Here is a 105,486-nt window from a genome sequence, read left to right as displayed (position 1 = left end):
CCACCTAACGTCAGTTATAGCCATATAGATAAAACCATTGCTGGTTGGTGTACGATATACACCTATGGCATCAATTGCTTTTGCCAGAAGCGATGTCATTTCCCAACCATCAACTTCGGTCCCTATCCATCTCCCGGTTACTAACTGTTTCAAACCAAGATCTTCACCTAATTCCTTTATTAACCTAGAAGACACTTTCACTTTTTCATCTAAACTACTGTTTGCCCATGCCCACATCCATGATTCTGACGCAGTTGAATAGGAACCCGAAAAATGAATATCTGCTTCTAATTCAGGAGTACCATTGTTTGAAAACACAAGCCTTCCTGTTTCCTGATACCAATCCCATCGCTCGTAATTGCCAACATTATACTTTTCAAGGAACTCTTTATGGCGAGGTTCAATAAAGGCAAAACTTTCAGTGACTAAATTGTGGTAAACATCATCATCTTGAATCCAGTTTCTATCGCGGATTTCCTCATAACAATGCTCACACATAACCTTTATATCAGCGAAGGCTTCTGATTTATCATTCCATTCGCCTTCAGCATCTAATACTTCTTCACATTTATCGCACCAAGCATCAGGGCATAATTCGTCTGGGTTATCAGGGTCGTAACCCAAATTAAAACCTAAACCTTCTCCTCTGGCTAAGTGTTGGCAAATGAAAGTTGCATTAGAACTGCCGTGAGTATCGCAAGCGATTTTACTATCATGGTTAGACACTAAATTACATCCATCCTTTGGTTAATTCGGGTAGTTTGCTTTGTGAGATAGTTACTCGGCATACTTCTCTAATGCTTCTTTAAACTGTGAATCACACTCGTCCTTAAAAACTTTTCTTTCATCAAACAATTTAAGGAGCTTTTCATAAATATTAGAGTAAATTATCTTATGAGCATCATTGCCAATTTTACTCTCTCGTGGGTCATCCATAAAAAACTCGTTTTCTAATGCATGATCAACTATTGATAACAGATCTTCTTTTGTTATCTGTTCTATCGAGTTCCATTTCTCTCCATCGATAGAATACTCAGCTTTCAGTTCATTAATTCTTAAGTATTTCATATGATTTGCCTCTATCCTTGTATGGTTCTATGCCTGCCTCTAAGCAGTTAAGTTGAATTGTATGATTTGGATGAATCTCCCCATTGGGGTTTTTTAAGTGCTTATCATTTGGATAACCAGAATAAATGTCGTACTCGACCTCTCCATTCTTCACCTCTTTCTTCGTGTATAACAAATAATCAGGTTCGATAGACGCGCCAACAGTACTGTTATGTGTAACAACTACAACTGGCATTTGCTTAGATAAATCCTTTATCAATTTGTTTACTTTGTTCAACAAGAAAATATTATCAAAGGATGACTCCGGTTCATCTATCAAAAGTATGTCATATTTATAAGCATCTTTAATACTTTGAAGTAATCTAAATTCAGAGCGCTCACCGCCAGAAACCTTATAACCATTGCTGTTTAAAACTTCATACTTAATGCGTGAAAAAAACCTGTAATAATCACTTGAGTCTACTGAGTCGTTTTCTTTTAAAGTTTGTAAGAATTGGTAAGGGTTAAAGTATGATTTATATGCATCAGTAAACGATCCAACATTTCTATTCACGGCTCTCAATTCCCCAGCACCACGATATTGGCCTTTTCTAGCTACAACCTGAAACCCCTGAACATATTCAATAGTCTCATCTGCTGGTTGCCTTAAAGAATCTGAAATTTTTGAAAACTTTCTCACCTTTTGTCTGTCAATTGCACTCTGGTATAAATCAACTTCTGAGATTGGAGTTGTGGCAGACTGAACGTTTAATTGCGCCTGAATGTCTTTAACGATCCCATTAACAAATATCTTTTCCTTATTTACTTTATAAAGCAGCCTATATTCGTTAACTAATTCTGATAGTAAATTAACCAAATTATTCCGTTCTATATTTTTATCAACTATCTCTTTATAGGCCACATTATCTAGTAGTACTTGAGTTGCCTTAATTAAGCTTGTTAAAGAATCCGTGCTTGTAGGCTTAAACTTTTCTTCATTGAACATTGAAGTCGAAGAATAGGAGTCATGTCGGTTTTTATTAAAAGCAAATGTTTTTAATGATTCTAAGTAATTTCCTATTAACTTATCTGAATAATCAAGATCTATATGCTCAACTTCTTCAACAACAGATTTAAATTCTTTTAGATAATCCTCGATATAAGAGCGCCTACCATTTCTCAACTTTTCTTCAAATTTTGATTCATCTTCAGATTCACTTTTTTCTAGCAATTCAAACTGCTTTATATATTTTACTTCTTCGTCTAAAGCCCCTTCCAAAATCGAATCAAGTGTATGTGACTTTCCGCTTGATCTTTGCCCTAGAATCACATTAAGACCAGTCGAGATTTGTACACGCCCATCTAGTATTGAAAAAAAGCTATTACCTTCAAGCTCTGACAGAAACAACTTGTCTCTATTTCTAATTGTAAGTTTTAAAGATTGAAAACTAAGTTCACCTAGAACCACATATGTTTGTCTAGTAGGGAACTGTTTAAGCCCATCCTTGGCTCTCAAATCACTGAATAAAACAGGTGGCAACTTCGCCCCTTGTTTCATCGCATAAAGAAACTTCTTAACACTACGTACTTCTCCACAGTCTAAAAAGTCACCAAACTTATCAAGTGTTTGCTTATTAATTGCGGGGGATTTATCGATATGAGGTATCAAAATGTAATTAGATAAATCACCAAAAATTTCAACAAATCGATTAAAATCTATGTGCGTTTTAGCATCAGGTATATCTTGATTAACCAATTCGCATTTCTTTGTGAATTCATCTATCTCAGAAGGGTCACAAATCACTAATATATGCCCCCCCTCAAGATCTACTTCAATCCCCGGTAATACAAGTATTCCTAAGTGCTCACATATTTTTAAGTATTGGGTTTTATCAAACGTATTGTGATTTGTTATGGCAATACAATCTAACTTTGCTGAAGCAACATATTTTGAAAGCGCATCAATAGAAAACTCAAAATAACTATCGCTAGGTGTTGATATTGTATGCAGGTGTAGATCAATTTTTTTCATATTTTATCCCTACCTATGAAATACATGTAATTTTTAAAGAGTTATGAATAACAAACTAACAAAAACCGTAATTTTGTCCACAAAAAAAGGTGAGCACTAGACTCACCTTTTCTATTCTTTATGAGTCACAAACTATATTCGACTCACAAACTACCAAAATAAAGTCACAGACTTTATTAGAGTACGACATCCAACCTACCCCTCCACATAACTCTCAATACTAGGGCAAGAACAAATCAAATTACGGTCCCCGAATACATCATCAATTCGGTTAACTGTTGGCCAGAATTTGTTTCTGTGTACTTCTGGTGCAGGGTACGCCGCTAGATTGCGGTCGTAACTGCGGTTCCAGTCGTTGTCACAAATATCGGCTAGGGTATGTGGTGCATTGTGTAGTGGGTTGTCGGTAGCATCCCACTCGCCGCTTTCTACTTTCGCCACTTCTTGGCGAATGCTAATCATGGCGTTTACGAAGCGGTCTAGCTCGTACTTAGCTTCCGATTCAGTCGGCTCAATCATTAGCGTGCCGGCTACTGGGAAGCTCATAGTTGGCGCGTGGAAACCGTAGTCGTTCAAGCGTTTTGCTATGTCTACTTCTGTTACACCACTGGCCTCTTTTAATGGGCGCAGGTCAATAATACATTCATGCGCTACGCGGCCGTTTTGGCCTTTGTACAATACGTTGTAATGCCCTTCTAAGGCATTAGCTACGTAGTTGGCGTTAAGTATGGCTACTTCAGTTGCCTTACGTAGGCCAGCCGAGCCCATCATTTTAATGTACATGTAGCTTATTGGCAGAATAGACGCACTGCCCCATGGTGCTGCCGAAACCGCACCGCAGTCTTTACCGGCTGTTTCAATATTTACTACCGTGTGGTTTGGTAAGAAAGGCGCAAGATGCGACTTAACACCAATTGGCCCCATACCTGGGCCGCCACCACCGTGTGGAATACAGAAAGTTTTGTGTAGGTTTAAGTGCGATACGTCTGAACCTATATAACCCGGTGAGGTAATGCCCACCTGCGCGTTCATGTTCGCGCCATCCATATACACTTGGCCGCCGTACTGGTGCACAATTTCACACATTTCACGAATGGTTTCTTCGTATACGCCGTGGGTAGATGGGTAAGTGATCATAGCGCACGATAAGTTATCGCCCACTTCTTCAGCTTTCTTGCGAAGGTCGGCAATGTCTACGTTACCGTTGTTGTCGCACTTCACTACCACTACGTTTAGGCTAACCATTTGCGCAGATGCGGGGTTTGTTCCGTGTGCTGAACTTGGAATTAAGCATACGTTTCTGTGCCCTTCGCCGCGGCTTTCATGGTAACGCTGAATGGCCAACAAGCCTGCGTATTCACCTTGTGCGCCTGAGTTAGGTTGCATAGAAAGGTTGTCGTACCCCGTTACGTTAATTAACCACTCGGCTAGCTCGGCAATCATTTCTTGATAGCCTTCTGCTTGGTTTAGTGGTGCAAACGGGTGAATTTGTCCGAACTCTGCCCAAGTTACGGGAATCATTTCCGCTGTAGCGTTTAGCTTCATGGTGCACGAACCCAATGAAATCATTGAGTGGTTCAAGGCTAAATCTTTATTCTCTAGGCTTTTAATATAACGCAGCATTTCAGTTTCTGAATGGTACTGGTTAAACACTTCGTGCGTAAGAATATCGCTAGTGCGCACTAGGTTTTCTGGAATAGCGTTAGTAGGCTGCGTGGTTACTTCTGCATCTAGCGCTTCTACGCTTAGGCCGTGGTCGCTGCCAAGAATAACGTTAAACAAGGTAGCAACGTCTTCACTGGTAGTGGTTTCATCGATAGAAACCCCTACTGCGCCTTCTAGGTCGGCACGTAGGTTTAACCCGTGCTCGTACCCTTTGTTTAGTACGGCGTCTTTGTTATCTACCAATACGGTTAGGGTATCGAAGTAAGTGCTGTGCTTAAGGGCAGCACCTTTCTTCGTTAGGCCTGTCGCTAAAATACTGGTTAAGCGGTGTATGCGCTGAGCAATGGTTTTTAAGCCTTTAGGGCCGTGGTATACGGCATAAAAGCTGGCCATGTTGGCTAGCAATACTTGTGCGGTACAAATGTTTGAGTTGGCTTTTTCGCGGCGTATATGTTGCTCGCGGGTTTGCAGCGCCATACGAAGTGCTGGGCGGCCACGGGTATCTTTACTTACACCAATAATACGGCCAGGTAACGAACGCTTGTAGCTGTCGCGTGTTGCGAAGAAGGCAGCATGTGGGCCGCCGTATCCCATAGGTACACCAAAGCGTTGTGCGCTACCTAGGGCAACGTCTGCGCCTAGTTCACCGGGCGATTTTAACATTACCAAGCTCATTAGGTCGGCAGCTACTGCTACTATGCCTTTTTTCGCTTGTACTGCTGCAATAATATCGGAAATGTCGGTTACTTCACCGGTGGTGCTTGGGTATTGCAACAACGCACCAAATACGTCGTGGTTTGCCGCTTCGCTTGCTGGGCCGGTAATAATACCAAAACCAAACATTTCAGCGCGTGTGGCTACTACATCGTGTGTTTGTGGGTGTACGTCGTCAGCAATAAAGTAGCTGCTGGCTTTTTTGTTTTTAGATACGCGTTTAGCCAATGCCATGGCTTCAGCCGCTGCGGTGCCTTCATCAAGTAATGAAGCAGACGCTAATTCTAAGCCGGTTAAATCAATGGTTAACTGTTGAAAGTTAAGAATGGCTTCTAAACGGCCTTGGGCAATTTCTGGCTGGTAAGGCGTGTATGCTGTGTACCAACCTGGGTTTTCTAATACGTTGCGTAAAATAACATTGGGTACGTGGGTATCGTAGTAGCCCATACCAATAAACGAGCGATTAACCGTGTTTTTGCCAGCCACTTCTTTCAATGCTGCTAATGCATCTACTTCAGTTGCCCCTTCGCCTACTTTAAGCGGCTCAGGTAGCGCAATGCCAGCCGGTACGGTTTGCGCAATTAAATCGTCTAACGATGTTGCGTTAATAGCCGACAGCATTTGTTGAATTTCTTCTTCGCCTGGGCCTACGTGGCGGCGAATGAATGCGTCTTTTTGCTCTAGTTGAGCTAATGTAGGGGAAGTATTCGACATAACGTTGTTAAGCACTCGCAATGTATTGCCTCGAAAGGCAGGATAAAACACAAATAAAAACGTAAAGATAAAAAGGGGCTAATTAGAAGCCCCTTTTTATTAATTACTGATTACTACGCTCCGGTTTAGAAGCAACTAACGAATTACTCTTCGTCAATGCTGTTTTCATAACCTTCAGCGTCTAATAAGCCTTCAACTTCTTCGGCATCATCTGCTTTAATTTTGAATAACCAGCCATCGCCGTAAGGGTCTGAGTTTACAAGCTCTGGTGAATCTTCTAGGTCTTCATTAACGCCAACCACTTCGCCGCTAATAGGCGCGTAAACGTCTGAAGCCGCTTTTACCGATTCAGCAACAGCGATATCGTCGCCAGTACTTACGGTATCGCCAACGTCTGGTAGTTCTACAAATACCATATCGCCAAGCAAGCCTTGAGCGTGCTCAGAAATACCTACTGTGAAAACACCGTCGCCGTCTGGACGAACCCATTCGTGGGTAGATGCGTAACGTAAATCTGTTGGAATGTTGCTCATAATCGTTCCTGTTATTCTCTGTTAACTTATAAAACACTTTTTCCGTTGCGAACAAAAGAGGGCTTAACCACTTTTACTGTAACCCACTTTTTGCGCATTTCCACCTCTACGGTTTCGCCAACATCTGAAGGTACTCGTGCTAACGCAACAGAGTGGCCTAATGTAGGTGAAAATGTGCCCGAGGTAATAATGCCTTCGCCGCTTTCGGTTTTAATTTTTTGACCGTGGCGCAACACGCCTTTATCTGTCATCACTAAGCCAACCAACTTGTCGGTACCGGTTTCACGCTGTGCTTCTAGTGCACTGCGGCCAACAAAGTTACGATCGGCTGGTTCCCATGTAATAGTCCAACCCATGTTAGCGGCTAATGGCGAAACGGTTTCATCCATATCCTGGCCGTACAAGTTCATGCCTGCTTCTAAACGAAGGGTGTCACGTGCACCTAAACCACACGGCTTAACGCCTGCGTCTAACAAGTCTTGCCAGAAGCTGGCTGCTTGCGCGGTAGGCACCATAATTTCGTAGCCTGCTTCACCGGTGTAACCCGTAGTAGCAATAAATAAATCTTCAGCTTGTACGCCAAAGAATGGCTTCATGCCCGCAACCGCTTCTTTTTGTGCAGCGCTGAAAAGCGTAGCCGCTTTTTCTTTGGCGTTAGGGCCTTGCACAGCAATCATGGCGAACTCTGGGCGTTCGGTAATAGATACGTCGAAACCTTCGGCGTTGCTATTTAGCCAGTTCATGTCTTTTTCGCGTGTGGCTGAATTCACTACTAGGCGATAATTAGTTTCATCGAAGTAATACACGATTAAATCGTCTACCACGCCGCCTTCTTCATTAAGCATGCCGCTGTATAGCGCTTTGCCTTTTACTTGAAGTTTAGCAACGTCGTTTGCAAGAAGGTGTTGAAGGTATGCTTTAGCTTGTGTGCCTTTTACATCAACGATGGTCATGTGCGACACATCGAACATGCCCGCATCTTGGCGAACAGCGTGATGCTCTTCTATTTGAGAACCATAGTTAATTGGCATATCCCAGCCAAAGAAATCAACCATTTTGGCACCAGATTCTAGGTGCTTTGCATGTAGGGCGGTGGTGTTAGACATTCCACTTTCTCTTAGGTAAGGGTAGAAAACGCTATCGAGTATAGTGAGTGAAATAACACACAACAAATTGAAAATTCTTATCAATACATTTATAAAGGTAATGTATACGATTTACTACATCAGGAATTCAAATCTTAATGAAGCAGCTGTCGCTAGATAATTTGCGCACCTTTGTCAGTGTTATAGAGCTTGGCGGCTATGCTAAAGCGGGTGACTTTTTGGGTCGCTCTCAGCCAGCCATCAGCCTACAAATTAAAAAGCTAGAAACCCAACTAGAGCGAAAACTGTTTACCAAAGTAGGGCAACGGCACTTACCTAGCGCCGATGGCAATTGGCTTTATCCTAAAGCAAAAGAACTACTAGAGCTTAACGACAACATCTTTAAAAGCCTGATCCCAGCGCCATTAAGCGGCCGTTTACGCTTGGGTATTCCCAACGAATTTGCATCAACGCTACTACCTGGGCTTATTGGTGAATTTTCTAACCGCTACCCAGATGTATCCCTTGAGGTTACCTCTTCGCTAAGCCGCGACTTACTGCACCCTAGCCAGCGCGATCATTTCGATTTAATTTTAGCGCTGGTAAACCCTAATGAAGATACTGAAGGGGAAGTGGTTCTTGAAGATGAAATAGTGTGGGTTGGCGATGCCACCCGCCCTTTAGTAGGCGATAGCATTCCGCTGGTGCTTGCCCCTGATGGTTGTATGTACCGAAGCCGCGTTATAGAACAATTAAAGCAGCAAACCTTTGCTTGGAAAATTACCTACACCAACGCAGACTTAAGTGGCCTAGTGGCCGCTATTCAACAAGGCTTAGGCATTACCGCCCTTGCCCGTTCCAGTTTGCCGCAAAACGTATCGCCCCTTAATCACCCTAAATTGCCAAAGCTAGGCAGAGTGAATATTTGTTTATTTAACCAAGACACCCAACACCCCGTTATTAGTAAAACGTTGGCAGAGTTTATTACATCAAGATTAAAAAACAGCGCGTAAGCGCCTAAACTTCGATAAAAATGTAGGCGCTACGCATTTAAGGGCTATGCGCTTAATGGCACTACACGCCCTAACGGCTTTTCAATGCTTTCTGGCGGTTCGGTGAAATAAGCTGGCCCTTTGTCTGTCATGTATAGGCAATCTTCTAGGCGAACGCCGAATTTGCCGGGTATGTATAATCCAGGTTCGTTCGAAAAGCACATACCTTTGTTAAGTGGCGTGGTTTCTCCGCGCACGAAGTTCACACTTTCATGTCCTTCCATTCCAATACCGTGGCCGGTACGGTGGCTTAAACCAGGTAGAGCATAGTCTTTATCGTAGCCTTGGGAAACATAATAAGCGCGCACCGCATCGTCTACTTCACCTGCAGGCGTTCCAATTTTAGCCGCCGCAAATGCAACGTTTTGCCCTTCTCTTACGGTATTCCATACATCTACGACCTTTTGCGAGGCTTTGCCAAACACTAACGTGCGGCTGATGTCAGATTGATACCCATGAACGCTACAACCACTGTCGAGCAATATTACTGAGCCTTCACTAATGGTTTGTTTTGCATTAGTGCCATGCGGGTACGCACTGGCATCGTTAAATAGCGCCAAACACCATGCGCTGCTACCGCCTAATTGCTGCTGTGCACTGTTCATAAGGCTTTTAACTTGCGCTTGGCTCATGCCGATTTCAAGCTGACTAAATACATACTCATAAGCACGCAGCGTTACTTCATTCGCCTTATGCATCAAGGTAAGTTCGGCGGTGGTTTTATACATTCTACAGCCGCGAGTAACCGGCTCTGCCGCCACAATATTCATATTAGGCAGTGCGTTAGTTACCCCTGTAACCACAAAGTAGCGAACGCTGCTTTCAAAGCCAATATTACCTTTGGTAATACCGCGAGATTTCAATATGCTGGCAACCACATCAAAGGGGCTTTCGTGTTCCTGCCATACGCGAACATCGTCGCCTACTTTCAAGCTTTCCAAAACACTGGGTTGCTCAAAATAAGGCGTTACCACACCAACCTCACCTTTTTGCGGAATAACTAACGCGGTGAGTCGCTCGCTTCGCCACCACTGAATACCCGAGAAGTAATCCATGGCTGCACCTGGCTCTATTATCATTGCGGCCATATCATTTTCGGCCATTAACGCCTGCGCCTTTTTAATTCGCGCTTCGCGCTCGGCGTTGGTAATAGGAGAAACGCTTGAGGTAATAGGCTGTAACAATGATGAGCTATTTTTAGTACTAGCTGTTGCATTGGCAGCGGCTAGGCTGGTCAGTGGCGTTAACGCCAAAGGAGTTAATGCTGCCGCGCCTGAAAGTCGAAGAAAATCGCGTTTTTTCATTATTATTCCTTTAGTAATAAACGTGGTAAAGGCTTTGTCTACGCCCACATAACAAGCACTGCGGCAATCGCAATTAAGAATAAGCCAGCTATTTCCTGAACAGTCACTTTATGTTTAAGCCAATAATGCGCTAACAATAGGGTTAACAATACTTCTAGTTGCCCCAGTGTTTTCACCAAAGCTACATGCTGAAGTGCCATAGCAGTAAACCAGCATATAGATCCTAGGCAGCTTACCGTACTGATCACCAACGTATGGGTGAATCGGTCAAATAGCTGCTTAAAAACATTTGGATTAGTAAAGAGTATATACGTACTTAACCCAATGGCTTGTGTACATAGCACCCATAAAAGCACCCATGCGGCTCCATGCACAAATGGCATGGCAAGCATATGACTGGCCTCTCTTACGAATAACGAGGTAAGTGCAAAGCACGTTCCGCACGCTATCCCTATCATTAGGGTTTTTAAGCTTAAGCCTTTAGCCCTATTCCCGCTACTTAATACAAAGACGGCCACGGCTCCGATACCAATGCCTATCCAACCAAGCAAGGTTAAATAGCTACCAAAGAAAAGCATACCCAGCACAGCGGCTACCAGCGCTTCACTTTTAGCTAGTCCTGCACCTATGGCAAAGTTCTTTTGTTTGAACAGCATAACCATAAATGCCGTGGCAGCTATTTGCAGCACCGAAGCGAGTAAAACCATAATCATAAAAGCGTGGCTAAAACTAGGTATCTGCTGCGGCGATGTTGTATGCAGCGCCACCACGTAAATAAGGGCAATAGGTGGCGCGAATAGAAACCGAGAAAGCGTTACACCCACGGTATCTACGTGGGTGCTAAGTTTGCTTTGCAGGGCATTACGAACGGTTTGTAAGACTACCGCGCCTAGGGTGTAAAAGACCCAGTTCATCGATATAGATTCGCTTTTTTGTTGCTAACTTCGTGTTACAGGCATTACCAGATGTACGTGTATACACATACTGAATTTACGCTTACTGAACCGCATCTGATGCGTTGGCCTCGGCGGTATCCAACTCACGTTTTTTCTTGAAATCAGAGTCTCGTTTCCAAACCGGCCATTGCTGGCTGTTTGCTAAATCTGACATCATAGTGCCAATTAAGGCTAAGTCTTGCTGCACTCCGCCCAAAGACCAACTTGGTAGGTAATCATCATCGGCTTTGTGGTAGCGTTTAGCAATGAAGTTAGGGTCTGTATCGCCTAAGCTCATAAACAATAACGAAGGCACACCTTGGCGGGCAAGCGCGAAATGATCAGACCGAAAGAACAGACCATTTTGTGGGCGTGGATCCAGTTTAACAGAACGTCCTTGTGCAGCCGCTCCTGTCCGCAAATCATCTTCTAGTGAAGAATACCCTTCGCCGTACTGTAAAATGTAATCAACCGCATTGTTCACGTTCATGCCGTCTATATTTAAAAACGCCACCATTTTAGCAGTGGGAATAGGCGGATTTTTGGCGAAGTGTTCAGCCCCCAACAAGCCGGTTTCCTCAGCAGTAAAAGCACTGAACATTAATGTGCGTTCAAACGGTGTTTGCTTACTTTTTGCTACCAAACTATTGGCCAGGGTTAGCACACCTGCCACACCTGAGGCATTGTCTACCGCGCCATTATAAATCACCGTTTTGCCGTTTTTCTCACTTTTACCCAGATGATCCCAATGGGCGTGCAGCATGACCCACTCATCAGGTGCGGACGCGCCAGGCAAAATGGCTGCTACGTTTTGTGATTGAGCATGCGTGATGGTATTTGAAAAGGTCAACGAAGCCTTTACATTCATAGGAATAGCTTTGAACCCAGGCGCTGATGCTTGCTCTTTAAGCGTAGCGTAATCTAGCCCTGCTTGTTCAAATACAGTACGTGCTGTATTAAGATGTAACCATCCCATTACGCCAACTTGAGACAAGTTTTTATTGTTATCCACTAAGGTAAACTTGGTATTTGAATTCGAATTTTCAACTACGCCCCAGCCATAACCTGCTGGCATGGTTTCGTGAACAATAAATACCGCTTCAGCGCCTTGGCGAGCCGCTTCTTCGTATTTGTATGTCCAGCGTCCATAATAAGTCATGGCATTACCTTGAAATAAATCAGGGTCTTTTGAGGCAAAACCGGGGTCGTTTACTAGCATGACCACCGTTTTCCCTTTTACGTCTAATCCCGCGTAGTCATTCCAATTATATTCAGGGGCGTTAATGCCGTACCCCACAAAAATAACATCGCTATTTTTTAATGTAATATCTTTAACTATTCGCTGGGTTCTGGCGGTAAATGCACTACCACCAGCAAAGGTGTGCTGGCCCAACGTTAGCGCCATATCACTCGAGGGCGTTATTTTTGCCAATGGCACAGGCTGGGTGTAGCTATCGCCAAAAGCGGGTTTTAACCCAAGGGCTTTGTAGGCTTCAACCAGATAGTTAACGGTAAGAGTTTCGCCAGCTGACAAGGGCCCGCGGCCTTCAAACTTGTCGCTTGCTAAGGTACTTACATGAGTGCGGTATAGGTCTAAATCGGCATCAGTAATGCTAGCGGTGATACCGATAGTTTGTGCGGGATCGCCGCTCTTAGAAGCTGCTATTTCTGCGTTAGCTAAAACGGAAAAAGAAAGTGAAGTGCAGATCGCCATCAAAGATGAAAAGGCGACTTTCTGAATAAATTGTTGAATTATCATTAATTTAGGCGCTTTTATAAAACGGATAGCTTAAGAGTATCGTTATAAAGCGCCTAGCTCAATGATTGAGGTGCATTTGGCTGCTCTTATTTGCAGCCAATTTGAAATCAATAAAGGTGAACTTGTATTTACAAACCCATTGCGTGGCTAACAAATGCCTGTTTAACCGCGCCAAGTTTGTCGGTAGCGGCTAGGCCGACACCGCGAATCAACTTTTTAAGGGGGTCGTTGCCAGCGAATAGGAATTTAAACCCATCCATAGCGGCAATCATTTTCATTGCTTCGGTTTTACGCGCTCGTTCGTAAGGGCGCAAGTAGCGAAGCTGGCCTATGTCTTTTTGTGCTTCTAGCAAGGTGCTTAATAATGCGGCCAATGCTAATGCGTCTTGCATGCCTAAATTAGCGCCCTGCCCTGCAAGTGGGTGAATAGTATGGGCAGCATCGCCCACCAGCACAACGCCGTCTTTGGCCCATTCACGGGCATAGCGCATAGTAAGTGGAAATGCAGTTCTAGAGGTTTCTAACGTTACAGGACCTAATGCATTATTGCTTGCTGCTACTAGCGCATTACAAAATTCGCTATCGGAATACCCTTGCAACGTTTTAGCTGCATCTGGGGTTTGCGACCACACAATAGAGCACACGTTAGGGTCGCGCATAGGTAACAAGGCTAACGGCCCTGTTGGCGTAAACGCTTGGCGCGCCACATTTTCATGGGGTTGCTGAGTACGAATATTAGCAACAATGGCGGTGTGTTCGTAGTCACGAAACGTAATAGGAAAGTTAGCGTGTTTGCGCACAAAAGAATTAGCACCATCGGCGCCCACTAATAATCGGCAAGAAAGCGCATCGCCATTTTCTAGCATTAGCATGTTTTGCTGCGGGCTACTTAACACGCGCTCTATCGTGGTATCGATTACCACAACGTTATCTTGCTTTAATACCGAATGAGCTAAGCCATTTATTAACGCCTGATTCTCAATGATAACGCCCAAGGTATCGCTTTCAAGCTCCCCTCCACCCGTGCCGTTACCCACAAAGTGAGTATCGTTACCAGCAAAGTGAATATCACCGAAGCTGTCTTTATCCCATACGTGCATCGCGTTATACGGGTTGGCTCTGCTTTCATCAATATGCTGCCAAACATCGGCTTTTTTTAACGCGTTAATATTGGCCTGATTAATGGCACTTACACGTGCGCCAGGTTTGTCGCCAAGAGGCTGGTCTATAGAGCCTTTATTTATAATAGCGATGCGGCACGGGGCGTCTTTAAGCGCTACGGCCAGGGTTAACCCTACTATTCCACCGCCTACAATGGCGATATCGGCATGTTGCATATCGGCTCTCTTATTTTCTATTTATGCTGCTTACGACTATTAATGCAAACTCTACTATGGTGTTATCTATTTATGGTGCCATCTATTTATGGTGCTACCTATTTCGCGCATAGCTTAACTATATCACTTAAGCACTGCGTCCATATCCGGTGGTTTGCTGCACAAAAGCACGTTTGGCTGCTGGCATCATATTTAATGCAGTCAGTGCCATGTTTCTTGCAGCCACTAGCGGAAAATGGCGATTTGAAAACGTACGTACTAACGTGTCGGTCAAAGTAATGGTGGCGGCTCTGTCCTTGTTACGCTTAGTAGCGTATTCGTTGAGTACGTTAAATTCTCCGGGATCGGTCACGCCTTTCAGCGTATTTACCAGCGTAATAATATCTCGAAGGCCAAGGTTAAACCCTTGCCCCGCAATGGGGTGCAATGCTTGGGCAGCATTACCTACTACTACTGCACGGTGCGCGGTTAATGAATCGGTGTAACTCAAGGCTAGTGGATAGCTGGCCAATTCGCTGATTGCGGTAATTTGCCCCTGCCTGTAACCAAATTCTTGCTGTAACCGATGAATAAAAGCGCCTGGGCTAAGTTGCATAAGTGAATCAGCGTGCTCTTTTGCAACCGTCCACACTACCGAGAACCCGTTTCCTTTCGCCACATGCCCGTTTATTTCGCTGTCGAAAGGCAAAAACGCTACGGGGCCGTTTTCGGTGAAACGCTCGTAGGCTTTATTGAGATGAGGCTCGCTAGTATGGGCATTGAAAATAATAGCCACTTGTCCGTAGTTATCAGTGTGGCGAGTAAGCCCTACTTGCTGGGCAAGTGAAGAGCGGCCGCCATCGGCAATTACCAGCAGCTTTGTATTAATGGTGCTGCCGTTATCAAGCGTAACTACCGTTGCATCAGTTTCGCGTTTTAAGTCAGTAACCGTGGCTGGCGCAATGTGTTGATACTGCTTACTTTGCGTCATCACTTTATGGGTAAGTGCACTTAGCGACACCACTTGACCAAAGGTGTTAATACCAAATTCACTGCACGATAAATTCGTTAGGCCAATACCACCTTTATCACTTACTTCAATGTATTCAATTTTGCCTTGGTTCTGCTTTGCAAGCTCAGCTAAGCCTACCCCCATGGCGTTTAATTCATTTACTGTGCGTCTAGCAAGGGCGATTACCCGTGTGTCGGTTAACGGGTTAAAAGTGCTGCTTGTCTTGGACGAGCTAGCTGCATTCGAAGGGCTGGCAGCATCGACCAGAGTCACCGAAAGGCCGGCGTGTTCAGATAAGCCTTTCGCCAATACGCAACCTACAATACCGCCACCTACAATCACTACATCCTGCTGGTTCACGCTTTTGAACCTTCTTTCGTACTCTCTTTCTTACTTTCTTTTTTGGCTGTTTGCATCAGCGCTTCGATCTCTTGCACGGTTTTAGGAACGTCTGCGGTAAGTATGTCTACGCCTGTTGCGGTAACCACAACATCATCTTCAATACGCACGCCAATACCTTTGTACTGTTCTGGCACATCGCTGTCGCTGGCAATATAAATACCCGGCTCTACGGTTAGCACCATGCCAGGTTTTAATAAGCGGTCTTGACCGTTAATTTTGTAGTTTCCTACATCGTGCACGTCTAAACCCAAAAAGTGCCCAAGCCCGTGCATATAAAATTGCTGCCATGCTTTGTCGTCAAGGTTTTCAGCTACCGAACCTTTCAATACACCAAGGGCGACTAAACCTTCAGTAATCACTTCAGCGCTATGCATCATGGCATCCGTTAACGTGATACCCGGGCCAAGCATAGCTAACACGCTTTCTTGCGCTTTTAATACCAATTCGTAAATTGCTTTTTGGGGCGCAGAAAATTTACCATTAACGGGAAAAGTACGGGTAATGTCAGCGGCGTAACCTTGAAATTCAGCGCCAGCGTCAATAAGCACTAAATCGCCGTCTTTAGTTTGAGATGAATTTTCGGTGTAATGCAAAATACAAGCATTTTCACCGCTGCCCACTATCGTGCTATACGCCGGTGCGCGAGCGCCTGCCATTGCAAACTCATGATGAAGTTCAGCTTCAAGTTGATACTCAAAGCAACCGGGCTTGGCATATTGCATTGCGCGCTTGTGCGCACTGGCAGTAATTTCTGCGGCGGCTTTCATCATGGCGACTTCACAGGCCGATTTAAACACGCGCATTTCATGCAAAATGGGGCGAACGTCTGTAATAGAAGTAGGTGCTAAGGCTTCTTTAGGTGCATTACGCAAAGTAGCAAGGGCGCTTTTAACTTGTGCGTCGGCGCTATCGTTTTCACCTAAGGCGAAATAAAGATGGTCTTGGCCTTGAAGTGATTCAAGCAAAGCATCGCCTAATTCAGACAGTTCAAACGCTTCGTCTAGGCTAAAGCGCGCTAGTGCCGCTTCTGCACCCAAACGTCTGCCTTGCCAAATTTCAGCGTCTTTATCTTTGGGTAAGCACACCATAGCCCGATAGCTTTCGCCATAGCGTGGATGATTCGACAAAATTAACCACGCGTCGGCTTCTTCAAATCCGGTTAAATACCAAAAGTCGCTGTTTTGTCTGAACAGGTATTCCGTATCTCGGCTTCGGGTCACTAAACCTGCAGCCGGAATAACACAAACACTGTTAGGTAAACATTGCGCCAACAGCCTATCTTGACGAGCGATAAATTCTTGCGCACTAATCATCTCATTCGCCTTTCTTCATCAATATTATAAAACTCATGCATCCAATGACATTAATGCTATTTGCAACATTACTCTTGCTTGTCACTTCACTCATGCCTTACGGAACAACGTTTTATTACTTACGCGTTCCAACAAGCTTGAGATTATTAAATTAATGAACGGACGGTTTATCTTGCTGATCGTCAAGTAGCGATTGACCTAATTCGCTGAAGCACAAAATAGCGGAAATTTTCACATATTCCATCACTTCGAATAAGGCACGTTCAGACTCTTCATCAGCATCCATAGGCTCTTCCATACGGGCGATGTCGCCAAAGTCTTCCAATGCTTCTTTCACATCGGCAGAACATTGCATTAAGTCTTGCTGGTGTAAGCCAAACCCTAACATAAAGCCGTGCACCCAGTTAATCAGTGCTTCGCCTCTGTCGTTAATAGGGGCTTGGTCGTCAGGTAGCATTAACTGTAAGGCGAACTCAGGTTCAAGTAATTGCTGACACGTTTGGTTAAACAATGTGTTCAGTAGATGAGTGGTGGCATCGTTGAAGTTTTCACCTTGGTGAATAGTGTCACTTAATGCAGAAAGCCACTTCTGATCGGTTAGCGACATGCCGCCACACAACATGCCACATAAAATTCCGTGAACTTCTGCGCCATCTACTACTATGCCGTGTTGCGATAACTTGTTGCTAACACTGTCGTAATCGAGCTGTTTTTCCACAAATAGGTTTCCTTTTACGTTGAAACTTAATATTAGCAAAATAGCGCTATAAAACACACTATTGCTGATTTGGTCAGTTGTTATTCAAGTAGTACTGGTCTTATGGGTTTTAACTGGCAACCTAGTATTAATTGCTCTATGATCGACGTTATTGGATATGGAGCTTCCTTTGCAGCAGATTAAGGTAAATCAGTAAGAAGCTTACTTAAGCGAAGCAAATTTGAGCTTAAGTGAATAGCGTGTATAATTGCTGACCAACTGGTCAAGATTGGATTTATCGAATCTCATCAGTAATGGTTAAATTAGCTACGCAAATAATTCATTGGCGCTTTGGTGATCTACTTCACCCCACACCGCGTTTGATATACCCTGTTGCGTTATACAATAACAATGTTTCCTGGAATGTTCGCCAGTTCACTCTTGTCCCTGGCCGATGCTATTAAACTAGGAAGTTGAAACAATGGCTACTGTGCAAGCTCGGCTCGTATCGAGAAGCCTACGGCCATAGTGATGCTTCCGCCCTGAACTTTCGGTTCACGGGCGAACGATGAACAGCGGCATTTCGGGAGACGCCCTCTTTCGACGGAAGAAGAAATGGCAATAATAAATTTTGGCTCTATAAATATCGATCATGTTTATCAGGTAGATCACTTTGTTCAACCTGGTGAAACCCTTGCGTCTACTCACTACCAACAACTGCTTGGTGGTAAAGGTGCGAACCAGTCAATTGCCCTAGCGCAAGCCGGTGCAGACGTTCGACACGTAGGCAGCATTCATGAAAATGACGCAACGTTCAAACAAACGCTAATTAAAAAAGGCGTAGATTGCCGTGGCGTTAAATGTTCTGAAACCCCTTCAGGCCATGCCATTATTCAAGTAACGCCCAGTGGTGAAAATGCCATTGTGTTATTTGGTGGCGCAAACCAAACCATTACTGCCGATACGGTAAACAAAGCGTTGTTAGATACGTCGTCTTCTGATTGGGTACTAACCCAAAACGAAACCAGCAGCATTGCAGACGTACTTCGCTTAGCAAAAGAAAGTCAGCTTAAAGTTGCCTTTAACCCTGCGCCTATGAGCGAGTCGGTTAAAGCCCTTCCTTTAGATTGTATCGATTTACTGATTGTAAACGAGACGGAAGCAGCAGCGTTAACCGACAAAGAAGATCTTGACGATATTCTTAACGTTTTCAAAGAGCAGTGGTCTCATTGCGAAGTTATCATTACACTAGGTAAAGCGGGTGTAATGATGTTAAGAGGAAACGATACCATTGAAGTGGAAGCGTTTTCTGTTGATGCAGTAGATACCACAGCCGCTGGCGATACGTTTATAGGTTACTTCTTGTCTGCTTACAGTACTCACACTGATGCTAAACGTGCATTAATTAGAGGCTGTGCAGCATCTGCTATTGCGGTTACCCGCGAGGGCGCTGCACAAAGCATTCCTACGCAAAAAGAAGTTGACCGTTTTTTGGCAAAGCACACTAAATAAGAAAACGCACTAGAGTATTATTAATGGCACATAAGATAATTTTAGACACGGATCCTGGCATCGATGATGCGATGGCAATATTTTTTGCGTTTCAATCTCCAGATATCGAAGTACTTGGTTTAACAACAGTTTACGGTAATGTTCCGGTCACTATGGCGGCACAAAACGCCCTTACGCTTTGCGAAATTGCAGGTGAAGATATTCCGGTAACCAAAGGTGTGGGTATGCCTTGGGTAGGTCCTGAGTCAACTTACGCGCATTTCGTACATGGCGACTATGGTTTTGGTCACATTAAACCTGAAGCCCCAAAAACTGAGCTAGACCCTCGTAGTTCTGCACAATTTATTGTAGATATGGCCCGTAAATATCCTGGCGAAGTAACCCTAGTGGCTATTGGCCCATTAGGTAACCTAGCGCTAGCACTGCGTTTAGAGCCTGAACTACCTAAGTTAGTGAAAGGCGTTACCATTATGGGCGGTGCTGCATTTGTACGTGGCAACGTAACGCCACTTGCCGAAGCCAATATTTGGAACGATGCCTACGCTGCTGAGATTGTATTTGGTGCAGATTGGGACTTAACCATGTTTGGTTTAGATGTAACCAACGATACGCCGTTTTCTCCTTCTTTCGTTGAAACTCTTGAAGCGAAAAACGAGAAGCTTGGCGGTTTTGTAAAAGACACGGCTCAGTTCTACATGGATTTCTATTCTGCCAACCGTGAAGATCGTGTTTGCTTTTTCCACGATGCTTTCCCACTTGCACACTTACGCCACCCTGAGTTGTTCGAACTCACAGAAGGTCATGTACGTGTAGGTACTGGCGAGCTAGATCGTGGTCAAACAGCAGTGGCGCCTAAGGGAACAACCCCTAGCCCGCTGTGGAACAATGCGAACACCATTAAAGTGGCTACAAAAGTAGATCACGCTAAATTGGAACAATTGTTCATAGACACCTACGCTTTATAAGTGTGAAAAGAGGCTGTTCTACAGTAGTCAGCCTCTTACTTTCACATTTTAGTTGAGGAAATGTGAAAGAATGATCCCTGCCAAGGTTCCAGAGAACGAAGAACAACGCTTAAGAGAGCTATTAAGCTACGATGTCCTCGATACAGAAGCCGAGCAACTCAATGGAGAACGCTCATCAATTTGATGGTACAGGCTTAGGCTTAAATATTACCAAGAAGCTGGTAGAGCTGATGGATGGCTCTATAAAGCTAAGCAGTAAGCTAAACGAGGGAACGCGTGTAAGCGTAGCCATTCCTGCCGAAGAAGTCAGCGCCGACACTATCGAGCACGACCCCACACTACTGCAGCCCGAAAAGCTAAATGTTCCTGCTGACTCTCTCGTACTAGTAGTGGAAGATCATTATATAAATCAAATAGTGATAAAAACCATATTTGATAAACTTGGTTTACCAATATCGGTTGTAGGTAGCGGTGAAGAAGGCGTAGAGTATGTAAAATCGAACCCTGTAGATTTGGTGTTAATGGACATCAACTTACCGGGTATTGACGGAACAGAAGCCACTCGGCAAATTAAGCACATGCGCGCAGCACTGCCAGTTATCGCCTTAACCGCAGATGTAATCACGCAACGAGATCTGTTACTAAAAAATGGCTTAGACGACCTACTCACCAAGCCTGTCAAAAACGCAGAGCTTATTAGGGTACTTAATCACTATTTGAAGAAGTAAGACAACGTGAAGCCTCTGGAAGACCGCTGTATGGAACGGAATACGTCACAAATCATGTTAAAAAAAACGTCACGAGTAACGCTTCGAAAGACATTAAGAGCATTACGTAACGAATTGCCTAAATCACAGCAGCAGCACGCCTCATTTGCAGTACGCGATAATCTTTTATCATTGCCCGATATTACCAACGCATCATCTATTGCTTGTTACCTGCCAAACGACGGTGAAGTAGACTTACGCCCTTTTATGCACGCATGCTGGGAACTAAACAAAGATGCTGCCCTGCATACTTCTTTGCCTGTATTGCACCCTGTTTGCAAAGGCCACCTGCTTTTTCTTCGGTATACAGATAAAACGCCAATGCGCGTGAACAAATACAACATTGACGAGCCAATACTCGCTTGCCCAGATGTTATTCCTACCTTCCATCATCAGGTGATACTTATGCCATTGGTGGGATTCGATGCAAATGGAAACCGCTTAGGTATGGGCGGCGGCTATTACGATAGAACGTTAGCCAGTATTCAAACACAAACGATAAGACCAAAACTCATTGGTATTGCCCACGATTGCCAACAAGTAGACCAACTTCCCGTTCAGCATTGGGACATTCCTGTAAACCGTATTGTTACCCCCACGCAGCAACTGACCTTTAATCGAGCCTAACGCGTCGTTAATTCCCCCTTCACGGTGGGTTAGCACGTGGTTTTCCGGTAAACTGATGAAAATTTAGTTAGGAGAGTCACTATGGATCAGAATGCAAAGAAGCAAGCAGTAGCTAAAGCAGCCATCGAATACGTTGAAAACGGCAGTATTGTTGGCGTAGGTACTGGCTCCACGGTTAATTTTTTCATTGAAGAACTCGGCAAAATTAAAAACAACATTGAAGGGGCGGTATCAAGTTCTGATGCCTCGACCAAGTTACTAGAAGCCCTAGGCATTGAAGTGTTCGCACTAAACGATGTTAGCAATATTTCGGTGTATATCGACGGCGCTGATGAAGTAACTGAACACAAACACATGATTAAAGGCGGCGGCGCAGCCCTTACCCGCGAAAAAATTGTGGCCGGAGCATCAACCACGTTTGTGTGTATTGTAGATGACAGCAAGCGTGTACCTGTGCTTGGCAAGTTCCCACTGCCTGTTGAAGTTATTCCAATGGCGCGCTCTTTTGTGGCTCGTGAGTTGGTAAAACTAGGCGGCGATCCTGAATACCGCCAAGGCGTAGTGACAGATAACGGCAATGTCATTTTAGACGTGCATAATCTTGAAATACTGAACCCAAGAGAGCTTGAGCAGTCGATTAATAATATTCCTGGTGTGGTCACCAACGGCATATTCGCCCTGCGTGGCGCAGACATCGTACTGTCGGCCACCGATACCGGTGTTGATACCTTTAAATAACAGCTTTAAATAATAGCTTTCAAGTTAAACTGATTTCTGTTAGATTTCCGTTTAGACGTCTAGATGGCCTTTCGAGAGTTTGAGGCTAGTACTAGTCGGATGTACCTTTGTCGTTTTACGCGGATAAAACTCGCCGATTCGATGAAGCTGCCCCACGTCAAAGAATGTATATAGCGTGGCAGATGGGAGGGAGTAAGGCCGGAACAAACCCTCCACCGCATGGATGCGGTGGCGGAGCGCCCATGGATGGGTTTACCGCGTGTTTGTGTAGGCCTTGCTCACTCCCAGCTGCCGCCAAAACAGCGTACTTATTAAGTTCTACTACAGCGAGAGATAGCAAATCCATGAGCAAAGTTTCACTAGAGAAGGATAAGATCCGGATATTGTTGTTAGAGGGTGTACACCAAAGTGCATTAGAAACCTTTAAGAATAATGGATACACCAATATTGAGTATCTCAAAACGTCCCTTCCTGAAGAAGAGCTTGTTGAGAAAGTGAAAGATGCGCATTTTATTGGCCTTCGTTCACGTACTCAAATTACTGAAAAGGTAGTTGATGCTGCTCAGAAATTGGTGGCTATTGGTTGTTTCTGTATTGGTACTAACCAAGTTAATTTAGAAGCAACACAGCGCCGTGGTATTCCAGTATTTAATGCACCATTTTCTAATACTCGTTCAGTGGCAGAGCTTGTACTTGGACAACTTATCCTTTTGCTTCGCCAAGTGCCTAGTAAAAGTGCCAAAGCGCACCGCGGTGAGTGGGAAAAAACAGCAAATGGTTCATACGAAGCCCGTGGTAAAACACTGGGTATTATTGGTTATGGACACATTGGTACCCAGCTAAGTATTCTTGCTGAACACCTTGGTATGCGTGTACAGTTTTTCGATATTGAAGATAAGTTGGTATTAGGTAACTCTACGCAGGTTAAGTCGTTAGAGAAGTTATTAAACACCTCTGATGTGGTATCGCTTCATGTGCCTGAAACTCAGCAAACGCAAAACATGTTTGCAGCTGAGCAATTTGCGCAAATGAAGAAAGGCAGTATTTTTATTAATGCATCTCGTGGTACGGTAGTTGATATAGAAGCGCTTGCCGATGCACTTGAAAGCGGCCAGTTAAATGGCGCAGCTATTGATGTATTCCCTGTAGAGCCTAAATCGAACAATGAGGAATTCCAATCGCCTCTACGTAAGTTCGATAATGTTATTCTGACGCCGCATGTAGGTGGTAGCACCCAAGAAGCGCAAGAAAACATTGGTATTGAAGTGGCCGGTAAATTAGCTAAGTACAGCGATAATGGCTCTACTTTGTCTGCGGTTAACTTCCCTGAAGTATCATTGCCAGAGCACATTAGCCGCTCTCGCCTGCTTCACGTGCATAAAAACCAGCCGGGTATTCTTACTCAAATTAACCAAGCGTTTGCAGAGAAAGGCATTAACATTGAAGCCCAGTACCTTCAAACTAACGCAGAAATTGGTTATGTAGTTGTAGATGTTCAGCAAGACAGAGCCTATGACGCGCTTGCACAACTGCAGCAGATTGACGGTACGATTAAGACCCGTATTCTTCACTAATGCTCTGTATGACGGTAGTTAATTATCGTCATACACGCTTAAAGACAAAAAAAACGCTGCCAATTGGCAGCGTTTTTTGTTTCTACAATCGTTAATACGATTTTAGAAGAAGTTGTAAACTAGCGTTACAGCTGTTTCAGTATCTAGCTTTTCTACGTCGTCAGACACGTTAGAGTTGTGGTCTAACTTGAATGACAACTTCATAGAAAGGTTACCGCTAATAGTAGCCGTAAGCGCCGATTCAGCACGAGACTTCGTGTTGTCAGAACCCACTTCCGTACTCACAGTTTGCGTGAATTTAGCCGTATCTGAAATTTTCCAGGAGTATGCGCTTGAAGCACGAACAATCATGCTGTTCTGCTCTTCGCCTTCTTGCGTTTCAGCAAACGAGTAACCAGGACCGATTGAGTACTCTAAAGTATGACGGTTGTTTTCAAGTACTTTTTGGTTCCAACCCACAGCAAGTGTTGATTGATAATCGAAGTTACTTAAGCGGTCATCTTCATACGATGCGAAACCAAATAAACGGTAATCAGGGTTATCTAGCTTGTAGTTACCCTGTGCAGAACCGTAAAACTTTTGCGCAGATGTGTACTCTTCTTCAGTACCATCATCGTTATCAACAGTTTCTTTTTTGTAAAGACCTTCAAGCGTGTAGTCGTTGCTCCACTGCTCTAATTCTTGGTGAGCAGTGATACCGGCACTGATTGATGATGTTTCAGTGTTACCTGTTGTTGCGATAATACCTAACTCACCTTCCATCGTGAAAGGTTTAACATCGTCTTGAGCAAAAGTAACAGAAGAGAAAGACAAGGCCAAAAGTGATGCGAGAAGCTGTTTTTTCATTAGCAATCCTAGTAGTGTTTTATCCTTTACCATGCTGCAAACACCTAGCATAAGCGCTAGCCAGCATAGCTTGAAAAATTCTGCGCCAATAGTACCTACCTATTAGTGCGAGTCAATGAGGGTTGAACAAAAATTAGACGATAAGACGTAAAATTTACACTTATTGATAAGCTTTAAGCGTAATTATTAGAAGAATTGATAAACCAGGGCAACCGAGGTCTCGGTACTTAACCCATCTACATCTTCGGTAGTATCAGTTTCGTGGTTCAGAATAAACGATAGCTTCATGGCTAAAGAGCCGAAAACATTAGCCGACAAAGACGTCTCAGAACGAGATTTAGTATTTTCATCGCCCGCTTCCGTGCTTACAAATTGTCGAAGGTTAGCACCTGAAGCCCAATGGTATTTGTATTCAGCTGATGCCCGAACAATTACCCCGTTGTTAATATCTTCTTCAAGGGGTTCTTCTAGCTCAACAAAAGCATAGCCAGGCCCTACACTGTAACGGAACTCGCTGACTTCATCTCGCCAAACCCGTTGTGACCAACCGGCTGCCAGTGAAGCACGATGATCATAGCCGCTAAAGGCATCATCTTCATAATCGCCGTACATGAACAAGCGTCGACCAGGCTGGTTTAATTTGTAATCGAACTGAGCACTGCCATAGAAGCGTTTGGCCGACACATCGCGACCCGTGCCATCGGTGTTACTTTCTTGATAAAGCATTTCTGCAAAGTACAGACTGCTCCAATTTTCAGTTTCATGATCGGCGTTGATACCCGCTTTAATACTCGCTGCTGATGTATTACCCGTGTTTGAGAGTATGCCTAACTCACCATTTAACGAAAATCTAGGCACTTCGTCGTCGGTGTCTGGCGTAAAGTCGGCGTGATAAAGCGTTTGAATTAAGTCGCGGTCTGCTGCGAAGACGGCAGTACTTATGCCAAGAAGACAGCATACTGCACAGAATAATTTTGTTAGATTAAGCATAATTTTTAATAAATTTTTATTGGTTTGGTGTTGTTATGGCATAGCCATTTAACACCCTATCATGCCCTTCCATGGGTATTACGTTAGCTATGTGTTTTTTACCGCTTAGTTTTACGATTGAACACTTGTAAAGCGGCTTATGAACTTACATTCAACAACCATCAAGCTGCCTTGGCTTTATAAAGCTCAAGGCTGCTTATCTCTGTTTTACCTCATTGCCGGTAAATCAATGGATAAGCATGGAAATTTTTGCTGTTTCTCTATCGGCGAACTCTATGGCATTTGCCACGTCATCTATGTTCACGCCACTATTATTGGCTATGTCTTCTAAGAAAAGTTCAATGTTAGCGTCAGTTTTTTCATTTTGCTGCATGGCAGTGACCCTTGATGCTAATGCCAGTAGCGCAATATCGCTATCTGTAGCCTGTCTAGACATATCATTAGCGTGCATAACCGGATAGTAGAGCACAAGAGGAAGCTTCCAATTTTCTAATATGGTACCGCTACAGTTTGAAAAGGTAAAACCAAAATGTTGAATTTGTCTTGCCCCTAGCAACATATCGTTATCTTGCTCAATATAGCTTTTATAAAGCTCTGGCGAGCGTTTAGCAATGACTAACTCACTGAGGTTTTGCAATATACCCATCACGAAGAAACGCTCACTGCCGCGCATATTGCTGGCCTTAGCCAAATGCTTCGCCACCATTCCACAATAAACAGAGTCGAACCAATGTTTATCAAGGTTAATAAGCTGGGTATCAAAGTATTTAAAGGCGGTGTTGGCGGTTTCTGCTACCACCAAATTATACAAAGCTTCACCACCAATAATGTTGATGGCTTTTGAAACAGACTCTACTTGTGATGGAAACCGAAACAGTGAACTGTTTGCCAATCGCAGCACCTTGGCTGTTAATGACGAATCTAAACTGATTAAATCGCCAAGATCGCTTGCACTTGAACGAGGGTTATCTAATACCGAGCGGATACGTATACATATATCAGGCAAGGTAAACGACTTTGTAGCAAACGACACATATTTATCTAAGGACATGCAAAGGTTCCACTTTTATCATCTGCATTAACAGCTATGGTGAGGTAAGCCTCACTGTTTATGCTTTATCAATTGTCTCGGGAGGCACATCAAACATACTTATTTGACTAGGCTCTCGTACTTCTATTGGTTTTTCATTTTGGCGACGGGCTCTACTTAGCGCCGCTTGCTTTCTTCGCTGACATGCCCCAATTATCTTTCGGCGAGTTCCATCATCAATCTTAAGCCAATACAGCCGCTCTTCTCGGCTGCGGTAACATCCTTTGCAATACCCTCGCACTCCAGACTCACAAACACCAATACAGGGACTTGGAATTTCAAAGAACTCCAATTGCTGTGCTGGCGGTGTTTGGTCTGTCATGTTTACCTGTATGCGCTTGCTAACACGCGTTTCGTTAAATTAAAAACACCCTCTTAATGCCACTAACGCATTGTTATTGGCAACCTAAGCTGGCCACGTAATTTAAGATAGCTTTTACATTACTCCAGTATATTTTGGGCAAACTCACCAAAATAGCAACTCTGTAATAATACACCAGTATTAATCTACCAGTGTATAGTCAATAGTCGAAACTACCCGTACCTGCTTGATATGTGGGTGATGATGGTCTCTACTAGAGATAGAAAACCGCCCCTGATTAGCCCGTTTTATTTTCCCTAACGTACTTTTTGAGTCTTGCGCGAACTTTTCAGCAACCTCTCTGGCATTAACAGTGGCTTCCTCAATCATTGCCGGTTTTACTTCATTTAAACGCGTAAATACATAGTCGGGCTGTGCCTGATAGTGTTGATTGGTTAGCACAACACCAGACTTCAATAAGCTACCTATCTGGCTCATGACTACGCGTACTTTTTCGACCTCGTTTGAAAACACGGTAATGGTTTGCACTGCGGTGTAACGAAATGGCGCTTTTTCTGTGCCGCCATATTGCTGAGCTAGTTTATCGGTAATCTCTGGCTTACCAATGGTAATACCCTCTTTGGCAATACCCTTGCTCTGTAAGAAATTAGACACTTTCATGCTGTTCGTTTCTATCTGATTGTACAGCGCGGGTAAATCATTGCCTGCATCAACAAATTGAATAGGCCAAATTACGCGATCTGCCACGTATTCTCGTTCTGACAACCCTTTAACGGTAACTACCCTGTCCCACGTTTGCATGTCGTTTAGCGCCGAAGACACCTGTTGACCCAATATGCCAAGCGCACTCACCATGCCTAATGCCACTACCACTGCTGCACCTATCTTCATAACTCTCGTTCCAGTTTTTATTGTTGATAGTGCTAGCTTACGTTCTGTTGGAGTCGAATTTAGGGAGGAAAAAAGCCAAAATTATTGATACTTAACGATACATAATGACCAAATGTGGCCGCAAAGAGGCTGAAGAAATGTATTAGCGTTTATTCCCATCAATTATCATTTTGCGCGCTCTTGCATCCGAATTTCGAATCATATCGTCAATCAATGCTGTTTCAGGCATATTCTTCCAGTACTTTTTGGGCATTGAGCTTAACATCGCACTCTTTTTGATGCGGGCGGGATTAAAAATATTAGCGTAATAAGTGAGCCAATATTTTTCGATACGGTCGTCATCAGGGAACACGCTAGGATCGGGGTTGTCTTCTAAAACTAGCTTTTCAGTATCCCAATGGGCAGCCCGGTAAGGCGTCAAAATAGACCACCGCATATTTTTAAAGCGAGTTTGGAAGAAGTCGAGTTTAATCTCTAAGCTAAAATGTTCCGGTTCATACCAAGCGATAAAGTGCTCTTGTCCGTCATGATTAACTTCTCGAAATCTCAAAAAAGCACTTATTTTATACGCATCGCGTTTTACTGCTTTGGCTAACGTAATAAGTTGCATGACATCTTCATCAGTTTTTAACTGAATAAGATTTTTGTTTTCGAAAATAACACGCCATAACACCCGATAACACAATGCGAAGCGGCTAGCATCTTGGTGACACAGCGCATATTTGATAAGCGTTAAGACTGACTTGGGAATGGTGTGTTTCGCTTTTGACTTACTGGCTGTTATAAGTTGTTCCCCGCCGCCAAACAAGTCGTCTTGTATAGACTCTGAAGTTTGCCAAATAATGTTTTCAGGGGGGATAGATAGCGCCAAGCATTCTCTTGATGCTGTGCGCCACTCTTCGTATCCTGGCACTGAAGTGATGGTGATTGTTTTCATCTTATTCTTACTGCTAATCCTAATTCAATTAGGCACTAAATAGCTCGAACTGCTTTGGCTGTTTGAATTGCAACTCAAAGTTATTGCTATCGAGTAAATGAATATTTGGCGAGTAGTCGCTTACGCTAATAAAAGGTTTCAGCTTTTGTAGAGGCAGGCGCATTTTAGTAAGATCCATCCAGCTAAGCTTTGCATAACGACGAATAGTCAGAATTTTTTGTACGGTGCGAGCACCAAGGCCAGGTACCCGTAGCAACATCAGTTTGTCGGCTTTATTTAAATCGATTGGAAACACATGACGATTGCGTAGTGCCCAGGCAAGTTTAGGATCATGATCCATATCTAGCATGTCATCGTGCAATATTTCATCAAGCTTGAATCCATAAAAACGCAAAAGCCAATCAGCTTGATAAAGGCGATGCTCTCGAATTAAAGGCGCTGGCTTTAGCGGTAAAACCTCAGACGCATCTGGTATTGGCGAGAATGCTGAGTAGTAAACGCGGCGTAGCTTTTGTTTACTATAAAGTTTTACGCTCGTGCCTAAGATAACTTTATCATTAGAACCATCGGCTCCTATGATCATTTGAGTAGACTGCCCACCTGGGGCAAAGCGAGGAGGACGTTTACCTGTATGCGTTTTATCTACTTTATGCTCAGCAATTTTGTCTTTCAGCGTATCCATTGCGCTATGAATAGCGCCTAAATCTTTTTCTGGTGCGTACTTGTTTAAAGAAGGTTGGGTCGGCATTTCTACATTAATGCTTAGCCTGTCGGCGTATAAGCCCGCTTCGGCCTGCAGTTCGGGCGAGGCATTGGGAATTGTCTTAAGGTGGATATACCCCTTAAACCCGTGATCGAGGCGTAAAGATTTGGCAATACGCACCATGCTTTCCATTGTAAGGTCTGGGGAACCCACAATGCCTGAACTAAGAAATAAGCCTTCGATATAGTTACGCTTATAAAAATTCAGTGTTAGATCTACGGTTTCTTTCACAGTGAAACGGGCACGTTGAACACTACTCGATACTCTATTGATGCAATAGTGACAGTCGTAAATACAGTAGTTCGTCATGAGTATCTTTAACAAAGAGACGCAGCGCCCATCAGGGGTAAAACTGTGACATATACCTGTACCACCGGTAAGAGAGCCTATGCCCGTTTTATCGGTTTTGCCAGCCTTTCGTTTACCTGCAGAACCGCTTGCACATGAAGCGTCATACTTGGCTGCATCTGAGAGGATTTCGAGTTTTTGAATCAGTTTGTCATGCATCGCAGATTTGTACTTTCTCTTAGCAAATACACAGCGTCAGTGGGTTCAGTAATCACTGATGAAAAAAGACGTGTGTATCGACAATAGCGTTTTCAGAATATAAAAACGTTATATCATGTATAAATATACAGTACAAATGCATTTTGCTATCAATAGTCTGCTACCAAAAAGCAGAGCGCAATAGGTTTGCGCCACTGCGCCCTTCTCCCCCAGCGCCTACCATAAAAAAAGGCCACTTAAATAAGTGGCCTAAAGTGCCTCCAAAGTACGAGGAGGAGGCAACGCTTGGGTAAACGGGAGAGTTAACCGTTACGTTTCAACAAATAGTAAAATACAGGAGTAAGAATTAAGCCAAACACGGTTACGCCAATCATGCCTGAGAATACTGCAACCCCCATGGCTTGGCGCATTTCTGCACCCGCGCCTGTGGAAAGCACCATAGGCAACACACCCATAATGAAGGCTATAGACGTCATTAGGATTGGGCGAAGACGCAACTTACTGGCCTCTTTAATGGCGGATAGCGCATCCATGCCGTTGTCTTGTAGCTCTTTGGCAAATTCCACAATAAGAATGGCGTTTTTAGTGGCTAGCCCCACCAACACAATTAAGCCAATTTGGGTAAATATGTTGTTGTCACCGCCATATATCACCACACCAATTAATGCGCTCAGCAAGGTCATGGGTACGATCAATATAATGGCCAGTGGTAAGCGTAAACTTTCATACTGCGCTGCCAAGACTAAGAACACTAACAGAACCACCAGCGGGAAGATAAAGGCCGAGGCGTTGCCTGCCAATATTTGCTGATAAGTTAGCTCGGTCCATTCGTAGGTCATACCTAATGGCAGGGTTTCATCAAGAATTTGCTCTATTGCTGCTTTGGCTTGATCAGAACTGTAGCCCGGCGCCGGAGAGCCATTAACTTCAGCGGTGACATAGCCGTTGTAATGCATCACTCGGTCTGGCCCTGCGCTGTGCTCAATATTTAGGAATGAACCTAGCGGGATCATATCGCCTTTATCGTTTCGCACTTTAAACTGGGTGATGTTTTCAACATCTTGACGGTACTGAGCATCGGCCTGAACATTTACTTGATAGGTTCTACCGAACAAGTTGAAGTCGTTCACATACACCGAGCCCAAATACGCCTGCATGGTGTCAAACAGGGTGCCTATGTTTACCCCTTGGCTAACGGCTTTCTCGCGATCTACATCCACATTTAACTGAGGTACGTTAACCGTAAAGCTAGTGAAGTTACCGGTTAAAGCAGGGTGCGCCCACGCTTTGCCAATCACTTCTTGGGTTACTTTTTCAAGTTCAGCAAAACCTAAGTTTCCTCTGTCTTGCACTTGTAGCCTGAAACCACCGATGGTGCCAAGACCCATTACCGGTGGTGGCGGGAAGATAGCCACATAAGCACCTTTAATAGAGCCAAATTGCTGGTTCAATTGCATAGCAATAGCACCGGCTGATAACTCTGGGCTTTGACGCTCATTGAACGGTTTAAGCGGCGTAAACAACACACCCGAACTTGGGCTGTTGGTGAAGCCGTTTATGTTCAACCCTGGAAATGCCACTGCATCAGATACACCTGGGTGTTCCATTGCAATACGCGACATTTCACGTACAACTTCCTCGGTTCTATCTAACGACGACGCATTAGGAAGCTGTGCAAATGCAATAAGGTACTGCTTATCTTGAGGCGGTACATAACCGGTTGGTGTGTTCGCAAACTGGAAGTAGGTTAACCCTAATAAACCAGCATAAAGCACCACTACCACACCGCTTTTGCGAATAAGCCCGCCTACAGCACCAGTGTATTTTTTCGCACCGCGATCGAACATTTTATTAAATGGCGTAAATACAAAGCGGCCAAATACTTTATCCATACTTCGGCTTAGCCAATCTTTCGATTGCCCATGAGGCTTCAATAACAAGGCCGATAATGCCGGGCTTAACGTTAATGAGTTAATCGCCGAGATAAAGGTAGAAATAGTAATGGTTAACGCAAACTGCTTATAAAACTGACCGGTTAAACCGCTCATAAAGGCAGTAGGGATGAATACCGCAGCCAATACCAAGGTCGTGGCAATAATAGGGCCAGTGACTTCTTTCATGGCTTGAACGGTAGCATCGAATGGCGCTTTACCGTCGGCAATATTTCGCTCTACGTTTTCCACCACCACAATGGCGTCATCAACCACAATACCGATAGCCAGTACCAAGCCAAACAACGATAGTGCATTTAACGAGAAGCCCATCATTTGCATAAACGCAAAGGTACCTACCAATGAAATAGGCACAGCCACTAAAGGAATAATAGACGCGCGCCAGGTTTGTAAAAACAGAACTACTACTAATACAACCAATAGCACAGCTTCGAATAACGTATTAACCACCGCTTCAATTGAACCACGTACGAATACGGTAGGATCGTAAACAATGTCGTATTCCAACCCTTCTGGAAACATCTTTTCAAGCTCTGCCATGCGAGCACGCACGTCGTCAGAGATTTGAATAGCGTTAGAGCCGGGAGCCTGAAATATAGGTAATGCAGCTGCCGGATTGTTATTTAGCAATGAACGCAAGGTGTAATAATCGGCACCTAACTCAATTCGGGCTACGTCTTTTAAACGGGTAATTTGGCCATCATCGCCCGTTTTAACGATGATGTTTTCAAATTCACTTTCATCTTCAAGGCGACCACGCACGTTAATCAGCAATTGAAACTCACTGGTACCCGTAGGCTGTGCACCAAGGCTACCGGCCGCTGCTTGTTGGTTTTGCTCAGAAATAGCCGTAACCACATCGCCAGGGTTCATTTGCAGTGAAGCTAACTTGTTTGGATCTAGCCATACACGCATGCTGTATTCACCAGCACCGAACAAACGAACTTGCCCTACCCCTTCAACACGCGCGAGCTCATCTTTTACAAACTGGTCGGCATAGTTCGACAAATAAAGCATGTCGTAACGTTTATCAGGTGAAGTTAAATGCACTACCATGGTCAAGTTAGGCGATGACTTCTCGGTTACAATTCCTAAGCGCTGTACTTCCTGTGGCAATCGCGGTGTGGCGCGGTTAACACGGTTTTGAACCAGCGTAGTAGCATCATCAGGATCGGTACCAATAGCGAACGTAATAGTCAGGGTCATACGGCCATCTGACGTAGCTTGAGATGACATATAAATCATGTCTTCCACGCCATTAATCTCTTGCTCTAATGGCGTAGCCACGGTTTCGGCAATAACTTTGGGGTTAGCACCAGGATAGTTAGCCGTTACCACTACCGTAGGCGGCACCACTTCTGGGTATTCTGTTATAGGAAGCTGCCAAACAGCGATGGCGCCACCAATGAAAATGAGCAGGCTTAGAACACCTGCAAAAATAGGGCGGCGAATGAAAAATTGCGAGAAATTCATTAATTAATTCCAGTACCAGCTACGCTATTTGTAAGAGCGTCTAGGTTAGCCAAATTTGTTACGTTATCTACACGAGACTGCCAGTTTTGCAGGCTTGCTAGTGCTTCTTTATCACCCATATCAACTTGGTTCGGCGCAACAACAGCACCTGGACGTACGCGCTGAAGACCATCTACTACAATGGTGTCGCCAGCCACTAAGCCACTTTTAATAATGCGCATACTGCCTACTTTGTCACCCAAGGTAACGGCGCGGTATTCCACTTTGTTTTCGCTGTTTACCACCAACACAAATTTGTTGTTTAGGTCGGTGCCAATCGCTTTGTCTTTAATTAAGATACCTTGTTCGTTGGTATCTCCAGCTAGTTTCAAGTGAGTAAATAAACCCGGCATTAAACGACCATTTTCATTGTTGAAAACTGCGCGAACACGCAGGGTGCCAGTATTGCCGTTAACTTGGTTATCTACGAAGTCGATTTGTCCCCAATGGCCGTAATCTTGCTCATTGGCAAGACGCATAGCCACGGCTTGGTCGTTAACCGCTGAGTCGGCTTTATCATCACTGCTTACGTAATTTAGGTACGTTTGCTCATCAATATCGAAGTAAGCGTAAAGCTGATGAGTAGACACGATGCTAGTCAGCTCTGACTGCCCTGCCGTTACATAGTTACCTTCAGTGATGTTTGCGCGAGAAACACGGCCAGAAATAGGCGCTTCAACACGAGCAAAACCGCGGTTCAAGCGGGCAACGTCTAACGCCGCTTTTGTTTGGTTAATGCTAGCAAAAGCTTGATTCTTACCCGCTAATCGCTCATCTAGCACTTCTTGCGAAACCGCTTGGGTTTTACGAAGCTTTACGACTCTGTCGTAGCTTTGCACAGATAAGTCGTAACGGCTTTTTGCTTCTTCAAGTTGCGCGGTTAAACGCTCAACTTCTGCTTTAAAAGCACGGTTATCAATAAGGAACAGCGTGTCGCCCTGCTCTACATATTCGCCTTCCTCAAACGCTACAAATTCAATGTAGCCTGAAACACGTGGGCGAAGCGATACGGTTTGCGGCGCTTCTAAACGGCCAGTAAAGCTGTCCCATTCAGTTAAACGCTGCGAGACCACTGGCGCAACATCTACAGGAATGCCTGCATTCGCATGCATTTGCTGGCCAGGATCCGTATCGTCGCTACCACATGCGGCGACAAGCGCTGTTAGGCTTAGAATTGCCAAAAATCGAGTTAAAGTCGTCATTGCAAGAGTCTCTAAAAATGTGAAGGCGTGCATTATGCACATGGCAATACAATAAAAATAATTATATTTTCGTATGCAACACATCATAAAATGATATATATTGAGAAGTATGAAATTTAGGCTATTTTGCTCAAGGTGTTACATGAAATTTGGCAGCACGACATGAAGCAAATAAAGGTAGTGACAATACTTAAACGCGCCGTGTAGCGATAAAATCACGTGATAAAAAGCGATGGGTTCGCCGCGTGTTTAAGGCGTATTTCCTCACCTTGGCCTGGAACCTGGGGCTCAGGCGACGAACTAATTTACGAATAACCGGAGAGACTAATGCGTCCACATGATTTAAATTTATTGATGATATTTGATGCCATCATGACAGAGGGCGCGATTACCCGAGCTGCTGATAGATTGTCGATGACCCAACCAGCTGTATCGAACGCTCTTTCTCGCATGCGTACCGCATGGAAAGACGAGTTATTCGTAAAGGATGGCCGTGGTATCCAACCTACCTCGTTTGCCACCAACTTATGGAGCCAAATTCAAGGCCCATTAGGGCAACTTGAAGTTGCCGTCAGCCCGGCGGAATTTGACCCTGCTACGGCCAAGCGTACCTTTCGTATATCAGCCACCGATAGCATTGTTGCCATGGTGTGGGGGCCGCTTCGCAAGGTAATTGAAAATGAAGCGCCTGGCATTAATATTCATGCTATTCCCAGTTACGATTTAGGCACTGATAAGGTTTTAAAAGACGCAGAAGCTGAGCTGACCTTTTCTAAATATCATCAACCAGATGCTGTGATACGTACCGAGCACGTGTTAGATCCTAGTTGGGTAGTGGTGATGCGCCCCGACCATCCGCTAGCTAAAGCACAGCTTACTCTTGAAGACTTTATTGCCGCAGATCACCTATTGGTGTCGGTAACAGGCGATGTTACCGGCCCTACCGATCAGGTATTAGCTAACATGGGGTTAAAACGCCGTATTGCCATGTCGGTCAATCAGTTCTACAACGCCACGCCGCTGCTAAAAGAAAGTAACTTGATTTGTGTTGCGCCATCACTGGTCGTTGAGAAGGAAATTTTCTCTGGTGAGCTTGCGGTATTTGAAACACCCGTTGAAATTAAAAGCTTGCCAATGTCTGTAATGTGGCACAAACGCCAAGACTTAGACGCAGGATTACAGTGGTTACGCAAACTCGTCGTGAAGTTTATTCGAGAGCGTGTAGAACGCCATGAAATGCTGCTATCTCAGTGTTGTCGAAAAGCATACTGCGCTGAGACAGTTAAGCGTTTTTTGGCGCAGCGTAATAATATGGACAGCGGCGACTTTACACCATCACATATAAAGCATGATGAAGCATTAGAGGTTGCCGAAACAGCAGATATTCTGAACTTAGATAAAGCCGTGAATGATGCGAAAGGAAAAGTAACCGCATAGTGTTTTGATAAGCGTTATTGGTGTCTCTTTGCGATAAGCCGCTATTACCCCTGTGATAGGCGGCTTTACCCTCTTAGCGTTACTTGTACTTACACCCTTTACTGGCAAGCCACGCTAATCCATCTTTTTCATCAACACAAAAGAAATAGTCGATATCTGCTGCCAAATACACACGTTCAAACTGACTTTGCACCAGCGCTGGAATGTCAGCGTTGTTAACCACTAAAGCGCAGGCTGACATACCGTATATTTTGCGAAGTTTAATTGAGTCTATCAGGATAGTTTCTGCTGCTGGGGTTAAAATACCCGTGCCAAGAACAAAGCCAAGAAAGCCCCATTTTTGCCCTTTAAGGCTAATAACAATATCTTTTACGTCGTTGTGATATTGCTTTAAAATCTCTTCATTAACCACGCCTCGTCCGTCTACTCGTAGCACACTACCTATGAGCTCAATATCATATTCAGCGTGTTTGGTTTCTGCATGAGAGGTGTGTTTTCCAATAGTATGAATGTTGCTCGGGACCATTTTGTCTCGTTTAAAACTAACTGCTAATTACCTGCCCTAATAATAGGTGCTACATTTGCATTACGCCAAGTTAGCTTCGCTAAAAATAAAAAAACCCGCCATTTGGCGGGTTTTTGCGTTAACTACTAAGCTAACTTACTTCTTTTTCTTTGCCTTAGCGTTAGGCAAATCGGTAATACTACCTTCGAAGATTTCAGACGCTAAGCCGATTGACTCGTTTAGCGTTGGGTGAGCGTGAATAGTTAATGCAACATCTTCAGCGTCTGCGCCCATTTCAACAGCAAGACCAATTTCGCCAAGCATTTCGCCAGCGTTAGTACCTACCATTGCGCCACCAAGTACACGACCGGTGTCTTTTTCGAAAATCATTTTAGTCATACCGTTAGTTGCATCAGAGGCAATAGCGCGACCTGAAGCAGCCCATGGGAATACGGCTGTTTCGTAGCTTAAACCTTGCTCTTTCGCTTCTTTCTCGGTAACACCAACCCAGGCAACTTCCGGCTCAGTGTACGCTACTGAAGGAATACCACGTGGGTCGAAGTAATGTTTCTGTCCGGCAATAACTTCAGCAGCAACATGACCTTCGTGAACCGCTTTATGCGCAAGCATAGGTTGGCCGACTAAGTCACCGATAGCGAAGATATGTTCAACGTTAGTACGCATTTGCTTATCAACGTTAATAAAGCCACGGTCGTCAACGTTAACACCAGCAGTGTCTGCGCCAACCATTTTACCGTTTGGACGACGTCCAACAGCAACTAACACTTTGTCGTAGCGTACTTGCTCTGAAGGTGCATTTTTACCTTCAAACGTTACATACAAGCCGTCTTCTTTTGCTTCAACCGCAGTTACTTTGGTTTCAAGCATGATGTTGAATTTTTCTTTATAGTCTTTCATAAAGACTTTCATGATGTCTTTATCAGCAGCTGGAATGAGCTGATCTAAAAATTCAACAACGTCAATTTTTGAACCTAGTGCTTCGTACACTGTACCCATTTCTAGGCCAATGATACCGCCACCAAGTACTAGCATTTTCTCTGGAATATCTTTCATTTCCAAAGCGCCAGTAGAATCGATGATACGATCGTCTTCTGGAATAAACGGCAAGCTTACTGGCTCAGAACCTGCTGCAATAATCGCTTTTTCAAAAGTAATAGTAGTAACGTCGTCACCATTTTTTACTTCAAGGGTATTAGCACCGGTAAATTTACCGTAACCTTTAACGTGCTTGGTTTTACGCATTTTAGACATGCCGCCAAGACCGTTTGTTAGCTGTTTAACAACGCTGTCTTTGTATTCACGAATTTTGTCTAGGTCAATTTTTGGCTCACCAAAAGTCACACCATGGCTAGCCAAGTGCTTCGCTTCTTTCATTACTTTCGCTACGTGAAGCAATGCTTTTGAAGGAATACAACCAACGTTAAGGCATACGCCGCCTAGCACTTCACGTGAATCAACAATAACGGTCTCGATGCCTAAATCGGCAGCACGGAATGCTGCAGAGTAACCGCCAGGGCCGCCGCCCAGTACCACTAATTGCGTTTTAATTTCGCTCATTGTGAACCTCAATCCTATTTTTTGTTAGCTATCACCTTGTGCGTAATAGCATAACCTAAATACTGCCCCAAGGGCTTATAAAATCACCGAGAATGTTAATGATATAACAAACATTCTCGTATTTTGATTTAAAGTATAATTCTGCGCAAGTCAGTCAAGTTTGCCGCCACTTCTGTGGAGAACCTTGCACCTACCGCACCATCAATAACGCGATGGTCGTATGACAAGCTTAATGGAACCATAAGACGAGGTTCAAACTCGCTACCATTCCACTTCGGTTTCATATCAGATTTAGACACACCTAAGATAGCAACCTCAGGGGCGTTAACAATTGGCGTAAACGCTGTACCACCAATTCCGCCTAAGCTAGAAATAGTGAACGTACCACCTTGCATGTCTGAAGACTTCAGTTTTCCGTCACGCGCTTTCTTAGATGTTTCGATCAGCTCTTGAGACAACTGCTCAATCCCTTTCTTGTTTACATCTTTGATAACAGGAACCACTAAACCACCAGGCGTTTCAACCGCAATACCAATGTTGATGAATTTCTTGATGATCAAGCTTTCACCATCATCAGAAAGCGAAGAGTTGAATATTTCGTATTTCTCTAGCGCTTTAGCTACCGCTTTCATAACGAATACAAGTGGCGTAATTTTCAAGCCAGACTTAATTTTCGCATGGTACGCATTTTGTTCTTTACGGAACGCTTCTACGTCGGTGATATCAGCCTCATCAAACTGTGTTACATGAGGGATAGTCGCCCAGTTACGGTGTAAGAATGGACCAGAAATCTTCTGAATACGCGACAGCTTAACTTCTTCAACTTCACCAAACTTGCTGTGATCGACAGGTTTAACCGGCACAATTTGAAGTACGTTATCGCCTGCTGGGGCAGCTGCACTGCTTGCATTACCTTTAGGCTTAGCAAGCTCAGCTTTCACGTAAGCCTGAACGTCTTCTTTAAGAATACGATTCTTAGGACCTGAGCCATTAACAAGGGTAAGGTCTACACCAAACTCTCTCGCTACGCGGCGCACAGAAGGTGAAGCATGTGCTTTGCCATTGCCTTTAGGCGCTGGCGCTTCTTGTGCTGGTACAGGTGACTTATTCTGAGCGGCTGGTTTTTCAGCTGCTTTTGGCTTCTCAGGCGCCGATTCCGCTTTCTTCGGCGCAGGTGCTTCGCTACTTGCTGAACCGCCACTTCCGGCAGTTTCTAGCTTAATAACTAGCGTACCTTGCTTAACTTTGTCACCGGCTTTAATGAATACTTCTTTTACTGTACCTGCGTGGGTAGAGGGAACATCCATTGTCGCTTTATCAGTTTCAAGGGTAATAAGACCATCTTCTTTCTCGATGGTGTCGCCCACAGAAACTAATACGTCGATAACGTCTACTTCGCCATCTTCACCGATATCAGGTACTTCAACTTCTACTACGCCGCCAGCTGCTGCCTCTGAAGATTGCTCTGAAGCTGCTTCATCAGAAGAAGAGTCGGCCGCAGGTGCCGCATTTTCTGAACTTGATTGCGCAGGTGAATCGCTGCTAGCTGCTTCAGCACTTCCGGCGGTTTCTAGTTTAATAACTAGCGTACCTTCTTTCACTTTATCGCCAGTACTGATAAACACTTCTTTCACCGTACCTGCGTGAGTAGAAGGCACATCCATCGTCGCTTTATCGGTTTCTAGCGTAATAAGCCCATCTTCTTTCTCGATGGTATCGCCTACAGAAACTAATACATCAATAACGTCTACTTCGCCATCGTCACCAATATCAGGAACCGCAACTTCTATCACTTCACCGCCACCTGATGATGCTGGTGCCGCTTCTGATTTGCTTTCTTCTTTTGGTGCTTCTTTTGACTCTTCTTTAGCAGGCGCTTCTTGAGCTGGCTCTTCTTTCTCTTCTGAAGAGGCTTCTTCGCCACCTGCTTTTTTCATTTCGCCGATAACATCGCCTTCTTTAATCTTGTCGCCAACAGCAACAGACAAGCTAACAATCTCACCTTCAAATGGTGCAGGAATATCCATAGAGGCTTTGTCACTTTCTACGGTAACAACGCCTTCATCTGCATCAATGGTGTCGCCTACGGCAACACATAGCTCGATAACTTCAACTTCGTCACCGCCTACATCGGGTACGATAATCTTTTGAATATCTGACATATGTAAAATACCTTATCTGCCTGAGGCTACGCGTAAAGTGGGTTTAATTTTTCAACGTTAATATCAAAACGTTTAATCGCTTCGGCAACATCTTTCTTATCGAACTCACCGCGTTGCGCCAATTCGTACAATGAAGCCACTACAATGTATGCAGCATTAACTTCAAAGTGAGTACGCAAGTTTTCACGGCTATCACTTCTACCAAAGCCATCAGTACCTAGGCAGCGGTAATCAGTATCGATAAATGCACGAACCTGATCAGAGTAGTTCTTCACGTAGTCGGTCGCAGAAATAGCAGGACCTGCATCTTTCGTGATTACCTGACCAACATAAGCGGTTTTCTGATCGGCTTCTGGGTTCAACATGTTCCAGCGCGCCACTTCTTGACCTTCACGAGCCAATTCGTTGAACGAGGTTACCGAGTAAACGTCTGAAGAAACGTTGTAATCGTCACAAAGAATTTGTGCCGCTTTACGTACTTCATTCAAGATAGTTCCCGAGCCCATTAACTGTACATTGGTCTTGGTCTTCTTGTTTTCAACTCGTTCAAGCTTATAAATACCTTTAATGATTTGATCTGCTACGTCATCACCTTCAGGCATAGCTGGGTGTTGGTAGTTCTCGTTCATCAATGTTAGGTAATAGAATACGTTTTCGTTGTTGCCATACATGCGGCGTAAACCGTCTTGTACGATAACAGCCACTTCGTATCCGTAAGTTGGATCGTAAGTTACACAGTTCGGAATCAGGTTCGCTTGAACATGTGAATGACCATCTTGGTGCTGTAGACCTTCACCGTTCAATGTTGTTCTACCTGCAGTAGCACCTAACAAGAAGCCTCTTGCTTGGCTATCGCCTGCTGCCCATGCTAAATCGCCAACACGTTGGAAACCAAACATTGAGTAGTAGATGTAGAACGGAATAGTCGTGGCGTTGCAGGTTGAGTAAGATGTACCCGCCGCTACCCACGATGCCATTGCACCTAATTCGTTAATCCCTTCCTGCAGTACCTGGCCTTTCTTATCTTCACGATAGTAAGCCACTTGATCTGCATCTTGTGGAACGTACTTTTGGCCTTCGTTAGCATAAATGCCCACTTGGCGGAAAAGCCCTTCCATACCGAATGTACGTGCTTCATCAGGAATAATTGGCACAATACGCTTACCAATTTTCTTGTCTTTCAACAACGCATTAAGTACACGAACAAAGGTCATAGTAGACGATACTGAACGATCGCCAGAACCTTTTAAGATTGCATCGAATGCTTTTAGTTCAGGTACTTCAAGTTGCTCTTCGGCTTGTTCTCTACGAGAAGGCAAGTAGCCGCCTAAAGACTCACGACGCTCGCGCAAGTACTTCATTTCTTCACTGTCTTCAGGGAACTTGAAGTAAGGTAGCTCTTCAATCTTCTCATCAGCAATTGGAATGTTGAAACGATCGCGGAATACTTTAAGTGAATCAACGTCCATCTTCTTCACGTTATGCGCAATGTTCAAGGCTTCACCAGAAGCACCTAAACCAAAGCCTTTAACGGTTTTAGCAAGAATAACCGTTGGACGACCTTTGGTCTCTTTCGCTTTTTGGTAAGCAGCAAAGACTTTAACTGGATCGTGTCCACCACGGTTCAAGCGCCAGATGTCATCATCAGACATGTTCGCTACAAGTGCAGCCGTTTCTGGGTACTTGTTGAAGAAGTTTTCGCGCGTGTATTTACCACCCTTCGCTTTACAGTTCTGGTACTCACCGTCTACGGTTTCGCCCATTAACTGGATAAGTTTGCCTGATTTATCACGGGCAAGAAGCTCATCCCAGTAACTGCCCCAAATAACTTTAACCACTTCCCAGCCTGCGCCGCGGAATGTGCCTTCAAGTTCTTGGATAATTTTGCCGTTACCACGTACCGGGCCATCTAGGCGCTGTAGGTTACAGTTGATAACGAAAGTTAGGTTATCTAGGCCTTCGCGTGAAGCAAGACCGATAGCACCTAATGATTCTGGCTCATCACACTCACCGTCACCCATGTAGCAGTATACGCGCTGTTCAGAACAGTCTTTAATACCACGATTAGTAAGGTACTTAAGGAAACGTGCAGTATAGATGGCTTGAAGTGGACCTAAGCCCATCGATACTGTTGGGAACTGCCAGTAATCTTTCATCAAGTGAGGGTGTGGGTATGATGATAAGCCTTCACCAGCACATTCTTGACGGAAGTTGTTTAGCTGTTCTTCAGAAAGGTTACCCTCAATGAAAGAACGTGCATAAATACCGGGTGAAATATGGCCTTGAGCAAAAATAAAGTCGCCGCCAGCATTTTCTGTAGGCGCTTTAAAGAAGTGGTTAAAACCAACATCGTATAGCATGGCAGATGACGCAAAACTACCAATGTGACCACCTAGCTCTAAGTCTTTCTTAGAAGCACGTAATACAATCATCAATGCATTCCAACGAATAGCAGCACGAATACGCGCTTCAATCGTTAGGTCGCCAGGCATTTTTGGCTCTTGCGCTGAAGGAATTGTATTGATGTACGCTGTGGTGGCGTCGTACGGTAAGTGCGCTCCGCTACGACGAGCCTTATCAATAAGTTTCTCGAGTAGATAATGGGCGCGTTCTACACCTTCCTCTTCCAAAACAGATTCAAGAGCGTCAATCCACTCTTTAGTTTCTTGAGGATCCACATCTTGGTGCATCATATCAGTCATGGTGCCATCCTATTTTTGCTTTATATATAGAGAATTCTTCCTTCGACCTAATTATCGAAAGAAGAATGACCAAATTACGTTGTACTCGCTGTGACCCTTAATGGCTCACCTGTGCTTTTTGCCTATCGCAGTAGCTAAAATTCGCTTTAAGCCTCTGCTTATATAATCACGCCTCATAAAACTGGGTAAACAAGAAGGCATGTTAAATTTCTAATCGTCGTAACGCACGTTGTACACGGGTGTCACGTTGATTAATGGTTAATAGTGTCTTTTCAATGAACGCAAGGTGCGTATTACACGCCTGACGTGCCGCTTCTGGATCCCGTGCCGCGATAGCCTCAACGATTTCTCGTCTTTGACGAGCAATATCGGCCACTGCATCGGGGTGAGTCGCTAACATGTCAAAGTTACGTTCAATGTTTTCCACCAGCATACTCTGCATGGTGCTCATTACATGTAAAAGCACCATGTTATGGGATGCTCTTGCCATAATGATGTAGAACTTACCTAGCGCTTCAGCTTGTTCCCGCTTGCTCTCTTCGGGGGCTGGCGTGGGCAGTTCATTAAGCGCATTTTTCAGTGCTTCATAATCTTCAGGTTGCCCACGAAGCGCTGCATAATACGCCGCCATACCTTCTAGGGCATGGCGAAACTCAAGTAAATCAAACTGAGTTTCAGGCCGTTTACTTACCAGCGCCATCAACGGGTCTTTCATAGCTGAGTTGAGGTTGCGGTTTACAAACGTGCCGCCCCCTTGCTTGCGCTCAACTAATCCACGGGCCTGGAGATTACCAATGGCTTCTCGTAACGAAGGTCGCGATACCTCAAATTGAATCGCAAGTTCACGCTCTGGTGGCAATTTCTGACCTGCCAATAAGCTCCCATCCAAAATCATGGATTCAAGCTGCTCGGTGATAACATCGGCAAGTTTTTTTCGCTGCTGACGCATGCGTGACTATATTCCTTCGTTTACTTAAGTATGCGACTATTTTGTAAACAAGTAAGGTCTACAGTCACAATTGGTAATACCATTTTACCTATACAGTTTAAGATAGATTGAAACCGAGGTAAATACTCTCAAGCATAGCAAACTTGTAAGGAGTTGCTTGTTGTTAAGCTTTATTGTTGAATTTGTTGCAAAAATTTAGCAAAGACGCACTGGTCTGATGAGGTGAAGCAACCAGCCTGTGAGACGTGAAATGCCTGATCTATAAATGAAAAATTTATAGACCAGGATAGAATGGTAATACGTTTGTTAATGGGAATAGTTAAGCTAGGGTGCCTATAACGGTAAGCGCAGAGGTAATTACGAGCAGAAAAATAACATTACGTTTTGCTAACTTGACCAACACTTTAGGCTCTACCGCAGCATTTTCCGATTGAGCTTTAGACTCTTCGGGCGTTAACATCTCCGCTTTCGACGACACTCGAGTAAGTAAGTCATACGCCGAAATATTCAATGATAAGCCGTCCTTTAACCATTCAGGCAGCGCGCGGGAAAAGTGCCCCATCATCAGCATGCCAAAAGCGGTAATACGTACCGGAATAAAATCAAGCGCATACATTAACTTGCCTGCCGCCATAGACAACGGATGCTGAGATGCACAAAAACGCTCTGTGGCGCTTCTACTGAAACAGTAGAACACAGCGCCCGGTGCGCCAAATGCAATAAACCACAACATAACCGCTGCATAATGTTGGTAGTTCAGCCAAGTAAGGTGTTGCCCGAAGCTTTTCCCTTCAGCTATGGCCGTACCGTCGCTATCACGCTCGCTACCGCAATGCCCTAGTTGGTCGGTGTACATGCTGCAAGCCTGTAAATCGCCACGGTCTGCGGCATTCAAAAAGCATTTGTAAGTGGCGCGCAATACAGGGCAGCCTATACATAGAAACAAAATCACACTTTGTTCTATAAAGGTAAGAAAAGCACCGAACAGCCAATGCTCAATTAACCCTATTATTAGCGCTGGCAGTAACATATATAAATAGAAGGCTACAGATGACGTGTCTTCTTCTAGCCATTTTCGCTCGTAAAGCCAATTTTGATAGGCAACTGCATAACGCTCGATGTGCCATACCGGTGTTTTAGTAATAAGCCTTTCAAGACTTAATACCAGCAGTAAACTCATTAGTATCATGTTATTCCCTACCGTAGAAATGCTGAATTATGGGGTAATGGACTAGCGGTTAAGCGCCCTATTTATCTTTTTTTGTTTATGATGTTTCTTGGGGTGTCTCTTAAGATGCTATTTAAATCGAGTAACTGTCTGTAGCGTGCCCAATCGAACGCAACACCCGGATCGGTTTTTCGCCCTGGCGCAATATCATTATGGCCTACTATACGCCCTAACGAAATTTGCGGGTATTGTTGCAATATAAACTTACTCAATCTCGAAAGTTGTTCATATTGGGCATCTGTGTAAGGCAAAGTATCAGTGCCTTCTAACTCGATACCAATGGTAAAGTCGTTACAACGAGAGCGGCCTTGAAACGTTGATAACCCTGCATGCCACGCCCGCTTATTAAAGGGCACGAACTGCTCTATCTCACCGGTGCGGTAAATAACGCAATGCGCAGACACCCTAATACCTGCTATTTCTTTATAAAACGGGTGTTCATCAGGGTCTAACGTACCGGTAAACAATTCACGAATGCCTGATGTACCGAACTGTGAGGGAGGCAACGAAATATTGTGAATAACCAACACGCTCACATCGTTTTCGTCGGGCCGTTCATCATAATGGGGGCAATCAATTAGCGTCGCGGGCTCGTATAACACCATATAATTTGAAAATTCGTTACGTTGTTTTCATTAATAACAGTGTGACACCAGCCGCCCACAGGCACAAGCTTAACGCACTGCGTATCTGTGCATGGTGAGAGTGAAGGTAAAGCACGCCGTGAATCCATCCATGGAGGCTCGGCTGCAGCATCCATGCTGCAGACGGCTTTATCTTCACTCTCACCTTACACTTATTAGATCGCTAATAATTTTGAGAATAGAAAGAAATGCAGTTCCCTGCTGCACAAGGTTTTAAATGGATGCTGGCTGACTGCTTTGACAAATGATTATTTGATTGGAACTCATATCAACATTTTGAGTGAAAGGTGAGTTTAGGGGTAAAGCACGCCGTGAATCCGTCCATGGAGGCTCGGCTGCAGCATCCATGCTGCAGACGGCTTTACCCCCAGACTCACCTTACACTTACTATAGATTGCTAGTATTTTTAGAAAACAGAAAGAAGTGCAGTTCCCTGCTGCACAAGGTTTTAAATGGATGTTGTCTTACTACTTTGACGAACGGCTACTTGATTGGAACTCATATCAACATTTTTAGTGAAAGGTGAGTTTGAGACACAGCACGCCGTGAATCCATCCATGGAGGCTCGTCTGCAGACGGCTTTATCTTCACTCTCACCTTACACTTATTAGATCGCTAATAATTTTGAGAATAGAAAGAAATGCAGCTCCCTGCTGCACAAGGAATAAATGGTTACGAACTCTATTAGTTAGGCCGATACATTTATATGTACGTAGAAAGGCGGTATAAAGAGAACGATAAAAAGAAGTGAGATGTTTTATATGAGTGAAGATGATTCTGTGGGCGAGAGTTCTGCTGGTAAGTATATGGTGGTGCTGGCGTGGATTTGTGGGTTTGGCCTACTGGTCTATGTTTTTTCTGGCTTGCTCGATAAGCAAGTTAACCCGAATAGCGAGCCCCAGTCACAGCGTATTGGGTCTCAAACAGAAGTGCGTTTGAAGCAGAATCGGGCTGGTCACTATGTTACTTCTGGTTATATAAATGGCGAGGAAGTGGTATTTTTGGTTGATACCGGTGCTACCGATGTGTCTATTCCTGCTCATTTAGCCCAGAGGCTGCAACTACAAGCTGGTCGTAAAGGCTTAGCCAATACGGCGAATGGAACCGTTACCGTTGCTGAATCACGTATCGATACCCTTCGAATTGGCGACATTGTATTAAACAATGTTAGCGCAAACTTAAACCCCGGTATGCAAAGTGAACATATCTTGCTTGGAATGAGTGTTTTACGGCAATTAGAGTTTACTCAGCGCGGAGATTGGTTAATATTGCGTACCCTTTAATTCTAAACAGCAGCCATCATGATTTCACCCGACATTAACGCCATCCGCGAACAAGTTTCTCTCGCACTTATTGAAGATTTAGGTGGCGAGCTTAACGCGCATAACGACATTACTGCGAATTTAATAGATGAAAGCGAAAACGCGACGGCCACTATTATTACCCGTGAGCATTGTGTTATTTGCGGCGTAGCTTGGGTTGAGCAAGCGTTTGCGTTAATTGATGAGAGCCTAGAATTAGTATGGCAAGTGAAAGACGGCGACACCGTAGAGGCCGATACTACTCTGCTTACCTTAACAGGCTCGGCTCGCGCCATTCTGACTGCCGAGCGTGTAGCACTTAACTTTCTGCAAACCCTTTCTGCTACGGCGACAGTGACGGCAAGCTACGCTAAATTGCTTGCAGGAAGCAACACTAAAATTCTTGATACGCGCAAAACCCTCCCTGGTCTTCGCATGGCACAGAAGTACGCGGTGAATTGTGGCGGCGGGCAAAATCATCGTATCGGTTTGTTTGATGCGTTCTTAATTAAAGAAAACCACATTTTTTCCTGCGGCTCTATAGAGAAAGCAATAAGCCGCGCCAAAGAAATGAAACCTAGTAAGCCTGTTGAAGTAGAAGTAGAAAGCTTAGATGAATTACAACAAGCACTTCTTGCAGGGGCTGACATCGTTATGTTGGATAACTTTAGCAACGAACAGATCCAAAAGGCAGTAGCGCTAACCCAAGGGCAATGTAAACTGGAAGTGTCAGGTAACATTACCGATGAACGGTTATCGTCGCTAGCAACACTGGGTGTAGACTATATTTCATCTGGTGCATTAACCAAGAACGTGCAAGCAATTGATTTATCACTAAGAGTGAACTTAGCGTAAAAAGGTTGCGAATATCTTGCGTTAAGTTCACATGTAACAGTTCAAATAACGTGCTTAGGTATAAAGTCGCTTTACTACTTTGTAGGTACGTTTCATCGGTTTCGTTCTACGTAGTATAGTTATCTATACGTACGAAAGTTGTAAATTCATACCAAAGTTCAACAACATAGGGCTGCAAAGCACTAATTGAACGTGTCATACTGAAAAAGTCAGACATAGGTATTTTTCTGCATACTTGTCACTGACCAATTAATTTATATACTTAGATTCAAGTACCAGGGGCGTTTAAGGACGACTCGGGTATAAACGTCAATTTGAATTACATTTAAACTTAACGTGCTATACACGTCCCGGAGAAAACCATGATGAACATGAATAATAAAAACCAAAAGGGTTTCACCCTAATCGAACTAATGATCGTTGTTGCCATTATCGGTATTTTGGCGGCAATCGCTTTACCTGCTTATCAGGGTTATACCCAGAAAGCTAAATTTACTGAAGTAACGAATGCTACTGCCGCAGCAAAAACTGCTGTTGAGATTTGCGCTCAAACTACTGGAGCTTTAACAGCCTGTACTGGAGGCACTTCAGGCTCGAACGGTATTCCGGCAGATGTAACTGCTGGTAGTGGAGTTATCGGTCTTAAGACCACAGCAGGTGTTATTGTAGCAACAGCAGCTACTGATTCAGATATTAAGAATTCAACCTATACACTAACTCCTACTTTCGGTTCAGGAAAGGTAACTTGGGCAGCGACATGTAACCCTGGCACCCTTTGCTAAGCAAACTTTTTTAGTACTTAGCCCAGTTTCGACTGGGCTTTTTTGTTACTAGATGCACACGTTTTAGGCAAACTATACGCAGGGGCTCTCATGGCTAAAGTAGCAACTACTTTTATATGGCAAGGTAAAGATCGAAAAGGGAATAAGCTTAAGGGTGAAATTTCAGCCACATCCCTGTCTGAAGCGAAAAACCTATTGCGACGCCAAGGCATATCAGCCAATCGAGTTAAAAAGTTCGCTAAACCATTGTTTGGTGCTAGAGAGAAAAAAATCACTGCTGCAGATATATCTGTTTTTTCTCGCCAAATAGCCACTATGCTCTCTGCTGGTGTAACACTTATTCAATCATTAGATATGGTAGCGCAAGGTCATGCTAAAGCATCAATGCGAAAACTACTTAACGAAATTGCCAATGAAGTACGCTCTGGTAACCCTCTTTCAAATTCACTCCGTAAACATCCTGAATATTTCGATGACCTATATTGCGACTTAGTATTTACTGGAGAGCAATCTGGTGCACTTGAAACCATTTACGATAGAATAGCCACCTATAAAGAGAAATCTGAAGCACTTAAATCAAAAATTAAAAAAGCGATGTTTTATCCCATTGCTGTAGTGGTGGTCGCATTTATTGTAACCACTATCTTACTGGTTTTCGTTGTGCCTCAATTTGAAGAAATCTTCAGCGGCTTCGGTGCCGAGCTTCCTGCATTTACGCTATTCGTACTCGCAATTTCAAATTTTGTTCAAAACTACGGTATTTTCATAGGCGCAGGCACTTTCTTCGCTGGTTACTTATTTATGCGTGCTCATAAGAAAAGCCAAAGCTTTCGCGACAAAGTTGATAAAGGCATACTTAAAATTCCTGTTATCGGAAACATTCTCAAAAAAGCCAGTATTGCGCGATTTACTCGTACCCTCGCAACTACTTTTGCTGCCGGTGTACCTTTAATTGGCGCACTTGAATCGGCAGCGGGCGCGTCAGGTAATGCGGTATTTAGAGACGCTATCTTATATATTAGAAAAGAAGTGGCTGGCGGTATGCCAATGTATATCTCCATGCGCGCTACCAATGTATTTCCTGATATGGTGACGCAAATGGTCGCCATTGGTGAAGAATCTGGCTCGGTTGAGGAAATGCTCAGTAAAATAGCAACAATATATGAAGCTGAAGTGGATGATATGGTCGATGGCTTAACCAGCTTATTAGAGCCAATGATCATGGCAGTGCTCGGCGTGGTGATTGGCGGCCTTATTATTGCCATGTACCTTCCCATATTTGAAATGGGTAATGTGGTATAACTTTTTGCCAGCTGGCACTTGTTTTGTTTGTGCTCTACACATGATTAGGCTTGCCCAGCGCAGGCCTTTTTTGCATTATTAACTAAAATAAAAAAGAGAACGCTATTTTATGGAAGCGATATTGCTTACCAGCCAATTATACCCGTGGTTATTCTACCTATTTGTTTTTGTGGTGAGCTTAATGGTAGGAAGCTTTTTAAATGTGGTTATTCATCGCTTGCCCATTATGATGGAAAACAGTTGGAAGCAGGAATACGCCAGTTACTTTAGTGAAACTGATAGCGATGTAACAGATAGCCATACAACCGGTAGCAAGAAAAACGCGGCTCTAGAAGCTAGTGCACAATCTTCCCCTGAAACGTTTAATTTGGCTAAGCCAGATAGCACCTGCCCGAGTTGCGGTCACAAAATTCGGGCATGGGAAAATATTCCTATCATTAGCTATCTATTCCTTCGCGGAAAATGTTCAAACTGTAAAACCCCTATTTCAATTCGCTATCCGTTAGTAGAGTTATTCACGGCACTAACCTGTACGTTCGCCGCCTATTATTTTGGCCCAACGCCGCAAGCAATATGGGCGGTGATATTTACTTATATCCTTATCGCCCTAATTTTTATTGATTTAGATAAAATGCTGCTTCCAGACCAACTTACCCTCCCCTTGCTTTGGATTGGTTTACTACTTAGCACCCAATCCATTTTTGTTGGGCCAGTTGACGCCATTATTGGTGCCGCCGCCGGATATTTGAGTTTATGGTCTGTGTTCTGGTTGTTTAAAATAGTCACCGGAAAGGAAGGCATGGGATATGGCGACTTCAAAATACTAGCAGCACTTGGCGCCTTCACTGGCTGGCAGGGCTTGCCGATTATCATTTTACTGTCTTCAATTGTAGGGGCTATTGCCGGTATTGCTATTATGCTATTCCAAAACAAGGGGAAATCATTGGCTATCCCCTTCGGACCATACTTAGCCGTTGCAGGTTGGATAACCCTGTTTTATAAAGACACGATTATTACCCACTATATAAAATGGGCGCTACAGTAATGGCTGCAAGTAAGACAACAGAAGCAGAAAAGAAAGTGCCTTCGAACACAAATGATAAAATAGTCGTTGGCCTTACTGGCGGAATAGGTAGCGGGAAGTCTGCCGCTACAAGTCAATTCGCAGCGTTAGGTATTGATATTATCGATGCCGACGAAGTGGCTCGAGATGTTGTTATTCCCGGAAGCGAGGGGCTAGTTAAAATAACCGAGCACTTTGGGCACGCTATTTTGTTAGAAGATAGCACCCTTAACAGAGCTGCTTTACGAGAACGAGTTTTTAATAGCAGCGAAGAAAAGCAATGGCTCAATCAATTATTACATCCGCTTATTCGCAAAACTATGCTGCAACAAATAGCTGATGCGACCAGCCATTATTGTATATTATCGGTTCCCTTATTGGTTGAGGGCAACCTCACAGAATTATGCGACCGCGTAATTGTGGTAGATTGCCCCGAGTCTATGCAGCTTGAACGAGCCATGCAACGCGATGGCAGTACCAAGCAAATTATTGAAAGTATTATGGCATCTCAAGCGACGCGAAAAGAACGATTAGCTGCTGCAGATGATGTCATCGATAATAGTAAAACCCTCGGTTTTCTGAATGAGCAAGTACTCACCCTACACAGTAAGTACACCGGTCAGTAACTGGCAAATACAGTGCAAATAACGAAAATTTTCCGTAAATCCGGTTTAACTGCAACTTTTTTCCTTAAAACTCGTCAAAAGTTTAATTGATTATGAAAGTAGGCTTGGCTTAGGGCAGTTCATGCATTAGGCTTTAGGGTTAAGTCTATGTGTTTTAAGGATATCCATGAGCGAAGCTGTATTCGAATTTCCCCTAAAGGAAAAAGTGCGTAACTATCTGCGCGTAGAGCAGCTTCTTGGGCAGTTAAAAAGCACCGCGAAATCTGACAGTGTGCCACTGCAAATGGTTTTCTTTGAGCAGTTGTTTGAATTACTCGATTTGATTGAGCGATTAGATTTGCGCTCAGACATGAGCAAAGATTTAGATGCCCATGAAAAAAATCTCGTTTACTGGTCACAGCACCCCAAAATTGACAGTGCCGCATTAGATCAAGCACTTAAAACGATTGTTAATCTTAAGCAAAAGCTAAAAACTGACCGCCGCTTTGGCAGTGCGCTTAAAGAAGATAAACTGCTAAGTGCCATTAGGCAGCGTTTCGCTATTCCAGGTGGTTCATGTAGTTTCGACCTACCCAATCTTCATTTTTGGCTACAGCAACCCGCCGAGGTTCGCCAACAAGAAATCGGGCAATGGCTCGACACTTTAAGCTTACTAGACGACACCATAGCCGTTAGCTTGTCTTTTATTCGAGAACGCGGGCAATTCAAAACGGTTACCGCTGACAACGGCTTCTACCAAGGTGCTGCTGAAGATAAAAACGAGCTTATCCGTATTAAGTGCCGTGTAGATGAAGGCTACTACCCTACCCTTAGTGGTAATAAATACCGCTACGCCCTACGCTTTTTATGGTTTTCTCCTGCACAAGGCCAAAACGCCGCTGTCGAATCTAATATTCAGTTTAAACTGGCAGCCTGTTAAACTACTCCCATTGTAATTTTACTGTACCACTTTTATTGTACCACTGGAGTAATTCATGGTTGTAGATTGCCCGATTTGCGCGAAGTCGGTTCCTTGGAATAACGACAGCGAATTTCGGCCCTTTTGTAGCAAAAAGTGCCAACTTATTGACTTAGGAGAATGGGCGTCAGAGGAAAGGAAAATTGCTGCAAAGCCTTCTGAACAGCCTTCCGCCCAAGAAGTCGATATTGAAGAAATAGAAGCAATGCTCGCTAAACAGTCTGACGACTTTTTCAAACACTAATAGGAAGTATATGATTAATAAAATTGCGCTTGTTGGTGGAACCCATGGTAATGAAACCAGTGGTATTCAGCTTATTCATAACTGGCAATCTTCAGGGTTTTCTGACGAGCTAGCATCGCGATTTTCATCATTGGATATTTCGCTGACTATAGCTAACCCAGATGCCCTAAGCGCTAATGTACGGTTTGTTGAAGAAGATTTGAATCGTCAATTCACGCTAGAAGCGTTAGAAAAAAACAGTGAAGCTAAAGAGGCTAAGCTGGCCAAACAGCTTAACCAACAATTTGGCCCGAAAGGCGATTCTGCCACTGACTTGGTGATTGATATTCACAACACCACCAGTAACATGGGTGCAACACTTATTATTTTAGAAGCTGATGACTTCCACGTTCAGCTTGCTCGATTTGTAAAACATCATATGCCTGAAGCGAACATTCTATTGGAAGATGAAAAACCGTATTTAGAACACGGTTATTTGTGTACCACGGGCAAACGTGGCGTGATGATTGAAGTAGGCGCACAGCCTCAAGGTGTATTACGAGAAGACGTTTATTTGCTTACCCAAACCATGGCTGAAGTGATCCTCGATTTTTGCCAAGCCTACAACACAGATAGCCTTGAACAATATCCCGAGTGCGAGGTATTTAGACTAGGGGAAAATATTAAATTTCCACTAAATGCCGAGGGTAAACGTACTGCGATGATTCACCATTCATTGCAAGACAATGACTTCGCCCCACTCATTCCTGGCGCACCAGTGTTTCGATCTTTTGATGGTAAAGACATTGAATGGCAAGAAGCGCAAGAAACCTATCCTCACTTCATTAATGAAGCGGCGTATCACAAGCTTGATGTGGCCTTCGCCACTGCAACACGGCTTATGCTATAAGCCGTTAAAACCCGTATTTCAGACGGGACACCCAGATACAAAAAAGGGCGGTCTATTGAGACCGCCCTTTTTGTTTTTATTTTGAAGTATGTTTTTAAGTTAGAAGCCAGCCGCTACTTTGAATATTTCTTATGAAGCGCATCGATAATAGCCACATTCGCTGCTGGAAATTCACTGGCTTCCAATGCACTGACTTCAACCCAGCGCGTTTGTTGGCTTTCCTTACCTTCAGGCTCACCGTCAAACGCACTCACAGCATGCACATCAAGCTTAACCAGCTTATCGCCATAATCATGCTCTATTACCAGTAAAGGCTCGCTAGATTGCACTAGAATGCCAATTTCTTCCTGCAACTCTCGGCGTAGTGCATCAAGTACGGTTTCATTGGCTTCCACTTTACCGCCTGGGAATTCCCACTTGCCGCCTTGATGTGCGTTGTCAGCCCGAAGGCTGATAAACACTTGTGTGCCGCGAAGTACTACCCCAACGGCAACATGCACAAGTTTCATTAGCTTAATTTACCGTGGCACTGTTTATACTTTTTACCTGAACCACATGGGCAAGGATCGTTACGACCTACTTTAGGACCGTCACGCACTTCGGTACGTACCTTATCGCTTGCAGCTTCTGGTGGTGCTTCAGTGGCTGATGCGTTTTCGTGCTCAAATTGCTTTGGCACATTATCCGCTTGACGACGTTGTTCTTCTACTTTCTCAACGTCTTCTTCAGCTTGTACTTTCACACGTGAAAGAATAGTAATCACTTCAACTTTCAGTGCTTCTAGCATTTGTGAGAACAAAGCAAACGACTCGCGCTTGTATTCTTGCTTCGGATTTTTCTGCGCATAGCTGCGTAGCCCAATACCTTGACGAAGGTGATCCATTGCCGCTAAATGCTCTTTCCAATGGCTGTCTAGGTTTTGTAGCATCACTGCTTTTTCAAACTGTCGAAGAACTTGTTCACCCACTACACTTTCTTTTTCTTTATAGCTAGAAACCACTTCATCGTGAATTCGCTCACGAAGCTTTTCTTCATAAAGCTTATCGTCGTTTTCTAACCACGTTTGAATAGGTAAGTCTACGGCGAAGTCAGCGCGTAAACGCTCTTCTAATCCTTTCACATCCCACATTTCTTCTAAAGACTGTGGTGGAATATATTCATCAACTACACCGCTTACCACATCTTCACGGATTACTGCGATGGTTTCACTTATGTCGCCTTCATCAAGCAACTCATTACGTTGCTCGTAAATCACTTTACGTTGATCGTTTGCTACATCATCGTATTCAAGTAGTTGCTTACGAATATCGAAGTTACGACCTTCTACTTTACGCTGGGCGTTTTCGATAGCACGAGTTACCCATGGGTGCTCAATGGCTTCACCTTTTTCCATCCCTAAGCGCTTCATCATGTTGCCCATTTTTTCAGAGGCAAAAATACGCATTAGGGCATCATCTAGTGACAAGTAAAAACGGCTTGAACCTGGGTCGCCCTGACGACCTGAACGACCACGTAGCTGATTATCGATACGGCGAGACTCATGACGCTCTGTACCAATAATGTGTAAACCACCTGATGCTAAAACGGCATCGTGACGCACTTTCCACTCAGCCTTAATCTTGTCGATTTGTGCTTGAGTAGGGTTTTCAATTTTTTCAATCTCTGCTTGCCAGTTACCACCAAGCACGATATCCGTACCACGACCTGCCATGTTTGTTGCAATGGTGACTGCAGCAGGCTTACCTGCTTGAGCAACAATGTCGGCTTCGTGTTCGTGGAACTTCGCATTAAGCACTTTATGTGGAATTTTGCTTTTCTTAAGTACCCGAGACAACAACTCAGAGTTTTCAATCGATACCGTACCAACCAAGGTAGGCTGACCGCGTTCAACACACGCTTTAATATCTTCTACGATAGCATCGTATTTTTCTTCTGCCGTTAAGTAGATAAGGTCGGCCTTATCTTTACGCTGCATAGGTTTATTCGTTGGCAACACAACCGTTTCTAGGCTGTAGATATGCTGGAATTCGAAGGCTTCCGTATCGGCAGTACCCGTCATACCTGCAAGCTTGTTGTACAAGCGGAAGTAGTTTTGGAAAGTAATAGACGCTAAGGTTTGGTTCTCATTTTGAATCTTCACACCTTCCTTTGCTTCAACAGCTTGGTGTAAACCTTCAGACCAACGACGGCCTTCCATTGTACGACCGGTATGTTCATCAACAATAACAATTTGGTCTTCTTTAACGATGTAATCTACATCTTTTGAGAACAACTTGTGGGCACGAAGCGCAGCGTTAATGTGGTGAAGTAATGAAATATTACCCGCAGCAAATAACGATTCGCCTTCTGGTAATATACCTGCACGATGCAAAATTTCTTCGACATGACCTTGGCCACGTTCAGTTAAATGAATTTGTTTTGCTTTAAGGTCGATAGTGTAATCACCGTCGCCTTCTTTGCCTTCTTCGTCTTCTTCTTCTTGCTGAATCAATTCAGGAATAACTAAATTAATACGGCGGTAAAGTTCAGAACTATCTTCTGCTTGGCCTGAAATAATAAGCGGAGTACGTGCCTCATCAATTAAGATTGAATCCACTTCATCCACTACAGCAAAATTAAGTGGGCGCTGAACGCGGTCTTGCGGGCTAAACGCCATATTGTCACGCAAGTAATCAAAGCCGAATTCATTGTTCGTACCATAGGTAACGTCAGCTTGATAGGCATCGCGCTTTTGTTCGTGCGCCATACCAGGTACGTTACAACCTACGCGCATACCCAAGAAAGTGAACAGCTGGTTAGCCCATTCAGCATCACGCTTAGCAAGGTAATCGTTCACGGTAATAACGTGAACACCTTTGCCAGATAATGCATTTAAATAGGTAGGCAAAGTCGCGGTAAGGGTTTTACCTTCACCGGTACGCATTTCTGAAATTTTGCCTTCGTGTAATACTTGGCCACCCAGCATTTGTACGTCAAAGTGGCGCATACCGTACACACGTTTACTTGCCTCACGAACGGTAGCAAAAGCTTCGTACATGAGATCTTCAAGGCTTTCGCCTTTTTCAATTCGTTGTTTAAACTCAGCCGTTTTTGCTTTTAACGCCTCATCAGAAAGCTGTTCATACTCTGCTTCCAGTGCATTGATGGCATCTACATTTTTTTGTAATTTTTTTAATAGACGGTCGTTTCGGCTACCGAACACTTTTCTAAGGATGCTTGAAAACATTAGCTTGTTATTTCCACTACTTGTCGAGACGCCGCACGGTAAGAGCACAGCTGCGATTAAACGTAAAAGACACTATCTCATTAAGATAATGCCAAGCGATTACTAATTGTTGCGTAAGCTGAATGCTTACTTACCTGGCTGCTGCCGTGTTTATTTTTTATAAACGTATGGCAGAGGATCGATTTGCTTACCGTTTCTTATTACTTCGTAGTGAACATGAACGCCAGTAGAGCGCCCTGTATTGCCCATTTTAGCGATAGGTTGACCCTTGGTCACCACATCGCCTATTGAGACAGTCAAAGTTTCATTGTGCCCATAACGGGTTATAAAACCATCACCATGTTCTATTTCTACTAGATGCCCGTAACCGCTACGTTCGCCTGCCCAGGTAACAATACCTGCCGCAGTCGCTAAAACGTCATTACCCGCTTTGCCAGCGAAATCTAAGCCTTTATGCATGGCTGTTTCACCAGTGAAGGGGTCGGCGCGCATACCATAATAAGATGACAACCATCCCGATGCTATCGGTCGACCAGATAATTGACTCTGCTCATGGATATGGTGACCCCTCACCAAACTTTCAAGCATAGAAAGCTGCTGAGATTTTACGTCGAGAGATTGCTGGAGCTTATTAATCTCGCTGAGTAAGGGATCATCTTGGAGGTTGTCCGGTATCGATACAGGTACAAAAGCGTCCAGGTCAGCCGCTGTCATACCTAATTCTGTTGCTATCTGTTTTCCTTTATCATCGAGCATAGACGCTTGTGCTGAAAGCTCGGCAATATGGGAAATCAAAGTTTGTAATTTAATGGTAGTCTGTTGTTTAAGCGCTTCAACGTCTTGTTGCGTTTCATTCACTTCAGATTGTGCCAGGCGAACCCTAGCCACATCTTCAGACACAGATTCTGTGGAACGACTAGACACTAACATAAATATCGACGACAACACGGTCGCGCTCACCAGCGTACGTACACTGATGCTATGACGATAGCGTTTGTTCTTGCCTGATAGCGTTATTGTTAGCTTCATACCACAAATAGGAAATTTCTGTCGTGCTCAGTTAACTTCCAATACCTGTTTGCTGACAAACATAGACTCGGCTGAAGGCCGAACTGGAACGTAAAGAAGTTATGGCACATTAATTATAATTATATTGATTGCTTACTTTATCATTGTTTAGTCTAAAAGCTAAACGAAAAAAAGCCGCCATGTAGGCGGCTTTTTATATACCGGTTTACGCTAATACTGGTTGAGCGTAATGTATAGGTGCTTCATCTTGAGAATCGTAAGTTATAAATTCCCAGCAGTCTTTCTGCGCAAGCACGGCGTTCAATAGTTTGTTGTTTAAGCCGTGACCTGTTTTATAAGCACGCAATTCGCCAATAAGGCTATGCCCACCTAAGTACAAATCACCAATAGCATCTAAAATTTTATGCTTTAAAAATTCGTCGTCGTAACGTAAGCCTTCAGGGTTCAACACGCGAAATTCATCAAGCGCAACCGCATTTTCCATGCTGCCACCTAATGCTAAGTTATTAGCATTCATATATTCAAGGTCGCGCATAAAACCGAAGGTACGTGCACGACTTACTTCGTTCACATAAGAACATGAATCGAAATCCATGGTCATATGTTGACGAGTTTGGCTGATAACTGGGTGATCGAAGTCAATCTGGAAGTCGACACGGAAACCATCATAAGGCACTAATTCGGCCCACTTATCGCCATCTTCAACGCGAACGGTTTTCTTAATACGGATAAAGCGCTTAAGGGCGTTCAACTCTTCAATTCCTGCTGATTGAAGCAAGAATACGAAGGGGCTAGCACTACCATCCATAATAGGCAGCTCGTTGCTATCAACTTCAACAATGATGTTGTCGATACCAAGCCCTGCAAGCGCAGATGCCAAATGCTCAACGGTTTGAATAGTTACGCCGTCTTCATTATTCAAACAGGTACACAGCATGGTATTACCCACCGCGTTTGCACGCGACGGAATATCAACATGAGGTTCAAGGTCAACACGCCTAAACACAATTCCCGTGTTCGCAGGCGCAGGCCGGAGAGTCATTGTGACCTTTTCCCCTTTATGAAGCCCAATTCCGGTTTCTTGCACCGGGTGCTTGATTGTACGTTGTCTAATCATCTGCTTATGCTTTTACCTATAAAAAAAGCGGTCGCGAATTATAGTGACTTACCACTTGTTTGTCAAAAAATACGCAATTTGGACCATTCGCTAATCCAAAATTTTACGCGCAAGTAGCCACTCTGGTCACTAATCTGGAAAAATTCCAGTTTAAAACCTACCAGACAGATAGTGCCCTTAATACCGTTCTGACAACGGTATTTCAGAAAAATTCACTTCAATTTCAGCGAGGTGAATTAGTCTGCTTGCTTACGCAAAAACGCTGGAATGTCTAAATACTCTAAATCATTACCAGGTTGCGCTTCATCTTCAGCTTTAAGTGCTTGGTTGCCTTCAGTACTGCCAACCGATGCTGAACGAGGTTCAGACGCTGTTGTGCTACCGTACTCTTTAGCTGGCGTAGTTAAACGCGAACCTTCTGAGCTTACTAGCGAAATGTCAGGCTTACGCTCTGCGCCAATACCGGTTGCAACAACCGTTACGCGAAGCTCATCTGTCATTTCCATGTCGATAACCGTACCCACTACCACTGTTGCATTTTCAGAAGCAAACGCTTTAACCGCGTTACCAACAGTTTCAAACTCATCGATAGCGAAATCTGGGCCAGCTGTGATATTCACAAGAATACCGCGAGCACCTGATAAATCGATATCTTCAAGTAACGGGCTAGCAATAGCAGATTCTGACGCTTCTTCAGCACGGTCTGGACCACTTGCTGAACCGCTGCCCATCATGGCTTTACCCATTTCAGACATTACTGTACGTACGTCGGCGAAATCCACGTTGATCAATCCAGGGCGAGTAATTAGCTCTGCAATCCCCTGAACAGCACCACGTAATACGTCGTTAGCTGCACTGAATGCTTGAAGTAGAGGCGTACCTGGACCCATCACTTTTAACAATTTTTCGTTAGGAATAGTGATAAGTGAATCTACGTTGTTAGCCAGTTCAACAATGCCCTGCTCTGCAAACGTAGTACGCTTTTTACCTTCAAATGGGAATGGCTTGGTAACAACAGCCACAGTAAGAATTCCCATTTCACGGGCAATTTTTGCCACTTCAGGTGCCGCACCAGTACCTGTACCACCACCCATACCTGCGGTGATGAAAACCATATCCGCGCCGTCTAATGCTTGGCGAATGGTTTCTCTGTCTTCATGTGCTGCGTCGCGCCCAATGTTAGGATCGGCGCCTGCGCCTAAACCTTTAGTAACACTAGAGCCAATTTGTAAGGTAACGTCAGCATTTGAGCTACGTAGTACCTGTGCGTCGGTGTTTATCGCAATAAACTCTACGCCTTCAATGCTTTGAGACACCATGTGCTCAACTGCATTTCCGCCGCCACCACCAACACCGATGACTTTGATTACGGCTTCTTCGCCGTGACTATCCATTAATTCGAACATACTTACTCTCCGGTTGTACGTCTTCTATGCTTCGCTACGACACATAGTCGATTATCTGCATCCTGCGAATCGTGATGCCGTAGCTATAGCGACCCCAAAAAATTAAAATTCACCTTTAAACCAGCTTTGCACGCGGTGAAATAAACTCTCACCGGTTTTTTGCTTACTGGACTTCTTATTATCTGCTTGCACTTTGCCGTATTGCAGAAGCCCTACGACGGTTGCAAATCCTGCATCATCAACGTATTCAGATAAACCTTTAACGTTGATTGGGTTGCCTACTCTCACAGGCATCTGGAAAATTTCCTCGGCAAATTCAACCGCACCTTCCATTTTGGCGGTACCACCGGTTAGCACTAAGCCGGCAGCAATTTGCTCTTCCAGACCACTGGCACGAATTTCATCATGTACCAGTTCAAAAAGTTCTTGGTATCGAGGCTCAATTACTTCAGCTAGCGTGTGTCGCGACATTACTCGCGCGGCACGCCCGCCTACACTTGGCACTTCAATACTCTCTTCCATACTGACCATATCTTTCAGCGCGCAGGCATAATTAACTTTAATTTCTTCTGCGTTGCTAATTGGCGTACGGAAAATCTTAGCGATGTCGCTGGTAATCTGATTACCGGCAACAGGGATAACAGCGGTATGCCTAATGGCACCGTCTGTGTAGATAACGATATCCATGGTGCCACCACCAATATCGACTACACACACACCTAATTCACGCTCATCATCCGTTAGCACAGCATAACTTGATGCCAATGCTGAAAATATTAATTGGTCGGCGTTTAGTTCGCAGCGCTCAACACACTTCACTAAATTTTTCGCCATATCGTCTGCACACGTAATGATGTGTGCGTCGGCTTCCATTCTTACGCCTGACATGCCAATTGGGTTCTTAATTCCTTCTTGCACATCAATAGTAAATTCTTGTGGTAAAACATGAAGTAACCTGCGTTCAGCTGCAATAGGAACACTACGTGCTGCATGTATAACGTTGTCTACGTCTTCTTGGGTTACTTCTTGGTTATTAATCGGCACCATACCGTTTTCGTTTTGACATTTTACGTGACGGCCTGAAATAGACATGAAAACTGAAGAAACACGGCAATCTGCCATTAGCTCCATTTCATTTACCGCACGTTGCACCGACTTAACCACTAGGTTTAAGTCATTTACGCCGCCTTTATCCATGCCTTTTGCAGCATGCGTACCGACACCAACGATACTGATTTGATCGTCGTCTAACAGCTCGCCCACTACAGCCTTTACCTGGCTAGTGCCTATATCTAAGCCTACAATCAAATTACGTTCAGCAGGTTTTGACATGGTTTCCTTAACTCTCTTTGTTTGTTGTATCGCTGCTGCTGTTTTCCCAGCCAACCGCGACACCCGTATCGTAACGAAGATCGATATATTTCACCGTCTTCTCTTGCTGCGCAAGTAAAGGATATACATCGATAAAGCGTTGTAACCTATCGATAAATTCCTTGCGCCCTAAATTCAATTCAATACCATTTTCAAGTTGAACTTGCCATGCGAAGCGCTCGCTCAACGATAATTCTTCAATATTCATGGCGGTAGTGGCTAACAGCGCATGCATGGAGTTATATCCTTCAAGCGCGGTCTTCTCGCTACCACCTGGGCCGTATAACCTTGGTAAGGCTAAATCATGCCCATCGGCGTTAAACGTATCGCCGTAGGGGTTTAGCAACAAATCTTCGTTCCATTTGGCAACGGGTTGCTGCTCAACCAAATATATCTTTAACGTATTTGGCCATTTTTTGCGTACCGACGCCCGATACACCCATGGCTGTGCTTCTACCAGCTCAAACACTTCATTCACATCTAGGGCGAAAAAACTGCCCGGTTGTGATTTTCTTATCAGGCGCTCTAGCCTAGTAATATTCACATGTTGGTAATCGCCAGAAAAATCAATTACCTGAACAGGCATTTGCTGCTCATCTTGCATATAGTCGTTGGCCTTCACAGCCCCAAACACCAATGCCGCAATAACAAACAATAAGAACGCTACACCGCCCCACAAAGACGCTTTGTCTTTGGCTGGTTTACTTTTCGCAGCGCTTGCAGTGCTCGTCTTACTCGTCATTGCGTTTTATGCTCTGCTGTCAGGGTCAAAACTGGTGGCCAATATTGCCAATACCAGCTCATCAAAACTTAACCCTGCCACTTTGGCCGCTTTAGGCACCAAGCTTTTTTCCGTCATTCCCGGCACCGTATTCGCTTCAAGCAAATAAAAGTGCCCATCACTATCCTGCATTACGTCAACGCGACCCCAGCCAGAGCCAGAAATAGAATCGAATGCTTGCGTCGATAGCTGAGCAAGATGTGCTTCTTGCTCGACAGACAAACCACTTGGACAAAAGTATTCGGTGGTATCGTCTTGGTACTTTGCAGCATAATCATAAAACGTATGTGGAGTGGACATGCGGATAGACGGCAATGCCTGCCCCTGAATTACTGAAACCGTAAACTCAGGGCCATTAATGTATTGCTCTAACAGAACCTGATTGTCATAGTTAAAGGCGTCCTGTATGGCATTTTCGAGTTGTTCAGCACTTGTCACTCTTGCCATGCCAATACTCGACCCTTCTCGGGCCGGTTTTACCATGACTTCATTCCCCAACTTTTCCATTATAGCGCTGCACTTACCAGCTTCAAAGCGCCTTTTATCAGCAATTTCATATTTAGCAGTAGGTAAGCCAAGGCTTTGCCATACTTGCTTGGTGTGAATCTTGTCCATCGCCAATGCGGAACCTAAAACCGGCGTACCGGTATAAGGAATTTTGAGCAGTTGAAGAGCCCCTTGCATTGAGCCATCTTCACCACCTCGGCCGTGTAACATGATAAGCACGCGGTCGACTTTTTCGCTGATCAAATCAGTAAGCGGACGCTCTGCTGGGTCAAAAGCGATGGCGTTTACATTTTTACGTAAAAGCGCTGCAAGCACCGCGTTACCTGAGTTTAGCGACACTTCACGTTCGGCGGAATCGCCGCCAAACATGACCGCTACTTTTCCAAAAGCGGCAGCATCATATTTTGTTACGTTGCTAAAAAGACTCATGCGTCGCTCTCCTGATGCAGCGCTTTTGGCTCCATCTCACGGCTAGCTAACAACTTAGCAATTTGACCAATATTCCCAGCACCTTGCGTCATCACGATATCGCCCTCTACCAAAATATTGGCAAGAATTGCGGGAAGCGCTTCTTTACCGCCTACGTAAACGGGCTCAATTTGGCCGCGTTGACGGATAGAACGACACAAAGATTTACTGTCAGCACCTTCTATAGGTTGTTCACTGGCTGGATAAACGTCTAACAATAGCAATACGTCTACCGTAGAAAGCACGTTAACAAAGTCTTCGTATAAATCACGAGTACGGGTGAACCTGTGTGGTTGATACACCATGACTAAGCGATTATCGGGCCAATTAGCCCTTGCAGCCGCTATCGTGGCTTTCACTTCTGTAGGGTGATGACCATAGTCGTCAACCAAGGTAACGTTACCCACACTGGTATCAAAATCGCCAAGTACTTCAAACCGACGACCAATACCACCAAAGCTTGCCAATGCGGCCACAATGGCGTCATCATCAATGCCTTCATCAGTCGCTACCGCAATAGCTGCCAATGCATTTAGCACATTGTGATTACCGGTAAGGTTTAGTGTTACCTTCAACGGCTCGCGCTCTGGGCGTATAACAGTGAAATTAGCTTGTCCAAACGATAAGGTAATACCTTCAGCACGAACATCATTATGCGCTTCAAAACCATAAGTAATAATACTTCGGCCAATGCGAGGGCTAATCTCTTGAATATTGGCGTCGTCGCCACATACGATTGCTTGCCCGTAAAATGGCAAATTACTTAAAAACTCAACAAAGGTGTCTTTCACTTTCGAGAAGTCACCACCATAGGTATCCATATGGTCAGCTTCAATATTCGTGACTACCGACACCATTGGCTGCAAGTGTAAAAACGATGCATCACTTTCGTCAGCTTCAGCAATTAAATAACGACTTCTGCCTAAGCGTGCGTTAGTACCTGCGCTATTTAACAAGCCGCCAATCACAAACGTTGGATCATACTGCGCTTGTGCAAAAATGGTCGAGATCAAACTGGTTGTTGTGGTTTTACCATGAGTTCCGGCCACAGCAATTCCATGGCGAAAACGCATTAATTCCGCTAACATTTCCGCACGACGTATAATTGGAATACGTTGTTCTCTGGCAGTAATAATCTCTGGATTGGCTTCATTAATAGCGCTAGAAACCACAATCACGTCCATACCATCAACGTTTTGTGCTTTATGACCAATTTTTACATCCACACCTAAATCACTTAGGCGCTGAGTCATAGGCCCTGAATTTATATCAGAGCCAGCAATGTCGTAACCTTCATTCAGCAGTACTTCTGCAATACCGCCCATACCCGCACCGCCAATGCCGATAAAAAATATTTTCTTCACCCTGCGCATTTGCGGGCTCTCAAATGGGGTCTTAAAAACCATTATTCCCCTACTCCTACTACTGCCATGCAATGGCTTACTACTTGTTCAGTGGCGTGAGTACTGGCGTGTTGCCTTGCTACTGCACCCATTTTTAGGCAATCGCTAGGATGTGTAACCCAGTGCCGAACTGCCTGCCTTAAATTGTCTTTCAATGCTGATTGCGCGATCATAATGGCTGCGCCATGTTTCACTAGCGACTGCGCATTTTTGGTCTGATGATCGTCTACCGCGTGTGGCAAAGGTACAAACAATGCTGCCCTGCCGGCTGCCGCCACTTCTGCAACGGTAAGTGCGCCCGCTCTGCAAATCACAAAATCAGCCCATTCATAGGCTGCTGCCATATCATCAATAAAGTCGCTAACTTCAACGGAATTATCCGACCCCGCATAAAGCGCCTCTACCGACGCTTTATTGCCTTTTCCGCATTGATGACGAATAGATAAACCGTTTAGCGCCGCACAAGTGTCGGGCACAGTATCATTAAGTACTTTGGCACCCAAACTTCCGCCAACAACCAATACGTTAAGTTTGCCGTTTGTTGACTCATCTGTAACTTGTTCTTTCGGGTTAACCTGCCAAATTTCGTCCCGCACAGGGTTGCCCACGGTGTGCACTTTAGACGCAACGCTAGCAAATTGTGGTTTAGCATCTTCAAAACCGAGTAACACCCGCGTAGCGACTTTGGCCAATAACTTATTTGTCATACCTGCGGCCGCATTTTGCTCGTGTATAACCACGGGAATGCCTAAGGATTTTGCCGCAATACCGCCAGGTCCGCTGGCATAACCACCAAAACCCAGCACTAAATCTGGTTGTATCCGCTTAATGATACGCCGAGCCGAGAATAAACTTTTGATCAGCGCTATTCCGCCCGACAACTTCGCTTTAAGCCCTTTTCCGCGAATACCTTTCACTGGAATAAAGTGAATGAGAATGCCATGTTTAGGGACAACGTCGGCTTCCATTCGCTCAGCAGTACCAAGCCATTCTATTTCCCAGCCAGCTGATTGCAGTGCGTGAGCAACAGCTAAACCAGGGAAAACATGCCCCCCTGTGCCACCCGCCATAATTAAGCAACGCTTACTCACTTGTGGCCTCCTTAGATACTCGGGCTAAAATGGCTTTGATGCCCGCTTTACCTTCGTCTTCAGGAGAAATTGTACTAGCCGTTTTTTTTGCCCCAGCGTTTTTTGATGTAGCTGCAGGCGCTTCTTCCTTAGTCTCTTTTATATCAGACGCTTTCAGATCAGGGGCTTGGTTGTAATCAGCATCGGCGTCAGCAAAAGGTTCAGCATTGGTGTGCTTGGTTTTCACAGGCGGTGTCGCCGCAGACTTAGCGGAAGGCTTTGCTCTCGCTTTGCTGGTTTTCTTATTGTCGCCACGCCCTAGTGCTTGAACACCGTCTACGCGCAATTCAAAATCGATTCGCAACAGTAAGGCCACCGCAACAGACATAACAATCAACGATGAGCCGCCGTAACTCACTAGTGGCAGCGTTAACCCTTTGGTGGGCAGAATACCTGCACTTGCACCAATATTTACAGCGGTTTGAAAACTAAACCAAATACCTACGCTGTAAGCTAAATACCCTTCAAACGGACGTGACTTCAATAACGCTTTATTCCCTATCTGTAGGGCACGCACCACCATCCATAAAATTAAGCCGAGTACCGCGAGCACACCCACGAAGCCGAGCTCTTCAGCTAAAATAGCCATAACAAAATCGGTATGCGCTTCTGGTAAAAACTCTAATTTTTGTAAGCTGTTGCCCAAACCTTGGCCAAACCAATTGCCACGACCATAAGCCATTAATGACTGAGTTAGCTGATAGCCGGCGCCGAATGGGTCTGCCCAAGGATCGAGAAAAGAGGTGACACGCTTCATGCGGTATTCTTCAAATACGATAAGAGCAACAACCGCCAATACGCCCGCGAATACCAATGCAAAGAACTGCCACAAGCGAGCGCCCGCTAAAAATAGTAGCCCAATGGTAGTGGCAAACATCACCACCACTGTACCTAAGTCGGGTTGTAGCAGCAGCAACATAGCTAACGCGAAAAACACCACTAACGGCTTAATAAAACCTTTTAAGTTTTCGGTTACTTCTTCATAACGGCGAACGAGGTAACCCGCTAAATAAGTGAAGAAAAAAAGTTTGGCCGGCTCTGCCGCTTGAATGGTAATGGGGCCTAGTGCCAACCAACGGGTACTACCGTTTACGGTGCGCCCAATAAGTAGTACTGCCACCAACAGTCCAATGGCCGCCAATAACAAATAAGGGTTTGCTGTACGCCAAAACTGCATGGGAAGCTCTAGTACCACCATGGCAGCAATAATTGCCCCCACAATGTAGATGCCGTGGCGAATAGCAAAGTAAAAAGGGTTATCGTGAATTCGTTCAGCAACCGGCATTGACGCTGATGTCACAATAATAATACCAATCGTCATTAGCGCTAACGCAACAATGATTAAGCCGATATCGTAAGGGCTTTGAAGATTTTTTTCGTCATGACGCGCGGCAAACAACGCACTCAATTTAGTGTCTGCTGACGACATATCTTTTGTTTTTTGCGCGCTATTTGCTTGGGAAGCATTGGCAGTTGTCATCATGACGGCAAACCTCCCGCTTCTTTCATTGCACCTGCGTCACGGGCAAATTTCACACTTGCAGTAATATGTGTGACTGCGTCGGTAAATACTTGTGCGCGGTGCATATAGTTTTTAAACATGTCGATACTTGCACAAGCCGGAGACAGTAAGACAATATCGCCGTTACTAGCACGTAAGTTAGCAGCCGACACTGCCATCTCCATTGAAGCCACTATCGTGGTTTCACTAAAAATAGCGCTGAAGTTTTCTGCGTCTTTGCCAAGGGCTATCACTTCACTCACACTTTCAACCAGCGCTGGTTTTAATGCACTTAAGTCTGCCCCTTTGCTATCACCACCAGCAATGAGAATAATCTTTCCTTTGGTGGTAGGTGCAAGCCCTTGAATAGCAGCGATGGTGGCACCCACGTTAGTGGCCTTTGAATCATCTATCCACTTCACGCCATTAATGTTGGCAATTTCTACGCAGCGGTGCGGCGCTGAAGTGAAGCTTGCCACCGCAAGTGCAGCTTTGCTAAGTAAGTCTGGTTTATTCATTGAAGTATTAAACGCTTGGCATAATGCCAACGACGCCATCACGTTTAGCACATTATGCATACCCGCCAAACGGATATCGGCGGTATTAAGCACCAATTCACCGTCAAAAGTAATAGCACCTTCGCTTAAACCAAAACCGGTATCGCTAGCATCAAGGCCATAGGTGATGGTGTTTTCACGGTTTGACGTTGGTGCTACCTGCTGGTCGCCGCGCCATACTACTGCGGTATCACAATGGCTAAAAATACGTTGTTTGGCAGCTGTGTAGTGCTGCATATCGCCGTGTCTGTCTAAATGATCATCACTGATATTTAAAATTGATGCGGCGTTTAGCTTCAAGCTAGTTGTCGTTTCAAGCTGAAAACTGGATAGCTCTAAAACAATAACATCCAAAGCAGGAGACTGAGTCTCAAGCTCTTCCACGGACTCTGGAAGAGTTTCAAGCACTGGACGCCCTACATTACCCGCCTCACAAACCTCGTACCCGCAAGCCTTTAGCATGTGAGTGGTTAGCAGTGTAACCGTGGTTTTTCCGTTAGAACCGGTAATACCTATCGTTGGAGTAGTGTTAAGACGTGCAAATAATTCCACATCGCCAATCACTTCAACACCACAGGCTTTGGCATGTATTACTTGTTCAATATCGAGAGGTAGACCTGGGCTAAGCACCAAGGTATCAACGCCTGCGAAAAAATCACGAGGCAATGACCCAGTGGTGACGCAGATATTTAATGGTGCTGACACATTGAAAGTATCGCGGGTATCGAAAGCTTTTACCTTCGCCCCTTGCTGCTTTAGAAAACGCACGCAAGCCTGACCTGTTACTCCAAGGCCGCCTACCACATAAGAATGTGCACGTACGTTATATGTCATTACCTAAGCTTCAACGTTGCCAGCCCAACAAGGACTAAAATGATAGAAATGATCCAGAAGCGCACTATAACGCGTGGCTCTGGCCAACCTTTTAATTCGTAATGGTGATGAATAGGTGCCATTCTAAAAATGCGTTGTCCACGCAACTTAAATGACCCCACCTGCAAAATGACCGAAAGCGTTTCAACGACAAACACACCGCCCATAATAATCAGTACAATTTCTTGGCGAACTAGCACGGCGAGCACGCCTAATGTTCCACCTAACGCCAATGAACCTACATCCCCCATAAACACTTGTGCGGGATAAGTGTTAAACCATAAAAATCCTAGCCCAGCGCCGACAATGGCCGTACACACAATAACCAACTCACTAGTAAGTGGAATATGTGGAATGTTGAGGTAATCGGCGAAGTTTGCGTTCCCGGTTACATAAGCAAAAATAGCGAAAGCGCCTGCCACTAAAATAGTGGGCACGATGGCTAAACCATCTAGGCCATCAGTTAGGTTTACTGCGTTACTTGTGCCCACAATGGCAAAGTAAGTAATAATGATAAAAAAGGCGCCTAGTTGCGGAAACACTTCTTTAAAGAAGGGGATAAGCAACGAGGTTTCAGCACTTAACGTGGCGCTGCTATATAAGAAAAAAGCAACCCCAATAGCCACCACCGACTGCCAGAAATACTTCCAGCGAGCAATCAAGCCTTTTGAGTCTTTGCGAATAACTTTGCGATAATCATCAACAAAGCCAATAATGCCGTAAGACACCACCACGGCTAAGGTCACTAATACGTAGCGGTTGCTTAAATCTGCCCACAGTAAAACACTGACTACGATAGCCGCTAAAATCAGTAGGCCGCCCATAGTAGGTGTACCCGATTTAGATAAATGACTTTGCGGGCCATCATCACGAACGGTTTGCCCTATCTGCATAGTTTGCAGATAACGAATCATTTTTGGGCCAATTAAAATAGCAATGAGCAACGCCGTTAACGTACTTAAAATCGCTCTTAGGGTAAGGTATGAAAATACGTTAAACCCAGTATCAAATTGTGTCAGCCAGTCAGCTAGCCAAATTAACATGCAATACGCTCCCGACGGCGTTCAAACTTTCCCAGCGAAGAGGCCTCAATCGCCTCTACCACGCGTTCCATACGAGAACTGCGTGAGCCTTTTACTAAAATTGAAATATCTTGTTGTTCTACTTGTAAGTCTTGCTCTAGCGCTTGCATTAAACTGTCGATATCGGTGAAATGACCGCTGTTTTTTCCAGCCGCATTTTTTCCTGTAACATCATCAAACACGGCACTCGCAGACTGACTTAGCACACCAAACGAATACAGGTAATCAATGCCTTTACTCAATGCGTAATTACCTACTTGCTCATGATAAAAGCGCGCTTTTTCGCCCAGCTCTTTCATGTCGCCCAATATCAAAACATTGATGCCAGAGAAAGTACTTAGTGTATCGATAGCCGCATTCACAGAGGCAACATTGGCGTTGTAGGTGTCATCAAGCAAACGCACTTGGCTGCCCAAGGTCTTAACATTTAAGCGCCCTTTCACTTGCTTCATCGCAAGCAAACCGTCACGCACGTTCTCAAGGGTGGCACCTAATTGCATGGTAAGGGCCGCAGCTACTAGCGCATTCCCAACATTGTGAATACCTGGAATAGTTAATTGAATAGCAGCTTCACCTTCGTTGCTACACAACTGAAATGCTGCGCAGCCATCAAGGCCTACAATGATGTCTTCTGCCGTAAAATCGGCTTCGTTCTTTTGCATTGGCGAGAAGGTTAACACCCGCTTTTGCTTAAGCTTACCTTGCCAGAAATCGGCAAATTGGCTGTCTAGATTAACAATGGCAGTGCCGCTATCGCCTAAGCCTTTAAAAATTTCGCTTTTTGCACGCGCTACACCTAACAAACTTCCGAACCCTTCAAGGTGAGAAGCAGCGGCATTTACAATAGTGGCAACGTCTGGCTTAACCAGATTAGTGGTGTAAGCAATTTCACCTAGGTGGTTTGCGCCTAATTCCATCACCGCATATTCGTGGTGTTGCTCTAGGCGAAGTAAGGTAAGCGGAACCCCAATATCATTATTGAAATTGCCGTTTGTGGCGAGTACTGAGCCACGGCGCTCAAGGATGGCCGCACACATTTCTTTCACGGTAGTTTTACCGCTACTTCCTGTAATAGCGATGGTTTTAGGTGCCACTTCGCGTTTTACGGCAGCGCCTAAAAGACCTAAGGCCAGTTTAGTGTCTTCAACATACACCACAGGAATGGATACATTCACAGGTTCGCTGGCAATAATTGCACTTGCGCCTGCTTTTTCAGCGCTTGTTGCAAAGGCGTGGCCGTCAAAGTTCTCGCCTTTTAATGCAAGATACACAGAGCCCGAATCTAAGGTTCGCGTGTCTGTACTTACTGCATTGACTTCACAATCTTGTCCGTCAAGTTTGCCGTCTATTTGGCTGGCTATCCACGACAGTGTTGTAGTTATCATTTTTTGTACTCCTGTTGTAGTCGAGCCACAACTGTACGTTCGTTATAGTCTGTCTGTTGGGTACCAATAATTTGGTAATCTTCATGGCCTTTACCGGCCACTACAATGATGTCGTTCTTATCTGCATTTTCTAAGCAATAGCGAATAGCTTTTTCTCTATCTGCTTCTTCTACTGCATCGTTGGCACGTTGCAAACCCGCCTTAATATCACTAGCAATGCTTTCAGGCGACTCACTACGACTGTTATCAGTTGTAATGACAATGACATCTGCATACTGCTCAGCCGCCGCTCCCATTAAGGGGCGTTTGCCTTTGTCACGATCGCCACCACATCCAAACACGCACCACACTTTACCCGCGGTATGTGTTTTAGCGCTTTTCAGCACTTGCTCTAACGCGTCGGGTGTGTGCGCATAATCAACGACCATGCTGGCACTGCCCTCGACGGGAAACACTTCCATTCTTCCCGGTACAGGTTGTAAACCATTCACTACCCGCACTACATTTTCAAAGCGTTCGCCCTGCGCCAATAAGCATGAAATAGCGCTTAACGCATTGCTCACGTTAAACGAGCCAAACAATGCCAATTCAATAGGCGCTGCGCCCCATGAAGAAACAAGGTCGAATCGAATTCCTGAGGAATGGTATGAAACATTTGTGGCGAAACAATGGCGATCTTGTGGTTGTTTGTGCGTGGTTAGAATGTCTTCAGTGGGTTCAAACCCTGTCCATACTCGAATAACGCTCGGCTTTTTATCTTCGCTTCTCTCTAACCCTTTATGCTTAGCTGCATTTGTATCTAAATAGTTAGCCCAATTCTGGCTTTCGCTATCGTTTACATTCAACACTACAGCTTCAAGGCCAGGTTGATCTAACAACAACCGTTTTGCCTTCGCGTACTCTTCCATGGTGCCGTGATAATCTAGATGGTCACGGGTTAAATTAGTGAATACTGCAATATCTGTTTTCACTTGGCTTAACCGGCCTTGCACTAATGCATGAGAACTGGCTTCAAACGCCGTATGTCGCACTTCACATTGCACAAAGTCTGCCAACACGTACTGCAGACGAATAGCATCGGGGGTGGTATTAGCTGCAGCGGTTGTTACCCATTGGGTATTTTCACCTTCATATACGCTACTACCTAAGGTTCCCACACTGGCACTGCGCGTCCCCAGGGCATCTTTTAACTGGGTAAGCAATTGAACTGTCGAGGTTTTTCCGTTAGTCCCAGTCACCGCAACCGTCATCATCTTCAAAGCGGGATAATCGTAAAACGCAGCCGCCAGTGCCGATAACATGCTAGGTAATTGATATAGCGAAATAATCACCGAATGGTCACGCATTTCGAGATGACCATGGGCCTGACTGTCGTCAGTTTGCGCCAGAATGACACGCGCCCCTAAACTAATGGCTTGAGGTATGAAATCTCTTCCGTCACGTTCGTGACCTTTAACCGCAACAAATGCGGTTTTAGTATTCACTTCGCGGCTATCTAAGGTTAACCCTTCGATACGAATATCGGGTGCATCGATACCAAATTTTGCCAGTAGCGCACGGGCACTTTGAATAAAGGAATTAACTACCATGGTTGCCCCCTTTTAGCCATGCGCCTGAGGTTACATGCTTATCATCAGGGGTTACGTTCAGCATATGTAATGCGCCGCCCATAATTGACGAAAACACGGGTGCTGCCGTGTCACCGGCGTGATACAAATCACCGCCCGGCTCATTGATAAGCACAATGGTAACAAGTCTGGGGTCGGAAACAGGGGCTATACCCGCGAAAATATTCACATATTCTTCGCCATAACCGCCCGCGACTGCTTTACGACTTGTACCGGTTTTTCCTGCTACGCGGTAACCTGGTACGGCTGCTTTTTTCGCTGTGCCGCCTCGCTGGGTCACGCTTTCCATCATTTGCACGATGGCTTTCGCATTTTCTTCGCTGATTACCCGTTCAGGTTGGCCCTGCCATCCGGTTTGCTGTGGCGACTTAATAATATTCAATGGCTGCTTGATACCGCCATTAGCCAAAGTGGCATACAACCTACCAAGTTGTGCGGTAGTCACGGAAATACCGTACCCAAATGACAATGTTGCCAGTTCAAACTCAGACCACCGACTTCGGTCGTAGAAAATACCACTGCTTTCACCGGCCATATTTAAGCCAGTATCTGACATCAACCCAATATTGTAGTATGTGTCGAGTAGAAACTGCTTAGGCACAGAAAGCGCGAGCTTCGAGGTACCCATATTGCTTGAATGCTGAATAATTTCTTCAAGAGTAAGTTCACCGTAATTGCGTGAATCTTTAACTAAGCTTCCGCCTAAACGCATCCAACCAGGATTGGTATCAATCACATCTTCTGCTTTAACGTCACCAAACTCCATGGCGGTCAACACGGCTAATGGCTTTAACGCAGAGCCTGGCTCAAATGCATCGGTAATAACCCGGTTACGCATACGGTGAGGGGAAATATTGCTGCGATCATTAGGGTTAAACGAAGGCGCATTTACCATGGCTAATACGTCGCCAGTTTTCACATCAATCACCACTGCAGAAGCAGAGCTAGACTGATAGTAAATCATGGCTTCTTTAATTTCTTTGTACGCCAAAGCCTGAATACGCTGGTCGATAGTCAGCTGCAGATTACCCGCATCTTCACCAGAAGTGGTTTCTAAAATTTCTACCTGACGGCCTTTGGCATCGCGACGAATTTTACGTGAGCCTGGCGTGCCAGTTAGCCAGTCATCGTACATACGCTCTAAGCCTTCAACACCGGTATCATCTACATCGGTTACCCCGATTAATTGCGCTGACACTTCACCGGTTGGATAATAACGACGGCTCTCACGGCGCAAGTATATGCCCGGAATATCAAGCTTATCGACATACTCTGCCATGGCAGGCGACACTTGACGTTGTAGGTACACAAACCGGCGCTTGGGGTTGCTTACTTTTTCTTGCAAGCTATCTACCGATTGCCCTAATACATCGGCAAGCGCTTGCCAACGGCGAGGCTCAGCCAAACCATCGTTCTCATGAATAATTTTAGGATCGGCATAAATGGCACGAACCGGCACGCTTACCGCTAGCTCGACACCATTTCTATCTGTCACTAACCCGCGATAGGTAGGCATGTTGCGCGTGCGCAAAGTACGGCTATCGCCTTGTTGAATAAGCTCGTCAGGCTCAATAACTTGTATAAACGCCGCGCGGGCAGCTAGTGCTGCGAAAACCGAGATAACCACGATAAGCACAACCACAAAGCGCCAATGCACCAAGCTTGGTGTGACGTTCTGTTTTGCTCCGCTCGTCTTGCGGTTACGTTTTGCGGCGGCAGTGGTCATTTGAGTCTCACCACCACTTCGTCATCGGCTGTTGGACGGTACATATCAAGTTGCTTTTCAACCAAGGTTTCAATGCGGTTATGTTCGGTAAGCGCACGTTGTTCTAGCACTAAGTTGCGCCATTCAACATCCAGCTCGTCTTTCTGTTGCATCAGGTCTTCAAGGGCAATAACTTGTTGGCGATTTTGGTGGCTACCAAGAATAACCGCCATGCCACTAAGCAGAACCGCTAAATACAACAAAACCCGCAACTTGTTGCGGGTTAAATCTGACACAATAATCAGTAGTAAACTGAAGTTTGTATTTGCCCTATCAGGCTTACCTAACGTCATAGCTTTTCGGCCACCCTTAGCACGGAACTGCGTGAGCGAACGTTGTTCGCAATCTCCAATTCAGAGGGTTTTATGGCCCGACTTAAGGCTTTTAATACTTTATCGGCATCTATCTCAGCTTGGGTTATGGGCAAATTATGCGGTACTGATTTGCCTTTGCTTTGGTCTTTTATAAAGCGTTTAACTAATCGGTCTTCTAAAGAATGAAAAGAAATAACCGCCAAACGCCCTTCTTTTGCTAACACTTGAGTGGCTGCTTTTAGGCCTATTCGCAATTGTTCTAGCTCCGCATTGATGTAAATTCGGATACCTTGAAATGCCCGAGTAGCAGGATGTTTAAATTTATCTTTAACAGGTACCGCTTCGTCAATAAGTGCGGCTAACTGAGCAGTACGCGTTATCGGTGTGGTTTCACGGGTATTTACAATGGCGTGCGCAATACGTTTGCCAAACTTCTCTTCACCAAATTCTTTAATCACTTGGGTAATGTCTTGTTCTTCAGCACGGGCTAGCCAATCGGCTGCACTTTCACCACGTGAAGTGTCCATACGCATATCTAACGGGCCGTCACGAAGAAAACTAAATCCACGTTCGGCATCATCAAGCTGAGGAGAAGAAACACCCAAGTCCATTAATACGCCGTCAATCTTTCCGGTTAAACCAAGGGCTTCAATTTCTTCAGCCATGTCACCAAAAGGAGAATGAATAATACGGAAACGACTATCATCGGCAAAACGCTTAGCCGCTTCTATGGCCTGTGGGTCGCGATCAAACGCAATTAAAGTTCCATCGCTACCAAGTGCATCAAGAATATGCGCAGAATGGCCTCCACGGCCAAATGTGGCATCAATATAAATACCGTTAGGTTTAATCGCTAAAGCGTCGATGCACTCGTCGAGTAACACAGAAACATGTTTGAATTCGTTAGATTGGCTCATAAGGAAAAGTCCTGTAAACGTTCGGTGAGTTCAAATTCGCCTTTGCGTTCGGTATCCATATCAAGCTCAACTTGCTCAGCCCATACTTCGGCATCCCAAATTTCAAACTTATTCAACTGACCAACTAACATGACTTCTTTTGATAGGTGAGCATGAAGGCGTAAAGGAGTAGGCAGCAGAATTCGTCCGCTTTTATCCATTTCACCTTCTGTAGCATGCCCCAGTAACAAACGCTGCATGCGTCTTTCCGCCGGAATCATGCTTGAGAACTTAATGAGTTTAAGCTCAATTTCTTCCCATTCGGGAAGTGGGTAAAGCAGCAAACAACTTTGCTGTGTATCGACCGTACAGACCAGCTGTCCATTACAATCATCCAGCAGCGACTGCCGATACTTTGTTGGTATCGCTAGTCTGCCTTTTGTGTCTAGATTGATTGCGTTAGCGCCGCGGAACATTCCCCTAGCCTTCTATATTTTGCTCTTGGTTTTCTTGTTTTTTGAGTACTGATCTGCAAAACAATGATGGTTCGATCCACTATTCGCCACATTTACCCACTAACTGACAGTTTAGGTATCAATGATCCCCACTGTCAAGCTAAAAAGCATAGTGAAGGCCACGTATTTACTGGCTTTAAACTGTGGTTACATACAGTGTTTTGGCGAAGTAGTTGATAACCCCTAAGAAAAGAGGGGCAAAATAAATAGGGGTTAGAAAAAAGTACAGACTTTAAATACGAAAAACCGATACTCGTTTCCCAGTATCGGTTTTTTGTCTAGCTTAGCGGTTTACATCATCCTAGTGGATGATAAAGCCTATGCGCTTGGCGCTTCAGCTTGTGCTTCTTCAGGCTTAACAACTGACAATTGCATGCTGCGAATTGGGTTGTCTGTACCGTTTGAAAGCTCAACCAAACGGTTCAATTGACCTGCTGACATCATTACAGCGTACATGGCGCCTAAGAAACCAGACTTGTGAAGCTCAGTTACTTTCTCTTCTGGCAACTCAAGTACTTTCTTTTCATTGATGCTTAGCATACCAGTAACGTTACGTTGTTGGCCGCTTTGGTAAGTAAGACGAATTTGAATTGGATCTAGCAGGTCTAGGTCAACAACTTGTTGAACAAAACGCTGAGTCATCATTTCGCTGTTAGCAAGGTCAGCTAAGAACTGCTGACGATTTTGCAAGAATTCCGTTGGCTCACCAGCGTCAGTAAATAGGGCTTCGCCCTCTTCACCGATTAAATCGCTGTTTTCATCAATGTATACACCTAACTTATCGCCATCAGGGCGAACATCGAAAGGGTAACGAAGAATATTCATTGGAACGTGAGGGCCCTGCCATTTGTCGCCAGTAAGAAACAGGTTTTTGTTCTGTTCCATACCAAGCATTGCAACAACATGGTGGCGTTTAGCATTAGCATCTTCAATAAATACTAGCGGCATAGTAGCAGCTAATTGAGCAAACTCACGGATAGTGGCTGCAGCAAGGTGCGTATCTTTCGCAAACTTAAAGGTATTGCTAACCGCGACTTTTAAGTCTTTGTGTTTTTCTTTATCTAGCGGTACAAAATTAATAGCCATTTTCTTTCTCATACTTGTTTACTGTGGCCCCTGTAAAATAACTGAGAAGTGAGGGGTGCCACGAAAAATTATGTAGGCCGCGCGGATGAACTCACTCTCATCCTATTCGGCGACGCGCTCGGGAGTATCCCGCATTCGCGTTATGAAGTCACGCGTCCACACAATAACAAGTTTTAAATTTTTATTGCAATGTAAAATTAAAGTGAATGGTAGTAACCGCTCTAAAAACGCACAATTTTACTGTTTTTAGCGGCTCGGGGAATGAAAAAGCCCGAAATGAATGGAAATTAGAAGAAATAAAAGATTAAGGCATTTAGAGCATTGTAGGTATCAAGGTTTTCTTTTAGTCTTTTGTCTTACAACAACGATAAGGAAAAAACAGAATGAAGGGCTTCTTCCCGCTAAAATCTTGTGCACTCGCAATTTCTACTCTACTTTGCGCATCAGCCATTGCTGACGATGCCCCCACTTACACTGCAGGTGAAAAAGCGGTAAAAATAGCCCACGAAACAATTATTGTTGATGGCCATATTGATGTGCCTTATCGCGTTAAAAACGCATGGGTAGATGTAACCGAAGCCACAGAAGGTGGAGATTTTGATTACCCTCGCGCTGTAAAAGGCGGCTTGAACGCCCCTTTCATGTCAATTTATGTACCTGCGAGTTTAGATAATTCACCGGAATCTACCCAGCTTGCTCATCTGCTTATCGACTCTGTGGAAGCCATTGTGGCGCGAGCCCCTGATAAATTTGCTATTGCAAAAAGCCCGTCAGACGTAAAAGCGCAGTTCGAGAAAGGCATAATTTCCTTACCTATGGGGATGGAAAATGGCTCTCCCCTTCAAGGTGATTTAGCTAATTTAGAAGCATTTCACGAACGTGGTATTCGCTACATTACATTAGCCCACAGTCAGTCGAACCATATTTCAGACTCGTCTTACGATTTGCGTCGTCAGTGGAACGGATTAAGCCCGTTTGGTAAAACGCTGGTGACTGAAATGAACAACATCGGCATCATGCTTGATATTTCTCACGTTTCAGATGATGCCTTTTATCAGGTTATTGAACTGACGAAGGTGCCTGTTATTGCTTCTCACTCGTCGCTTCGCCGCTTTACACCGGGTTTCGAGCGCAATATGAATGACGAGATGGTAAAAGCATTGGGCGACAATGGCGGCGTTATTATGATTAACTTTGGCTCAAGCTTTGTGACAAAAGAAGCAGGTAAGTGGCGCACGGGGCTAACACAAGCGCGCAAAGCATTGATCGCCGCCGAAGGTGAAGATAGCCCAAAACTGGAAGACTTCGAAGCTAACTACCGCAAAGAAGTGCCCTACCCTTACTCAACACTTGATGAAGTACTTGATCATATTGACCATGTAGTAGAACTGGTTGGTATTGAGCACGTGGGGATTGGTTCTGATTATGACGGCGTAGGTGATTCGCTACCTATCGGCCTAAAAGACGTGGCTAGCTTCCCTAATTTAGTTCAAGGGTTACTGGACAGAAAATACAGCCGTGCAGATATTGAAATGATCTTGAGCGGCAATTTGTTACGTGTATGGACCCAAGTGGAAGATTACGCCAGCAAGCACTAATAGTGCCTTAGCGTTTATTTTTAACTGATAGAAATCGGCAGTTAGGTTGATCTAACTGCTTTTTTGGCTGTTCTTTTGGGTTATTAAGGTCGCAGTGCCTATGTTTAGCTTTCTCTCACGAACGTCGTTTTAACTGCCTCACCTGAACAAGGTAAAACAGAGTAGGTAGCACAAACAGGGTGAGTACCAGCGCACTTGCCATACCGCCCACCATAGGGGCAGCAATACGCCGCATAACTTCAGCACCGGTTCCCGTTGCATACAGCACAGGCAATAAGCCGATAATAACAGACAACGCCGTCATCATTACTGGCCTTACACGCCGAGTAGCGCCTTCAATGACTGCCTGTTTAAGTGCGTGTTTCATTTGCTTTTCAGATGCTTGAGCATTCAAAGTAGAGCACGTTTTTCCATCAACAGCTTTGACCGCTTGATGCAGGTACACCAGCATAATAACGCCTATTTCTACCGCGACACCTGCTAAGGCATTAATCCCCACGGCAACAGCCACCGAGAAATTAAACTCCAGTGCATACAATAGCCAGTAGCTGCCTATTAATGCTAACGGTAAGGCGACCATAATAAGGGCTACGTCTGCAATTCGCCTGAAGCTTAAATACAGCAGTATCACAATTACGGCTAACGTTAAGGGCACCACTACGCTAAGCCTTGCTTCAGCCCTTTCTAAGTATTCAAACTGCCCTGCCCACGTTAGGGAATAGCCTGGGGGAAGGGAAACCGTATTGGCAATATGCTGTTTTGCACTTTTCACATAACTGCCTAGGTCACCGCTTTCAATATCGATAAATACCCAACCGTTTAATCGGGCATTTTCGCTTTTTATTGCCGCAGGGCCACCTTCAACGGCAATAGTGGCTACCTCACCCAACGCAATATTATCGCCGCTTGCTAATATGATGGGAAGTTGCCTAAGTGCTTCTGGAGAGTCTCTATACTGCTGCGGGTAACGCATACTAATAGGAAAGCGCTGCCTTCCCTCTACTGTTTCACCCAGCTTGCGCCCACCTATTGCTGTGTTGATAACCTCTTGTATATCAGCAATATTGAGCCCGTATCGAGCCGTCCTGTCGCGACTAATATCAATAGTGATATAACGTCCGCCTGCTACTTTCTCGGCAAATACCGATGCGGTATTTTCGAAGTCTTCTAGAGCAGTTTCTATTTGTTTACCCACCTGCTGAATGCCGGCCAATTCTGGCCCCGCTATTTTAATACCCACTGGGGTTTTAATGCCGGTAGCAAGCATATCGATACGGGTTTTGATTGGCATCACCCAAGCATTCGAGACGCCTGGAAATTGTACTTGGCTGTTTAATAATTCCTTTAGTTTTGATGTCGTCATGTCGGCACGCCATTGCGATTTTGGCTTTAATTGCACAAAGGTTTCTATCATGGTTAAAGGCGCAGGATCGGTAGCTGTATCTGCCCTGCCCACTTTACCAAATACGCTTTGCACCTCAGGAATTGTGGCAATCAACTTATCTGTTTGTTGAAGTAATTCCCTTGCTTTCCCCACCGAAATACCTGGGTAAGTGGTAGGCATATAGAGCAAATCACCTTCATCTAAAGATGGCATGAACTCGCTCCCAATATGTTGCATGGGCCATACCACAGAAGCTAAAGCAATCAGGGCCGCGAACAGTATTTTTCGAGGATGGTTCAGCGCAGCCGTTAGCGCCTTAACATACCCTGTTGAAATAGCCTTGTTTAACGGATTGCTATGCTCCGCCTTTAAGTTGCCTTTGACGAAATAGCCAGCTAACACTGGCACCAACGTAATGGCTAACGCCGCTGCAGCTGCCATGGCATAGGTTTTCGTGAAGGCAAGAGGGGCAAACATACGCCCTTCCTGTGCTTCTAAGGTAAAAACAGGAATAAAAGACACCGTTATTATCAGCAGTGAAAAGAACAAGGCGGGGCCAACTTCGGTGGCTGACTTCACTACCAGTGCCCAACGGGCCTCCCCTTCAACAGGCTTCCCTTGCGCTTTGGCCTGCTCAATATGCTTGTGCAGATTTTCAACCAACACAATAGCGCCATCCACCATAGCTCCAATGGCAATAGCAATACCGCCTAAAGACATGATGTTCGCGTTAAGCCCTTGGAATTTCATCACAATAAAGGCCATTAAAATACCAATAGGTAAAGTGATTATGGCAACCAGCGACGAGCGCACATGAAAAAGAAACATTAAGCACACTGCACCTACCACGAAAAGCTCTTCCACAAGCTTGCTCCACAAGGTATTAACGGCATTATCAATAAGGGTGGATCGGTCGTATACAGGTACTATGCTTACACCATCAGGCAAACTGGCTTTTAAGATTTCAAGACGCGCTTTTACGTTATCGATTGTCGCCTTCGCATTTTCGCCATAGCGCATGACTACTATGCCACCTACCACTTCGCCGTTTCCGTTTAGCTCAGCGATACCTCTGCGCATAAGGGGCGCCTCGATAACATTTGCAACATCACCTATTGTTACCGCCACGCCGTTGTGAGCAATGCCCAATGGAATACTAGCAATATCTTCGGTACCCGAAAGGTAAGCGGAAGATGTCACCATATACTCGGCTTCAGCCATTTCTATCACTGACGCCCCCGCGGCATTATTGCCTTGCGCGAGTGCCGTTTCAATATGGCGCAAAGGCACGTTATACGCTTGCAACTTTTGCGGATGCAGTTGTAGTAAATATTGCTTAACCATGCCGCCTACAGAGGCGACTTCCGACACCCCTTGCACGCTTTGCAATTCATACTTTAAAAACCAGTCTTGCAGAGCCCTAAGCTCGCCAGCATCGTGGTTATTTAACTTATCGACTAGAGCATACATGTATACCCAGCCTACCCCAGTAGCATCAGGACCTAGTTTGGGTACCACGCCATCGGGCAGCGTTATTTGGCTTAGGTATTCCAGTACCCTGCTGCGCGCCCAATACATATCTGTGCTGTCATCAAAAATAACGTACACATAAGAATCTCCAAAAAACGAAAACCCTCGAACTGTCTTTGCACCCGGCACCGACATTAGGGCCGTGGTGAGCGGATAGGTCACCTGATCTTCCACTACTTGAGGCGATTGCCCTGCATAGCTGGTTTTTACAATTACCTGCACATCAGATAAATCAGGAATGGCATCAATGGGGGTATGCTTTACCGCTATTACTCCACCAATGGATATAAATACCGTTGCCAGCAGCACCAATACGCGATTGGCCACCGACCAGCGAATTATGGCTTCAATCATGGTGCATGCCCTCGTGGTTCTTGGTCGCATTGTTCTTCGTCTTTTGGTGCTCCGCACTAGGCTGACTAGACTCGTGAGACATGCCATCGTGTGACATGCCATCGTGTGGCATGCCTTGGTGGTGCTTGGTCTCTTGATGCATTTCCGGGCGATTCATTTCACGGTTGTGCGTTTCTTGGTCAAGAGGCGACTGCATGCGTTTGAAATCTGATGTTTTAGACGACTCTGAATCAATCAAGAACTGCGCCGATACTACTACTTTGTCACCTTCGTTTACGCCTTGGGTTATTTCAATGAACTCCCCGGCTTTTCGCCCAACGCTGACACCAATAGATTTAAAGCTTTCTTCGACGTTCATAACGATTCGGTTTTGGGTTTGAGCTGGAGCGAGATCTTGATTTTGACCCTGCGACTGAATTTGAATAACGCTTTGATAAGGCACATACAACACAGGCTGTTCGGTTTGCTTAGTAAAAGTCACATTGGCAAACATATTGGGCTTAATGTCACCGCTGTCGTTCTTTAAAGTAACTCGCACCTTAAGCGTGCGGGTTTCAACATCTAATGCTGGGTAGATAAAATCGACTTTTCCTGTGAATGTCTTACTTGGTAAATAGTCGAACGTAATCGATGCCTGCTGGCCAAGCGTTAATTTAGGAACATCTTGCTCAAATACACGGGCTTCAACCCATACACTGTCTAAGCGAGCAATACTAAGCACCGTGGTACCAGGTTGAACATAGAAGCCTTCGCGTACGCCTAAATGCTCGACCACGCCATCTTGGGGGGCAAAGAAGGTAATGGTTTGCGAAACTTCGCGAGTTTTTTCGAGTTGTGCGATAAACCCAGCAGATAAATGCAGTGCTTTAAGGCGTTGTTTAGCACCTGCGGCTAAACGTGTATCTCCCCGCTTTAGCGCAATCACAAACTCTTCTTGGGCAGTCACCAGCGCGGGCGAATAAAGCGTATATAATTTTTGCCCTTGGCTAACAGCTTCACCTTCCGTTTTAATAAATAGCTTATCGATCCAGCCCTCTACTCTGGGGTGAATATGCACTAAGTAGTCTTCGTTGTAGGTAACATTTCCCGCAGCGTTGAAGGTTAAATCCAGCCTCCCTCGTTTTACCGTGGTAAATTTAACGCCCATATTTTGCTGTACTTGAGGCGAAATTATCACCTCTCCATCATCACGTTTTTCGCTGCTACCTGATGCTGCATATACTGGTACTAAATCCATACCCATAGGCGACTTACCCGGTTTATCTCGACGATAAGCATCATCCATTGGCGCAACCCAATAAAGGGGCGCTTTATTATTTGATTTGTTATCACCGTTGGTAGCCAACGCTTCAACACCGGAATTGCCATGTATATGTGTATTCCAAACAAACACAGCTGCTGCACCACCAAGTAACCCGACTATAAGAATAAATAACGTCTTCATTGTTGTGCTCCTATGGCAGTGATTGTGTGGGTGTCTATGTTTGAACCTCTGTTTAAACCAATAGCTGATCTATGGGTGTCTTTAGGTTGTTCTTTTATTAGCGGGTAATACAGATAAGCGAGTTCGGCTAAATTTTTTGCTATATCGACATGAAGTGCTAGGGCATCTAACTTTGCTGAAATGTGCGATATACGTGCACGCATTACATCGTCGAATGCGCCCTTATCGGCCATGTAAGCATTAAGCGCGGATTCGGCTAACCGCTCGGACTGTGCAATTAATGCGGTATCAAATAACTGCTGCCTGGCAAGTAAGCTGACAAGCTGTGTTTCACTTGCTTCGGCAAGGGCTGCTAATCGTCTGACTTCTAGTCGTCGCTGTGTGGATGTCGCCCCTAACCTTGCCGCTGACGCCGACACATTGGCATCCTGGCGTTTACTGCTAAACAAAGGTAAATCAACTTGGACACCCACACTAACAAAGTCAGCTTGGCTAATCCCATTTTGCGCATCTTGTCGATATCCGTAGGCTGCTTCGAAGGCCCACATAGGTTTGGTTTGCTCTTTCGCAAGACTCAATTTTTGCGTGGCAACTATCTCGTCTTTGGCAAGCAACTGCACAGAAGGGTGAGCATCAATAATATTTAGTAAGTCACGTCGTTCAACCTGCCTAGCGAAGGAGGCATTGAAAGGATATATGTCGTGATGATTAAGTGTTTCGGGCACAGTAAAACTAACTTCACTGGAGAAATCGAACCACCTCGACAACTGCGCCAACGCCACCGATGCAGCTTGCTGTTCCTGCAAAAGCGTATCTTCTAGGCGTAAGCGTTCAAGACGTAGTTGAATGATGTCTTGTTGCTGCGTACCGCCGACACCACTTCGGTAAGACGATTCAACCATTTCGAGCAGTTGCACTATCGACTGCGTCTCTTCACGCAATAAGACTACGGTTTGTTCCGCTTGATACCACGCCAACCAATCCATCGACACTTCTCGCAACAACCAGGCTCGCCTTGCCGCTCTTTTCACCGGTTCTTTTTGGGCTTGTTCAATAGCGATGGTGCGAGAAATGCTGGCAGAGTCTCCTCTTGGCATAGCTTGTCGAATCCCCAGTTTCAACTGAGTCATGGGCTCTTGATTAAGTGAAAACCCATCTGTTGGTACGCTTTGCAGTGTCGTGGTGATAGTAGGATTATCCCAGCGATCAGCCGCATCACTGTCATACTGATACGCAGCCTCTTCAAGTTTGCTGCCTTGAAAATAAATATCTTGGTTGAGCGCGAGCTGTTGCGCCTCTTGAAGGCTAAGGGTAGTAGCGAAGGAAGGCGCTCCCACCAATAAAATCAGCATTCCTAGCCAAGCACGCTGAAGATAACAAGTTCGAGAGTGAGCTTGGGTTAGGCAAGTAAAAATCATACCCAGATTAAAATTAAACATGAGAAAACCACATTAATTCCCCGTGCACTAAGGGAATAAAAAGAAAAACGTGGGTGCTATATGCGCCCGCCAGATACAACTATCCTGCGAAAGCGAATTTAGGTGGGCGAAATTGAGCGTTAGGTATAGTGTGAGGGGCTTGGTGGTTTACAAAAAGCACCAACGGAGCATGAGCAATAACCGCTACCGAGACTTCATTATTTATTACTGCATAAACAGCGGCGCATGCGCCTGCAGGGCATTGACACTGAACGTCACAGCACGAATCAGGTGTGACACCGTGCATGCTATGGTCCATTGATTTCATAGCTTTGCTAGGAGCGCTTGAGACGTTATGAATGGTGTGGTCATTTTTTGCGGTTGATTGAATGCTTGAAGGCGTAATTAAGTCGCTTGTCGAAGCGTGACTAGCTGAATGGCACCCACTAGCACTAACTTGCATAGTTTTACTGGCGCGACTTTCTTCTGATGAATGGTTCTCAGAATTTACATCCATAGACATTACATCCATAGACATTGCGTCCACAGACACTGGCGTAGGCTTTGACATAGCCGTTGGCATAGCCATTCCCGGCGACAATTGAGTCACCAAGGAAATAACCATTACCAATATTACGACATAGCCGCGTCGCTGCTTTTTCAATTTATCAATCATGCCTTAAAGCTTAATCGCATTTGTTGTGGCTATAAAACGCTAGAATTGTTGCGCATAGGTTTTTAGCATCATTGTCATGGTTGAAAATAAAGGGTTTGCTTTTGGTACTGCACATTCTTCGTTTTCATTTACCATGACCTTGTTAAACTTCATATCATGTAGCATTGACGTATTCACCACAAGGTCGGCGTGGCACAACGCATAAGAGGCATCGATAACAAAAAACGTATTCGGCCCTGCGCTATTTTCCATTAAGTTTTCTACACCGTGAATAGGCGTGGTGGCATCAGCTTGAGAATGCGCAGCAAAAAGAGGCACTTCAATACGCTTGCCGTCTTCGAAGTCGTTGCGGATTTTTTCGATAATATCCATCAGCTCTAACCCCGCAAAGCCTGCAACATTTGGATATTTAAAAGGGTTTGGACCATGGGTGATATAACTACCATCCACAATTTTCGCAATCCACTTGATACCCCAAATCCGTGACATACTCTCGGCATTTTCTGAAAGTGCCAATGCACCAGAAAACAACATAAGCCCATCGATGTTTGCACTTGCATCTAGGTACTGTTCTGCCGCCAGTGCGCCGCCAGTAGAAAATCCACCCACAATCAAAGTATCGCCCATATCATCAGCTAACGCGATAACCTCATCGACATGCGCTTGCCAACGCTCCGCTAAGTCGCTGTCACTCATTGCACCATCATCATCTCGTAAACCATGGCCAGGTAATAACGGAACAATAACGTCGAAACCTTCGTTAAATAAAATATTGGCAATTTCTCGCATAAAGAATGGCGAGTCACTAAGCCCATGTACTAACACGGCCACTTTCTTTGCCGGGGTATCATGATGCAGCACAAAGGGAGCATTTCCTTCGTTACGAAGTACGTTGCCACATACGGTATAGCGGTGCAGTTTAGAAGATTTGCATCGCTGCGTTTCGCCCCACTCTTGCTTATAAAAATCAGCAAATCGCGTTAATGCGTCTTGTGTTTCAAGGGAGCTGGCTCCTGCAGCACTAGCGAACAATGTACTTATTAATGCACCTATTAGTGCACAGCACCTTACAGCAACAGGAAGTAGGGATAATTTTGCGAGAGCAAACTTTGAATGCACGTATATTCTCCAAAAGGCATTACGTTTGGCCAATAATAACAAAATAAGGCCATTAAATGATGGCCTTACACTATTACAGTTACACTGTGACGGTATGCTGTTTTGACTACCTACGGTTTAACCGCAAATGTTGCTTTAATAAGCACTTAGTTACCGTCGTTACTTTTATTTAGCTAAAATACAATGCTAAGTCGTCTGACCCGCCAATATGCTTACCACCAATGAATACTTGAGGTACGGTATCACGTCCCGTCACTGCGCTAAGGCTGGTTAACGAGGCATCTTTACCTAGTACAATCTCTTCGTAGTCGTAACCTTTGTCGGTTAACAATGCTTTCGCTTTTGTACAAAATGGGCAATTAGGCTTAGTAAATAGCGATACCGGTGCTTTTGTCTCTGCGTCTGGGGCAATATAAGCAAGCATAGTGTCGGCGTCAGAAACCTCAAACGGGTCGCCAGGCACGTCAGGCTCAATAAACATTTTCTCTACGGTGCCATTTTTAACCAACATAGAGTAGCGCCAGCTGCGCTTTCCAAAACCTAAGTCGGCTTTGTCTACCAACATGCCCATGCCGTCAGTAAAATCACCGTTACCATCTGGTATTACGGTTACATTTTCTGCTTCTTGATCGGCTGCCCATGCATTCATTACAAACGTATCGTTTACAGATATACATAGAATGTCATCAACGCCATGCTGTTTAAATACTTTAGCAAGTGCATTGTAGCGAGGTAAATGCGTAGAAGAACATGTTGGCGTAAACGCGCCAGGAAGTGAAAAAACCACCACAGTCTTGTTACTAAACAATTCTTCAGTAGTTTTGGTTGCCCATGTCTCGCCTTCGCGAACAGGAATAGATACGGAAGGTACTGGTTGACCTTCTTTTGAAATAAAACGACTTTCTGACATAGTGTTCTCGCTACGGGCAAATAAATGAAGTTGCTAGGATAGAGAAATCTAAGAAAAAAGAACAGCCTCGGTTCACCTATTCCGAACAAAGGTATAAATTAGTATGCGTAACCACCAATATTAATGCGTATCAAATGATATTAATGCTTTTCAACACCATGTCTCTCGCTATATTCTTATTCTACGTTAGAAATTAGTTTTAAGTGTTCAGGGAACGATACCGCCTTACGCTTCCGGCAAACCGAACTCAAAAATAAGCATAACTGTTTTATGTAATGTGTAAGTTCTTATGGGAACAGGTACTCTCTGCGTCAATTTTATACTTTAGTCTAATGGCTGATACGTTATTTCTTCGGGTTGTTCGCCATAATAGTAGTGATAGAAATTGACTGCTGATAACGATATTAGCACTTCAGCTTTACTCATAAACTTCCGTCCTTCTTCTTTTTTAAAGGGAAGGCCAATAAATGCGTAGTCGTAAGGAAACTTCTATAATGCCCAGACAGTCGGCTCGGCGTTTTGCCACCAGCATTGTCACCGTTTCGCTACTTTTTGCTCTAGTGGGTTTTTCTTCGCCTACAAAAGCAGTTTCTAATGCCCTTACTCAGACTGTTCAAGAGTTTGTTCAAAGCGGCGCTTTCGAAGAGGCCGAGCGTCAAACCCTACTTGCTATTGAACAAGCTCATCAAAGCGGCGTATTGTCGGTTAGCACATTGTCGGCCAATACATTCTTTGAGGTAGGTGTACTATTACAAAGTGCATCTCGTTTCAACGTTGCAAACGATGCGCTGTACGTTGCGTTAGATGGCTTCACCCGCCACGGCCAACTTATTGATATGGCAAAAACCTTACACCATCTTGGTACCGCACAACGCTTTTTAGGGAACTATGAGCAATCTATTGGCTACCTGCGACGTGCACAATCTATTGCGCAAACCCAAGGGGTCCTCCCGTTAAATGCGACCATTCAAATGGAAATTGGTCTTGTCCAAAAAGAACAAGGCCAAGTACAAGCGGCACTCTACACATTAAAAAAAGCATTGGGCTTGTTCCGAGTACAACATGACGATAAAAGTACCGGCCAAGGTCTAGCAACTATTGGTGACATCTACGCCACATTAAATCAGTTTTCTGAGGCGAACACCTATTATCAAGATGCACTACAGATAGCGAAAACCAGCGATGATAAGCCGCTTACAGCACAAATACTGGGTAAGATTGGCGCTTTACTGTTACTTAAGGGCGATATTGAAGAAGCGTCAGAAGCGCTTAAGTACGCACTAACCCTGTTGAAAGAGAATGGAGAAACGAATGAAATCTCCACCACCCAAGCGTGGTTAGGCGAAGCGCTGGTAAAAACCGGCGACACAGAACAAGGCTTAATGCTACTTGAAGAGTCACTTGCGGTAGCTAAATCTACCGGTCAGCAAAAATTACTCCAACAATCTCGCCTTGCACTGGCCAATGCAATGATGTCGTTGCAACAATTTGACGATGCACTGGCATATGCAAAAAATGGCACTATTGAAGCAAGACGGCGTGGTGATTTGCGCAGCCAGTTGAACTTCTTATCGATTCAAGTGAAAGCCTTAGCAGCAAAGGGAGAGTTTAAGCGCGCATTAGATATTCAGTCGGTGTTGCAAAATATAAGAGAAGAAGTGCTAAGTTCAGGTAGCGAGGTTGCTATTGCGCAGCTTCAGGCCGAAATAGAAATTGAGCGACAGGCACAATCAATTCAAGTACTGCAAAAAACCAAACAACTCGCACTGGCTGAGGCCGAACAACTTAACTTGCGCACAACATTGTTCTGGAGCACGTTAATTGCCGGGTTGTTAACACTATTTCTGATTTGGAGCAGATACACTCAGCGCCAACAAACCATTAGGCTTCGCCGTGAAGTTAAGCAGCGAACGAAAGAGCTTGAACAAAAAAACTCGGAGCTACAAACAGCCTATAAAACCCTTGAGCAAGTCAGTCTTCATGATTCGCTGACCGGCTTGTACAATCGGCACTACCTTGAATCTCAGTTGCCAGGTGAGCTTAAGCGTAGCTCTCATGCAAATAAGCATCAGCAAGGCCACAGCGAACGTAACCAAGATCTGCTTTGCTTCTTAATAGACATAGACCATTTCAAGCGTATTAATGACGAACATGGCCATTTAGCGGGCGATAAAGTATTAAGTCAGTTTGCCGATGTGCTTCGTGAAGTTTTCAGACAAACTGATTTACTCATTCGCTGGGGCGGCGAGGAATTTTTGGTGATTTGCCGTCACTCTATGCGAGACGACCTTCCTCAACTGGCAGAACGTTGCCGCGCCGCAGTGAGCGATAAAGTATTTCATATTGACGATACTCGCTCGCTTCGCGTTACCTGCAGTATTGGCTTTAGTATTCTTCCCCCTGTTGAACATGTGTCCTTCGAAGAGAGCTGGAAGAGCACATTTTCAGTGGTAGATTATTGTTTATACGCCACCAAGATGTCTGGTCGTAATGGTTGGATTGGGGTGATTGATACTAATAAAGCCCTGATTGGCGACGTGCAGCAAACCCCGCTTGATAAGAAATTTCATTTTAAGCAGTCATACATTTCTACATCATTTAACACGCTGTCGAGCATAAATTGGCCCGATGAGTAGGAGCGTACATTATGTATAAAGGTAGTTGTCAGTGTCAGGCCGTGCAATTTGAGTTGCCTGATATTAGCGAAGATGAGTTGGACGTTGAAACGCTATCTTGCAGTGAAACGTTTAACCTCACCATTGCAGGGGCACGTAAGCATCTAGTCATAGATTGCGCCCCCTCTATGTTAGGGGAATTGCAGCTATCACCAAGTCGCAAACAGTTTTTCTGTAATGAATGCTCAACGCCAATTTTTACCGAAGATGACCATGGCAATATTGGACTGCATGTCGCCTTTTACGGGCATGATTTATTAGCTAAACATCACAGCCAATACCATATCCCCTAACTAGGCAGCCCAGCTTCAATGCTTTAGAAGCCACCACATGAGCATTGACTCATGTGAGTTGTGCCAACGAAGTTGTCGCAACGAAGTTGTCGCAGTGAAACTGTCGACAAAAAGCCGTAACCATGACTTGTATGCTCAACTAAGCTTGTCGTAGCAGCAGGCTTTACCAAAATACGAAACAGAGAATTTATTAAAGGTATCGCACCAAATGATGCGATACCCAGAAGTGTCGCATCAAACCGCGCTTTTACTGATTAGTCTCACGCTGAACTTTTTAAGTCTTCCAAGTGGTATTTATCAATTAATGAATACAAGGTTGGGCGAGTAACACCTAGCAATTCGGCGGTTTTAGACATATTTTTATCCGCTTGGTGGTACGCTCTACGAATTGCCTTACTTTCGGCAACCTCGCGAACCTCGCGAAGATTCAATGTTTCAGACTCTCCACTACCATCAACCGCGAACAAACCTAAGTCATCAGGCTGTATAACAGTGCCTTCGGCCATGATCACAGCCGACTTAAGCTTATTTTGCATTTCACGAATATTGCCAGGCCATTTGTGAGCCAGCATGGAATTTATCGCAGATTCAGAAAAGCTCTTTGCCTTGGCATTAAACTCTTCTCGATAAATATTCAGGAAAGTACGCGCAAGCAGGATAATATCTTGATCTCTATCTCGTAGCGGCGGGATCATAATGGGAATTTCACCAATACGGTAATATAAATCTTCCCTAAAACGCTCTTCTGCCACCATGGCTTGTAAATCTCTGTGGGTAGCACAGACAACCCGAATATCCACAGGAATTTCGGCACGGCCCCCCACTCGCTCAATAACACGCTCTTGTAAAAAACGTAGCATTTTGGCTTGCAGCCCGATAGGCATATCACCAATTTCATCTAGAAACAGCGTACCACCTTGAGCGGTTTCAATTTTACCTAGTGTGGTTTTATTGGCTCCAGTAAATGCGCCTTTCTCATAACCAAAAAGCTCACTTTCTAGCAAATTTTCTGGAATAGATGCACAGTTAATGGCAACAAACGGTTTATCTTTGCGAGGGCTATGTTCATGAATACTGCGAGCAAACACTTCTTTACCGGTTCCACTTTCACCTAGCAGTAAGGTACTCACATCCGTATTCGCTATTTTTTCAGCTTTACGTACTACCGTTTGAATAGATTCACTGTTACCAATGATACGGCTCATACCTGTGCGCACTTTAGATAAAATGCTGTTTTCCAGCTCTAATTTACCCAAATTAAGTGCGCGATAAACAAGTAACTTTATGGTGTCTGAATCTATAGGTTTTTGGTAAAAGTCATAGGCACCAAAGTTTATAGCCTTAAGGGCATTCTCTTTTTCGTTATTTCCGGTGACAACAATGACCTTGGTTCTAGGCGCTAAGGCGATAATATCTTGTAATATTCTCAAGCCTTCAGACGCATTAGCTGGGTCGGGTGGCAATCCTAAATCTAGTGTAACGACTTTAGGCTCATACCGGCGCAGCTGCGCAATTGCCGAGGTATGATCGTCAGCAAAAACAACGTCGTAGTCGGTTAAGCTCCACTTTAATTGTTTCTGTATACCTAAATCGTCATCTACCACTAAAACGGTATCTGTCATCAGTCTGTTCCTGTGTTACTTCTTCCGTATCAACATAGGTTGGTTGTTATCGCTCACTTTGCTCAATGAAGCGTGAATGCTAGCGTAAAACAACTTCCTTTCCCTGGTTCACTTTGAACGCTTATTTTACCACCAATAGATTCAAGGTACGTTTTCGCATCGTACGCACCAATTCCCATTCCTGCGTTTCCTTTCGTGGTATCGAAAGGTTTAAACAAGCGATTTTCGATGAAGTCTTGATCCATTCCGGTTCCCGTATCCTCTATCATTACATATTGAACACGGTTTTGGATGTCATGTGTTAATACTATATCTATTTCGCCGCTATCTTCGGTTGCTTGCTGCGCATTACTTATGAGGTGATAAAAAACATTGGCAACCTTTTCTTTATCAATTAATACCGGCTCTTCGCTGCTGCAGTGCACTTTGGGAGTGGGAGAAAGCCCCATACATCGATTTGCCACCACATCATTAATAATATGCGATAACGAGCACGATGTGTGAGCCCCATCATCATTAATCTTTTTATCGGTTAATTGCTTTAACATTTTATCCATACGCGCTTTGGTATGTTCCAATGTTTCAAATGTGTCTTCAATAAATTCAGGGTTATGTTTATGTTGCTGCGCATTCGCAAGGATCAAATCGACTTGCGCCATTACATTCTTTAAATCGTGCACAACAAACGCAGACATTCTATTGAATGCAGCAAACTGGGCATTCTCTGCCACCAACTTTGAAGCTTCATGATGGAACACAAACATACTTACTTGCTCGGTAATAGCATTAAGATAATCTCGAACTTCCCAATTTAAACTCAGTCGTTCATTATCCCCGGCTGCAAGTACAGCAAAGCCCCAAATTTCATCATTTTTATAAAACGGCAGGTAAAGCTGATAGCCCCAGCCTTTTAAGGTATTTCTGTCGATTTGCAGCCCTTTGTAATGAAATGGCTTGGCCTGGTATTCATGGACATCAATTAACCAAGTATTAGTCGCACAATACTCTGTAAGCGCACGAATGATGGTTAAATCATCTTGGGTGTCTGGTAACGGGTTAACTTGTGCCAACTGCTCGAAGTCATTATTTACCCGTTTATACAACTTGCCAGAGTCATATTCGATAGCTTCCAGTATGCCGCGAAGTGCACTTTCGTGAACCGTATTAGGGGCGTCCATTGAGCTAGAGAGTGTTTTTGTTAGTTTTATCCACTCTACGCGGTAATCAAACTGGTTAGCAAAAAAGTGCTTGGTGATAAAAACCTTACACTTGGTTCTAAATGAATTCGACAAAAATACGGTAACGAGCAAGGCAAGAGACAATACCACTAAGATGGTTTGTACCATGGCGCCCCAATTTCCACCTACGTAGCTGATGGCATACCCAATGATAGCCATAATGAAAAGGTAAGCGCCCGCTACCAGCAATAAAGAGCTATGTAGTACTACATCCCTGGAGATAAATATATCGACGCCCCAGTGCTTTATACGTCGAATGGCAATAACCAAAAATGGAATAAGAAGGAAATAGATATAGCCCCGAGCGGCAATGTAACTAACCTCAACCTGATTCACCATGGTGGCATTGGCGTAAGTAACAAAATCAAAAAGGTGGGTAGCGCCTAAATATAAAATTAACGGCTTATAAGCCCATTGGTCTGCATCCGCTTGACGGTAAATAACTTCCAATAAGATAAGGACTTCAAGCGCCAAAATAATCAGCATCAGATAACGCCAGGAGGCATCAATCCACAAGACATAGGGCAGCACTAAAGCTATGCAGCCGGGAAGTAATATAAAAAGAGTTGTGGGACGGCGCAGGACATCAAACAGATTGGTGAAATTGTTTTTCAGGCAACCTGCGAGGAAGAGCAACCAAGCAACTTGCCTGAGTGCATCAATGGTAAGCAACCAAGAAAGGCTGATGGGACCAAACAGCGCCGTTATCATGCTAGTAGACCAAAACAGCGTAGTGGCTGTGGCCAGTACCAATAAGTGATTGGCTAACCCAGGCTTTCGTACTGCAAAAAGTAATAGCATTAACAGTAAGTAAGCCAAACTGTTAAGGGCATAGCCTATATCTGAAATCATCCCTATTTATTCTCACCTAGCTTTTTTATTGTTCTCGAGGCTCTGTTTTTTAAGCTCTGTTTTTGAGGTTCTGGTGCAATCAGGTGGCGCTGACAGTAAACTAGGTTACTGCCAGCTTGCGCTAAAGGCCTACCGTTTTTTTAGTAACAATGACCCAATTGAATAGCCTGCCCCAAAGGAGCACAACACACCAACATCACCGGTCACTAAATCTTCATGGTTTAAGCCAAAAGCAATAACCGATCCTGCTGACGCCGTGTTCGCGTATTCGTCTAACACGATAGGTGCTTCATCAGCATTAGCATCACGCCCCAACAAACGCTTAATGATCAGCGTATTCATGTTGATATTCGCTTGATGCAACCACCAACGTCTTACGTCAGTTGCCGTTAACTGATGTCTGCTTAAGTGGTTTTCTATATGACTTGCTGCCATTGGGCAGACTTCTTTAAACACTTTGCGCCCTGCTTGATGAAAGAGCTTGTCTGCACCATATGGGTCTACATCTTCTGTACGAGTAACGTAACCAAAGTTTGAACGAATGTTGTTGGAGTACTTAGTTACCGCATTGGTACTCATAACATCGTAACTGTGTTCGCTATTCACGGTATCGGCAGTTTCTAATACCGTGGCTGTCGCAACGTCACCAAAAATGAAATGGCTGTCTCTGTCGGTATAGTTAATTTGCGGTGACACTAATTCAGGGTTGATTACCAATACACACTTAGCATTACCGGCACTTAGCATTTCGTATGCACGGTGCATACCAAACGTGGCAGCAGAACACGCGACTAGCATGTCGAAACCAAAGCCTTCAATACCTAACGCTTCTTGTACTTCAATTGCAATAGCGGGGTAAGCACGTTGGGTATACGCGCAAGATACAATAACCGCATCAACGTCTTGGGCGGTTTTATTGGCAGAAGCCAACGCCAACTTTGCTGCTTCTACTGCTATTTCTGCTTGGTGAGATAGCGCTTCATCTTCGCGAGCTTCAATTTTTGGTTTCATGCGCGAAATATCAAGCGCGCCTTCTTTTTGGTAAATATACCTGCTTTTAATTCCTGACGCTTTTTCAATGAACTCAGCACTTGAATAAGGTTTTGCAGTAACCTGTTGCGCTTCTATTTCTGCTTTATGCTCTTCGTTATACGAATCAACATACGCATTGTAACTGTCTACCAGTTCCTGATTTGTAATACTGCTTTCAGGGTGCCAAACACCCACACCGCTAACAACAATTTGTTGAGACATCTGCATTCTCTTTTTCTAATATTTCTGTTTAAGCCCTACGGCCATGACATAACGATGAAATAAGATAAGTGAAATCCGACAGACTGTTAGCAGGCAACCACAATCTGTACTCAGACAATTTGAGCGCTACTGCGCTGCACTTATCGTTTCAATGTTAATACGTATAGTTATAGCTTAACTCAAACCATCCCGTATGTAATCACCGCTCGACGATTTACCCTAGGCACAAGATGTACACGGTTTTTGCTTAAATAAAAAAACGGCGCCAAGGGCGCCGTTTCATTAAAGGTTTTTAGCTAGCGTTTTTGCTTAGCATTGTCTATCTAACATCTTTCACTTAGTTTTGAGTAATTTGCCATACCGTTACGGTGCCACTAACTTCGTTACCAACAAGTAACAAAGGAACGCCGCTTGCGCTATCATCTGCACTTACAAATACTAAGCTTTCTGGCGCCAAGTCGCCTATAACGTCGGTCGCTACTAGGCCTTCTGTTAAGTCGCGATTGATAATGTAATCTGCAAATTGCACATCGTAAGGGTTAGTTACGTCGTAAACGAATATGCCGCCCATGCGCTCAGTTCCAACAAACGCATAAGTTCTATCGCCAATAACACCAACGGTTAATGCTTCAGGCTCTGGGCCTTTATTCTCAGAGCGCGAATCGCCTGCGTTTTCATCATCACCATTGTTAAACGATGCACCATGAACCGACGCGGTAATACGCTCAAAATCATCACCTGAATCGAAAACCGCTAAGCCGTTTTGATCCCAAATCGTAAATGAACGTGAACCGTACGTATAAGCTGCGTCATACTCACCGTTTCCATCCACATCACCCATCGCGCTAGTGACAAGCAAATTATCTGCTTCCCCAGTCGCTTGTAAGTCAGCAAGCTCAGAGTTTGCTTCTGCCGTTAAGTCTTCAACCTTAACTTCATCGGTGTAAGCTAAACAGCCATCGTCTGCATCAAACGCTAATCCACCTTCACTTAGGCAGGTTGCTTCATCAGCAGAATCAAAGAAATATTCACGTGCGTCACCTTCGTTAGCAGTGACAATGAAAGTGGCATCTTTCCACGAGTAATTGGCAATCGTATCGGGCTGATACACACCGTAAAGGCCATCATACTGACCAAAACTCACGCTGCTATCTTCTTGAATATCAATATTCAAATCAGACCAGCTTTTCACACCTAGCCCAATAATTTCTACCGTTAGTTCTTCAAGATCGAGAATCGCTAAACCGTTATTTTCTTGTAGGCTCACGTACGCAACATCATTAGTCGCCGTGATATATTCTGGTTCTAAGTCTTGAGCCACAGTAGTAGCAATATCAACGCCTTTGATCGTACGGCCAGTTGGATTAGGGAACATCATTCCCTGCGCGACTAAGTCGTCTTGAGTGCTGTTAAAGTCCGTAAAGCTTACAGAAGTTGCTGTTTCTTCAGGCTCACCACTTGCAAGAATATTAATTACCGAGATAGAACCTTCTGGGTCAACCGTATAATCATCTGAAGGCTCACCTTCGTTAGCCACCAATACTTTTCCGCCATCTGGCGTAAATGTCACCATGTCAGGTAGGGCGCCAACAACCACAGAATCTAAAAATACCGGTGCAGAAGTGTCTAAACCATTATAGAAAAGTACGTAGCCGTTATCGGTTTTCACGTCAGCGGGTACTGCAACAGCCATTAGGTCACCACTAATTGCAATACTAGTAAGACTTCCTAACGTTACGCCGTCAATATCAGCAGGTAACGTAATATTACTCACCGTAAGGTTGGTAGTATTAATTGGGTCGCTCATTGCAGTAGTGGTAACTGTATCAGCAGCAATAACGGCTATAGCGTTGGTATCACCGTTAGTGGCATAAATAGTTTGGGTGTCAGCATGATATTGCACGATTTCTGCCGACGTTAGGTTACCCAAAAAGGCACGGGCAACAACGTCAAGAGAAACACCTAACGATGCATCGCTACCGTCAACACCATCGGCGCCATCAGAGCCCGCTTCGCCTTGCTCCCCTTGAGGACCTTGAGCTCCTGTTTCACCCTGTTCACCATCGTCGCCATCTAGACCACAGCCAGAAAGGGCCGCTGAGATAAGTAGCGCTAAGACGCCGTATTTGAATTTTGACTGCGCAGACATTTGATTTCCTTTTTATCATGTTGTTACGCCAAACCTCAGCTTGCCAAGAGGGCTACTAAATTCTCGCCTTCAGCGCGGGAACGAACCTATGACATACAATGTAGATTTAGCTATTATTTTTAATTACATCTGTATATAAGCTAGAGCCAGTGTATGACACAAATATTAATTTGGCAAAAGGGTAAATTTACAAATGAATAACACCCCGATTTGTAGTATTAATAGAAGCTAATATTGGTCTGCTCTTGCGCACTATACGTAACAAATATAAGAGTTGTAATTCACTAATATTTCTCTATTTCGCGACAACAAGGATTAAAATATGAAATTGAGGTTTACCGCATCAATCGCCGCAGTAGCCCTAGCAGTGACAGCTTGTGCTACATCGCCTACAGGTCGTAATCAGGTACTCTTATATTCTGAGTCTCAATTGGCAGAAATGGGCGACCAAGCATTTAGCGGAATGAAAGAAGAACTCAAAATTTCAAACAAAGCAGTTCAAAATAGCTATGTTGAATGTGTGGCAAATGCCATCACCGCGAAAGTCCCTACCAGTGTGTTCGATGGTACATGGGAAGTTGTGGTTTTTGATGATGATCAAGTTAATGCCTTTGCTTTACCTGGAGGGAAAATTGGCGTTTATACCGGATTATTAAATGTTGCTGAGAACCAACACCAGCTTGCGGCGGTTATCGGACATGAAGTGGGTCATGTTATTGCAGAACATGGTAATGAGCGTATGTCTCAATCCACGCTTATCAATATGGGCACCCAAGCAGCAGGTGCAGCTTTGGCAATGAACGAAGTATCTCAAACTGCCCCTATCATGGCAGCCATTGGTTTAGGTTTACAAGTTGGAGTTCAACTACCATTTAGCCGTACCCATGAGTCTGAAGCGGACGTTATTGGCCTTCAACTTATGGCGATGTCAGGCTTTGACCCTCGTCAATCTGTAAACTTATGGCAGAACATGGATGCAGCAAGTAGCGGCGAACGTCCTTTAGAATTGCTTTCTACTCACCCTGCCCCGCAAACGCGGATCAGTAACTTACAGGCAAACATGAACGCTGCGTACACTGATTATCAGGCCACTGGGTATAGACCTAACTGTGGCTAGTTATTAGCCGTCGCCAACGTAAAATAGAGCCAAAAAAAACGCCACATCAATGTGGCGTTTTTGTATCAGAGAATAAAAAATTATTCGCTGTCGTTTTTGTGAAGATGAACATCCATTTGTGGGAATGGAATTGAAATACCTTCTTGGTCGAAACGTAGTTTAACTTGCTCAGTGAAGTCGAACTTAACGCCCCAGAAGTCAGACGCTTTACACCATGGACGAACCACGAAGTTAACGCTGCTATCAGCCAATTCAGAAACAGCAACAGTAGGAGCTGGCTCGCTAAGGATACGCTCATCAGCACGAACCATTTCATTTAGAATTTCTTTTGCTTTACGTAAGTCAGCGTCATAACCAATACCAACAACCATATCTACGCGACGTGTTTCTTTCGCCGAGTAGTTAGTAATGTTGTTGCTGTAAATGCCACCGTTAGGAACAATAATTTCTTTGTTATCTGGTGTGGTCATAGTGGTAGTAAAGATACCAATCTTGTTGATAGTACCCGCAGTACCTGCAGCCTCAACAAAATCGCCTGATTTGAAAGGCTTGAATACAAGAAGCATTACGCCAGCAGCAAAGTTCTTCAAAGAATCTTGCAGTGACAAACCAATAGCTAAACCTGCAGCACCTAATATTGCAACAAGTGAGGTTGTATCAACACCAAGCTGGTTTAACGACGCGACAATAACGAACAACATCAAAATAGCGCTTATAATGGCTTCTAAGAAGTCCACCAACATTGCATCGTACTTTGATTTTGCCATTAGACGGCGGAATAAAGATAGAATGAATCCTACAACGATTCGACCAATAACGTAGATGACAATCGCCATGGCAATATTAATGCCCCATGGAATTGCATAATCGTTAATATAGCGTTCTACATCACTTGATGAGAATAATGATAAATTTTCTTCCATAATTTTGTCCTTGTTTTATCAAACATAATAAAGCTGAAATAAGGTAGCAGGCTTTTAGAATTACGCCAACGACTTTGAATCACAAACAGCCATTTTAGGTCAAAAGTCTAATATTTACGTGGCCTACAGCGTATAAATGTTATCCTAAAGTCGACTTTTTTCCTGCTAATTTTTTCTTCACAATTTCACTCGAGCTGTTTAAGCGTATTGTCGTAAATTCGTCATTAGGGTGTCATTTAAGCAACCTAATCTCAATATCTCGTCATGTTAGTTAGCAGAACAGAAAAGCACATTAGCCATAACGGACTATCGAAAAATTTTACGAGAACTGATGATTTTTTAGTCCAATTAGTGTAAAGTTTTCCGTCAAAATAAGCAGGATGCTTTATATAGACTGCAAAGCGCTGAAATACATTCAAAAAGAATGTGAACCGGATATGACGTTAGCAGGTATTGCTATTGTCAATTTTGTACAGCTTAGCAAATAGAATAAAAGGAATAATCTATGTTTTACTTTATATTACTGGCAATTATCGTAGCAGCATTGTTCTTGTATTCTTTAAGAACAGATAAAGGCGAACATACCAAATATGCACGAAAGGACGGGCAAGCAGTACCTCCTCATCAAAACGAAACGCAAAACACCACTTCAACACCTTCGGCAGCTTAACTAGCCCTAGTGCTATTAAGGCTACCGTAAATCTCGAAAAAATAGCTTTTTACAACGCATTGTAGCGATTTTCAGCTACGATGCGTTGCATCCACTTGCTCTAGCCACGTATCATATCCACATTATCCGCCATTTTTAGTTTCCCAATGCGCATACCAAGAATTTATTACCCCAATCCAATTCCTCTTGAAGAAGAATTTCAGTTAACTGAAGAAGCTGGTCATCACATTGCCAGTGTGCTTCGTTTGAAAGCGAATCATCCCATCGTACTGTTTAACGGTGACGGTAATGAATACAGCGCACAGATAATTAATGCTCAAAGAAAAAAGGTTTTTGTAGAAGCAGATGCGTGTTTATCGTTATCCAAAGAATCATCGCTAAATATTCATTTAGGCCAAGGTGTATCTAAAGGTGACCGAATGGATACGGTTCTGCAAAAAAGTGTAGAGCTTGGTGTTACCGAGATCACGCCTATTTTAACCGAGCGGTGCACCGTTAAACTAGATGAAGCCCGATGGGAAAAAAAGCTGATTCAATGGCAAAAAATCATCATCGGTGCGTGCGAACAAAGTGGCAGAAATACGCTTCCCTCGCTGAACCCACCAATTGCGCTTAACAAATGGTTATCTGAGTCGACCTCGAGTTCACGGTTAGTATTGGCGCCGGGTGCAGAAAAGCCGTTAGCGAGACAGCCATATAATACACAAGGTTTTCGACTATTAATTGGCCCTGAAGGTGGACTTTCCGAAGGCGAAATTCATCAAGCGAACGAAAGTGGTTTTACATCATGCAGTTTAGGACCTCGAATACTACGTACGGAAACTGCAGCCATTAGCTGTATTAGTATTCTGCAAGCCCAGCACGGCGATTTTTAAGCGATCAGTTTACGCGAGCTTTACAGGTTAACTATTAGAGAGTTTGGTTTTGCCAATACTTGATCTAAATGCTGAGTGCCCCCACTTAACATTTAGTGGTATTCATACCAGAACCAACTTCGACATATATAATGCACCAACAGCCAACTATCGCAATTAATGCGTAACGCTGTTGCCAATTTATCTACCTTTATCAAAGAGTGAGAACATACATGCAATACACCCTTGGCGTGATTATGGATCCTATCGCGGTGATTAAGCCGCATAAAGACACCAGCCTAGCTATGATGCTTGAAGCCCAGCGCCGTGGCGCAACTGTACTGTATTTCGAACTTAAAGATATTTATATCAATAATGGCAAACCAATGGGATTGGCTAGAACCATCACCGTGCGCGACCAAGCGACTGACTTTTACACCCTAGGTGAAGAGCATACTGTTTCACTTGGTGACATTAATGTGTTGCTTATGCGGAAGGATCCGCCTTTCGACAGCGAATTTTTATACGCAACCCATATTTTATCGCTTGCCCAAGACGAGGGCGCGCTGGTTGTAAATAATCCGCAAGCGCTTCGAGACTACAACGAAAAATTGTTTACCTCCTTGTTTCCTGAGCACATTCCTAACACGCTGGTAACTAATAATCAGAAGCTTATTCGTGAATTTCATGCCAAGCATCAAGATATTATTTGTAAGCCGTTAGATGGCATGGGCGGCGCTTCAATTTTCAGAGTGAAGCCAGATGGAAATAACTTAGGCGTAATCATTGAAACGTTAACCAACTTGGGAAAACGTTACATGATGGTTCAAGAATACTTGCCACAAATTAAAGATGGCGATAAACGTATTCTGATTGTGGACGGTGAAGTGGTTCCTTATTGCTTAGCGCGCTTACCGACTAAAGGGGAAACCCGCGGTAATTTGGCTGCAGGCGGAACGGGCAGACCCCAAGAGATTTCAGAAACCGATCGTGCGTTGGCTGAAGCCGTGGCTCCCACGTTACGTGATAACAATATTTTATTTGTTGGGTTGGACGTGATTGGCGAAAAAATCACAGAAATAAACATTACTAGCCCAACGTGCGTAAGAGAAATAGAGGGGCACTATAATATTAATATTATGGCCTCGTTATTCGACGCAATTGAAAAACGCCTGACAAACAAGTAGCTAATTAGCGTTTTGCACTAACAGTAGTTAAGTGAGAAGTAGAGGAAACAATGACAGAACTGAAAAGTTTACAAAACCACTTTCTAGTAGCGATGCCTTCGCTAGATGACCCGTATTTTTCTCGCTCTCTCACTTATATTTGCGAACACAATAAAGACGGTGCCATGGGGCTGGTAATCAATCAGCCTTCAACCATGAACTTGAAAGAGTTGCTTGAGCAAACCGACAAAGACATAACCGTGGCGGAAGATAAAGCCGAGCAAATTATTCTTGCTGGCGGACCGGTCAGCCAAGAGCGAGGGTTTGTTCTGCATTCCAGTCAAAGTGGCTGGGACTCAAGTTTGAACTTATCGCCTGACGTTATGATTACCACTTCAAAAGATATTTTATCCGCAATTGGCACTAATACAGGGCCAGATTCATCTATTATCGCGCTAGGTTATGCGGGCTGGACTGCTGGGCAACTTGAACAGGAAATGCAAGATAACTCATGGCTAACCATAGAGGCCGATGACGAAATTTTGTTTAACACACCTATTCATAAAAAGTGGCAAGCAGCGGTTAATAAACTTGGGGTAGATGTGTGGCAACTTGCACCAGGAGCTGGGCATGCCTGATATTGGTAGCAGAACAGTACTAGCGTTCGACTTCGGCACAAAAAGTATTGGGGTAGCAGTTGGACAAGAAATTACCGGTACAGCGTCGCCGCTTGCAGCCCTTAAAGCCCGTGATGGTATTCCAGATTGGAATGTAATTGAAAAGCTGTATGAAGAATGGCAACCACACCTTGTGGTGGTTGGTTTACCATTAAATATGGACGGCACCGAGCAAGAAGTCACCCAGCGCGCCAAAAAATTCGCTAACCGCTTGCATGGTAGATTCAAAGTAGCAGTGGATTTATGCGATGAAAGGCTTACCACCACAGATGCAAAATCTATGTTGTTCGAACTTGGCGGTTATAAAAAGCTAACTAAGGAAAAAATAGATAGCGTATCGGCCTGCGTGATTTTTACTAGCTGGGTTGAAAACCAATACGGCGACTAGCTACTCGCCGTTATCTGGACACTCACCTTTTCTATTAGCTGGACACCCACCTTTTCTGTTAGCTGGACACCCACTTCTACTAACTGGACATCCACTTATTTAGGCTTTGATTAGTGCGTCATATTTTCCACTTGGACACCCACCTTTTAAAAGGTTTGGAATTCCTTTTTTAACATGCGTTCTTTTAAGACACCCACTCTTTTTTCAGCCAGCTTTTAATAACTGCGTTCTTTTAAGACACCCACTCTTTTTTCAGCCAGCTTTTAATAACTAAGCCTGAGGCCGTCATTGCAAGACACCCACATCCCTAGCCTGAATTTAGATGGCCGGAATTTAGACACCCACAGTTCCAATTACGAATTACCGAATAAGTAAATCAGCAATCGGTAACGCTAAGGTCTACTTTCTCCGCACTTCCAGCAGGTATCAAAAGCTTCACCGTTAGGCTCATCACAATTACTACACACCCATGGAAATTTTTCGGCAGGTTCGTGGCTGTCCATTAAAGAACTCACAACCTTATTGGCTCTGGCAGACCAAGATTCATCAATTAGCCAAAGTTCAGGCTGTGATTCTTGCCATGGCAGTTCCCCCATCGCCCCACCTGCAAATTCGTTTTTCACTAGGTAAGGTATAGAGAGCGCATCGAGTTCACTTTTTACCGACTGAAGTAAGAAAGGGTCTGGCGACGTAAAAAGCTTAATCAAGAGTTTTAGTCATCCATATCTATCGAGACATTCGACAATGTGCCCAAGCTTGATCCATCGTTTGAATCTAGCTTAATCATTAGGCGCAAATCGTTGGGAGAATCAGCGTGATGTAATGCTTGGTCTAAATCAATACTACCCTCGCGATATAAGTCGTACAACGCCATATCGAAGCTTTGCATTCCTAACTCTTTGCCCTTTTTCATGGCTTCTTTCAAGCTACCAATTTCATTACGTTGAATAAGATCGCTCACTAGAGGAGAGTTTAATAGAATTTCAATTGCCGCTACCCTTCCCTCACCGTCTTTGGTTGGAAGAAGTTGCTGCGCCACGATAGCTTTTATATTTTGGCTTAAATCGAAGCGTAACTTGTCGTGCTGATCTTTTGGCGCTAAGTGCATAATACGCTCAATTGCTTGGTTAGCATT

General features: G+C 44.4%; 88 protein-coding genes and 1 other RNA gene (1 of these 89 cut by a window edge). 27 read left to right on the top strand and 62 right to left on the bottom strand.

Going from position 1 to position 105,486, the window contains the following annotated elements:
• The 6 genes from J8L84_RS16980 to gcvT form a co-directional block, all read right to left on the bottom strand.
• The coding region (locus J8L84_RS16980) for a DUF6882 domain-containing protein (RefSeq protein WP_211071721.1) at positions 1-726 on the bottom strand (726 nt) is incomplete at its 3' end.
• A gap of 51 nt (positions 727-777) precedes the next feature.
• Positions 778-1,068: a hypothetical protein gene (locus J8L84_RS16975; RefSeq protein WP_211071732.1), complete on the bottom strand. Its 291-nt coding sequence runs from the start codon at positions 1,066-1,068 to the stop codon at positions 778-780.
• Positions 1,049-3,079: a histidinol phosphatase gene (locus J8L84_RS16970; protein ID WP_211071720.1), complete on the bottom strand. Its 2,031-nt coding sequence runs from the start codon at positions 3,077-3,079 to the stop codon at positions 1,049-1,051. The genes J8L84_RS16975 and J8L84_RS16970 overlap by 20 nt, the downstream gene beginning before the upstream one ends.
• A gap of 195 nt (positions 3,080-3,274) precedes the next feature.
• Positions 3,275-6,172 carry an aminomethyl-transferring glycine dehydrogenase gene (gene gcvP, locus J8L84_RS16965; RefSeq protein WP_211071731.1) on the bottom strand — a complete coding sequence of 966 codons (2,898 nt, stop codon included), beginning with the start codon at positions 6,170-6,172 and terminating at the stop codon, positions 3,275-3,277.
• 143 nt (positions 6,173-6,315) lie between these two features.
• Entirely contained in the window at positions 6,316-6,705 is a 390-nt protein-coding gene (gcvH, locus tag J8L84_RS16960) for a glycine cleavage system protein GcvH (RefSeq protein ID WP_208806086.1), read from the bottom strand.
• 26 nt (positions 6,706-6,731) lie between these two features.
• The gene (gcvT, locus tag J8L84_RS16955; protein ID WP_211071719.1) at positions 6,732-7,811 is read right to left on the bottom strand and encodes a glycine cleavage system aminomethyltransferase GcvT; all 1,080 of its coding nucleotides are present in this window, start codon (positions 7,809-7,811) and stop codon (positions 6,732-6,734) included.
• A gap of 137 nt (positions 7,812-7,948) precedes the next feature.
• On the opposite strand from gcvT, the gene J8L84_RS16950 reads away from it, so the two are divergent.
• Positions 7,949-8,803: a LysR family transcriptional regulator gene (locus J8L84_RS16950; RefSeq protein WP_211071718.1), complete on the top strand. Its 855-nt coding sequence runs from the start codon at positions 7,949-7,951 to the stop codon at positions 8,801-8,803.
• Positions 8,804-8,847: 44 nt separating this feature from the next.
• Here J8L84_RS16950 and J8L84_RS16945 read toward each other — a convergent pair whose 3' ends face one another.
• The 7 genes from J8L84_RS16945 to J8L84_RS16915 form a co-directional block, all read right to left on the bottom strand.
• Positions 8,848-10,146, bottom strand: a complete 1,299-nt coding sequence (locus J8L84_RS16945; RefSeq protein WP_211071717.1) for a Xaa-Pro peptidase family protein — start codon at positions 10,144-10,146, stop codon at positions 8,848-8,850.
• A gap of 38 nt (positions 10,147-10,184) precedes the next feature.
• Entirely contained in the window at positions 10,185-11,060 is an 876-nt protein-coding gene (locus J8L84_RS16940; RefSeq protein ID WP_211071716.1) for a DMT family transporter, read from the bottom strand.
• Positions 11,061-11,142: 82 nt separating this feature from the next.
• Positions 11,143-12,840, bottom strand: coding sequence for a M28 family metallopeptidase (locus tag J8L84_RS16935; protein ID WP_211071715.1), 1,698 nt, complete (start codon positions 12,838-12,840; stop codon positions 11,143-11,145).
• Between the two features lie 128 nt (positions 12,841-12,968).
• The gene (locus J8L84_RS16930; protein WP_211071714.1) at positions 12,969-14,177 is read right to left on the bottom strand and encodes an FAD-dependent monooxygenase; all 1,209 of its coding nucleotides are present in this window, start codon (positions 14,175-14,177) and stop codon (positions 12,969-12,971) included.
• Between the two features lie 127 nt (positions 14,178-14,304).
• A complete protein-coding gene (locus tag J8L84_RS16925) occupies positions 14,305-15,528 on the bottom strand; it encodes an FAD-dependent oxidoreductase (RefSeq protein ID WP_211071713.1) in 1,224 nt (407 codons plus the stop codon).
• Positions 15,525-16,883 (bottom strand): Xaa-Pro aminopeptidase, encoded by a 1,359-nt coding sequence (gene pepP / locus J8L84_RS16920; protein WP_211071712.1) that lies wholly within the window; start codon positions 16,881-16,883, stop codon positions 15,525-15,527. Before pepP ends, J8L84_RS16925 begins: the two co-directional genes overlap by 4 nt.
• Before the next feature lie 151 nt (positions 16,884-17,034).
• Positions 17,035-17,601: a UPF0149 family protein gene (locus J8L84_RS16915; protein WP_057790025.1), complete on the bottom strand. Its 567-nt coding sequence runs from the start codon at positions 17,599-17,601 to the stop codon at positions 17,035-17,037.
• Positions 17,602-17,992: 391 nt separating this feature from the next.
• Here J8L84_RS16915 and ssrS point away from each other — a divergent pair.
• From ssrS to serA, 7 genes are all read left to right on the top strand, one after another.
• A non-coding RNA gene (ssrS, locus tag J8L84_RS16910) (6S RNA) lies at positions 17,993-18,174 on the top strand.
• A 21-nt stretch (positions 18,175-18,195) separates the two neighbouring features.
• On the top strand, positions 18,196-19,092 hold the full coding sequence (locus tag J8L84_RS16905) for a ribokinase (protein ID WP_211071711.1): 897 nt from the start codon (positions 18,196-18,198) through the stop codon (positions 19,090-19,092).
• 23 nt (positions 19,093-19,115) lie between these two features.
• Positions 19,116-20,057 (top strand): nucleoside hydrolase, encoded by a 942-nt coding sequence (locus J8L84_RS16900; RefSeq protein ID WP_211071710.1) that lies wholly within the window; start codon positions 19,116-19,118, stop codon positions 20,055-20,057.
• A gap of 161 nt (positions 20,058-20,218) precedes the next feature.
• On the top strand, positions 20,219-20,785 hold the full coding sequence (locus J8L84_RS16895; RefSeq protein ID WP_247670839.1) for a response regulator: 567 nt from the start codon (positions 20,219-20,221) through the stop codon (positions 20,783-20,785).
• 30 nt (positions 20,786-20,815) lie between these two features.
• Positions 20,816-21,451, top strand: a complete 636-nt coding sequence (locus J8L84_RS16890; RefSeq protein WP_211071709.1) for a 5-formyltetrahydrofolate cyclo-ligase — start codon at positions 20,816-20,818, stop codon at positions 21,449-21,451.
• An 81-nt stretch (positions 21,452-21,532) separates the two neighbouring features.
• Positions 21,533-22,189, top strand: coding sequence for a ribose-5-phosphate isomerase RpiA (gene rpiA / locus J8L84_RS16885; protein WP_211071708.1), 657 nt, complete (start codon positions 21,533-21,535; stop codon positions 22,187-22,189).
• A 344-nt stretch (positions 22,190-22,533) separates the two neighbouring features.
• Entirely contained in the window at positions 22,534-23,763 is a 1,230-nt protein-coding gene (serA, locus tag J8L84_RS16880) for a phosphoglycerate dehydrogenase (protein ID WP_211071707.1), read from the top strand.
• A 102-nt stretch (positions 23,764-23,865) separates the two neighbouring features.
• On the opposite strand, the gene J8L84_RS16875 is transcribed toward serA, so the two are convergent.
• The 9 genes from J8L84_RS16875 to J8L84_RS16835 form a co-directional block, all read right to left on the bottom strand.
• Positions 23,866-24,609: a DUF481 domain-containing protein gene (locus J8L84_RS16875; RefSeq protein WP_211071706.1), complete on the bottom strand. Its 744-nt coding sequence runs from the start codon at positions 24,607-24,609 to the stop codon at positions 23,866-23,868.
• Positions 24,610-24,795: 186 nt separating this feature from the next.
• Entirely contained in the window at positions 24,796-25,599 is an 804-nt protein-coding gene (locus tag J8L84_RS16870) for a DUF481 domain-containing protein (RefSeq protein WP_063457683.1), read from the bottom strand.
• A gap of 226 nt (positions 25,600-25,825) precedes the next feature.
• Positions 25,826-26,650 (bottom strand): HDOD domain-containing protein, encoded by an 825-nt coding sequence (locus J8L84_RS16865; protein ID WP_211071705.1) that lies wholly within the window; start codon positions 26,648-26,650, stop codon positions 25,826-25,828.
• 58 nt (positions 26,651-26,708) lie between these two features.
• A complete protein-coding gene (locus J8L84_RS16860) occupies positions 26,709-27,011 on the bottom strand; it encodes a DUF1289 domain-containing protein (RefSeq protein WP_211071704.1) in 303 nt (100 codons plus the stop codon).
• A gap of 180 nt (positions 27,012-27,191) precedes the next feature.
• On the bottom strand, positions 27,192-27,902 hold the full coding sequence (locus J8L84_RS16855; protein ID WP_211071703.1) for an SIMPL domain-containing protein: 711 nt from the start codon (positions 27,900-27,902) through the stop codon (positions 27,192-27,194).
• Positions 27,903-28,044: 142 nt separating this feature from the next.
• Positions 28,045-28,839, bottom strand: a complete 795-nt coding sequence (locus tag J8L84_RS16850; protein WP_211071702.1) for a TIGR03915 family putative DNA repair protein — start codon at positions 28,837-28,839, stop codon at positions 28,045-28,047.
• Between the two features lie 28 nt (positions 28,840-28,867).
• On the bottom strand, positions 28,868-30,109 hold the full coding sequence (locus tag J8L84_RS16845) for a putative DNA modification/repair radical SAM protein (RefSeq protein WP_211071701.1): 1,242 nt from the start codon (positions 30,107-30,109) through the stop codon (positions 28,868-28,870).
• A gap of 302 nt (positions 30,110-30,411) precedes the next feature.
• On the bottom strand, positions 30,412-33,534 hold the full coding sequence (locus J8L84_RS16840) for a multidrug efflux RND transporter permease subunit (protein ID WP_211071700.1): 3,123 nt from the start codon (positions 33,532-33,534) through the stop codon (positions 30,412-30,414).
• Positions 33,534-34,775, bottom strand: a complete 1,242-nt coding sequence (locus J8L84_RS16835; protein WP_211071699.1) for an efflux RND transporter periplasmic adaptor subunit — start codon at positions 34,773-34,775, stop codon at positions 33,534-33,536. The genes J8L84_RS16840 and J8L84_RS16835 overlap by 1 nt, the downstream gene beginning before the upstream one ends.
• Before the next feature lie 327 nt (positions 34,776-35,102).
• Between J8L84_RS16835 and J8L84_RS16830 the strand changes: the two genes are divergently transcribed.
• Positions 35,103-36,212 carry a LysR family transcriptional regulator gene (locus J8L84_RS16830; RefSeq protein WP_211071698.1) on the top strand — a complete coding sequence of 370 codons (1,110 nt, stop codon included), beginning with the start codon at positions 35,103-35,105 and terminating at the stop codon, positions 36,210-36,212.
• 79 nt (positions 36,213-36,291) lie between these two features.
• On the opposite strand, the gene J8L84_RS20495 is transcribed toward J8L84_RS16830, so the two are convergent.
• The 7 genes from J8L84_RS20495 to ampD form a co-directional block, all read right to left on the bottom strand.
• Positions 36,292-36,738, bottom strand: a complete 447-nt coding sequence (locus tag J8L84_RS20495) for a hypothetical protein (RefSeq protein ID WP_247670838.1) — start codon at positions 36,736-36,738, stop codon at positions 36,292-36,294.
• A gap of 135 nt (positions 36,739-36,873) precedes the next feature.
• Complete coding sequence (gene lpdA, locus J8L84_RS16820; protein WP_057789993.1) at positions 36,874-38,295, bottom strand: dihydrolipoyl dehydrogenase; 1,422 nt, start codon at positions 38,293-38,295, stop codon at positions 36,874-36,876.
• Between the two features lie 128 nt (positions 38,296-38,423).
• Complete coding sequence (aceF, locus tag J8L84_RS16815; protein WP_211071697.1) at positions 38,424-40,457, bottom strand: dihydrolipoyllysine-residue acetyltransferase; 2,034 nt, start codon at positions 40,455-40,457, stop codon at positions 38,424-38,426.
• A 26-nt stretch (positions 40,458-40,483) separates the two neighbouring features.
• On the bottom strand, positions 40,484-43,159 hold the full coding sequence (aceE, locus tag J8L84_RS16810) for a pyruvate dehydrogenase (acetyl-transferring), homodimeric type (protein WP_129739857.1): 2,676 nt from the start codon (positions 43,157-43,159) through the stop codon (positions 40,484-40,486).
• A gap of 202 nt (positions 43,160-43,361) precedes the next feature.
• Entirely contained in the window at positions 43,362-44,108 is a 747-nt protein-coding gene (locus tag J8L84_RS16805; protein WP_057789987.1) for a GntR family transcriptional regulator, read from the bottom strand.
• A 319-nt stretch (positions 44,109-44,427) separates the two neighbouring features.
• Entirely contained in the window at positions 44,428-45,297 is an 870-nt protein-coding gene (gene ampE, locus J8L84_RS16800; protein ID WP_211071696.1) for a beta-lactamase regulator AmpE, read from the bottom strand.
• Between the two features lie 62 nt (positions 45,298-45,359).
• Entirely contained in the window at positions 45,360-45,941 is a 582-nt protein-coding gene (gene ampD, locus J8L84_RS16795; protein ID WP_211071695.1) for a 1,6-anhydro-N-acetylmuramyl-L-alanine amidase AmpD, read from the bottom strand.
• A gap of 791 nt (positions 45,942-46,732) precedes the next feature.
• Here ampD and J8L84_RS16790 point away from each other — a divergent pair.
• The 9 genes from J8L84_RS16790 (at position 46,733) to J8L84_RS16750 (ending at position 54,000) form a co-directional block, all read left to right on the top strand.
• A complete protein-coding gene (locus J8L84_RS16790) occupies positions 46,733-47,263 on the top strand; it encodes a TIGR02281 family clan AA aspartic protease (protein WP_211071694.1) in 531 nt (176 codons plus the stop codon).
• A gap of 18 nt (positions 47,264-47,281) precedes the next feature.
• The gene (gene nadC / locus J8L84_RS16785) at positions 47,282-48,136 is read left to right on the top strand and encodes a carboxylating nicotinate-nucleotide diphosphorylase (RefSeq protein ID WP_211071693.1); all 855 of its coding nucleotides are present in this window, start codon (positions 47,282-47,284) and stop codon (positions 48,134-48,136) included.
• Between the two features lie 362 nt (positions 48,137-48,498).
• Positions 48,499-48,918, top strand: a complete 420-nt coding sequence (locus J8L84_RS16780) for a prepilin-type N-terminal cleavage/methylation domain-containing protein (protein WP_282100453.1) — start codon at positions 48,499-48,501, stop codon at positions 48,916-48,918.
• 90 nt (positions 48,919-49,008) lie between these two features.
• Entirely contained in the window at positions 49,009-50,220 is a 1,212-nt protein-coding gene (locus J8L84_RS16775; protein WP_211071692.1) for a type II secretion system F family protein, read from the top strand.
• 109 nt (positions 50,221-50,329) lie between these two features.
• Positions 50,330-51,265, top strand: coding sequence for an A24 family peptidase (locus J8L84_RS16770; protein ID WP_211071691.1), 936 nt, complete (start codon positions 50,330-50,332; stop codon positions 51,263-51,265).
• Positions 51,265-51,909, top strand: coding sequence for a dephospho-CoA kinase (gene coaE, locus J8L84_RS16765; protein WP_211071690.1), 645 nt, complete (start codon positions 51,265-51,267; stop codon positions 51,907-51,909). The genes J8L84_RS16770 and coaE overlap by 1 nt, the downstream gene beginning before the upstream one ends.
• A 166-nt stretch (positions 51,910-52,075) precedes the next feature.
• Complete coding sequence (gene zapD / locus J8L84_RS16760) at positions 52,076-52,828, top strand: cell division protein ZapD (protein WP_211071689.1); 753 nt, start codon at positions 52,076-52,078, stop codon at positions 52,826-52,828.
• Positions 52,829-52,883: 55 nt separating this feature from the next.
• Positions 52,884-53,111 carry a DNA gyrase inhibitor YacG gene (gene yacG / locus J8L84_RS16755; RefSeq protein ID WP_057789970.1) on the top strand — a complete coding sequence of 76 codons (228 nt, stop codon included), beginning with the start codon at positions 52,884-52,886 and terminating at the stop codon, positions 53,109-53,111.
• A 10-nt stretch (positions 53,112-53,121) separates the two neighbouring features.
• Complete coding sequence (locus tag J8L84_RS16750; RefSeq protein ID WP_211071688.1) at positions 53,122-54,000, top strand: aspartoacylase; 879 nt, start codon at positions 53,122-53,124, stop codon at positions 53,998-54,000.
• Between the two features lie 113 nt (positions 54,001-54,113).
• Here the strand turns inward: J8L84_RS16750 and mutT are convergent, their stop codons facing one another.
• The 20 genes from mutT to J8L84_RS16650 all read right to left on the bottom strand — a co-directional run bounded on the left by mutT (position 54,114) and on the right by J8L84_RS16650 (position 78,040).
• Positions 54,114-54,509 (bottom strand): 8-oxo-dGTP diphosphatase MutT, encoded by a 396-nt coding sequence (gene mutT / locus J8L84_RS16745; protein ID WP_211071687.1) that lies wholly within the window; start codon positions 54,507-54,509, stop codon positions 54,114-54,116.
• The gene (gene secA, locus J8L84_RS16740) at positions 54,509-57,226 is read right to left on the bottom strand and encodes a preprotein translocase subunit SecA (RefSeq protein WP_211071686.1); all 2,718 of its coding nucleotides are present in this window, start codon (positions 57,224-57,226) and stop codon (positions 54,509-54,511) included. Before secA ends, mutT begins: the two co-directional genes overlap by 1 nt.
• A gap of 150 nt (positions 57,227-57,376) precedes the next feature.
• Entirely contained in the window at positions 57,377-58,255 is an 879-nt protein-coding gene (locus J8L84_RS16735; RefSeq protein ID WP_211071685.1) for a M23 family metallopeptidase, read from the bottom strand.
• 205 nt (positions 58,256-58,460) lie between these two features.
• Positions 58,461-59,372 (bottom strand): UDP-3-O-acyl-N-acetylglucosamine deacetylase, encoded by a 912-nt coding sequence (lpxC, locus tag J8L84_RS16730; protein WP_013782943.1) that lies wholly within the window; start codon positions 59,370-59,372, stop codon positions 58,461-58,463.
• A gap of 236 nt (positions 59,373-59,608) precedes the next feature.
• On the bottom strand, positions 59,609-60,778 hold the full coding sequence (gene ftsZ, locus J8L84_RS16725; protein ID WP_013782942.1) for a cell division protein FtsZ: 1,170 nt from the start codon (positions 60,776-60,778) through the stop codon (positions 59,609-59,611).
• A 102-nt stretch (positions 60,779-60,880) separates the two neighbouring features.
• Positions 60,881-62,110 carry a cell division protein FtsA gene (gene ftsA, locus J8L84_RS16720; protein WP_057789956.1) on the bottom strand — a complete coding sequence of 410 codons (1,230 nt, stop codon included), beginning with the start codon at positions 62,108-62,110 and terminating at the stop codon, positions 60,881-60,883.
• Between the two features lie 7 nt (positions 62,111-62,117).
• Complete coding sequence (locus tag J8L84_RS16715) at positions 62,118-62,891, bottom strand: cell division protein FtsQ/DivIB (protein ID WP_211071684.1); 774 nt, start codon at positions 62,889-62,891, stop codon at positions 62,118-62,120.
• Between the two features lie 6 nt (positions 62,892-62,897).
• The gene (locus J8L84_RS16710; RefSeq protein ID WP_211071683.1) at positions 62,898-63,866 is read right to left on the bottom strand and encodes a D-alanine--D-alanine ligase; all 969 of its coding nucleotides are present in this window, start codon (positions 63,864-63,866) and stop codon (positions 62,898-62,900) included.
• Positions 63,863-65,311, bottom strand: coding sequence for a UDP-N-acetylmuramate--L-alanine ligase (gene murC / locus J8L84_RS16705; RefSeq protein WP_211071682.1), 1,449 nt, complete (start codon positions 65,309-65,311; stop codon positions 63,863-63,865). Before murC ends, J8L84_RS16710 begins: the two co-directional genes overlap by 4 nt.
• A complete protein-coding gene (gene murG / locus J8L84_RS16700) occupies positions 65,311-66,399 on the bottom strand; it encodes an undecaprenyldiphospho-muramoylpentapeptide beta-N-acetylglucosaminyltransferase (RefSeq protein WP_211071681.1) in 1,089 nt (362 codons plus the stop codon). The genes murC and murG overlap by 1 nt, the downstream gene beginning before the upstream one ends.
• Positions 66,392-67,867, bottom strand: coding sequence for a cell division protein FtsW (gene ftsW, locus J8L84_RS16695; protein WP_211071728.1), 1,476 nt, complete (start codon positions 67,865-67,867; stop codon positions 66,392-66,394). Before ftsW ends, murG begins: the two co-directional genes overlap by 8 nt.
• Before the next feature lie 50 nt (positions 67,868-67,917).
• Complete coding sequence (gene murD, locus J8L84_RS16690; protein ID WP_211071680.1) at positions 67,918-69,330, bottom strand: UDP-N-acetylmuramoyl-L-alanine--D-glutamate ligase; 1,413 nt, start codon at positions 69,328-69,330, stop codon at positions 67,918-67,920.
• Positions 69,330-70,412, bottom strand: a complete 1,083-nt coding sequence (gene mraY, locus J8L84_RS16685; RefSeq protein ID WP_057789946.1) for a phospho-N-acetylmuramoyl-pentapeptide-transferase — start codon at positions 70,410-70,412, stop codon at positions 69,330-69,332. Before mraY ends, murD begins: the two co-directional genes overlap by 1 nt.
• Positions 70,406-71,836 carry a UDP-N-acetylmuramoyl-tripeptide--D-alanyl-D-alanine ligase gene (murF, locus tag J8L84_RS16680; protein WP_211071679.1) on the bottom strand — a complete coding sequence of 477 codons (1,431 nt, stop codon included), beginning with the start codon at positions 71,834-71,836 and terminating at the stop codon, positions 70,406-70,408. The genes mraY and murF overlap by 7 nt, the downstream gene beginning before the upstream one ends.
• Complete coding sequence (locus J8L84_RS16675; protein WP_211071678.1) at positions 71,833-73,425, bottom strand: UDP-N-acetylmuramoyl-L-alanyl-D-glutamate--2,6-diaminopimelate ligase; 1,593 nt, start codon at positions 73,423-73,425, stop codon at positions 71,833-71,835. The genes murF and J8L84_RS16675 overlap by 4 nt, the downstream gene beginning before the upstream one ends.
• Positions 73,415-75,190 carry a penicillin-binding transpeptidase domain-containing protein gene (locus J8L84_RS16670; RefSeq protein WP_211071677.1) on the bottom strand — a complete coding sequence of 592 codons (1,776 nt, stop codon included), beginning with the start codon at positions 75,188-75,190 and terminating at the stop codon, positions 73,415-73,417. Before J8L84_RS16670 ends, J8L84_RS16675 begins: the two co-directional genes overlap by 11 nt.
• Entirely contained in the window at positions 75,187-75,522 is a 336-nt protein-coding gene (gene ftsL / locus J8L84_RS16665) for a cell division protein FtsL (RefSeq protein ID WP_013782930.1), read from the bottom strand. Before ftsL ends, J8L84_RS16670 begins: the two co-directional genes overlap by 4 nt.
• Positions 75,519-76,460, bottom strand: coding sequence for a 16S rRNA (cytosine(1402)-N(4))-methyltransferase RsmH (gene rsmH / locus J8L84_RS16660; RefSeq protein ID WP_211071676.1), 942 nt, complete (start codon positions 76,458-76,460; stop codon positions 75,519-75,521). The genes ftsL and rsmH overlap by 4 nt, the downstream gene beginning before the upstream one ends.
• Positions 76,457-76,915 (bottom strand): division/cell wall cluster transcriptional repressor MraZ, encoded by a 459-nt coding sequence (mraZ, locus tag J8L84_RS16655; RefSeq protein WP_057789935.1) that lies wholly within the window; start codon positions 76,913-76,915, stop codon positions 76,457-76,459. The genes rsmH and mraZ overlap by 4 nt, the downstream gene beginning before the upstream one ends.
• 357 nt (positions 76,916-77,272) lie before the next feature.
• Positions 77,273-78,040 (bottom strand): SapC family protein, encoded by a 768-nt coding sequence (locus J8L84_RS16650; RefSeq protein ID WP_057789933.1) that lies wholly within the window; start codon positions 78,038-78,040, stop codon positions 77,273-77,275.
• A gap of 383 nt (positions 78,041-78,423) precedes the next feature.
• On the opposite strand from J8L84_RS16650, the gene J8L84_RS16645 reads away from it, so the two are divergent.
• Positions 78,424-79,638 (top strand): dipeptidase, encoded by a 1,215-nt coding sequence (locus J8L84_RS16645; protein WP_211071675.1) that lies wholly within the window; start codon positions 78,424-78,426, stop codon positions 79,636-79,638.
• A 115-nt stretch (positions 79,639-79,753) separates the two neighbouring features.
• Here J8L84_RS16645 and J8L84_RS16640 read toward each other — a convergent pair whose 3' ends face one another.
• The 6 genes from J8L84_RS16640 to J8L84_RS16615 form a co-directional block, all read right to left on the bottom strand.
• Positions 79,754-82,906, bottom strand: a complete 3,153-nt coding sequence (locus J8L84_RS16640) for a CusA/CzcA family heavy metal efflux RND transporter (protein WP_211071674.1) — start codon at positions 82,904-82,906, stop codon at positions 79,754-79,756.
• Positions 82,899-84,350 (bottom strand): efflux RND transporter periplasmic adaptor subunit, encoded by a 1,452-nt coding sequence (locus J8L84_RS16635; RefSeq protein WP_247670837.1) that lies wholly within the window; start codon positions 84,348-84,350, stop codon positions 82,899-82,901. Before J8L84_RS16635 ends, J8L84_RS16640 begins: the two co-directional genes overlap by 8 nt.
• Entirely contained in the window at positions 84,347-85,789 is a 1,443-nt protein-coding gene (locus J8L84_RS16630) for a TolC family protein (RefSeq protein ID WP_211071673.1), read from the bottom strand. Before J8L84_RS16630 ends, J8L84_RS16635 begins: the two co-directional genes overlap by 4 nt.
• Before the next feature lie 79 nt (positions 85,790-85,868).
• Entirely contained in the window at positions 85,869-86,444 is a 576-nt protein-coding gene (locus J8L84_RS16625) for a hypothetical protein (protein WP_211071672.1), read from the bottom strand.
• Positions 86,445-86,483: 39 nt separating this feature from the next.
• Positions 86,484-87,563 carry an alpha/beta fold hydrolase gene (locus tag J8L84_RS16620; protein WP_211071671.1) on the bottom strand — a complete coding sequence of 360 codons (1,080 nt, stop codon included), beginning with the start codon at positions 87,561-87,563 and terminating at the stop codon, positions 86,484-86,486.
• 169 nt (positions 87,564-87,732) lie between these two features.
• A complete protein-coding gene (locus tag J8L84_RS16615; protein WP_211071670.1) occupies positions 87,733-88,473 on the bottom strand; it encodes a glutathione peroxidase in 741 nt (246 codons plus the stop codon).
• Positions 88,474-88,967: 494 nt separating this feature from the next.
• Between J8L84_RS16615 and J8L84_RS16610 the strand changes: the two genes are divergently transcribed.
• Both J8L84_RS16610 and J8L84_RS16605 read left to right on the top strand, forming a co-directional pair.
• Positions 88,968-91,109, top strand: a complete 2,142-nt coding sequence (locus tag J8L84_RS16610; protein ID WP_211071669.1) for a GGDEF domain-containing protein — start codon at positions 88,968-88,970, stop codon at positions 91,107-91,109.
• A gap of 11 nt (positions 91,110-91,120) precedes the next feature.
• A complete protein-coding gene (locus tag J8L84_RS16605; RefSeq protein ID WP_211071668.1) occupies positions 91,121-91,441 on the top strand; it encodes an ADP-ribosylglycohydrolase in 321 nt (106 codons plus the stop codon).
• A gap of 260 nt (positions 91,442-91,701) precedes the next feature.
• Here J8L84_RS16605 and prsR read toward each other — a convergent pair whose 3' ends face one another.
• The 4 genes from prsR to J8L84_RS16585 all read right to left on the bottom strand — a co-directional run bounded on the left by prsR (position 91,702) and on the right by J8L84_RS16585 (position 98,556).
• The gene (prsR, locus tag J8L84_RS16600; RefSeq protein WP_211071667.1) at positions 91,702-93,063 is read right to left on the bottom strand and encodes a PEP-CTERM-box response regulator transcription factor; all 1,362 of its coding nucleotides are present in this window, start codon (positions 93,061-93,063) and stop codon (positions 91,702-91,704) included.
• A gap of 62 nt (positions 93,064-93,125) precedes the next feature.
• Positions 93,126-95,153, bottom strand: a complete 2,028-nt coding sequence (gene prsK / locus J8L84_RS16595; protein ID WP_211071666.1) for an XrtA/PEP-CTERM system histidine kinase PrsK — start codon at positions 95,151-95,153, stop codon at positions 93,126-93,128.
• A gap of 129 nt (positions 95,154-95,282) precedes the next feature.
• On the bottom strand, positions 95,283-96,407 hold the full coding sequence (locus J8L84_RS16590) for a beta-ketoacyl-ACP synthase III (RefSeq protein WP_211071665.1): 1,125 nt from the start codon (positions 96,405-96,407) through the stop codon (positions 95,283-95,285).
• A 337-nt stretch (positions 96,408-96,744) separates the two neighbouring features.
• Positions 96,745-98,556 (bottom strand): choice-of-anchor I family protein, encoded by a 1,812-nt coding sequence (locus J8L84_RS16585; protein WP_211071664.1) that lies wholly within the window; start codon positions 98,554-98,556, stop codon positions 96,745-96,747.
• A gap of 322 nt (positions 98,557-98,878) precedes the next feature.
• Between J8L84_RS16585 and J8L84_RS16580 the strand changes: the two genes are divergently transcribed.
• On the top strand, positions 98,879-99,673 hold the full coding sequence (locus J8L84_RS16580; RefSeq protein ID WP_211071663.1) for a M48 family metallopeptidase: 795 nt from the start codon (positions 98,879-98,881) through the stop codon (positions 99,671-99,673).
• 80 nt (positions 99,674-99,753) lie between these two features.
• On the opposite strand, the gene J8L84_RS16575 is transcribed toward J8L84_RS16580, so the two are convergent.
• Positions 99,754-100,596: a mechanosensitive ion channel domain-containing protein gene (locus tag J8L84_RS16575; protein WP_211071662.1), complete on the bottom strand. Its 843-nt coding sequence runs from the start codon at positions 100,594-100,596 to the stop codon at positions 99,754-99,756.
• Between the two features lie 505 nt (positions 100,597-101,101).
• On the opposite strand from J8L84_RS16575, the gene J8L84_RS16570 reads away from it, so the two are divergent.
• From J8L84_RS16570 to ruvX, 5 genes are all read left to right on the top strand, one after another.
• Complete coding sequence (locus tag J8L84_RS16570; RefSeq protein WP_013782911.1) at positions 101,102-101,266, top strand: hypothetical protein; 165 nt, start codon at positions 101,102-101,104, stop codon at positions 101,264-101,266.
• Positions 101,267-101,412: 146 nt separating this feature from the next.
• Complete coding sequence (locus J8L84_RS16565; protein ID WP_211071661.1) at positions 101,413-102,141, top strand: 16S rRNA (uracil(1498)-N(3))-methyltransferase; 729 nt, start codon at positions 101,413-101,415, stop codon at positions 102,139-102,141.
• Positions 102,142-102,353: 212 nt separating this feature from the next.
• Positions 102,354-103,307: a glutathione synthase gene (gene gshB / locus J8L84_RS16560; RefSeq protein WP_211071660.1), complete on the top strand. Its 954-nt coding sequence runs from the start codon at positions 102,354-102,356 to the stop codon at positions 103,305-103,307.
• 50 nt (positions 103,308-103,357) lie between these two features.
• The gene (locus J8L84_RS16555; RefSeq protein WP_211071659.1) at positions 103,358-103,924 is read left to right on the top strand and encodes a YqgE/AlgH family protein; all 567 of its coding nucleotides are present in this window, start codon (positions 103,358-103,360) and stop codon (positions 103,922-103,924) included.
• Complete coding sequence (gene ruvX, locus J8L84_RS16550) at positions 103,917-104,351, top strand: Holliday junction resolvase RuvX (protein ID WP_057789897.1); 435 nt, start codon at positions 103,917-103,919, stop codon at positions 104,349-104,351. Before J8L84_RS16555 ends, ruvX begins: the two co-directional genes overlap by 8 nt.
• Positions 104,352-104,743: 392 nt before the next feature.
• Here the strand turns inward: ruvX and J8L84_RS16545 are convergent, their stop codons facing one another.
• Both J8L84_RS16545 and J8L84_RS16540 read right to left on the bottom strand, forming a co-directional pair.
• The gene (locus J8L84_RS16545; protein WP_211071658.1) at positions 104,744-105,058 is read right to left on the bottom strand and encodes a DUF2007 domain-containing protein; all 315 of its coding nucleotides are present in this window, start codon (positions 105,056-105,058) and stop codon (positions 104,744-104,746) included.
• Between the two features lie 5 nt (positions 105,059-105,063).
• Positions 105,064-105,486, bottom strand: the final stretch of a protein-coding gene (locus J8L84_RS16540) for a PilT/PilU family type 4a pilus ATPase (RefSeq protein WP_211071657.1). The gene runs 690 nt beyond the window's last position; only the last 423 of its 1,113 coding nucleotides appear in the window; its start codon lies off the right edge, out of view — the gene reads right to left on this strand; the stop codon is at positions 105,064-105,066.

The sequence above is a fragment of the Alteromonas sp. MMG017 genome, from assembly GCF_018100795.1.
Taxonomy (GTDB): Bacteria; Pseudomonadota; Gammaproteobacteria; order Enterobacterales; family Alteromonadaceae; genus Alteromonas.
Note: the sequence above shows the minus strand (reverse complement) of the source record. Positions and strands in the feature narration are given on the sequence as shown.

Coding starts and splice junctions, on each gene's coding strand:
- J8L84_RS16975 (WP_211071732.1), bottom strand. CDS start 1,068: ATGAAATACTTAAGAATTAATGAACTGAAAGCTGAGTATTCTATCGAT.
- J8L84_RS16970 (WP_211071720.1), bottom strand. CDS start 3,079: ATGAAAAAAATTGATCTACACCTGCATACAATATCAACACCTAGCGAT.
- gcvP (WP_211071731.1), bottom strand. CDS start 6,172: ATGTCGAATACTTCCCCTACATTAGCTCAACTAGAGCAAAAAGACGCA.
- gcvH (WP_208806086.1), bottom strand. CDS start 6,705: ATGAGCAACATTCCAACAGATTTACGTTACGCATCTACCCACGAATGG.
- gcvT (WP_211071719.1), bottom strand. CDS start 7,811: ATGTCTAACACCACCGCCCTACATGCAAAGCACCTAGAATCTGGTGCC.
- J8L84_RS16950 (WP_211071718.1), top strand. CDS start 7,949: ATGAAGCAGCTGTCGCTAGATAATTTGCGCACCTTTGTCAGTGTTATA.
- J8L84_RS16945 (WP_211071717.1), bottom strand. CDS start 10,146: ATGAAAAAACGCGATTTTCTTCGACTTTCAGGCGCGGCAGCATTAACT.
- J8L84_RS16940 (WP_211071716.1), bottom strand. CDS start 11,060: ATGAACTGGGTCTTTTACACCCTAGGCGCGGTAGTCTTACAAACCGTT.
- J8L84_RS16935 (WP_211071715.1), bottom strand. CDS start 12,840: ATGATAATTCAACAATTTATTCAGAAAGTCGCCTTTTCATCTTTGATG.
- J8L84_RS16930 (WP_211071714.1), bottom strand. CDS start 14,177: ATGCAACATGCCGATATCGCCATTGTAGGCGGTGGAATAGTAGGGTTA.
- pepP (WP_211071712.1), bottom strand. CDS start 16,883: ATGATTAGTGCGCAAGAATTTATCGCTCGTCAAGATAGGCTGTTGGCG.
- J8L84_RS16905 (WP_211071711.1), top strand. CDS start 18,196: ATGGCAATAATAAATTTTGGCTCTATAAATATCGATCATGTTTATCAG.
- J8L84_RS16900 (WP_211071710.1), top strand. CDS start 19,116: ATGGCACATAAGATAATTTTAGACACGGATCCTGGCATCGATGATGCG.
- J8L84_RS16895 (WP_247670839.1), top strand. CDS start 20,219: ATGGAGAACGCTCATCAATTTGATGGTACAGGCTTAGGCTTAAATATT.
- J8L84_RS16890 (WP_211071709.1), top strand. CDS start 20,816: ATGGAACGGAATACGTCACAAATCATGTTAAAAAAAACGTCACGAGTA.
- rpiA (WP_211071708.1), top strand. CDS start 21,533: ATGGATCAGAATGCAAAGAAGCAAGCAGTAGCTAAAGCAGCCATCGAA.
- serA (WP_211071707.1), top strand. CDS start 22,534: ATGAGCAAAGTTTCACTAGAGAAGGATAAGATCCGGATATTGTTGTTA.
- J8L84_RS16875 (WP_211071706.1), bottom strand. CDS start 24,609: ATGAAAAAACAGCTTCTCGCATCACTTTTGGCCTTGTCTTTCTCTTCT.
- J8L84_RS16870 (WP_063457683.1), bottom strand. CDS start 25,599: ATGCTTAATCTAACAAAATTATTCTGTGCAGTATGCTGTCTTCTTGGC.
- J8L84_RS16865 (WP_211071705.1), bottom strand. CDS start 26,650: ATGTCCTTAGATAAATATGTGTCGTTTGCTACAAAGTCGTTTACCTTG.
- J8L84_RS16860 (WP_211071704.1), bottom strand. CDS start 27,011: ATGACAGACCAAACACCGCCAGCACAGCAATTGGAGTTCTTTGAAATT.
- J8L84_RS16855 (WP_211071703.1), bottom strand. CDS start 27,902: ATGAAGATAGGTGCAGCAGTGGTAGTGGCATTAGGCATGGTGAGTGCG.
- J8L84_RS16850 (WP_211071702.1), bottom strand. CDS start 28,839: ATGAAAACAATCACCATCACTTCAGTGCCAGGATACGAAGAGTGGCGC.
- J8L84_RS16845 (WP_211071701.1), bottom strand. CDS start 30,109: ATGCATGACAAACTGATTCAAAAACTCGAAATCCTCTCAGATGCAGCC.
- J8L84_RS16840 (WP_211071700.1), bottom strand. CDS start 33,534: ATGAATTTCTCGCAATTTTTCATTCGCCGCCCTATTTTTGCAGGTGTT.
- J8L84_RS16835 (WP_211071699.1), bottom strand. CDS start 34,775: ATGACGACTTTAACTCGATTTTTGGCAATTCTAAGCCTAACAGCGCTT.
- J8L84_RS16830 (WP_211071698.1), top strand. CDS start 35,103: ATGCGTCCACATGATTTAAATTTATTGATGATATTTGATGCCATCATG.
- J8L84_RS20495 (WP_247670838.1), bottom strand. CDS start 36,738: ATGGTCCCGAGCAACATTCATACTATTGGAAAACACACCTCTCATGCA.
- lpdA (WP_057789993.1), bottom strand. CDS start 38,295: ATGAGCGAAATTAAAACGCAATTAGTGGTACTGGGCGGCGGCCCTGGC.
- aceF (WP_211071697.1), bottom strand. CDS start 40,457: ATGTCAGATATTCAAAAGATTATCGTACCCGATGTAGGCGGTGACGAA.
- aceE (WP_129739857.1), bottom strand. CDS start 43,159: ATGACTGATATGATGCACCAAGATGTGGATCCTCAAGAAACTAAAGAG.
- J8L84_RS16805 (WP_057789987.1), bottom strand. CDS start 44,108: ATGCGTCAGCAGCGAAAAAAACTTGCCGATGTTATCACCGAGCAGCTT.
- ampE (WP_211071696.1), bottom strand. CDS start 45,297: ATGATACTAATGAGTTTACTGCTGGTATTAAGTCTTGAAAGGCTTATT.
- ampD (WP_211071695.1), bottom strand. CDS start 45,941: ATGGTGTTATACGAGCCCGCGACGCTAATTGATTGCCCCCATTATGAT.
- J8L84_RS16790 (WP_211071694.1), top strand. CDS start 46,733: ATGTTTTATATGAGTGAAGATGATTCTGTGGGCGAGAGTTCTGCTGGT.
- nadC (WP_211071693.1), top strand. CDS start 47,282: ATGATTTCACCCGACATTAACGCCATCCGCGAACAAGTTTCTCTCGCA.
- J8L84_RS16780 (WP_282100453.1), top strand. CDS start 48,499: ATGATGAACATGAATAATAAAAACCAAAAGGGTTTCACCCTAATCGAA.
- J8L84_RS16775 (WP_211071692.1), top strand. CDS start 49,009: ATGGCTAAAGTAGCAACTACTTTTATATGGCAAGGTAAAGATCGAAAA.
- J8L84_RS16770 (WP_211071691.1), top strand. CDS start 50,330: ATGGAAGCGATATTGCTTACCAGCCAATTATACCCGTGGTTATTCTAC.
- coaE (WP_211071690.1), top strand. CDS start 51,265: ATGGCTGCAAGTAAGACAACAGAAGCAGAAAAGAAAGTGCCTTCGAAC.
- zapD (WP_211071689.1), top strand. CDS start 52,076: ATGAGCGAAGCTGTATTCGAATTTCCCCTAAAGGAAAAAGTGCGTAAC.
- yacG (WP_057789970.1), top strand. CDS start 52,884: ATGGTTGTAGATTGCCCGATTTGCGCGAAGTCGGTTCCTTGGAATAAC.
- J8L84_RS16750 (WP_211071688.1), top strand. CDS start 53,122: ATGATTAATAAAATTGCGCTTGTTGGTGGAACCCATGGTAATGAAACC.
- mutT (WP_211071687.1), bottom strand. CDS start 54,509: ATGAAACTTGTGCATGTTGCCGTTGGGGTAGTACTTCGCGGCACACAA.
- secA (WP_211071686.1), bottom strand. CDS start 57,226: ATGTTTTCAAGCATCCTTAGAAAAGTGTTCGGTAGCCGAAACGACCGT.
- J8L84_RS16735 (WP_211071685.1), bottom strand. CDS start 58,255: ATGAAGCTAACAATAACGCTATCAGGCAAGAACAAACGCTATCGTCAT.
- lpxC (WP_013782943.1), bottom strand. CDS start 59,372: ATGATTAGACAACGTACAATCAAGCACCCGGTGCAAGAAACCGGAATT.
- ftsZ (WP_013782942.1), bottom strand. CDS start 60,778: ATGTTCGAATTAATGGATAGTCACGGCGAAGAAGCCGTAATCAAAGTC.
- ftsA (WP_057789956.1), bottom strand. CDS start 62,110: ATGTCAAAACCTGCTGAACGTAATTTGATTGTAGGCTTAGATATAGGC.
- J8L84_RS16715 (WP_211071684.1), bottom strand. CDS start 62,891: ATGACGAGTAAGACGAGCACTGCAAGCGCTGCGAAAAGTAAACCAGCC.
- J8L84_RS16710 (WP_211071683.1), bottom strand. CDS start 63,866: ATGAGTCTTTTTAGCAACGTAACAAAATATGATGCTGCCGCTTTTGGA.
- murC (WP_211071682.1), bottom strand. CDS start 65,311: ATGGTTTTTAAGACCCCATTTGAGAGCCCGCAAATGCGCAGGGTGAAG.
- ftsW (WP_211071728.1), bottom strand. CDS start 67,867: ATGTCGTCAGCAGACACTAAATTGAGTGCGTTGTTTGCCGCGCGTCAT.
- murD (WP_211071680.1), bottom strand. CDS start 69,330: ATGACATATAACGTACGTGCACATTCTTATGTGGTAGGCGGCCTTGGA.
- mraY (WP_057789946.1), bottom strand. CDS start 70,412: ATGTTAATTTGGCTAGCTGACTGGCTGACACAATTTGATACTGGGTTT.
- murF (WP_211071679.1), bottom strand. CDS start 71,836: ATGATAACTACAACACTGTCGTGGATAGCCAGCCAAATAGACGGCAAA.
- J8L84_RS16675 (WP_211071678.1), bottom strand. CDS start 73,425: ATGGTAGTTAATTCCTTTATTCAAAGTGCCCGTGCGCTACTGGCAAAA.
- J8L84_RS16670 (WP_211071677.1), bottom strand. CDS start 75,190: ATGACCACTGCCGCCGCAAAACGTAACCGCAAGACGAGCGGAGCAAAA.
- ftsL (WP_013782930.1), bottom strand. CDS start 75,522: ATGACGTTAGGTAAGCCTGATAGGGCAAATACAAACTTCAGTTTACTA.
- rsmH (WP_211071676.1), bottom strand. CDS start 76,460: ATGAGCCAATCTAACGAATTCAAACATGTTTCTGTGTTACTCGACGAG.
- mraZ (WP_057789935.1), bottom strand. CDS start 76,915: ATGTTCCGCGGCGCTAACGCAATCAATCTAGACACAAAAGGCAGACTA.
- J8L84_RS16650 (WP_057789933.1), bottom strand. CDS start 78,040: ATGGCTATTAATTTTGTACCGCTAGATAAAGAAAAACACAAAGACTTA.
- J8L84_RS16645 (WP_211071675.1), top strand. CDS start 78,424: ATGAAGGGCTTCTTCCCGCTAAAATCTTGTGCACTCGCAATTTCTACT.
- J8L84_RS16640 (WP_211071674.1), bottom strand. CDS start 82,906: ATGATTGAAGCCATAATTCGCTGGTCGGTGGCCAATCGCGTATTGGTG.
- J8L84_RS16635 (WP_247670837.1), bottom strand. CDS start 84,350: ATGAAGACGTTATTTATTCTTATAGTCGGGTTACTTGGTGGTGCAGCA.
- J8L84_RS16630 (WP_211071673.1), bottom strand. CDS start 85,789: ATGTTTAATTTTAATCTGGGTATGATTTTTACTTGCCTAACCCAAGCT.
- J8L84_RS16625 (WP_211071672.1), bottom strand. CDS start 86,444: ATGATTGATAAATTGAAAAAGCAGCGACGCGGCTATGTCGTAATATTG.
- J8L84_RS16615 (WP_211071670.1), bottom strand. CDS start 88,473: ATGTCAGAAAGTCGTTTTATTTCAAAAGAAGGTCAACCAGTACCTTCC.
- J8L84_RS16610 (WP_211071669.1), top strand. CDS start 88,968: ATGCCCAGACAGTCGGCTCGGCGTTTTGCCACCAGCATTGTCACCGTT.
- J8L84_RS16605 (WP_211071668.1), top strand. CDS start 91,121: ATGTATAAAGGTAGTTGTCAGTGTCAGGCCGTGCAATTTGAGTTGCCT.
- prsR (WP_211071667.1), bottom strand. CDS start 93,063: ATGACAGATACCGTTTTAGTGGTAGATGACGATTTAGGTATACAGAAA.
- prsK (WP_211071666.1), bottom strand. CDS start 95,153: ATGATTTCAGATATAGGCTATGCCCTTAACAGTTTGGCTTACTTACTG.
- J8L84_RS16590 (WP_211071665.1), bottom strand. CDS start 96,407: ATGTCTCAACAAATTGTTGTTAGCGGTGTGGGTGTTTGGCACCCTGAA.
- J8L84_RS16585 (WP_211071664.1), bottom strand. CDS start 98,556: ATGTCTGCGCAGTCAAAATTCAAATACGGCGTCTTAGCGCTACTTATC.
- J8L84_RS16580 (WP_211071663.1), top strand. CDS start 98,879: ATGAAATTGAGGTTTACCGCATCAATCGCCGCAGTAGCCCTAGCAGTG.
- J8L84_RS16575 (WP_211071662.1), bottom strand. CDS start 100,596: ATGGAAGAAAATTTATCATTATTCTCATCAAGTGATGTAGAACGCTAT.
- J8L84_RS16570 (WP_013782911.1), top strand. CDS start 101,102: ATGTTTTACTTTATATTACTGGCAATTATCGTAGCAGCATTGTTCTTG.
- J8L84_RS16565 (WP_211071661.1), top strand. CDS start 101,413: ATGCGCATACCAAGAATTTATTACCCCAATCCAATTCCTCTTGAAGAA.
- gshB (WP_211071660.1), top strand. CDS start 102,354: ATGCAATACACCCTTGGCGTGATTATGGATCCTATCGCGGTGATTAAG.
- J8L84_RS16555 (WP_211071659.1), top strand. CDS start 103,358: ATGACAGAACTGAAAAGTTTACAAAACCACTTTCTAGTAGCGATGCCT.
- ruvX (WP_057789897.1), top strand. CDS start 103,917: ATGCCTGATATTGGTAGCAGAACAGTACTAGCGTTCGACTTCGGCACA.